Raw genomic sequence first — 114,659 nt, forward strand, 5'->3', positions numbered from 1 at the left:
ATTTTCCCTGGCCCCGCTGTTCCGTTCCTCGGTGGGCTTCGACCGTTTCAACGACCTGTTCGAAACCGCCTTGCGCAACGAACCGGGTAGCAGCTATCCACCCTACAACGTGGAAAAATATGGTGATGACGAGTACCGCATCGTGGTCGCCGCCGCCGGGTTCCAGGAAGAAGACCTGGACCTTCAGGTGGAAAAAGGTGTGCTGACCATCAGTGGCGGTAAGCGTGAGGCCAGCAACGACAGCGTGACCTACCTGCACCAGGGCATCGCCCAGCGTGCGTTCAAGCTGTCCTTCCGGTTGGCGGATCATATCGAGATCAAATCCGCCGGCCTGAGCAACGGTCTGTTGAGCATCGATCTGTTGCGGGTGGTACCGGAAGAGGCGAAAGCCAAGCGCATCCCGATCAATGGGGTGCAGCAGCAACCCGCGTTGCAAAACTGATGCATCGCAGCTGAAGAAGGGCGCCAAATGGCGCCCTTCTTCATTGTGCAGCACCGAGAATTACTGTGGCGAGGGAGCTTGCTCCCGCTGGGGCGCGAAGCGGCCCTTAAAGGCGCCAATCGCCTCGACAATTGATTGGGACTGCTGCGCAGTCCAGCGGGAGCAAGCTCCCTCGCCACAAAAGCCTCCTGCCTGGCTGCATAGGCTACGGCAACAACCGCTCAAACGCCTCCAGCGGCAACGGCCGGCTATGCAAATAACCCTGGTACAAATGGCAATCAAGCCCTTGCAGGAATTGCAATTGCTCCAGGGTTTCCACGCCTTCGGCAATCATTTCCAGATTGAGACTGCGGGCCATGGCGACGATGGCGCGGATGATTTCAGCGTCGTTGGGGTCGCTGGTGGCGTCGCGCACGAATGACTGGTCGATTTTCAGCGTGTCCACCGGCAGGCGCTTGAGGTAAGTCAGCGACGAGTAGCCGGTGCCGAAGTCGTCCATGGCGAAGCTCACTCCCAATTTCTTGAGCCGGCGCATCTTGGCGATGGTGTCGTCCAGGTTCTGGATCACGATGCCTTCGGTGATTTCCAGCTTCAGCATGGAGCAGGGCAGGCCGTGGGTGGCGAGGCAGGTTTCAATGCGCTCGACGAAGTCGCTCTGGCGGAACTGCCGCGGGCTGATGTTCACGCACAGGCTGAACTGCTGCGGATCGACCTTGCCCCTGGCGATCAGTTGCTTGAAGCCGTCGCAGGCTTCATCGAGGATCCAGGTCCCGACTTCCAGGATCAGCCCGCTGTCCTCCAGCACTTTGATGAATTCGGCGGGCGACTGGGCGCCCAGGTCCGGGTGATGCCAGCGTACCAGGGCCTCGGCGCCGACGATGCGGTTGTCCCGAGCGTCGACCTGAGGCTGGAAATGCAAACTGAACTCGCCGCGTGCCAGGGCCTGGCGCAGGTCGGTTTCCATGCGCAGGCGTTCGCTGGCGGCTTTTTGCATGGTGGCGTGGAACATCTGCGAGGTGTTGCGGCCCGAATCCTTGGCGCGGTACAGCGCGATGTCGGCGCGCTTGAGCAGGTCGGTCGGGGTAGAACCGTGGTCGGGGATCAGCGCCATCCCGATGCTCGGCGTGACTTGCAGGCGCTGGCCATCGAGGAACATCGGCTCCGAGAGCAAATCGCGCAAGGTATCGGCCAGGTTCTGCACTTGCTCGCTGACGGCTGCGCGGCTGCCCTCCAAACCACTGAGCAACACCACGAATTCGTCGCCGCCCAGCCGCGCCACGGTGTCTTCCAGGCGCACGCTGGCTTCAAGGCGCGCGGTGATGATTTTCAGCACGGTGTCGCCCACCGGATGACCGAGGGAGTCGTTGATGTGCTTGAAGTGGTCCAGGTCCAGAAACAGCAGCGCGCCACGCAGGTTGTGGCGCTTGAGCAGGGCGATTTGCTGGCTCAGCCGGTCCATCAGCAACGCCCGGTTGGGCAGGTTGGTCAGCGAGTCGTGATAGGCCAGGTGGCGTATCTGTGCTTCAGCGTTGCGCAGCAGGCTCACGTCCCGGGCCGTCAGTAACAGACAGTCCGTTTCGTTGAGCGTGATGGGCTCCACCGAGACCTCAACGGTAAGCATTTCCCCGCGTTTGTTGCGCCCGAGCATTTCCATGTGATGCACGCGGCCTTTGAGTTTCAGCTCGGCCAGGAGAGTCGCGCGCTGTTTTTCTTCGGCCCAGATTCCGACTTCGTAGACCGTGTGCCCGATCACTTCGTCGGCGCGGTAGCCGGTCAGGCGGCAGAAGCCGTCGTTGACTTCGAGGTAGCGGCCGCTGTCGCATTCGGTAATGGTGATGGCGTCGGGGCTGGAGTGAAACGCCTTGGCGAATTTCTCCTCGCTGGCCTTGAGGGCCGCTTCGGAGCGTTGTTGTTGGGTGATGTCCCGCAAGGTGGTGACGATACAAGGCTGGTTGCCGACGTTGATTTGTCGGCTGGAGATCACGCAGGTCAGCGGCTGGCCGTTTTTATGATGGACGACGATGGCGACGTTGTTCAGGGATTGCTCGCGGATCACTCGCTCGATGCGTTGCAGGCTGCTGCCCGAGGCATCCCAGAGGCCGATTTCGTCGGCACTCAGGCCGATCACATCACTCGCCGCCCAGCCGAAGGTCTGGGTGAAGCTGGAGTTGATTTCGATGAACCGGCCGCTGTCCTGATGTGTGACGCAGATGGGGTCGGGGCTGACCTGGAACAGCGTGGCGAATTTCTCCTCCGAGGCCGCCAGGCTCTGTTCGCGCTCCACCTGATCGGTGATGTCCAGCAAGGTGCCGGCCATGCGCAAAGGGCTGCCGTCAGCGTTGCGGTGGAGGCGGGCGCGGCTTTCCAGGTAACGGGAGCTGCCGTCCGGCAATTGCACGCGGTAGGTCAGTTGATAGTTGCCCGCCGGCCCTTCCCGCAGGCTGCGGTAGGCGTTGCGCATGTTATTGCGCTCTTCGGTGGGCACGCCGTCAAAAAACGCATCGAAGGATTCGTGGAATGGCTTGGGTTCCAGGCCATGGAGTTGCGCAGCCCGCGCCGAGCCGTAGAGCATGCCGCTAGGAATGTGCCAGTCCCAGGTGCCCAGCTGCGCCGAATCGAGCGCCAGGTCCAGGCGTTCCTGGCTGTCCTTGAGGGCCTGTTCGGCCAGTTTGCGCTCGGTGGTGTCGAGGAACGTGCTCAACAGATAGGGCTGGCCCTCGAGCTCGACTTTCTGTGCGCTGAGAATACCGTTATGGACCTGGCCGTTGCTGGCCCGGAACTCCACCTCCATGCTCACCAGTTCGCCCTTGGCTTTTGTTGCTTCCACCAGCTTTGCCCGTTTCCCGGGGTCGACCCACAGCCCCAGCTCCAGGGTGGTGCGGCCAATCACGTCGTGTACCGGCCAGCCAAACAGGCTTTCGAAATACTGGTTGGCCTCGCTGATCAAGCCGTCTTCCTGACGGGTCAGCAAAACCATGTTGGGGCAGAGGTGAAAGAGCGTGGCAAAGCGTTTTTCCGAGCTGCGCAGCGCTTGTTCGCGCTCACGTTGATGGGTGATCTCGCGGATCACCCCGATCATTCGGGGACGGCCATGTTTATCGGGCAGCACGCTGCCGCTGATTTCCAGCCAGTGCAGGCTGCCGTCAGGCCAGACGATGCGGTGGTGCATCGCCTGTTCCAGTGGCGCGCCGGCGACGGCCGCGTGAAAGGCGCGCATGGCTTTGGCCCGGTCTTCGGGCAGCAACAGGTCCAGGTAGTCCACGTCGGCCGGCAATGGCTGGCGCGGATCGAAGCCGAACAACGCCTGGGTGCCCCGGGACCAGCTGATTTGCCCGGTATCGATGTCCCACGACCAGGCTCCCAGCCGCGCCCCGTTCAGGGCGGCCAGCAACTGCGGCGCACTGTCCCAGCTTTGCTCGGACCGTTTTGGGTCGAGCGCCTGAATGCGCGGCAGGGGCGGGAGGTGGTCAGCGGGTTTGGGCATTATCTAGCGAGCCTTGGCAGATTGGGCGTTGGGCACGGGTGTTGCGGCTCTATAGGAGTAGCACAACCTATGCCTTTGTCCTTGGCAGATCGATTTGTGCATCCAGTAAGGCCATGAAAGCCCGTGCGGCATTCGACAGCGTCCGTTCGGTGTGCAAGATATAGCCTAGCTGGCGACTGAGCTGTATGCCCGGCAAAGGAATGCGTGCCACCTGATCATCGAGCATGGTGCGCGGCAGGACGCTCCAGGCCAGGCCGATGGAAACCATCATTTTTATGGTTTCCAGGTAATTCGTGCTCATGGCGATGTTGGGCGTCAGGCCCTGGGCCTCGAACAAACGTCGGACGATGTGGTGGGTAAAGGTGTTGCCGCCCGGGAAAACCGCTGGATGCAAGGCGATGTCCGCCAGGCTGACACCGCCGTTGTCCAGCAGCGCATGTTCCGGGGCCACCACGAAGTCCAAAGGGTCGTCCCATACCGGCGTGGCGCGCACCAGCGTGTGGGGCTCGGGGGCGAGGGTGATGACGGCCAGTTCCGCCCGGCCATGGAGGATTTCTTCGTAGGCCACTTCCGAATCCAGGAACTGAATATCCAGCGCCACCTGGGGGTAGCGTCGGGTGAACTCCCTCAATAAAGGTGGCAGGCGGTGCAGGCCGATGTGATGGCTGGTGGCGAGCGTCAGGCGGCCGGTCACTTCGCCGGTCAGGTTGGTCAGGGCGCGGCGGGTGTCGTCCAACACGTTGAGGATTTGGTAGGCCCGTGGCAGTAAGGCGCGACCGGCCTCGGTCAGGCTCACTTCACGGCCCAGGCGATCGAACAGGCGCACCTTGAGTTGTTGCTCCAGGCCCGCAATGCGCTTGCTGATGGCCGGCTGGGTCAAGTGCAGGCGTTCGCCGGCGCCGGAGAAACTGCCGGTCTCGGCGATGGCAATAAAGGCATTGAGATTGGCGAGGTCCATGGCGCTTCCGGTCGGATTCCAGTTGGTTATGCAAAGTATGAAAAATATGAATTTGAGTTATTTAATGTAACCCCATAGGATCAGCCTCACAAGCCAAGGGGTTATTGATTCGTCAGGACCCGGGGCATAGAAACAAGCTGATGAGGAAACCGTCTGATGGCCGGCAAAACGCTCTACGACAAGCTCTGGGATTCGCATTTGGTCAAGCAGCGCGACGATGGCTCGGCGCTGATCTACATCGATCGTCACATCATCCACGAAGTGACTTCGCCGCAAGCCTTCGAAGGCCTGCGCCTGGCCGGGCGCAAGCCATGGCGCATCGATGCCAATATCGCGACCCCGGACCACAACGTACCGACCACGCCGGAGCGCAAGGGCGGCATCGAAGCCATTGCCGACGAGGTCTCGCGCCTGCAAGTCCAGACCCTCGACGATAACTGTGACGAATACGGCATCGTTGAATTCAAGATGAACGATGTGCGCCAAGGCATCGTCCACGTCATCGGCCCGGAGCAGGGCGCGACCTTGCCGGGCATGACCGTGGTCTGCGGCGACTCCCACACCTCGACCCACGGCGCTTTCGGCGCCTTGGCCCATGGCATCGGCACCTCCGAGGTCGAGCATGTGCTCGCCACCCAGTGCCTGGTCGCCAAGAAAATGAAAAATATGCTGGTGCGCGTCGAAGGCAAGTTGCCGTTCGGCGTGACCGCCAAGGACATCGTCCTGGCCGTGATCGGCAAGATCGGCACCGCTGGCGGTAACGGCCATGCCATCGAGTTCGCCGGCAGCGCGATTCGCGACTTGTCCGTCGAAGGGCGCATGACCATTTGCAACATGTCCATCGAGGCCGGTGCCCGCGTGGGCCTGGTGGCCGCCGATGAAAAAACCGTGGAATACGTCAAGGGCCGTCCGTTCTCGCCTAAAGGCGCGGAATGGGACATGGCGGTCGAGGCCTGGAAAGACCTGGTCTCCGATGCCGATGCCAAGTTCGACACGGTGGTCGAGCTCGACGCGACGCAGATCAAGCCGCAAGTCAGCTGGGGCACTTCCCCGGAAATGGTCCTGGCGGTGGACCAGAACGTACCGGATCCAGCCAAGGAAATGGACCTGGTCAAGCGCGACTCCATCGTCCGTGCCTTGAAGTACATGGGCTTGAGCGCCAACCAGGCGATCACTGACATCCAGCTCGATCGCGTGTTCATCGGCTCCTGCACCAACTCGCGGATCGAGGACCTGCGCGCCGCGGCGGTGATCGCCAAGGGCCGCAAAGTCGCCTCGACCATCAAGCAGGCCATCGTGGTGCCGGGCTCGGGCCTGGTGAAGGCCCAGGCTGAAGCGGAAGGGCTGGACAAGATTTTCCTCGAGGCCGGTTTCGAATGGCGCGAGCCAGGGTGCTCGATGTGCCTGGCGATGAACCCGGACCGTTTGGAGTCGGGCGAGCATTGCGCCTCCACCTCCAACCGTAACTTCGAAGGCCGTCAGGGCGCCGGTGGCCGTACGCACCTGGTGAGCCCGGCCATGGCCGCGGCGGCGGCTGTCAACGGCCGTTTCGTCGACGTCCGTGAATTGATCTGAAGGAGCGCAGCATGAAAGCTTTTACCCAGCACACTGGTCTTGTCGCGCCTTTGGATCGTGCCAACGTCGACACCGACCAGATCATTCCCAAGCAGTTCTTGAAATCCATCAAGCGCACCGGCTTCGGCCCGAACCTGTTCGATGAGTGGCGCTACCTGGATGTCGGCCAGCCGTACCAGGACAACTCCAAGCGCCCGTTGAACAAGGATTTCGTGCTCAACGCCGAGCGCTACCAAGGCGCCAGCGTGTTGCTGGCCCGGGAAAACTTCGGCTGCGGCTCGAGCCGCGAACACGCGCCGTGGGCGTTGGAAGAGTACGGTTTTCGCAGCATCATCGCGCCGAGCTACGCCGACATCTTCTTCAACAACAGCTTCAAGAACGGTTTGCTGCCGATCATCTTGAGCGACGCTGAAGTGGATGAACTGTTCCAACAGGTCGAGGCGAACCCCGGTTATCAGTTGCAGATCGACCTGGCGGCCCAGACCGTGACCCGTCCCGATGGCAAGGTGCTGAAGTTCGAAATCGACGCGTTTCGCAAGCATTGCCTGCTCAACGGCCTGGACGACATCGGCTTGACCTTGCAGGACGGCGAGGCGATTGCCACGTTTGAAGCCAAGCACCGGGCGAGCCAGCCTTGGTTGTTTCGCGATGCTTGATTGATTTGAGATTGAGGTAGGCAGTACCGGCCTCATCGCGAGCAAGCTCGCTCCCACATTGGATTTGCGGTGTTAACAATCCCCTGTGGGAGCGAGCTTGCTCGCGATGGGGTCCGCCCAGGCAATAAAAAACCATAGGGAAGTCCCATGACCAGCACCGCCCACAGTCAAGTAGTACAAAAGCAATTCGGTGAACAGGCCTCGGCCTATCTGAGCAGTGCTGTGCACGCCCAGGGTACCGAGTTCGCGCTGCTACAGGCTGAGCTTGCAGGTCATGGCGATGCCCGGGTGCTGGACCTGGGGTGCGGCGCCGGTCACGTCAGTTTCCATGTCGCACCGCTGGTCGGTGAAGTGGTGGCCTATGATCTGTCCCAGCAGATGCTCGACGTCGTGACTGCGGCGGCAGTGGAGCGGGGCCTGGACAACATTGCCACGGTGCACGGTGCCGCCGAGCGCCTGCCGTTTGCCGACGGTGAGTTCGACTTCGTATTCAGCCGCTACTCGGCGCATCATTGGAGCGACCTGGGCCTGGCCTTGCGGGAAGTGCGCCGGGTGCTCAAGCCGGGCGGGGTGGTGGCGTTCATTGATGTCCTGTCGCCTGGCGCGCCCTTGCTGGACACGTACCTGCAAAGTGTCGAAGTGCTGCGTGACACCAGCCATGTGCGCGATTACTCCGCCGGTGAATGGCTGCGCCAGGTCAGCGAAGCGGGGTTGCACACCCGCAGCACCTCACGCCAGCGCCTGCGCCTGGAGTACCGCTCCTGGGTCGAGCGCATGCGCACCCCCGAGGTAATGCGAGCGGCGATTCTCGAGTTGCAGCGCTCGATGGGCGACGAAGTGCGTGAATATTTTGAAATTGAGGCCGATGGTTCGTTCAGTACAGATGTACTGGTGCTGTGGGCCGAGCGATAGCATTTTTCCCGGCCAGTCCAAGGGTACAAAGCCCGGGGCGCGCCGACAAAGCAAACGAGGAAAACATGAGCAAGCAGATTCTGATTCTCCCAGGCGACGGCATTGGCCCGGAAATCATGGCCGAAGCGGTCAAGGTCCTGGAATTGGCCAACGACAAGTACGGCCTGGGCTTCGAACTCAGCCACGACGTGATCGGCGGCGCGGCCATCGACAAGCATGGCGTGCCCCTGGCCGATGAAACCCTGGACCGTGCCCGCGCAGCCGATGCCGTTCTGCTGGGCGCCGTGGGCGGCCCGAAATGGGACAAGATCGAACGCGACATCCGCCCCGAACGCGGCCTGCTGAAGATCCGTGCGCAACTGGGCCTGTTCGGCAACCTGCGTCCGGCGATTCTCTACCCGCAACTGGCCGACGCCTCGAGCCTGAAGCCGGAAATCGTCTCGGGCCTGGACATCCTCATCGTCCGTGAGCTGACCGGCGGTATCTACTTCGGCGCCCCACGTGGCACCCGTGAGTTGGATAATGGCGAGCGTCAGGCCTACGACACCCTGCCGTACAGCGAAAGCGAAATCCGCCGTATCGCCCGGGTCGGTTTCGACATGGCTCGCGTGCGCGGCAAGAAGCTGTGCTCGGTGGACAAGGCCAACGTGTTGGCTTCCAGTCAACTGTGGCGCGAAGTGGTCGAGCAGGTGGCCAAGGATTACCCGGACATCGAGTTGAGCCACATGTACGTCGACAACGCCGCCATGCAACTGGTGCGCGCGCCGAAGCAGTTCGATGTGATCGTCACCGATAACATGTTCGGCGATATCCTGTCCGACGAAGCGTCGATGCTTACCGGTTCCATCGGCATGCTGCCGTCGGCCTCCCTGGATGCCCACAACAAGGGCATGTACGAGCCGTGCCACGGTTCGGCGCCGGACATCGCCGGGCAGGGCATTGCCAACCCGTTGGCGACCATCCTGTCGGTGTCGATGATGTTGCGCTACAGCTTCAACCTCCACGACGCCGCCGAGGCGATCGAGAAGGCGGTCAGCGTGGTCCTGGATCAAGGTCTGCGCACGGGCGACATCTGGTCGGCCGGTTGTACCAAAGTCGGTACCCAGCAAATGGGCGATGCAGTAGTCGCCGCGCTGCGGAATCTGTAATCTTTCCGGCCCACTGCCTCGACAGTGGCCCACTTTTGTATAGGTGTAGTTGCGATGAAACGTGTAGGTCTGATCGGTTGGCGCGGCATGGTCGGTTCCGTGCTCATGCAGCGAATGCTGGAAGAGCAGGATTTCGATCTCATTGAACCGGTGTTTTTCACCACGTCCAACGTGGGTGGCCAAGGCCCTTCCGTGGGCAAGGACACCGGTGCGCTCAAGGATGCCTACAGCATTGACGAGCTCAAGACCCTCGACGTGATCCTGACCTGCCAGGGCGGCGACTACACCAGCGAAGTCTTCCCCAAGCTGCGTGAAGCCGGCTGGCAGGGTTACTGGATCGACGCCGCTTCCAGCCTGCGTATGCAGGACGACGCGGTGATCGTCCTCGACCCGGTGAACCGCAAGGTCATCGACCAGCAGCTGGACGCGGGCACCAAGAACTACATCGGCGGCAACTGCACCGTCAGCCTGATGCTGATGGGCCTGGGTGGCCTGTTCGAAGCGGGTCTGGTGGAGTGGATGAGCGCCATGACCTATCAGGCGGCATCCGGTGCCGGCGCGCAGAACATGCGCGAGCTGATCAAGCAGATGGGCGCGACCCACGCGGCCGTCGCCGATGACCTGGCCAACCCGGCCAGCGCCATCCTGGACATCGACCGCAAGGTCGCCGAGGCAATGCGCAGCGATGCGTACCCGACCGAGAACTTCGGCGTGCCGCTGGCCGGCAGCCTGATCCCGTGGATCGACAAGGAACTGCCTAACGGCCAGAGCCGTGAAGAGTGGAAGGCCCAGGCCGAAACCAACAAGATCCTCGGTCGCTTCAAGAGCCCGATCCCGGTGGATGGCATCTGCGTGCGCATTGGCGCGATGCGCTGCCACAGCCAGGCGTTGACCATCAAGTTGAACAAAGATGTGCCAATCGCCGACATCGAAGGGCTGATCAGCCAGCACAACCCTTGGGTCAAGCTGGTGCCGAACAACCGCGACATCAGTATGCAGGAGCTGAGCCCGACCAAGGTCACCGGCACCCTGAACGTACCGGTGGGGCGTTTGCGCAAACTGAACATGGGCTCGCAATTCGTCGGTGCTTTCACCGTCGGCGACCAACTGCTGTGGGGCGCGGCTGAACCGCTGCGTCGCATGCTGCGGATTTTGCTCGAGCGTTGATCGGATGTCGTGGTGAAAGAACCCGTGCCTTGTGAGAGGCGCGGGTTTTTTATTGGGCGACAGTTGTGTGTCAGGGCTGGCCTCATCGCGAGCAAGCTCGCTCCCACAGGTTTTGCGGTCACTGAAGATCCCATGTGGGAGCGAGCTTGCTCGCGATGAGGCCAGCCCAGGCACTGCAAGTCCCCCAGCCAATTGCCTGCATACCCTCCACCCGGTAAAGTGCCGCTCCCCACGTTTTACCTGAGGTAGACCCATGAGCCAGTCCCTTGATATTGCCGTGATCGGCGCCACCGGTACTGTCGGCGAAACCCTCGTCCAGATTCTCGAAGAGCGGGACTTCCCGGTTGGCAACCTGCACCTGCTGGCCAGCAGCGAATCGGCAGGCAGTTCGGTGATGTTTCGCGGGAAAAACGTGCGGGTGCGTGAGGTCGATGAGTTTGACTTCAGCAAAGTCCAACTGGTGTTCTTCGCCGCCGGCCCTGCGGTGACCCTGAGTTTTGCACCGCGTGCCACGGCTGCCGGTTGCGCGCTGATCGACCTGTCCGGTGCCTTGCCGCCAGAGCAGGCGCCGCAGATCGTGCCCGAAGCCAATGCCCAGGTGCTGGTCGGCCTGGGCAAACCCTTTCAGGTCAGCAGCCCGAGCTCGTCGGCCACCATACTGGCGGTCGCCCTGGCACCGCTGCGCGACGACCTGGAATTGCAGCGCATCAGCGTGACCGCCAGCCTCGCTGTATCCGCCCAGGGCCGCGTCGCCGTGAGCGAACTGGCGCGCCAGACCGCCGAGCTGCTCAACGCCCGCCCCGTGGAGCCGACGTTCTTTGACCGGCAGATGGCGTTCAACCTGCTGGCTCAGGTCGGTACCCCGGACGAACAGGGTCATACGCCACTGGAAAAGCGCCTGGTCCGCGAGTTGCGCCAGGTGCTGAATCAACCTTTATTAAAGATTTCCGTCACTTGCATTCAAGCCCCGGTGTTTTTCGGCGATAGCTTTAGCGTGACTGTGCAGTCTGCCAATGCCATCGACCTGGCGAAGGTCAACGCGGCCCTGGAAGCGGCGCCCGGTATCGAGCTGGTGGACGCGGGCGATTACCCGACGCCAGTGGGCGATGCGGTGGGGCAGGATGTGGTGTATGTCGGTCGTGTACGCGGTGGCATCGACGATCCGGCGGAACTAAATATGTGGCTGACGTCAGATAACGTGCGCAAGGGTACGGCGCTCAATGCAGTGCAGGTGGCTGAGTTGTTGATAAAAGACCTGCTGTAAAAGATACTTGGCAACAATTTGTCGAATGAGTCTAGCTGGGCGCTATGCTTGGCCAGAGCGTTGAAGGCGAACATCCCTCTGGGAGCTTACCCGGGGCATGAATGAAACGATCGCGCGCGCCGTCGCTTCGGGGCTGCGCGCAATGCCTTACGGCAGCGGCATAAACACCTTCTCGCTGGCCGAGGAATGTTCAAACAAAGGAAGAGGCTATGGTTCAAGTTCGCAAACTGGTGTTAGCAATAGCGGCCGCCTCGGCGCTGTCCTCCGGTATGGCGCAAGCGCTCGGGCTCGGGGAATTGACCCTCAAGTCGCCGCCGAACCAGCCTCTGGTCGCCGAGATCGAGTTGCTCGATGTCCAGCAGTTGACTGCCGCCGAAGTCGTACCGAGCCTGGCCTCGCCCGATGACTTCGCCAAGGCTGGGGTCGACCGCAAGGCCTTCCTCAACGACCTGGCCTTCACCCCGGTGATCAACGCCAATGGCAAAAGCGTCCTGCGGGTGACCTCCAGCCAGCCGCTGTCTGAGCCGATGGTCAAATTCCTGGTGCAGGTGATGTGGCCCAATGGCCGCCTGTTGCGCGACTACAGCGTGTTGCTCGATCCGTCCAAATTCTCGCCGCAGGCTGCTGAGGCAGCGCGGGCGAAGCCGGCCCAGGTTGTGTCTACACCGGTTACCGGGGCCACCAAGCCTTCCCAGTACACCACCACGCCGCGCGATACCCTGTGGGAAATCGCGGCCAAGGTGCGCAACGGTGGGTCGGTCCAGCAAACCATGCTGGCGATCCAGGCGTTGAACCCCAAAGCTTTTATCAATGGCAATATCAACCTGCTCAAGACCGGCCAGGTGCTGCGCCTGCCAGACCCTGTGCAAAGCACCGCGCTGCCGCAACCCCAGGCCATCGCCGAAGTGGCTGCGCAGAATGCCGCCTGGCGCCAGGGGCGTCCGGGCGTGGCGCGCAACGGGCAGCAGCAGTTGGACGCGACCAAGCGTGGTCGCGGTGAAGGTGCGCCGGCGCAAGCCGCCGGTCGCGATAATTTGAGCCTGGTGTCGGCCGAATCTGCGAAAGCGGGTGGCAAGGGCAAAGGCGCTGCCGGGGACGCCCAGGCCCTGAGCAATAAGCTCGCGGTCACCCAGGAAAGCCTCGACTCGGCTCGCCGGGACAACGAAGAACTGAAAAGCCGCATGGCCGATCTGCAAAGTCAGCTGGACAAGCTGCAGCGCCTGATCGAGCTGAAGAACAATCAACTGGCCAAGATGCAGGCCGACGGCAGCGCTGTCCCGCCTGCCGGTGAAGCACCCCCGGCGATGTCCGCAGAATTGACGCCTGGGCCAGCGGCACAAACCCCGGCGGCGGCTCCAACCCCTGCGCCTGAGGCGTCTCCTGAGGCGTCCTCTGAGGCGACGCCGCCTGCTGCACCGGTCGAGCCGACACCTGCTGCTTCCGACACGCAAAAGTACAACGACCTGCTGACCAACCCGATCCTGTTGGGATTGATTGGCGGCGGCGCACTGGTCCTGCTGTTGCTGCTGTTGTTGCTCGCCCGCCGTCGCAAGGCCCAGCAAGAAGCCGAGAAACACTTGCGCATGGCCCGAGCCCTCGAGGAGGAGGCCGACTTCTCCCCGGAGCTCGATCTGCCCCCGAGCAGCTTCGAGGGCATTGATGTTCCACCGCCAAGCGTAAAGCTCGAGCCAACACCGGCCCCTAAACCCATGCCCAAGCCGGCCCCGTTGGTCGCGCCGGTGATCGTCACGCCGCCTATCGCGGCGCCATTGGTGGCGCCGGCCGCCGAGCGCTCCGACGATGTGCTGCCCCAGGCCCAGTCCCATATCGACCGCGGTCGCTTGAACCAGGCGGCGGACCTGCTTGAACAAGGCATCAAGGCTGAGCCTCAGCGCAGCGACTTGCGCCTCAAGCTGATGGAAGTCTACGGCCAGCAGGGCGACCGCGACGCTTTCGTCGCCCAGGAACGTCAACTGGTGGCCAATGGCGAAAACTACGCCCAGGTCGAACAGCTCAAAAGCCGTTTCCCGGCCATGGTGGTCGCCGCCACCGCCGGGCTGGCCGCTGCGGCCGTGGCCGCGGAACTGGATGCGCAGTACGTCAAGGACCTGCTGGAAGACAAGGCGCCGACCGATGAGGAGTTGGACAGCGCCTTCGACCTGAGCCTGGATGACATGGAGGCCACGCCCGTCGCGCCAGCCCCCGAGCCTGTCGCCGAGCTGGACGCGTTCCCGGAAGACGACGACCTGAGTTTCGAGTCGGTGCTCAAGCAGCAGACCGAAGCCAACGAAAGCCTGGACGACCTGTCGGAGTTTGACCTGGACCTGGGCGCCGATGCCCCGGCGCCGGCTCTCGATGACGAAGACTTCCTGCTGGACCTGGACGACGACCTCAAGGGCCTGGACTTGCCGGAGGCCGATACGCCAGCCTTGGCTGACACTCCTGCCGACGACCTCGAACTGCCGGCGGATTTCGATCTGTCCCTGGCCGATGAAATGGATGCCCAGGACAAGCCAAAGGATGCTTTCGAGTCCGAGCTGGATGACGTCAACGCGGAGCTGGATCGCCTGTCTGACGACCTGAGCCTGCCGACCTTCACGGCTGATGACGCCCTGGTCGGCGCAGAAGACGAACCGGACTTCGACTTCCTCAGCGGCACCGATGAAGTGGCGACCAAGCTCGATCTGGCCCAGGCCTACATCGACATGGGCGACAGCGACGGCGCCCGGGATATCCTCGGCGAAGTCCTCAGCGAAGGCGACGCGACGCAGAAGAGCGAAGCGCAGGAAATGTTGGCGCGCCTGGTCTGAGAGGATCGGGTAAACAAGAACGGCAGCCGATGAGGCTGCCGTTTTTTTTGGCCGGGAATTTGAGGGGACTTTGCGGGCCCCATCGCGAGCAAGCTCGCTCCCGCAAGGGGCTGACAAATAAATGTGGGAGCGAGCTTGCTCGCGATGGCGTCAGCCGATTCACCCCAGGATCTACGGTTGCACTGGCATCCCGTCCCGCCCGCCTTATAATGCCCGCCTTTGCGTACCTCAGCAGGCTGTAATTCCTTGGCAAACATAGACAACCCGGCCGCCGAAATGGCGGCCGACGGCTTTTTCCGGATCGCCCTGGGCGTTGAATACAAGGGCTCGCGCTATCGCGGCTGGCAGCGGCAGGCTTCCGGTGTACTGACGGTGCAGGAAACCCTTGAAAACGCCCTGTCCAAAGTCGCCGATTCGCCCGTGTCGCTGCATTGCGCCGGCCGTACCGATGCCGGTGTGCATGCCTGCGGTCAAGTGGTGCATTTCGACACCCAGGTCGAGCGTTCGATGAAGGCTTGGGTGATGGGCGCCAACATCAACTTGCCGCACGACGTCAGCGTCAGTTGGGCCAAGGCGATGCCCGCGCATTTCCACGCCCGCTTCAAGGCCATCGCGCGGCGTTATCGTTATGTGATCTACAACGATCAGATCCGCCCGGCGCACCTGAACGAAGAAATCACCTGGAACCACCGTCCGCTGGGCGTCGAGCGCATGGCAGAGGCCGCGCAATACCTGGTCGGCGTCCATGATTTCAGCGCCTTCCGCGCCGGTCAGTGCCAAGCCAAGTCGCCCATCAAGGAGCTGCACCACCTGCGCGTGACCCGGCACGGCAAAATGATCGTGCTCGACATCCGCGCCAGCGCGTTCCTGCACCACATGGTGCGCAATATTGCCGGTGTGCTGATGACCATCGGCGCGGGTGAACGGCCGGTGGAGTGGATCAAGGAAGTGCTCGAAAGCCGTATCCGCCGTTCCGGTGGCGTGACGGCGCATCCGTTTGGCCTGTACCTGGTACAGGTCGAATATCACGATGAGTTCGAACTGCCAGAGCGTTATATCGGCCCCCATTTCCTCACGGGTTTCTCGGAACTCGACGGCTGACGCCCTGCGTAGCATTTGCTACCATCCGGGACTTTCACGGATTTGCCTGAGGTTTTAACGACATGCCGGTCGTTCGCAGCAAGATTTGCGGGATCACCCGCGTCGAGGACGCGTTGGCGGCGGTCGAGGCCGGGGCCGATGCCATCGGGTTGGTATTTTATGCCAAGAGCCCGCGAGCGGTGACGGTGCAGCAGGCGAGGGCGATCATCCAGGCCTTGCCGCCGTTCGTGACCCCCGTGGGCCTGTTCGTCAATGCCAGTCGTTGCGAGTTGGGCGAGATCCTCGATGCGGTGCCGCTGGCGTTGTTGCAGTTTCACGGCGACGAGACGCCGGCCGATTGCGAAGGCTGGCATCGTCCGTACATCAAGGCGTTGCGGGTCAAGGCCGGGGACGACATCACGGCTAGCTGCGAGGCCTTTAGCGGTGCCAGCGGCATTTTGCTGGACACCTATGTAGAGGGTGTTCCCGGAGGCACCGGCGAAGCGTTCGACTGGTCGCTGGTGCCGCAAGGCCTGAGCAAGCCGATCATCCTCGCCGGTGGCTTGACGGCGGAAAACGTGGCCGAGGCCATTCGCCAGGTGCGCCCTTACGCGGTGGACGTGAGCGGCGGGGTGGAGCAGAGCAAGGGCATCAAGGATCCGGCAAGGATTCGTGCGTTCATGGCCGCTGTACGCAGCAGCCAGTTGTCAATGTGACGGCTGGCAGACTGCCGCCGTCCATACCTGCACTGTACAAAGCAGGCAGGCGCCGCCTCCGGGTGGGCCGATAGCGAAGTGGTAACCGCGCTGCAGCGGTTGCCGGGATGGCAGAGGAAGGTTGGGTTGCACGCAGGTCATGTTTCGCACTGACCGTGGCGGCCCTTCGACTCGCCGCACAATGAATTTAGCTCAAGGGCATACGCGGGGCCGCGAACCAAAGTGTTCGGGCTGCCGGTACTGGAGAAAGAAAGCATGAGCAACTGGTTGGTAGACAAACTGATCCCTTCGATCATGCGTTCCGAGGTGAAGAAAAGCTCGGTGCCTGAAGGTCTGTGGCACAAATGTCCATCCTGCGAAGCGGTGCTGTACCGCCCCGAGCTGGAAAAGACCCTGGACGTTTGCCCCAAGTGCAACCACCACATGCGCATCGGCGCGCGTGCCCGTATCGACATCTTCCTGGACGCCGAAGACCGTGTTGAGCTGGGCGCCGACCTGGAGCCTGTGGATCGCCTGAAATTCCGCGATGGCAAGAAGTACAAGGATCGCCTGACCGCGGCCCAGAAACAGACCGGCGAAAAAGACGCCCTGGTGTCCATGAGCGGTAAGTTGCTGGGCATGCCCGTGGTCGTTTCGGCCTTCGAGTTCTCCTTCATGGGCGGTTCCATGGGGGCCATCGTTGGTGAGCGCTTCGTTCGTGCTGCCAACCATGCCCTGGAAAATCGTTGCCCGATGATCTGCTTCGCCGCTTCCGGCGGTGCGCGGATGCAGGAAGCACTGATCTCCCTGATGCAAATGGCCAAGACCTCCGCGGTGCTGGCGCGTCTGCGTGAAGAAGGCATTCCGTTCATCTCGGTACTGACCGACCCGGTCTACGGCGGCGTTTCCGCCAGCCTGGCGATGCTGGGTGATGTGATTGTCGGCGAGCCGAAAGCCCTGATCGGCTTCGCCGGCCCGCGCGTGATCGAGCAGACCGTGCGGGAAAAACTGCCGGAAGGCTTCCAGCGCAGTGAGTTCCTGCTGGAACACGGCGCCATCGACATGATCATTCATCGCCAGGAGCTGCGTCCGCGCCTGGGTAACCTGCTGGCTCAACTGATGGGGCTGCCGACGCCGAAATTCGTCGCCGCACCGATCGAGCCGATCGTGGTTCCGCCGGTGCCTGCAGGCCTATGACCCAACGTACCCTGGGCGACTGGCTTGCCTACCTCGAGCAGTTGCATCCATCAGCCATCGACATGGGGCTGGAGCGCTCGCAAGCGGTAGCGTCCCGCATGGGACTGGTCAAACCGGCGCCCCGGGTCATCACTGTCACCGGCACCAACGGCAAGGGTTCGACCTGCGCCTTCGTGGCCTCGCTGCTGCGGGCCCAGGGGCTGAGTGTCGGTGTGTACAGTTCGCCGCACTTGCTGCGCTACAACGAGCGGGTGCAAGTCAACGGCGTCGAAGCCACTGACGCCGAGCTGTGCGAAGCCTTTGTCGCGGTGGAAGCCGGGCGGGGCGAAACATCCCTCACTTATTTCGAAATGGGCACCCTGGCGGCGTTCTGGCTGTTCGCCCGCAGTGGCCTGGATGCCGTTGTGCTGGAAGTCGGCCTGGGCGGACGGCTGGATACGGTCAACCTGGTGGATGCGGACATCGCCCTGGTCACCAGTATCGGCGTGGATCATGCCGACTATCTGGGTGACACCCGCGAATCCGTGGCCTTCGAGAAGGCCGGTATCTTTCGCCAGGGCGCGCCTGCGCTTTGTGGCGATCTCAACCCCCCTCAGCCGTTGCTGGACAAGGTCCGCGAACTGAGCTGCCCATTCTTCCTGCGCGGTCGGGATTTCGATCTGGCGATGACCGAGCAGCATTGGCAATGGCGCGGCAGTGACGCCCAGGGCAACCCGGTGGAGCTGCACGATCTGCCGCTGCTGGACCTGCCGATGGAAAACGCCGCATTGGCGCTCCAGGCCTACCTGTTGTTGGGTTTGCCGTGGGAGGCCCGGCAAATCGTCGAAGCCTTGCAAGCGACTCGCGTTGTCGGGCGCCTGGATCGCCGGCAGTTCGATTGGCAGGGCAAGCGCCTGAACCTGCTGCTGGATGTCGGCCACAACCCTCATGCGGCGCATTATCTGGCCGAGCGCCTGGCGCGGCGACCGGTTGCGGGGCGACGCCTGGCAGTGTTCGGGCTGTTGTCCGACAAGGATCTGGATGGCGTTGTCGACGCGTTGGGTGCTAGTGTCCAGCAGTGGGCGGTGACGCCGCTGGATTCGCCGCGCTCGCGGCCGGCGGCTGAGTTGCAGGCGGCCTTGCAGCAGCGCGGTGCTTCGGTGCAAACCTACGACAGCGTGGCTGCCGCGCTGGAAGGGCAGTGCGCCCTGGCGACGGCCGAAGACGAAATTCTGCTGTTCGGATCATTTTTTTGTGTTGCCGAGGCCCTTCAATGGTTGGCCCGGCGCGCCATGGAGGAAGCTGCAGATGGCATTGCTGGATAAAGCGTACAAGCAGCGCATGGTGGGGGCCTTGGTATTGGTGGCCCTGGCCGTGATTTTCCTGCCGATGCTGTTTTCCCGCCAGGACGAGCAGCGCCAGGTTACGGTTGATGCCCCGGCCGCTCCCCAGGCGCCGTCCGTGCCGCCTGTGCAGGTCGAGCCCGTGGCAGTGCCCGAGCCGCAGGCGCTGCCCCAGGAGCCCGTTCCGAGCGATGAGGAACTGGCCGAGCAACCAGCGCCGTCGATGCCGATTGCACCGACGCCTGCAACGCCTGCGCCTGCCGCACCGAGCAAGCCGCCTGTCGCTCCAACCCCGGTCCCTGCCACTCCGGCGGTCAAGCCGCCGCCAAGCCAGCCGATTACCGCCGCAACCACCAAGCCGGACACTACGCAAAGCCGCGTGGATGCCAACGGCCTGTCGGTCAGTTGGTCGGTGCAATTGGCCAGCCTGACCAGCCGTGAAAGCGCTGAAAGCTTGCAGAAAACCCTGCGCAGCCAGGGCTACAACGCCTACATTCGCTCCGCCGAAGGCAAGAATCGCGTGTTTGTCGGCCCGTTGATCGAACGTGCCGAGGCCGACCGCCTGCGCGACCTGCTCAGCCGTCAGCAAAACCTCAAGGGTTTCGTGGTGCGCTTCCAGCCGGAGCGCGGCTGACAGCTATTTACCTGATTTGAATCGTGCAGCTTACCGACAGCTCTGCGCTCTGCTAAAATGCGCCGCCTTATCCGTCTGTAGGCTGCACCGTGCCATTTACCTGGGTTGACTGGGCGATCGTTGCGATCGTCGCCATCTCCGCATTGATCAGCCTGAGCCGCGGCTTCGTCAAGGAAGCCCTCTCGCTGCTGACCTGGATCATCGCGGGAGTGGTAGCCTGGCTGTTTGGTGGTTCGCTGTCCCAGTACCTCGCCGGATACATCGAAACGCCTTCGGCTCGCGTGATCGCGGGCTGTGCCATCTTGTTTATCGCCACCTTGCTGGTCGGCGCAATGATCAATTATCTGATCGGCGAACTGATTCGCGTCACCGGGCTTTCCGGGACGGACCGGTTCCTCGGCATGGCCTTCGGCGCGGCGCGTGGCGCGTTGCTGGTGGTCGTGGCCGTCGGGCTCCTGAGCCTGGGGCCGGTGCAGCAGGATACGTGGTGGCAGGAGTCCCGGCTCGTGCCACAATTTCTATTGGTCGCAGACTGGTCCAAAAACCTGATCCTGGGTTGGAGCAGTCAGTGGCTTGCCAGCGGTATCAGCGTACCCGCTGAAATACCGTTCAAGGAACACCTCTTGCCGACGGCCAAAACGCCGCAGTGAGTGTTGTTCAGTTCAGATCCATTAAGTAGGGGTTGCGTCGCATGTGTGGCATCGTCGGTATCGTCGGTAAGTCGAACGTCAATCAGGCGCTGTATGACGCGCTAACCGTGCTCCAGCACCGCGGCCAGGACGCTGCCGGTATCGTGACCAGCCATGACGGCCGGTTATTCCTGCGCAAGGACAACGGCCTGGTGCGTGACGTGTTCCACCAGCGTCACATGCAGCGCCTGGTCGGCCACATGGGCATTGGCCACGTGCGCTACCCGACCGCGGGCAGCTCGACCTCGGCTGAAGCCCAGCCGTTTTACGTCAACTCGCCGTACGGCATCACCCTGGCGCACAACGGCAACTTGACCAACGTCGAGCAGCTGGCCAAGGAGATCTACGAATCGGACCTGCGCCACGTCAACACCAATTCCGACTCGGAAGTGATGCTCAACGTGTTCGCCCATGAGCTGGCCCAGCGCGGCAAGTTGCAGCCGACCGAAGAAGACGTGTTCGCCGCCGTAACCGACGTGCACAACCGTTGCGTCGGCGGCTACGCGGTGGTGGCGATGATCACTGGCTACGGTATCGTCGGTTTCCGCGACCCGCACGGCATCCGCCCGATCGTGTTCGGCCAGCGTCACACCGACGAAGGCGTCGAGTACATGATCGCCTCCGAAAGCGTGTCCCTGGACGTACTGGGCTTCACCCTGATTCGCGACCTGGCCCCGGGCGAAGCGGTCTACATCACTGAAGACGGCAAGCTGTATACCCGTCAATGCGCGACCAACCCGTCCTTGACCCCTTGCATCTTCGAACACGTCTACCTGGCGCGTCCGGATTCGATCATTGACGGTGTCTCGGTCTACAAGGCCCGCCTGCGCATGGGCGAGAAGCTGGCCGACAAGATCCTGCGCGAGCGTCCGGATCACGACATCGACGTGGTCATCCCGATCCCGGACACCAGCCGTACTTCGGCCCTGGAGCTGGCGAACCACCTGGGGGTCAAGTTCCGCGAAGGCTTCGTGAAGAACCGCTACATTGGCCGTACCTTCATCATGCCCGGCCAGGCTGCGCGGAAAAAATCCGTACGCCAGAAGCTCAACGCCATCGAGCTGGAGTTCCGCGGCAAGAACGTGATGCTGGTGGATGACTCCATCGTGCGCGGCACCACTTGCAAGCAGATCATCCAGATGGCCCGCGAAGCCGGTGCCAAGAACGTGTATTTCTGCTCCGCGGCCCCGGCCGTGCGTTACCCGAACGTCTACGGCATCGACATGCCGAGTGCCCATGAACTGATCGCTCATAACCGCACTACCCAGGAGGTGGCTGACCTGATCGGTGCCGACTGGTTGATCTATCAGGACCTGCCGGACCTGATCGAAGCGGTCGGTGGCGGCAAGATCAAGATCGAGCAGTTCGACTGCGCGGTGTTCGACGGCAAGTACGTCACCGGCGACATCGACGAGGCCTACTTGAACAAGATCGAGAACGCACGTAACGATGCGTCCAAGGCCAAGACTCAGGCGGTCAGCGCGATCATCGATCTGTACAACAACTGATTAACGAACCGGCCCTGAGGGGCCGGTTTGCGTTTAAATCGATTTCAGGAGTGACAGCATGAGTCAGGATTGGGATGCCGGTCGGCTGGACAGCGACCTTGAAGGCGTAGCGTTCGATACCCTGGCGGTTCGCGCCGGTCAGCACCGCACGCCGGAAGCCGAACATGGCGATCCGATGTTCTTCACCTCCAGCTACGTGTTCCGTACCGCTGCCGATGCGGCGGCGCGGTTTGCCGGCGAAGTGCCGGGTAACGTTTACTCGCGCTACACCAACCCGACCGTGCGGGCGTTCGAAGAACGCATCGCCGCCTTGGAAGGCGCCGAGCAAGCCGTGGCCACCGCCACCGGCATGGCCGCGATCATGGCTGTGGTGATGAGCCTGTGCAGCGCCGGTGACCATGTGCTGGTGTCGCGTAGCGTCTTCGGTTCGACCATCAGCCTGTTCGAAAAGTACTTCAAGCGCTTTGGCGTGGAAGTCGATTACGTGCCCCTGGCGGATTTGTCCGGCTGGGATGCTGCGATCAAGGCCAACACCAAGCTGCTGTTCGTCGAATCGCCTTCCAACCCTTTGGCTGAGCTGGTGGACATCGCGGCGCTGGCGGAAATCGCCCACGCCAAGGGCGCCATGCTGGTGGTCGATAACTGCTTCTGCACCCCGGCGCTGCAACAGCCGCTGAAAATGGGCGCGGACGTGGTGGTGCATTCGGCGACCAAGTTCATCGACGGCCAGGGTCGTTGCATGGGCGGCGTGGTGGCCGGTCGTGGCGAACAGATGAAAGAAGTCGTGGGCTTCCTGCGTACCGCCGGGCCGACCCTCAGCCCGTTCAACGCCTGGATCTTCCTCAAGGGCCTGGAAACCCTGGGCCTGCGCATGAAAGCCCACTGTGCCAACGCCCAGGCCCTGGCCGAGTGGCTGGAGCAGCAGGACGGCATCGAGAAAGTGCATTACGCCGGCCTCAAGAGCCATCCGCAACATGACCTGGCCACGCGTCAGCAGCGCGGTTTTGGTGCCGTGGTGAGCTTCGAGGTCAAAGGGGGCAAGGAGGGCGCCTGGCGCTTTATCGACGCTACCCGGCTGATCTCCATCACCGCCAACCTGGGTGACAGCAAGACCACCATCACTCACCCAAGCACCACCTCCCACGGCCGTCTGTCGCCCCAGGAGCGTGAAGCGGCGGGGATCCGTGACAGCCTGATCCGTGTCGCGGTCGGTCTGGAAGACGTGGCTGACTTGCAAGCCGACCTGGCTCGCGGGTTGGCGGCCTTGTGATTGAGCTGGCAACGCCGCCGAGCGGCACTCATGGCCGGGTTGCCCTGGTTACGGGCGCCGCGCGGGGCATCGGCCTGGGCATTGCCGCCTGGCTGATCTGTGAAGGTTGGCAGGTGGTGCTGACCGACCTGGATCGCGAGCGCGGTTCCAAGGTCGCGAAGACGTTGGGCGATAACGCCTGGTTCATCGCCATGGATGTAGCGGACGAGTCGCAAGTCGCCACCTGCATTGCCGAAGTGCTTGGGCAGTTCGGGCGGCTCGACGCGCTGGTGTGCAACGCGGCCATCGCCGACCCGCACAACATCACCCTGGAAAGCCTGGACCTGGCTTATTGGAATCGCGTCCTTGCCGTGAATCTTGGCGGGCCGATGTTGCTGGCCAAGCATTGTGCGCCGTATCTGCGTGCCCACAACGGCGCCATCGTCAACCTGGCCTCGACCCGTGCCGCGCAATCGGAGCCCGACTCCGAAGCCTATGCGGCGAGCAAGGGTGGCTTGCTGGCCCTGACCCATGCCCTGGCGATCAGTCTGGGGCCGGAGATCCGGGTCAATGCTGTCAGCCCCGGCTGGATCGATGCCCGCGACCCATCCCAACGTCGTGCGCAGCCGCTGACCGACGCCGATCACGCCCAGCATCCGACGGGCAGGGTAGGGACGGTGGAGGACGTGGCGGCGATGGTGGCCTGGCTGTTGTCGCGCAATGCCGGTTTCGTCACGGGCCAGGAGTTCGTGGTGGACGGCGGCATGACCAAGAAAATGATTTATGAGTGAGCGCGGTTGCCCGCGCCATTTGAAACTGTTTTGAAAAAACTTCAACCCTGCTATTGACTTAGCTTCGGTACCTGCGTAAATTTCGCGGCCTCAACGAAGCAAAGGGTGATTAGCTCAGCTGGGAGAGCGTCTGCCTTACAAGCAGAATGTCGGCGGTTCGATCCCGTCATCACCCACCATGTTTTACGAGAGTTTTGCGAAAGCAAGACGGAAGCTGTCAAAAGCCTCCACCGACGCGCAGCGGTAGTTCAGTCGGTTAGAATACCGGCCTGTCACGCCGGGGGTCGCGGGTTCGAGTCCCGTCCGCTGCGCCATATTTTCCGAAGCAGGTTCGCCTGGTTCGAGATCCAGACCCAAGGGTTTTGATCAGACGAGTTAATTGGACGCAAGTCCACAGCGATACGCAGCGGTAGTTCAGTCGGTTAGAATACCGGCCTGTCACGCCGGGGGTCGCGGGTTCGAGTCCCGTCCGCTGCGCCATATCTGCTTCGAGGCCCACTGAACGCCTTGAAGCTAAGAAGAAAGCTGCAGAGCGATCTTCTAGTCGATAGCAAAGACCCTGGTCGAAAGACCGGGGTTTTTTGTTTTTGGCGAAATGAGACTGGAACAAACCTGTGGCGAGGGAGATTGCTGTGGCGAGGGGATTTATCCCCGCAGGGCTGCGTGAAGCAGCCCTTGTTGTTGGCAGCTTCAGAACCCCAATTTATCCCGCAACCCGTAATACCAAGCCCCCATCGCCGCAAACGGTGTGCGCAACAGTTGCCCGCCAGGGAAAGGGTAGTGAGGCAGGTCCGCAAACGCATCAAAACGCTCAGCCTGACCCCGCAACGCCTCGGCCAGGACCTTGCCCGCCAGGTGCGTATACGTCACGCCATGGCCGCTGCAGCCCTGGGAATAGTAGATGTTATCCCCCAGGCGCCCGACCTGCGGAAGACGCGACAACGTCAGTAGGAAATTTCCGGTCCAGGCGTAATCGATCTTCACGTTCTTGAGCTGCGGAAATGCCTTGAGCATCTTCGGACGAATGATCGCCTCGATATTCGCCGGGTCCCTCGCGCCATACACCACGCCGCCGCCGAAGATCAGGCGTTTGTCGCCCGTCAGGCGGTAGTAATCGAGCAGGTAGTTGCAGTCTTCAACGCAATAATCCTGCGGCAACAGACGGCGAGCCAGCTCATCACCCAGCGGCTCAGTGGCGATGACCTGGGTGCCGCACGGCATCGACTTGGCGGCCAGCTCCGGCACCAGATTGCCCAGGTAGGCATTGCCCGCCACGATAATGAACTTGGCCCTGACCTTGCCCTGCGGCGTATGCACCACCGGGCTGGCGCCACGCTCGATACGCACCGCCGGCGACTGTTCATAAATCACCCCGCCAAGGGACTCCACCGCCGCCGCTTCGCCCAGTGCCAGGTTGAGCGGATGAATATGCCCACCGCTCATGTCCAGCATGCCGCCCACATACTCCTCGCAAGCCACCACCTCGCGGATACGCCGCTGATCCAGCAGCTCCAGCTGGGTATGGCCGAAACGCTCCCATAAACGCTTCTGCGACTCCAGATGGCCCATCTGTTTAGCGGTAAGGGCGGCGAATACACCGCCGTCCTTCAAATCGCACTGAATCTGATACTTCGCCACCCGCTCACGAATGATCCGCCCGCCTTCAAACGCCATATTGCCCAGCAATTGCGCCTGCTGCGGACCGACGCTGCGCTCGATCACATCGATGTCGCGGCTATAACTGTTAACGATCTGCCCGCCATTGCGACCCGAAGCCCCAAAGCCCACCTTCGCCGCCTCAAGGACCGTGACCTTGAAACCGTTCTCCAGCAAAAACAGCGCAGAGGACAGGCCGGTGTAGCCAGCGCCGATCACGCAAACATCCGTCTCGACGTCATCCTGTAGAGCCGGGCGCGGAGGAACCGCGTTGGCCGACGCGGCGTAATAGGACTCTGGATACGGTGTGTTCGCCATTCTGGAACCTCTGTTTTATATTTTTTACGAATGCGTCGATCCTACCCGAGATAAAAATCGGCCGCCAGCCACCCCCTGAATCTTCGTCGTATCGGTGAAATTAAATATTTTGCATATTCATAGGGTTAGGTGAAAAAAAGGTATTGACACCCTTTTGGAATTCCGTAGAATGCCGCCTCACAGCAGGCACGTAGCTCAGTTGGTTAGAGCACCACCTTGACATGGTGGGGGTCGTTGGTTCGAGTCCAATCGCGCCTACCAAACAAAATCCGCTCTGCTGGGCGGTCTAGAAGGGCTCACCGAAAGGTGGGCCCTTTTTTGTTGGCGCACATAAGGACATGGTCATGCGGGTTGTCATTTTCGTAACTTTTCTTTCTATAGCACTTGCTGGTTGCTCTGGAATACCTTCAGTTCCATACGAAGAGCCTACTCAATCAGAGGGAATGGCGCGTGTTCGCGTTATCACGAACTCCGATGTGTATGGAGATAGCATCGTCGGCAGTTGTGCTCCTGCTACCCGGCATAAGATGGCTGAAGCCGGACGTTTCGGGTCGGACGGTACGGCGAGCGTCAATTATCCTCAGTATCCCCTGAAGTCGGCGAGCATTGGCATACCAAAAAGAGTTTGGCCCAGCCTTATCCAGTACATCCCTGCAATTCGGATGGGGGAAGGGGCTTACAAAGAGGTCGTAACCGAGTATCGCGTTAGGGCGGATCTGCCATTCCAAATTGCAACCTGGGGCGCGACCATTGCGGGCAACGGCAGCTCTTACCGGACCTGTGGTGGCCAGGCGCTCGTTTACAAGTTGGAACCAGGGAAAGACTACGAGGCGGTGGTAGGGGTGGATAGCAGACCAAGCAAAGATGGCGAGCCAGCGTTAATTTGCATGTTGGCGGTTCTCGAACTTACCACTTTGCCTGGTACTTCGATTGTGATTCCCCAAAAGCTGACGCCTGCTGCGCCTCCGCAGGTGCTCTGCAAAAACTAATAAGCACAGCCCACCATCGAGCGGGTTTTGCGTCTGGCAGAAACGAGAAAGCCCCGACTTAGGTCGTAATGCAGTTCACTTAAGGCAATCGAGAAACCCGTGGCGAGGGAGCTTGCTCCCGCTGGGCCGCGAAGCGGCCCCAAAACCGGCCAAATGCGGAGCATCAGACACACCGCACCCGTCGGTTTACGACTGCTTCGCAGCCGAGCGGGAGCAAGCTCCCTCGCCACAGGTCCATCATTTTTATTAAATGAACCGCATTGCGACTTAGGTCGGGGCTTTTTTGGGTGGTCTGTCCCCGGTTTTCACTTTAGTCTACGTACAGGGCGAGCTTTACGAAGACCGCTACATGATCCTGGCATTCTTCGCGCCGGATACGCACGACAAGGCGAAAGTCGATGCCGTGATGACTAGGCTTGGGATACTGGCAAAAAAATTCCGAGACGAAAACTGACTTAAAAATCTCGCTCTGGTCGGCTTTGGGAGGGAATCAAATCACCGCCCCTTAACCGGTAGCGACGGTCTTGGATTCCATTGTCATTTCCCTCAGCCCTTCAATCGCAATGCGAAGGGCGTTACGTAGAGATTTTCAGCATATCGACCTACTACAACAATGGAATTGTCGAGTTGCACCGCCAGCGCAGACGAAAGTAGTTCATCTTTCATCCTGATTTTCACCAAGCCATTATTATCGCCGAAGCTAGCATCCAAAGTCCCATTGGGCATGTAACGCCCGACAATCAGATTTTCATTATTGGTCCCGGCGGAACCACACGTTACAATACGTCCGTTCAGTTGGATCATACTGTCATGCCACTGAGATTTCGTATCTACCGGCGTCAGGACGGGAACGCCATCGTTGAACTCCGGATCGTTTTTTCCATCCCTCTCGATGCTTGTCAGCATTGCGTGGGGCAAATACCTGGTGCTGGCATCCCTACCAACGCCGCTACCAAGAAGCCTCACGCTGTCCCGTGAAACGATGGCTGCTATATTAATTCCTCTTACGAAGCTGGGGTTGATTTCAAAGACGAATCCACCCGAACCGAAACTTAAATCTAAGCTTCCGTTTAAATGTACGCGAGCCCAAACCATATAATTGGTGGGGTTGATTTGCATATGGCCCGCCAGATAAATATGACTGTCAGTGATGAGTAGACTTCGAGCGTTCAAATGATAATTATGCTGCGGGTGCTGAATGATACTGCCGCCCTTGTTGCCGAATGCATATGCCGGGGTGCCTGTATCATCCAAGCACATGAGCAGTGTTATTCCTTTGCCATCCTTGAGAGCAAACCCCGAAATGTAGGTATATTCCCCATGGAGGAATAACGAAGTCTGGCCGACGTAAAGATAGCCCTGTGTGCCAGGCACGTCGACGAAATCATACGAGGCCAAGCCTATGTCTATAAAGTCCTCATTGATGGGCACTGAGTGACCGTTAACACCGAATGAAAGGTCCCGAGTACCAGTTGGCAGATAGCGGGCCAGTGCGAAATTGCTGCGGGTCCCGCTCAATATCACCTTTCCGAGAATCAGGATCTTTCCATCCGGTAATACGCACACCCGTTCCGCCAGGCTTGTTGAACCGGCCGTGAACGAGTCCCGGACAGGCTCGCCGCCGTTGAATGTCACGTCAGGTGTGCCATCAGGATTAAGCGCTGAAATGATGTATTGACTGTTGCTGCCGAGGCTTGTGCCGCCCACGACATAGATCTTGTTCCCGGGGCCGATTGCAACATCGGTGGCGTCCGTACCGGGAAGAAGTACGATCTCACCGTTATTGAATTCGGGGTCAAATTCGCCCGCCCTAGTCGAGGCTACGTTTTTTGTTTTGTTTTTGTCGGTATTCATGGCTACATCCTCCATGCGCTGGGGTAATGGCATCATTTGATCCCTGGCACCGAGGCGTGGCTACTGTCAGGACTGACAGGTCGGGCGAGTTATCTGACGAGTGGAATCAGACGTTAAAAAATGAAAGCCCCGTAGATAAAGGTCAGCGGGGCTTTTCTGTTTTCGGTTTGTACTACTCCGTTGTGCTACTCAAATCATACTGCTCACGGTCTGGAGACGCTTATTTGTTCGCATGTCTGTCAGCCAGTAGCTGTGCGGCGTCTAACGCGAATTGAAGGACGTTTGCAGCCTCTTTGAAGGCTTCTGGGTCATCCGTGCCTTCGTAGATAATATTATGCAGGCTCCACCAGGCTCGGTCCTTCAAGGGACTGCGTCCTGTTCGCTCGTGCACAAACCTTCTAAATAGAGAAAACCGGGGCCGACCATGATTGTGAGATCCAAGTAAGTTATTTTAAATCGTGGTCTGTCTCCGATTTCCCTTTGCATACGTCGATGATGGCTCTGGAAGACTGAAGAGGTTAGCCGGCCAACGGTGAGGTTCCCAGCGCAACCAAGCAAACGCAGCCCTGTTCAAGGCACGTCCCCGCGCATTGCGGGCCAAGTCCTATAAGTTAGCGCTCTGTGAGTGATAACCTATGAGTTCTTCTATAAATGATATTGGATACAGTTATGAAGAGCTGTTTGGGGACGCTCGGAGCTAGCCTCGCTAACCGTATAGTGATCCCCGCCGCTTGGGTATCGGGGCTTGCGACGACAGGACTCTTGTGGGGCGTGATACAGTTTTGGCCCGCCGACCTTACAGTCGAAGGACGTCAGCTCTTCGTGGCTTCTTTTTCTATTTTTTGCCTCGCCATAGGGTACTTGATATGGCGCAAGAGACGGGCAAAAGCACTTGTAGCATCCATCAATCTAAAAGAAGGTCTGAGCCTTGACGATACTCAGATGCTGGGCTATCCAAGCCCCCTATTTTTTGTCTTTGACCTCTCCAACAAGAAACTCGCTCAATGCCAAAGCGCCACCGGCGACTATCAAGTTCGAGACTTCACGTGGGTAACAGGCTGGCAGTATGAGTGGCAACAGGTTGACAGCAGGGTGTCGGGCGGCGTTCTTCGAGTAGTCGATGGAGCAGGCATGAGCGTTCCAGCCGACGAGCTTCGGCGTAGATTCATAAACTTCTCACTGATTTTGACCGTTGCCGATACAAGTCATCCTCCCCTCCGTTTTCCAATGAACCGGAGCGCAGCTGAAGAGTGGTGTACCCGGTGCAAAGTACTTTTCCAGAGCTAGACACTCGCCCGCTGCGTCGGCAACTCATTTCCCTAGCGTGTCGCTCGACTTCGTACAGCCCGCCAATCGAGTGAAGGGCCTGCCCCGCAGATGCCCAAAGCAACTCAAGGATGAATCATGAACAGGACGCTCTGTAGCGCGTTGAGCCTTTCGATTATCGCGTCATCCATCACCGGGTGCGCCGCAAAACCTGTGACGGAACCGCTGAAAGTACCGCAGGTTTATGGCTATACCTTGAATAAGCGGCTTTCCAGCGATGAGTTCAAGGCGCTTTCAGCCACCGGAGGCAAGACGGGTAAGGGCTCCGATGTGTACAAGCGCGTCGATGAGCAAGGCGATGTCTATGAGGTGTTCCTCGATCGCAGCTTTCACCCGGATTATATTCAGAAGCAGAGTCGGGCTTTTGTCAGTCAGCCCGAATGTGTGGCTGAGTTTGAGGTACAAGTCGCCCAGTTGAAGCAACTCCTTGCCAGTCACAACATAGCGACTCGCGGACTAGGGCCAGAAAGCCGTACGCTCGTGCCGGGTGATCGTTATGTCAGCGTGGACGCGATGGAGTGCAGAGTGGGTCGGTATGATCAATCCGAAACCTATCGTTATTCCCTGAGCCTGTCCGAGCAGATCATCGCCCCTGCGTCGAAACGAGGCCTGGGCGATGAGATCCATGATGCCTACGGGGCCGCCTGGATGACTGTGTTCGTGGTTGCCCTGCTGCCGCTTGTGCTGGTTGGTTTGGTAGTTGATAAGGCTACCGATTGAGTTTCGTCGGTTTAGGGAAACAGTAGGCAGGTCAACTCACCATTCCATGCGTAGGAATCGGATGACGAGGAAACAGTCAGCAGACTCCCAAACGGCAACTGCGGCTGATTGTCGAGAGATCGACTCAGCCTCCGGGGCAGGCAGCCAGAGGCCAACCGACGCGCGCTGCGCGCAGGAGGCTGGCCTTGACGACCAAGCGGTGAAATGGGGCAATAACGACGATGTAGGCCCGGCCTAGGCGGTTGTGGCACTGGACCACGGTTGAAAAAACGAGTTGGCGACTGCCTTCTGACACTGCCTCTTCAGAACATAGGATCGATATCCGGAAGTCGAGGTGTTTGTCGTCCTCTCCCAACACGATTTCAGTCTGGTTCGTGCTGTAGACCTTGAAGGGTCCAATCCGATTAGCAAGTGATGCTAAATGTCTGGCTGTCTTGAGACCAAAACAGGCAACGACAGCGTCTCGGACGTTCGTGAGCCATCCGATCCAGGATGGCTGGTGGGAAAAGATGAATCGAGCTAGCAAATCTGGATTGCCAGAGGTGCCCGTGGGGAGCCGAATCGCATAAGCGTCCGCTAGGTTAATCGACTTGTGAAGGTGGGTGACGCCAGACCTCGAGGGGACTGGCACGGACGTAATGAGCTCAAATTCTCGGCGCATCGGGGGAGTCTCTCCTGAGTTCTAACGACTGATTAGACGACATGCATGTCGCGCTGGTCGCGATGGTTTGTCATATAACGCTCCTTGTCGCCTTGCCGGATACTGCGTCCGATCAAGGCATCATAGAGCGCTTGCTGCCCAGTTGGCAGCACGGGGAGTAACGTCGCACGGCGCTTGTCGACATCGAACAAGGTTTCCACCAACCATCCCACCAGATAGAGCGCCGAAAGGCATCCACCAGCGGTTGCAACGTTCCCCTGGCATACAAGAGGTTGGTCCACGGGCTCAAGTCCCAGCGCTTGCAAGCTCGATCGTGCATCCGGGTGTGTAGTCGCTTGGCCGCTGAGCAGCCCAAGCCGTTCCAGAATGAAAGCGCCGGCGCATATGGAGCCGATTCGCTGGCGTCCGGCGTCAAGTTCAAACGACGGCAGGAAATCCGGGGCGGCAAGTGCAGCGGGTACTCCTTCCTTGCCGCTGACGAACAATACCGCGTCGGCACTGTTGGCCTCGGAAAGCGGACCGTGCACCGAAACAGGCAGGCCGTGCGCTGATCGCACGATAGGACTGGAACCCAATATTCGGACGTGCCAGTCTTCTGTGTTGCGGCCTAAGATGTCCCACATCAGGAATAGGTCGATATCAGTGAATTGGTCGAAAGCAACCAGAACGATTTTCTTCAAGGCGAGCTCCATGAAAAGTGCTGGCGTGCAAAACGCAACGCCCATCTTTGCTGGTGTTCGCAGCGTATCAATCGGTTGCGCACCATACACAGTCTGTATGGCGCCAAATATGGAGCGAAATAACGGGTGAGAACACTGACTCGTAACCATTGGATCGCGGCGGGTTTTGAGGCCCTCGACCAAATAGGGCATATGGGCGTTTCGGCCGAGAGTCTATCGCGCCGATTGAATGTGACCCGCGGATCGTTCTATCACCATTTCCGCAATCGCGAAGACTTTGTCCGCACCTTGCTGGCCGCTTGGGAAGAAGACTACACGGAGCGCATGCTCGCTTATGCGGCGCAGGGTCGTAGTGCGGGTGAAATCTTGAAACGCTACTTGAGCATTGCCGCTGAGAAACAACCCGGGCGGGAAGTGTCCATCCGAGCCTGGTCGTTGCACGATCCATTGGTAGGCGAGTTTCAGCAGCGTGTTGACACAAGACGACTGGACTTCGCAGTACGGACGTGTCGCCGCTTGGTCCATATGCCAGGCCAAGCAGAAGTGATGGGTCAGGTAGCCCATCTGTGCCTGATTGGTGGTCAACAGGCAGGGCTGCGGCATGATGCCGCTCGCTTCAATAGTTTCCTGCATCGAGCCTTTTCACTTTTCGAAGGGACTCTTCCTCCGTGGCGGGCCTAAGTCCTGAGCTAAATTAATGAAAAGGAGACTCCCACTAGCCGGTCCCTTTTCCATTCGTTCGCAACCCAATCCATGCGGAGGAACCGGATGACGACGAAACAGTCAGCAGATTCCAAGCCAGCAACTGCGGCTGATATCGAGAGATCGATCCTGGCCCTCAATAAAATGGCTGAGCGTCTTTGGGGGGATGGTCGTGAAGCTGAAGCAAAAGCGCTTCTAGACGCCTTGGATGCACTAAACCGTGCGCTCGATCGCATCAGGATCGGGGAGAGCCGCAGGGTACTTCATTGAAACGAGCTTGCTACCTAAGATAAGGATGTCTCATGTACAAAATAGCAATGACGTTTTTAGCGGCAGCCACACTGGCTGGCTGCGCCTATCAGAAATCCCAATACGTTCTCGACGTCGAAAATGCACCCATTCCAACCGAACCGGCAGCAATGGCCACTGAGTGCGCGCGCATTTACAGTGAGATCGACCGAAACAACCAAGCCATGACTCGCAGCTACCAAGACGGCAGCTTCACCATGAAAGCTCAGCACGAAAAAGACGCGCGTAACGAGGCGCTATCTATCAGGCGGTTCAAGATTGGTTGCCCTCAACGATGATTCCCGGATGGGGCCTGCTGTCCCCGGTTTCCCGCGCTGTCTAATCCACTCTTCAGGCAGGTGAATGATTAGTCGCATGCCCAGGCTGCGCATGAAGATCAATGCCTAGCGCATGAATGACCTTGAGTACGGTATCGAATCTCGGTTTTGATCCGGGGGCGAACGCCTTGTACAAGCTTTCTCGTCCCATGCCGGAGTCTTTAGCGATCTGCGCCATGCCTCGGGCCTTGGCCACATAGCCGATCGCTCGGAGAAACTCCTCGCTATCACCATCAGCCAACACCTGAGAAAGGTATTCACTGATCGCTTCGTCGCTATCGAGTAGTGCCGCCATGTCGAATGTCGTCAAGTGTTGGCTCATGCTCAAATCTCCTTTGCCAATTTCTTCGCTCGCCGGATATCAGCACTCTGTGAAGACTTGTCACCACCAGCCAATAGCACGATGACCACTCCACCGCGCATGGTGAAATAGACCCGGTAGCCAGCGCCTACATCCACACGCAATTCTGAAATACCATCACCGACAGGTTTCACATCGCCCAGGTTACCTGCTGCGGCGCGATCAATGCGGCGGGCGATAGCGATTTTTGCTCGCAGATCACGAACCGATGAATGCCAGGCAGTGAACGTCTGCGTTTGCTGGATGAGATAATTCATGGGTGGACCGTATCCAGTTGGATACTGGAAGTCAAGATGCTGATGCTGGTCATCCCTCAGTATTCTCCATCCGGCGTGGGGGGGAGAAAATGGGAACAGATCACGATCTGATGATGAGTGAACTCAAAACCGTGGTCTGTCCCCAGTCTGTTCCCCAGTCTGTTCTCTTCCCGTGCGCCGCGAGGTGCACTGACGCAAATTCCTACACGATCCTCGGAAACCAACGCATTGCAGCATCAAGGTGCGCAAGCTTATCGTCCCGCTATCGCCTCGATGGCGATTCGGGTTTGGCGACTCGATTGAATGAAGTACTCCTTTTCATCGAATTGAGGTACGACCCATGACCCGATACATGCCCATCACCGGGATCGACTTCACCCCCGCAACCCTGCTCATCGACACCGAAGCCCCCCTGGACGTCCTGTTCGAAACCGCCGATTACCGTATCCGCACCGTCACCCAAGTCTTGGAAAATATCGCATTTCGGTCGGATATCAGCTCAGACACGGTGGTGCTGACTGACTTTTGTAAATTACTGACGACGTCACTGCGCGACGGGTGTGATGTCATGGATGTGATTGGGAGACGGTTGCGGGCGCAGGCAGCGGAGTAACGAAGACGGGCGACTATAAGTCGCCCGCTTCGTAAGGTTTGAGGCAAGCGAAGACAGACCACGATATGAGACGGCCAGCTCAGACGCCTTCTGTTTTTAAGATGGTTGGATGGCAATATAGCGGCCTTGCGTGTTGCCAGATCGATTAGGACTTATATGAAAAAAGTAGTTTTGGCACTCTCGCTGGTCACATTGGCAGCCTGCATGCCTTATCAATCAGTGACCTCGACAGATCCAAACTGGATGCGTCTTGGTGGATATGAGCCTGAAGGCTATCCAAGGACGTTTGTTGAAAACCTGAGCGGCAATTGCTCTCAGGTTACCGAGTCATGGTCTGAGGGGAGAATCAATGGTCGTATCCTATGGACCAAGCACCAGTCTCGAACGCCTGTTGCCTGTCCGTAGGCGCCTGTATAGGGACTGATATCCCGCTATCATATGAGTGCGCCGTTTAAGCGAGCTCAAACCGGCTCGTTGGAGAAATTCACGAGCCTCTTCTACCTGATACTTCTTGGCTTCCTTTCCTGGGTGCGAATTCCACGGTCATTTCCCATTCAGCCGTTACTCTGTCCCAGCACCCACTCACTAAACGCCCGAACCGCCGCTTGCCGCTCCCGCCCCGGCACGCACACCACCGTATATTTCGCACCCGCCAGACGAACCTCAGGGCGATAGCCCATCAATTCCCCACGCGCGACCGTCCCAGCAACCAGCACATTGCTGGCCAGCACCAACCCATGTCCGGCAATCGCCGCCTGCAGTGCATGCTGCTCCTCGTCATAACGCCTGAAGCGCGCATTATCCAGCCAGCTTAAGGTGCCTGCCTCAGCGCACCAGGCAGGCCAGTCAACCGCGACATTCGCGCTACTTAGCCACGGCACATCGATCAGTTCCACGGACGAGCCCGGTGCGGGCGGTTGCCAGTCGGGCCGGCAATAAACCCCAAAGTACTCGTCCAGCAACGGTTGCTCGAACAGCTGTGGGTCGGGTGCGAAGAGGGCGCGGATCGCCAGGTCGACGCTTGCATCGCGCCGCAGGTCTACCACGTCGTTGCTGCTGTGCAGACTGATGTCGATCTCCGGGTGCAACCGATGAAAGTCCCCGAGCCGCGGTATCAGCCACAGGCTGGCGAACGCCGGCGTGGTGCTCACGACCAAGGACTGCGCAGTGCACGGAGGCGACAGTGTCTGCAGGCCGTGCTGGATATCCAGCAGGGCACGGTGCAGTTGTGGGTGAAGGCGCTCGCCGTCGGCGCTCAGGCGCACGTTTTGGCTGGAGCGCTCGAACAGTCGCACGCCAAGGAAGGCTTCAAGGCTTCTGACCTGGTGGGAGATCGCCGCCGGGCTGACATTCAGTTCCAGGGCCGCTGCCTTGAAGCTGCCTAGCCGTGCGGCAGACTCGAAGCCACGCAAGGCGGTGAGGGGCAGTTTGGCGAACATGGGCGGGTAGGTTACTCAGGTTGAGCGTGGCTCAATTTAGCTCAATTGTGCGCGGGGGCTCAACTTGCCAGGCTGTGGTCTTCCAAGCCGACTCAGGAGTCCATCGATGCAAGGCACGCCGCGCAAAATCCTCCAGGCCGTACTCTACGAAGCCGGCGGCGTTCTGTTTGTGGCGCCGGCGCTGGCGCTGACCTACGGCCAGGGCATGGGCTATTCAACCCTGTTGTCGCTGGTGATTTCTGCCGTCGCGCTGGCTTGGAACATGCTTTTTAACGGCTTGTTCGAGTGGTGGGAGCGCCGCCAGCCTAACCGTCATCGCAACTGGCAACGACGGCTGCTCCATTCCTTGGGATTTGAAGGCGGCTTGACGTTGATTCTTACCCCCGTGATTGGGGCGTGGCTAAGCATTAGCCTGTGGCTGGCACTGATGACGAACCTGGGGTTGTTCGTGTTTTTCTTCTTTTACTCGCTGGTTTTTCAATGGGTGTTTGATCGTGTGTTTGATGTTCCACTTTCGGCGCAGCCCGTTCAGGGCTCCGTCTCCAATGCCCCGTAACTGAATCGCCAACGCAAGCCCTACGGAGAACCGTAGGGCGAGTGCATCATTTTTTCAGTTGTTTGCGAACATCCGCGACCATCGGCCCAACAGCTTTCACCGCGGCCTTGAGTGCTTCTTCAGTCACCCCGAATTCTTTTGCCCAGTACTTCAGCTCCCAAGCTTCGGTGGTGCTGATGCGGTTCCTGTCCTGCGGCCCGCGGTTGCTCAGGTCATCTGCCATTATCGAGTTCCCTGTGTAAGGCCTGGTATCGCCAGGTGACGGGTTCCATCCTCATGGGGCTGCGGTGCTGTTCACTTGAGGCGTGCCTGGATCGTTGTGCTCGCCGTTCATCCACTGCTCAGCACTAGTAATGCGCCGTTGCCTCTTATGTTTAAGCGCGGGTGTCCCGCGCACTTAGAAAGGAGAGCCAACATGGACATTGACGAAAATGCTCCCGGAAACAAATCCCAGCAGGATGTAACGCGCGGCACGGATAACGAAACAGGCCATGATCCAACAAAGGATGGCCCTGAAGTTCCACTGCCCCCGGACGATGAGGCCCCTGTCGAGGAGGATATGTCTGATGTGGATGCCGCCGATTCGGTGACGAAAGAGTATCCCGATCCTCGATAATCATTTCCCTGCGTGAGGGATGTGATGGGCGTGACGGGTAAGCGAGCTCAGGCTGCGCACTGAATGGAAGCGGGCGACTTATGTCGCCCGTTTCACTGGGCTTGGGGTAGAGTGCGAATCGCTCTTCCTCTTTCCCGCATCTATGAGTGACTGCATGAAATTGTTCTTTGGCGTGTCAGCCGTTGCCCTGTTGGCGGGGTGTTCGACGCTCTCCGAAACCTTCGATGATCGCCCCCGCTGTGGACCCCATCCGTATTGCGGAGCTTCCACCGATATTGAGGTGATCAAGGCCGCAACGGATGAAAACGCCGGAATATTTCGCGCCCTAGTACCGCTGGCGGTGATTGACTTGCCGTTCAGCTTGGTCGCTGACACGCTATTCCTACCGTATACCGCGTTTGCTAAAGAGCCTGATCGGAACTAGTTGAACCGGCCGGAAACGTTGGGCTTCGGTGGTCTAGGGGCTGGGCTGTCTCAAATTTCAACGACTCAGAAACAACGAGCCCGCACACTCATCTTAATGAGGTGCGGGCTCTTGGTTACCCTAGCCGGCAATCAGAAGCGCATGCCTTGGAAAGGGTTCCAGCTTTGCTCGCCTTTTACCTCTTTCAGGTAGTACGAGTAGTTGGCCATAAGCGCATAAGTCATGGAGAACGCAACGCTCAGGCCTGTGCTCAACGGCCTTGGAAAGTCCATGCCCACGATCGCGAAAATCACACTGAGCACGATATTGATCGCCACCATGATGCCGATCAGGGCCAGGTTTTTCTTCCACAGACCCAGGACGAACAAGTAAATAGGGCCGAAAAAAAACGCAATCACGTTGGCGTTAATGAGCAGCTTTTTCTTGAAGCCAGGCAGCGCCTTGAGGGCCGGCTTGAATCGTGGGTCGCTTGGCGCACCGTAAGTGTCGAAGAAGTTAAAGCGTTCCTGCCACTTGGCGCTGTATTTGCCGGTGGTCTGGGTTTGTTCAGTGGTGCTCATTTTTAAGGCTCCTGGTGTTCCATGAGGTGATTTTTTCTTCCGAGATGTCCTGCGCTTCGGTCTTTCTCAATCTTGGCGCGCGGATTCTATTGGTTTCTCGATCGGTTGAACCAAGTAAATTGTCCGAAGCGTTTGGTCTGCCCGCTTTATAAGTGTTTGCGCGAAGAAATACCGCACTGGCTGCTTAAGTGTCCCCCTGATCTGTGACGTGCATCACTGTATGAAGGATCTGGAACCTGCGTCCAAGATGGGGTTACTGAGTCCCTATCGCTCTAAGGCTGCCAGGTAATCAATAGCCTTCCGATACTTTTCAAGTCGATCCAGGTCTTTCTGGCTTGGGTTTTCTATGCGTGACAAGTCGCTGTTTTCCGCGAGATCGGCCAGCTTTACTCGACGCGCCAGAGGATTGCGGGCAGCACGTTCGATGAAGGCTTGGTAAGTTTCGCCTTCATGCTTGGTGAGAGATTCGATGGCGACGAGGATCGCTTCGCTAAAGCCCTCTTCGCGCAGGTCAGCGACGGTCACACAGGTGTCTTCGATCACGTCATGCAAGACCGCGACGATTCGCTCTTCGCGATGGGCCAAGCGCAGCATGACGTTCAAGGGATGCAGAATGTAAGGCGCGCCACCTTTATCCGTTTGCCCCTCGTGAGCCAGAGCGGCAATCGATATAGCCCTTTCAAGCGTGCTCATGACGCAGCACTCGTTTCTGTTTTCATCCGCATTCCAATCCTTATGCCCGGACTTATTGTCCGGTGGCATCTTAGCGGATGTCCTGGTCACTGGCTTGTGCGACAGAAAGGGGCTGCCGGCTCAGTATCGAGCTGCCGGCAAGTGTTTCTCCACGATGCATCCGCGGCGACGATCGCGTGGGCGACACATCGGATTTTCAGGTCAACCCTTCAGGCGCAATGCAAAGGGGATTGCGTATCGATCCTCGGTATATCGGCCGACTATGACAATGGCATTGTCGGGTTGTACTGCCAGCCGAGAGTCAAGAAGCTCGTCCTTCATTCGAAGTTTTATCCAGCCATTGTGGCTGCCGAAACTGTCATCCGAAGCGCCATTGGGCAAGCAGCGTCCAACTATCAAGTATTCCCGGTCCAATCCGCAGCTACCGCAGGCAACGATACGTCCGTCCGGTTGAATGACCCCGAAATGCCAGCTGGATTTTTCCGGTATGGTTTTCAGGATCGGCTCGCCGTGGTTGAAGTTCAGATCGTATTTGCCATTCTTCTCGATACCGACCAGCATTGCGTGATATTGAAATCTGGTCATGGCAGAGTTACCGGAACCGATACCTAGAAGCCTCAAGCTATCCCGTTCTGCGATAGCATTTATGTTGCCCTTCACTGGGTATTCTTTATCGAACACAAATCCGTTCGAACCAAAACTCAAATCGAGCAGCCCGTTCGGCTGCACGCGCACCCAAGCCATGTGATTCCTCCCATTGATCTGTATATAGCCTGCCAGATAAATATGGCTGTCCGTTACCAGCAAGCCTCTTGCGTTCAGATGAATATTCTGCGGGCGGCGGGGATGCTCGATTATACTCACGCCTTTATTGCCAAAGGTCTGCACTAAGTCGCCGCTATCGTTCAGGCATATAAGCAGCGTTACGCCTTTACCTTTTTTTAGAGCAAATCCGGCAACGTAGGTAAGGCCATGGTGCAAATACAACGAAAGCAGGCCAGTATCGAGATACACTGACGTGCTTTGGTCGTCGACTGAATCAGTCCGGACCATCGTCATGTCTTCGAATTCTTCATGAGTGGGTACCACATGACCATTGACGCCATATGAAAGATCCAACTTGCCATCTGGCATGTAACGGGCGAGTGCGACACCGAAGCGGGAGGAAGACGTTAATCCTGTGACTCCCACCACCAAGATCTTTCCCTCTGGCAATTCAGAAACCTGTTCTGCAAGGCTGTACGCGCCGGGAATGAATGAATCGATGACAGGCTCACCGCTATTAAAGTTCTGATCAGGAGTGCCGTCAGAGTTGAACGCTGAAATAAGGTATTGGCTATTGATGGCGAGAGTCGTGCCGCCCACGATATAAAGTGTGCCGCTGGAGCCGATTGCGACATCGTTGGCAGACCTTCCTTGAAGCAATAGTATTTCACCGTTATTGAAACTCGGGTCAAACTCGCCCGCTAATGATGCTGGTACGTTCGAAGTGTTGTTGTTCATGTCTACATCCTCCATATGGGATATAGAGTCATTTAACTGCCAAGGAGGAGGCATGACTACTGTCAGGACTGACAGGTCGACCCCGTGACTGGCGGCTCGTCTTCCCGACAGCCAGGTCGTCGGCTGGGCCAGTGCGGTAGTGGCATTGCATCAGTTGAGTCAGTGAGTGACCGTCACAGTGAGGATCTGAATCGGGATAAGAGTTGATACCCCCGGCAGCGCTAAATAAACTGCGGGCTTCAATCAAGGAGTTGTCGAATGTCTTTAGTAAGGATCGCTAGCCTGTCCCTCTTGCCGAGCGCTTCCGGATTTATCGGTAGCGTGCCAATCAGGCCGTTGAAACCCGTAAAAGCTACGCGGCGCAGTAGTTCGGCTACCTGATCGTTCATGACTAAAAGTCCTGCCGAAAGTGTCGAGCCCCCATGCCAGGCCGCATACTGTCTTTTTTTTACAGCGGCCACTCAGAAGAGGCGATGTTTTGTCGAACGTTGAAACGCATCTGCACGACCTAACGCGGCACCATATTTATGACGGTTTCAGACAGTTGGTCCCCATCTCTCTGTTCGTCATCGTGTTCGGCGTCGCCTTCGGCCTGGCTGCTGCACAAACAGGTTTGAGTGATACCTCCGCCGTCCTCATGAGTACGCTGGTCTTTGCCGGTGCTTCTCAATTTGCCGCGCTGGATCTGTGGGGACAGCAAGTCCCCATTGTTCCGCTGATGATCACGGTCTTCGCCATCAACGCCCGACACCTGTTGATGGGCGCAACGCTTTACCCGTGGCTGCGGGAGTTATCCGTTGCCAAACGCTACGGAGTGATGCTGGTGGTCTCCGATGCCAACTGGGCGATGGCGATGCAGGCGTTCAGTCAAGGCAAGCCGGGGCTCGGGATTTTATTCGGGGGCGGCCTTGCACTCTGGATCACCTGGATCCTGGGCAGTTGGCTGGGTCTTCATTTTGGCAGTGCCATTGAGAACCCGGTCAGTTTCGGGCTCGACATGGTGATGGGGTGTTTCTTGTTGGCGATGGTCGTTGGCGGGAAGAAAAACCCGCGCATGTTCATTATCTGGACGGTGGCTGCCTGCTCCTCGCTGTTGGCTTACTGGTACTTGCCGGCTAACAGTCATGTGGTGGTTGGCGCTTTGGCGGGAGGGATTCTGGGCGCGTGGTGGATGGAGAAAGAACAATGAACATCGAAACGGCGGGTTATGGCACGTTGATCGTCATATTGATCATGGCCGCAGTGACGTTAGCGACTCGGTGGGGCGGTGTTTTCGTGATGTCGTTCGTGCCGATCAACTATCGGGTGCAGCAATTCATCACGGCCATGTCCGGCTCGGTGTTAGTGGCGGTTCTGGCACCGCTGGCGGTGAAGGGTGATAACGGCGCGCGGATGGCTCTGCTGGCCACGGCAATCGTCATGTTGATAGTGAAAAAGCCCTTGCCTGCGATTGCGGCCGGCATACTTGCAGCCGCTTTAACCCGGCAACTGTGAAACGCAGATGATCTCGAGTCGCCCGCTCATCAGCGGGCGATGAGTTCCAATCAATGCCCAGGTCAATAATTCAGTGCAGCGGCCTCTCCGAATGAGTGCTCCTGTACACCCGCCAGAAAGTGCAGCGGCATCTCCTGTTTCGCCTCGATGGGCGAAATGTCAAAGCTCCCCACGACCTGACCATGAAGCGCACTCAGCCGTATCGACTCTTCTTCCTTTGCCTTTGCCATTCTCGCGTGGTTCGCTGCGATTTCGTTGAGAGTTGACACGGTACATCTCCGTTTGCTGACCAAGCATTGATTAATTTGCCGCCGCGTCAGAATTACGTCGTTCTTGGCTGCTAAGACAGGCCAGTGCAAACCCTAAGCCAGACATGACCGCCTATTGAGCCCAACACTTAACAGGCGACGAATGGCGGGCTTGCTGCCCATAACCGCCCAGGCAGACGCTCAGCAACATCGGCAACACGACAACCATGCCTCAACAATAAGTCACTGATAATACAAACCAACACATCCGGATTCGTTGGTTTATGGCGGGATGTGATGGGGACGCTGATCAGTCAGCATCTACGCCATAGGCCTCTGGCACGGGTGTCGTGTTTCTGTATGCCGCCATCACCCCGACGCCAATCAGGCCAGTGGCGAGCGCGAGTAGCAGGATCACCTGCTGTGTTCCAACAGGCGCCGCCAGCACCGCGACCAGCAGGCCCGCGAGCGGTTGCGAAAGGTTATTGAGTAGCGTGATCACGCCCACGGTCTTGCCAAAATCCTGGGGTGGAATGACTTGCTGGCGGAGGGTGCGGAAGTAGACGTTGAACATCTTGTCGAACCCGACGATCAGTAGAAAACCAACGACATATCCCCCGATGTTCGAGCTTAACGCGGTGATCAAGGCGCCAGCGGTAATCAGCGTGTAGGACACGATTCCCAGGACTTTCAAGGGCATGCTCACCCGCGCCAGGAAAAACAGGATGATGATGGTGGTGAGCGCCCCGGCTGCCTGCAACCCGGCGTAATAGTCCTTACTGGCGCTGTATTGGCCAATCACCATGGCGGCCGAGGTGGCGAGGGTGACGCCAATAATCAAGTTGACGCCCACCGCCAGGCCGATGATTTTTTTCAGCTCTGTAAGGCGCAGGATATGGCCGAAGGCAATGCGCAGCGGGTTCAGCCAGACATCGTGATGTTGCTCGAAGGTTTCCAGCGTGACCGAGCTGGTGCGTTGCCAATATCTCATGGCCAGGTCCGCCAGCAGGAACAGCCCGGCAATCGCCAACACGACCCAGTGCCACGCCCACACCTCGAGCATCAGCGCGGCGATCAGCGGACCCAGTACCAACCCGGTCTGGTCGGCAATTTGCGAGTAGGACAGGGTCTCGGTGTAGGTGTAGTGCTTGAAGATGTAGGGCATCACCACTTCGCGGGCCATGATGCCTTGGGTGGTGAGTACGCCGCACAGGGCCGAGACGATGACGATCCAATAGAGACCGCCAAAGACTCCGTAGAGCAGGACCGCCACGCCACAGGCCACGGCGCGATAGACCTGGCTGATGTGCAGGAGACGAATGGGCGCAAACTTGTCGCACAACGCTCCGCAGATCGGAAACGATAGATAACGTGGCAAGGATTCGACGAAGAAGGCCAGGCCCGCCCAGGACACGCTGTTGGTGCTCTGGAAAACAATCAGCGGGACGATGAACAGCAAAATCTGGTCGGCCAGCCGGGAGAGGAACATCGAGGTGAAAAAAGCCAGGTAATCCTTGCGCATGAAGCTCCTTGATTGCGGTGCTCAGGTGTTATCGGGTGCCGGCAAGCGACGCCAGCGTGATATGGAACTAATATCACCGTTAGTCTCTATATCTTTACAGGGGACATCCCTTTTTTGAGAGAACTGCCATGTTCAAATCTCGCTCGCTGATTGCTGCAGTTACCTGCTTCGCCCTGGCGGCGGGCCCTGGCATTGTTGTCGCGGACCCGGGCAACGGCAAGGGCAATGCTCAATTCGATCAAGGTCCGGGTCACGGACAAGGAGGCAAGGGCGGGCAGGGCAACAAGGGTGGTGGGCAAGGCAATCCCGGCAATAAGGGAAACCAGGGCGGCAACGGCTATTCCTCCGGTGGTGGCGGTGGTGGCGGTGGTGGCGATTGGCATAACGGCCCCAGCATCGACCGCGGCGGTATTCTCGGCCTGCTTGGCGGCCATCGTGATTATTGGAGTCCTGGTCCTGCATTACCGCCGGGTATCCAGAAGAATCTCGCCCGGGGCAAGCCGTTGCCTCCAGGCATCGCCAAGAAGTTGGACGGGCGCCTGCTGGGGCGGTTGCCGCACTATGACGGCTATGAATGGCGCCAGGCGGGCACCGATTTGATTCTGGTAGCGATCGCCAGCGGCATCATCTATGAAGTGCTGAACGGCGCGTTTGATTAACCCGGTGTTCTAACGAAATGGCGGCCTCTTCGGAGTAACGCCAGTCAGTTAAGCGAAACGCCTGTGGGAGCGAGAGCTGTGTGTCATTCAACATTAATGTTGTCTGACCCGACGCCTTCGCGAGCAAGCTCGCTCCCACAGTTTCATATCAGTTTTCGAGTTGCCGCAGGCGTTTGTACAAGGTATTGCGGCTGACCCCCAGCCGTCGCGCCAGGTGCGATATGTTGCCGCCCACCGCCTGCAACTGGCGGTTCAGATCCTCGACATCGTTCAGGTCCACCGTCAGCGGTTCGGGCGTTTCCACGGGGTCCATTTCCAGGTCGACAAAGAAGTCGTCGGGCAGGTGCTCCGGGCGGATCGGCTGTTCCTCGGCCATCGCCAGGGCCACTTGCAGCACGCTGCTGACCTGCCGCAGGTTGCCCGGCCACGGATGGCGTTCGAACAGGTCCAGCACCTCACGGCTCAGGCCGGCCCATTGGGTCGGTTCGCGATGGTGTTCCCAGAGGCGTTTGAACAGGGCCTGTTTGTCGCTGCGTTCGCGCAGCGGTGGCAGTTCCAGGGTCAGGCCGCCGATGCGGTAGTACAGGTCTTCGCGAAACCGCCCCAGTTGCACCTGTTCGCGCAGCGAGCGGTTAGTGGCGGAAATGATGCGGATGTCCACCGGGAACAGCTCGGCGCTGCCCACCGGTTGCACGCAACGCTCCTGCAAGACCCGCAGCAGCCGGGCCTGGGTCGGCAGGGGCATGTCGCCGATCTCATCGAGGAACAGCGTGCCGCGGTCGGCCTTGCGGATCAGGCCGATGCTGCCCTTCTGATTGGCGCCGGTGAAGGCGCCTTTTTCGTAACCGAACAACTCCGACTCCACCAGCTCGGCGGGGATCGCCGCGCAGTTGACCGCAATGAACGGCTGCTTGCAGCGGGAACTGGCCTGGTGCAGGGCTTTGACGAACACTTCCTTGCCGACACCGGTCTCGCCGTGGATCAGCAGCGGAATGTCCTTTTCCAGCAAACGCTCGGCCTGGCGCACGGCTTTTTCCACCCGGCTGTCACCGAAGTGCAGGGTGTTGAGACTGATGGTGGAGGCGTTGCCAGGCACTGGCGACGGCGCGGGTTCGGTGAAGACGCGAGCCTTGATCGACACTTGGTTCGGGCGCCGGAGCAAGCACTGGAAACGGTTGCTGCCGGACGCTTGCAGGGCGAATGGCAGGCCGTCGGGTTGGTTCAGCAATTCCAGCAGCGAAACCTTGAACAGGCTTTCGATGCTGACCCGCGACAGGCTCAGGCCCAGCAGGTTGTCGGCCCGGCGATTGGCGGAAAGTACCTGGCCGCTCTCATCGAAGATCAGCAGCCCAGCCCATTGGCTGTCGAGGTTGTTCAATCCGGTGTTGAAGGTCAGCTGGAAGTGTTCACCGCGAAACAGATTGAGGATCAGCCGGTTCTCCACGGTCTGGCTCATCATCTTGACCATGCCCAGAGTGTGGGAGGGCGGCAGGTAGCTGTCGCTGGAAACATCCAGCACCGCGATGACCTTGCGCTCGGCGTCGAAGATCGGCGCGGCGGAGCCGGTCATGAAGCGGTTGGCCTTGAGAAAATGCTCATCATGTTCAATGTGCACCGCCTGTTCACAGGCCAGTGCGGTGCCGATGGCGTTGGTGCCGCTGCAGCGCTCCATCCAGCTCGCCCCGGCGCTGAACCCATGGGCCAGTTTCGGCTCGATGAAGCGCTGGGTTCCCCAGGAGGTCAGCACCTGGCCCTGATTGTCGGCCAGCATGATCAGGCAATTGGAGTTGCTCAGGATGTTCTCGTAATAAGGCAGGACTTCCTGGTGGGTGGTCTGCACCAGCGAATGCTGGCTCTCCAAGAGCTGGGCGATGCCTTCGGCGGGCAGTTGATCGAAGGCGGGCACGCTCTGATGGCTCAGGCCAAAGGCGCGGCAACGGGACCAGGAAGCCTGGATGATAGCGTCGTGGGACAAGGCGGGGGCAGGTGCGGCCATGGGGCACTCTCGCAGGAGCTGTTTTTATTGTTGTGGGCAGTCTCGCACAGACTCCTTGTGCTGGGGCAGATCCAGGCACTACTTAATATGCACAGACCCTGTGGGAGCGAGCTTGCTCGCGATAGCGGTGGATCAGTCACATTGATTCAGCTGACCCACCGCTATCGCGAGCAAGCTCGCTCCTACGGGTCCTATTCAGTGTTGTTCAAAATTGTTCATTGTCAACCCGAGAATTGTTCAGTTGTTCAGCTATCGTTGTTCACTTGTGTTCATCAACGAATGTATTTTTCTGAAGGATCTGATGAAAATTCAATCGGATCAATGGCTTGTAATTTCTGGCACGGCTTTCGCTTTTAGGTTCGGGTCGCTTGACTCCAAATAATAAAAAGGCCGAGCCATGTCATTACAGCTTGAGCACATCTGTCGCACCGTCGAAGGCCAGACCTGGATCGACGATGCCAATCTGAGTTTCGAACCCGGATCCTTCAACGTCCTGCTGGGTCGCACGCTGTCCGGCAAGACCAGCCTCATGCGGCTGATGGCCGGACTGGACAAGCCCGACAGCGGTCGCATCCTGATGAACGGCGTCGACGTCACCAAGCGCCCGGTGCGCCTGCGCAACGTGTCGATGGTCTATCAGCAGTTCATCAACTACCCGACCATGACCGTTTTCGAAAACATCGCCTCGCCGCTGCGCCAGGCCGGTGTCTCCGATGAGGTGATCCAGAGCAAGGTACTGGAAACCGCGAGGATGTTGCGGATCGAGAAATTCCTGCAGCGCCATCCGCTGGAGTTGTCCGGCGGCCAGCAGCAGCGCACGGCAATGGCCCGGGCGCTGGTCAAGGACGCTGAACTGATTCTGTTCGACGAGCCGCTGGTGAACCTGGACTACAAGCTGCGTGAGGAACTTCGCCAGGAAATGCGCGAACTGTTCCAGGCCCGCCACACCATCGCCGTCTACGCCACCACCGAGCCCAACGAAGCGTTGGCCTTGGGCGGCACGACTACGATTCTGCACGAAGGTCGGATCATCCAGAGCGGCAAGTCGTCTTCGGTGTATCACCAGCCGCAGACCGTGCTGGCCGCCGAGCTGTTCTCCGAGCCGCCCATCAACCTCATGCCGGGACGCATTGCTGGCAATGAGGTGAGCTTCGCCAATTTCGTGCACTTCCCGCTGAATGTCGACCTGCGTCCGGTGGGCGAGGGTGAGTTCCGTTTCGGCGTGCGTCCCAGCCATATCTCCCTGGTACCGAGCAACGACGACGACCTCGAACTGGCGGTGACCGTCGAGGTGGCCGAGATCAGCGGTTCGGAGACGTTCCTGCATGTGCGCAACGAGCATTTCCTGTTGGTGCTGCACTTGCCCGGGGTGCACGAGTACGACGTGGACGCGCCGATCCGAATCTACATCCCGACCCACAAACTGTTTGTCTTCGATGCCCAGGGCAAGTTGGTCCAAGCCCCCGGCCAGCGTATTGCGAGGGTTGCCTGATGGCTGAAATTCGTTTGCAGAACCTCGCCCACAGCTACACCAGCACCCCGGCGGGCCCAGAAGACTACGCGATCCGTGAGATGAACCACATCTGGGAGCAGGGCGGCGCGTACGCGTTGCTCGGGCCTTCGGGCTGCGGCAAATCCACCTTGCTCAACATCATTTCCGGACTGCTCAGCCCCTCCGAAGGGCAGGTGATGTTCGACAGCAAAGTCGTCAACGACCTGACCCCGGAGCGGCGCAACATTGCCCAGGTGTTCCAGTTCCCGGTGGTGTACGACACCATGACGGTGTTCGACAACCTGGCGTTCCCGCTGCGCAACCAAGGCATGGCCGAGGCCAAAATTCACACCAAGGTGCAGGAAATCGCCGAGGTCCTCGACCTGCAGAGCTTGCTGGACAAAAAGGCCCGCAACCTCACCGCCGATGAAAAACAGAAAGTCTCCATGGGCCGTGGCCTGGTGCGCGACGACGTCTCGGCGATCCTGTTCGACGAGCCGCTGACGGTGATCGACCCGCACCTGAAGTGGAAGCTGCGGCGCAAGCTCAAGCAGATCCACGAGCAGTTCAACATCACCATGGTCTACGTCACCCACGACCAGTTGGAAGCCTCCACCTTCGCCGACAAAATCGCGGTGATGTATGGCGGCCAGATCGTACAGTTCGGCACCCCTCGGGACTTGTTCGAGCGCCCGAGCCACACCTTCGTCGGTTATTTCATCGGCAGCCCGGGCATGAACCTGATCGAGGTCACGGCGCAACCCGGTGGCGTCGGCTTCGCGTCGACCCACTTGCCCCTGTCAGCCACCCTGCAACAGCGCATCGCCGAGGCTGAAGGCAAAAGCCTGAAGGTCGGTATTCGCCCCGAATTCGTGCATGTCTGGGACGGGCCTTACGACGATGCGATGCGAGCCGACGTCGTCCACGTCGAAGACCTGGGCACCTACAAGATCCTGACCCTCAACCTCGACGGCGCGCCGCTGAAGGTGCGCCTGGCCGAAGACAAACCGGTGCCGGAAGGCACTGCGTACATCAGTTTTCCGGCCCAGTGGCTGATGGTTTATGCCGATGAATACTTGCTGGAACCGTTGAGCGAGGTACAGCCATGAATAAGGTGCAGAACAACAAGGCCTGGTGGCTGGTGTTGCCGGTGTTCCTGCTGGTGGCCTTCAGCGCCGTGATCCCGATGATGACCGTGGTCAACTATTCGGTGCAGGACATCTTCGACCAGTCCAGCCGCTACTTCGTCGGCGCCGACTGGTACAAGCAGGTGCTGCTCGATCCACGCTTGCACGATTCTCTGTTGCGCCAGTTCATCTACTCGGCGTGCGTGCTGCTGATCGAGATTCCCCTGGGCATCGCCATCGCCCTGACCATGCCGACCAAGGGCAAGTGGTCGTCCCTGGTGTTGATCATCCTGGCGATTCCGTTGCTGATTCCATGGAACGTGGTGGGCACCATCTGGCAGATCTTCGGCCGCGCCGACATTGGCTTGCTGGGCTCGACCCTCAACAGCCTGGGCATCAACTACAACTATGCGGCCAACACCATGGACGCCTGGGTCACCGTGCTGGTGATGGACGTCTGGCACTGGACTTCATTGGTGGCGCTGCTGTGCTACTCCGGGCTGCGGGCGATTCCGGATGTGTACTACCAGGCCGCGCGAATCGACCGGGCCTCCAGCTGGGCGGTGTTCCGGCACATCCAGTTGCCGAAGATGAAGAGCGTGCTGCTGATCGCCGTGATGCTGCGCTTCATGGACAGTTTCATGATCTACACCGAGCCCTTCGTGCTCACCGGCGGCGGCCCGGGGAACGCCACGACGTTCCTGAGTCAGACCCTGACGCAGATGGCCATCGGTCAATTCGATCTGGGCCCGGCGGCGGCGTTTTCCCTGGTGTACTTCCTGATCATTCTGTTGGTGTCGTGGCTGTTCTACACGGCCATGACTCACTCCGACGCCAACCGTTGAGGGCCGCACGATGAGCAAGAAAAAGCTGATTCCGCTGCTGATCTACATCCTGTTCCTGCTGGTGCCCATCTACTGGCTGCTGAACATGTCGTTCAAGAGCAACACCGAGATCCTCGGTAGCCTGACCCTGTGGCCCCAGGATTTCACTTTCCATAACTACAAGGTGATCTTCACCGACCCGAGCTGGTACACCGGTTACCTGAACTCGCTGTACTACGTGAGCCTGAACACGGTGATTTCCCTGAGCGTGGCACTGCCAGCGGCCTATGCGTTTTCCCGCTATCGGTTCCTGGGGGACAAGCATCTGTTCTTCTGGTTGCTCACCAACCGTATGGCCCCCCCGGCGGTGTTCCTGTTGCCGTTCTTCCAGCTGTATTCGTCCATCGGGCTGTTCGACACCCATATTGCCGTGGCCTTGGCCCATTGCCTGTTCAACGTGCCACTGGCGGTGTGGATCCTCGAAGGATTCATGTCCGGGGTGCCGAAAGAAATTGACGAGACTGCCTACATTGACGGCTACAGTTTCCCCAAGTTCTTCGCGAAGATCTTCATTCCGTTGATCGGCTCCGGCATCGGTGTCACGGCGTTCTTCTGCTTCATGTTTTCCTGGGTCGAACTGCTGCTGGCACGCACGCTGACCTCGGTGAATGCCAAGCCGATCGCGGCGGTCATGACCCGCACCGTGTCGGCATCCGGTATCGATTGGGGCGTGCTGGCGGCGGCGGGGGTGTTAACCATCCTGCCGGGCATGCTGGTGATCTGGTTCGTTCGCAACCACGTGGCCAAGGGCTTTGCCCTGGGCCGGGTCTGAGGAGTCGATGATGGAATGGATGAACTGGACCGCCCCCACGGCGGCTTTCTTTGGGGTCATCGCCTTGCTGCTGGCAGGCATGACCACGTGGGAATTGCGTTCGCCGAGTATCCCTCGGCGTGGTTTCCTGCCGATTGCCACCACCCGTGGCGATCGGTTGTTTATCGGTCTTCTCGGTAGCGCCTATCTGCATCTGCTGGTGATTGGCGTTACCGACTGGAGCATCTGGATAGCGTTCGCGTTGTCTTTGGTGTGGCTGTTGGCAGTGATGCGGTGGGGCTAATCGCGACAATTCGACGATCAGGCTCTTAAACCCAAACAGGAGGTCTCTATGTTCGATAAAAACAATAAGCTGCGACATAGCGTTTCATTGGCAGCCGTGCTGGCGCTCAGCGGATTGAGTGCTGTGGCCTGGGCCGACGCCTATGAAGACGCCGCTAAAAAATGGATCGGCAGTGAATTCAAGCCGTCGACCCTGACAGCCGATCAGCAGCTTGAAGAACTCAAGTGGTTCATCAAGGCCGCCCAGCCGTTTCGCGGCATGAAAATCAACGTGGTGTCGGAAACCATCGCCACCCACGAGTATGAATCCAAGGTGCTGGCCAAGGCCTTCAGCGAAATCACCGGGATCCAGCTGACCCACGACCTGCTGCAGGAAGGCGACGTGGTGGAGAAACTGCAGACCCAAATGCAGTCGGACAAGAATATCTATGACGGCTGGGTCAACGACTCGGACCTGATCGGTACGCACTTCCGCTATGGCAAGACTGAATCGATCACTGACCTGATGGCCAACGAAGGCAAGGATTTCACCTCGCCGACCCTGGACCTCAAGGACTTCATCGGCACCTCGTTCACGACCGCGCCGGACGGCAAGCTCTATCAACTGCCCGACCAGCAATTTGCCAACCTGTACTGGTTCCGCGCCGACTGGTTCGAGCGTGCGGACTTGAAGGCCAAGTTCAAGGAAAAATACGGCTACGAGCTGGGCGTACCGGTGAACTGGTCGGCCTATGAAGACATCGCCAAGTTCTTCTCCGAAGACGTCAAGGAAATCGACGGTAAGCGCGTCTACGGGCACATGGATTACGGCAAGAAAGACCCGTCCCTGGGCTGGCGCTTCACTGATGCCTGGTTCTCCATGGCCGGTGGCGGCGACAAGGGCCTGCCCAACGGCTTGCCGGTGGACGAGTGGGGGATTCGCGTCGAAGACTGCCATCCGGTCGGTTCCAGCGTGACCCGTGGCGGCGACACCAACGGCCCGGCGGCCGTGTTCGCGACCACCAAATACGTGGAGTGGATGAAGAAGTACGCGCCACCGGAAGCGGCGGGCATGACCTTCTCCGAGTCGGGTCCGGTGCCGTCCCAGGGCAACATCGCCCAGCAGATTTTCTGGTACACCGCCTTCACCGCCGACATGACCAAACCAGGCCTGCCGGTGATGAACGCCGATGGCACGCCAAAATGGCGCATGGCGCCGTCGCCGCGTGGTCCGTACTGGGAAGAGGGCATGAAGCTGGGTTATCAGGACGTGGGTTCCTGGACCTTCCTCAAGTCCACGCCTGAGAAACAAAGACTGGCGGCCTGGCTCTACGCGCAGTTCGTGACGTCGAAAACCGTGTCGCTGAAGAAAACCATCGTTGGCCTGACGCCGATTCGTGAGTCGGACATCAACTCCCAGGCGTTGACCGACCTGGCGCCGAAACTCGGTGGCCTGGTGGAGTTCTACCGCAGCCCGGCCCGCGTGCAGTGGACCCCGACCGGGACCAACGTGCCGGACTATCCGCGTCTTGCGCAACTGTGGTGGAGCCACATCGCCGAAGCTGCCAGCGGTGAGAAAACCCCGCAACAGGCCCTCGACGGTTTGGCCAAGGATCAGGACGCGATCATGACTCGTCTGGAACGCTCCAAGGCCCAGGCCACTTGCGCACCGAAAATGAACCCTGAACGCGACGCGCAATACTGGTTCGACCAGCCGGGCGCACCGAAGCCGAAACTGGCGAACGAGAAGCCTAAAGGCGAAACGGTGAACTACAACGAGCTGCTGAAATCGTGGGAGGCGGCCCGCAAATAAACCTGCATCTGCAATGAATGAACGGCACCGAAAGGTGCCGTTTTTGTTTGCGACACCGGGACTCTACCGCCTCTTGTGGTGACCCCATACCGGGCTTCAGCGAGCAGAATACAGCGTTCGACACAGATCCCCTGTGGGAGCGAGCTTGCCCGCGAAGGCGTCGGCACATCCAACATCACTGCAAGCTGACCCACCGCTATCGCGAGCAAGCCCGCTCCCACAGGGGATTTGTGGTGCACGCAAGGTCATTGAACGACTCGAAACCAGTGTGGGAGCGGGCTTGCTCGCGAAGGCGCCGGCACATCCAACATCGCTGCAAGCTGACCCACCGCTATCGCGAGCAAGCCCGCTCCCACAGGGGATTTGTGGTGCACGCAAGGTGATTGAACGACTCGAAACCAGTGTGGGAGCGGGCTTGCCCGCGAAGGCGTCGGTACATCCAGCATCGCTGCAAGCTGACCCACCGCTATCGCGAGCAAGCCCGCTCCCACAGGGATTTGTGGTGCACGCAAGGTCATTGAACGACTCGAAACCAGTGCGGGAGCGGGCTTGCCCGCGAAGGCGTCGGTACATCCAACATCACTGCAAGCTGACCCACCGCTTTCGCGAGCAAGCTCGCTCCCACAGGGGATTTGTGGTGCACGCAAGGTCATTGAACGACTCGAAACCAGTGTGGGAGCGGGCTTGCCCGCGAAGGCGTCGGTACATCCAACATCACTGCAAGCTGACCCACCGCTTTCGCGAGCAAGCTCGCTCCCACAGGGGATTTGTGGTGCACGCAAGGTGATTGAACGACTCGAAACCAGTGTGGGAGCGGGCTTGCCCGCGAAGGCGTCGGCACATCCAACATCGCTGCAAGCTGACCCACCGCTTTCGCGAGCAAGCCCGCTCCCACAGGGGATTTGTGGTGCATGCAAGGTCATTGAACGACTCGAAACCAGTGTGGGAGCGGGCTTGCCCGCGAAGGCGTCGGCACATCCAACATCGCTGCAAGCTGACCCACCGCTTTCGCGAGCAAGCCCGCTCCCACAGGGGATTTGTGGTGCATGCAAGGTCATTGAACGACTCGAAACCAGTGTGGGAGCGGGCTTGCTCGCGATTGCGTCGGTACATCCAACATCGCTGCAAGCTGACCCACCGCTATCGCGAGCAAGCCCGCTCCCACAGGGGATTTGTGGTGCACGCAAGGTGATTGAACGACTAGAAACCAGTGTGGGAGCGGGCTTGCCCGCGAAGGCGTCGGCACATCCAACATCGCTGCAAGCTGACCCACCGCTTTCGCGAGCAAGCCCGCTCCCACAGGGGATTTGTGGTGCATGCAAGGTCACTGAACGACTCGAAACCAGTGTGGCAGCGGGCTTGCCCGCGAAGGCGTCGGCACATCCAACATCGCTGCAAGCTGACCCACCGCTATCGCGAGCAAGCTCGCTCCCACAGGGGATTTGTGGTGCACGCAAGGTCATTGAACGACTCGAAACCGGTGTGGGAGCGGGCTTGCTCGCGATAGCGTCGGCACATCCAACATCACTGCACGCTGACCCACCGCTATCGCGAGCAAGCCCGCTCCCACAGGGGATTTGTGGTGCATGCAAGGTCATTGAACGACTCGAAACCAGTGTGGGAGCGGGCTTGCCCGCGAAGGCGTCGGTACATCCAACATCACTGCAAGCTGACCCACCGCTATCGCGAGCAAGCTCGCTCCCACAGGGGATTTTGAGTGTACGCAAGGTGATTGAACGACTCGAAACCAGTGTGGGAGCGGGCTTGCCCGCGAAGGCGTCGGTATATTCAACATCGCTGCAAGCTGACCCACCGCTATCGCGAGCAAGCCCGCTCCCACAGGGGATTTGTGGTGCATGCAAGGTCATTGAACGACTCGAAACCAGTGTGGGAGCGGGCTTGCCCGCGAAGGCGTCGGCACATCCAACATCACTGCAAGCTGACCCACCGCTATCGCGAGCAAGCTCGCTCCCACAGGGGATTTTGAGTGTACGCAAGGTGATTGAACGACTAGAAGCCAGTGTGGGAGCGGGCTTGCCCGCGAAGGCGTCGGCACATCCAACATCGCTGCAAGCTGACCCACCGCTTTCGCGAGCAAGCCCGCTCCCACAGGGGATTTGTGGTGCACGCAAGGTCATTGAACGACTCGAAACCAGTGTGGGAGCGGGCTTGCCCGCGAAGGCGTCGGCACATCCAACATCGCTGCAAGCTGACCCACCGCTTTCGCGAGCAAGCCCGCTCCCACACTGGATCTTCAGCGGGCAGAAAGCTCCCACAGGATCTGTGGATCAGCCAGCCTTGGCCGGGCTTGCCTGGGTGGTTCCAGCCATCGGCGATGGCGCCGGTTTCATCAGGGCATCCAGTGCCTGGCGGTAGGTTCGGCCCGCCAGGCTCATGCTGTTGTTGTGCGTCGCGCCGGGCACCAGCAACAGACGCTTGGGCTCTTGGGCGGCGTTGAACAGTTGTTCGCTGAAACGCGGTGGGACGTAGCGGTCGGCGGAGCCATGCACCACCAGCAATGGCATGTTGATCTCATGGATTTTGTCGATCGAGTCGAACTTCTGCGACAGCAGCCAGCGCACCGGCAGGGAGGTGTTCGCCATGGCGGTTGCCACATCGCCCAGGGATGTGAACGTGGATTCGATGACCAAGCCGCGGGCCGGGACGATGCTGCCGTCTTTGGCTGCCTTTTGGCCAAGTTCCGCCGCGAGGTCCACGGCCACGGCGCCGCCCAGGGAGTGGCCGTAGATCAGCCGCCGGGCCGGATCCGGTTGCAGCACTTCAAGACGCTTCCAGGCGATACGCGCGTCTTCGTAGACGCTGGCTTCCGACGGTAGATTGCCCTGGCTTTTGCCGAAGCCACGGTAGTCGATAGCCAGCACCGAAAAACCCAGGGCCCGCAACTGCTGGATACGAAACAACTGGCCGGTCAAATTCCAGCGCACACCATGCAAATACAAAATCGCCGGCGCGTTTTTTTGTTCGGCCGGCCACCACCAGCCGTGGATATTTTCCCCAGCCTTGAAGTTTTTTGGCTTGAGATCGAACTCCTGCACACCGCTGGGCAAACCACTGAACCAGGTCGCCGTGCCCGGCTCGATCCGAAAGACCAACTCCCGCTCCTTGTGCTGCAAAACAGCGCAGCCCACCGGCAGGCCGCCCACTAATGCGCCCATGCACAGCCAGGCCAACCAGCGGCGTTTCAGGCCAGAAAGTAAGAGTGAAGACATCGATGCCATTCGCTAGTCGAAACCGAAGATGCCTTGTAGCAGATTCTCTGAGAACGGCGCAGGGATTTTCGACTGTTATTCGTCTGAAGCGCGCTTTTCGGCGTTGGAAAATCCCCAATCCCTGTGCCTTACTCCCTATTCCTTTGAGGAGGACGATGCCGTCGTCGCGGTCGGTTTGGGCCGGCGCTTGCCAAGCCACGGCTTCAAGCTTTTCCATAGCCGCAAGGCAGTTCCCAGGAGCAAGCCACCGGGCTGCCATGAATAAAAACTCCAGCGCCAGTGTTCCAGTTGGCCGGTCATGCGTTCGTGTAACTGATGGCTGGAGTTCTCCAGGCTGACACGTGATGCATCGATCCAGCGCCAGTTCTCGTCCAGCCCCCAGCGAATCCACTCTTCGAGCAATACCCGGCCGCTGCCCAGGTCGGCGTGTTGCGGGAGGAACGCCAGGTTGTAGTCGTACAGCCGACCCTGGTCCAGCAGGCCGAGGCGATAGCTGATGCATTCGCCGTTCAGTTCCAGTAGCACCACCCGCACCAGGCCTTGGGCGGCGAGGGCGGTGAAGGCGTGATTCATCCATTGCCGGCGCCTGGGGTCGGCGAAGATGCCGACGCCTTCCTCGCCTTTCCAGCTGACGGCCTCGACGTCGGCCAGGGCTCGCAATAGCTGTCCCATGCTGATGGCGTCCGGCGTCACTCGACGGATTTCGGCACCGCAAGCGGCGATCCGCTTGCGCGCCCGACGCAGCTTGTAGCGTGGGTCGCCAGAGATTTCCTGATGGTCGCTTTCGCTGATCAGGTGCACCGGAACCCGGCAACTGAGTCGCCGCTCTCCGGTGGAACTCATTGCCATCCAGGCGCTGAGGACGCTTTGCTCACCGACCGGCTCGATCACTTCATTCAATTGCAGCAACGCATGAGGCAAGTGCTGACGGATCTGCATCAGCGCCTGGCCCATGTCTTCGGCGTCCAGGCGCGCCAGCAGGGCGATGCGGTCGGCCATTGGAAAACCCAAGTGATGCAACACCCGGAACCGCAGCCCGCCGATATGTTCAAGTCCTGACACCAGGGGCAGGCAAAGGCACAAGGCCTGGTCCTGCCAGCCCAGCAGCACGTGCAGTTGCTGCTCGGGCAACAGGGCAATTTCCGACGCTTGCAGCCAGGCCAGGGTGTTGAACGGTGTTGCGTCGGCCACCTGGGTTCGCAGCTGTTCATAAGCTGATACAGGAAAGTCCGCCGCGCCTAGGGAGCGACACCATTGGAACCGGATCGCCATGGGGATCAGGCCGCCGAAGTCGAGGCAGCCGGCTGGGCCGGTTTACGAAAGGCGTCCAGTGCCGTGCCGGTGTAAGACGTATTGCGCAGGAACTGCCAATGACCGAGTAAGCAGTATAGGTGGGTGATTTGCCCGCGCTCCTGGAAGCCCATGCGGATATGCATCTTGATCGCCTGGATGTTTTGCAAATCGCAGACATCGACCATAGTGTTGCAACCGTGGTCTGCCATGACTTTCCACACTTCCAACTGCATGTCCGCCGAGATACTGGTACCCCAGTATTTACGAATCGCCTCGCCACCGAACTGGAAGTACTCGCCAGGCTTGATCGGAAAGTTGCAGCGGTAGAAATGGCGGTCGAAATAGTCCCGAGTACTGGCCCAGGCGAAGCCCACGGTGTCGCCCTGATCATCCAGGTACATCAAGCCTGTGTAGCCTTCGGCCGCCAACTCGCGCATGGTTTCGACGCGGTCGCCGAAGTGCCGGGCAAAAGCATCGGCATTGGCGACTGTGATGAACTCCAGGCGCATCGTTGGGTAGGGCTTGAGGTTATGGGGGGGAGCGGGGTCCGTATATCGTGCTCCAGCCACACCAATCGGGTGTGGGAGAATACGTAGCGTCTGCATAGCTGCTTTAGAGCGGCGCGCAGACCTTTTTTCTGAATGCGATCACACAATGTTTGCAGAGCGTTCATGGTGCCTCCTGACGGGTGGCAGGGTGGGGAGGGAGGGGAGCTGTCCAACTGAGGGCGAACACGGTTTCCCCTGGCAGGAGAAACCCGACCTGGCCAGCCTTGCAATCGAGCGGAACGCTTTGGCTGCGGTTGTCCTGGCCGAAATACAGCAGGGACATGCCTGGCTGAGGGCAGGCCGTGCCGTCGAGGCTGACTTGATGGGCTCGCGTGCTTTTGTTCACGCCCAGCAGACTGCGTTGCTTCCCGGTGGCCATGGCCAGTACGTCGACTTCAAAAGCGTCGTTGTCCAGGTGCAGCACCTGATCGAGCCAATGCTGTTGAATGAACTGCTGGGCCAGGCCCACGGGCTTGAGCTCGAAGCGCTGATCGTCCAGCACTCGCACCATGCCTTTGGGGTACTCCGGTTCGTCGGCGGCCATGAACCAGTTGAGCATGTCCAGCCAGCCGTCGGCCGAGGCGTTAATGGCCACCGACGTCCACCACAGGGCGGCGTAATGGGTTTCCTGATCGTAAGGGCTGAGACTCGAGCCGCTGGATATGTTGGTCTGGTCCAACAGCAAGGCCTTGCGCGGCCGACCCTGGCTGTCCAGTCCCACCAGGTTGGCGGCCTGACGGACACTGTCGCGGTAGACCCGGGTCGCCAACAGGTCGCGGATCATCCATTCATGCCAGGCCAGGGCGTCGATCTGGTCGTCGGACGTCGCCAGCAGGCGCCGTGCCCAGTCGATCCCACGCTTGTCAGCGGCATTTTCGATGAAGGGGCCGTTGGTGAACTGGGAGCTGGCCGGCATGGCGATGCGGACACCGGCACGTGCGTTGGCAGGATCGGCGCGGACCTGGGCAGCCATGCTCTGGAACATTTGCTGGAAACTGGCGAAGTCTGGGTAATTGAGGTTCGGCTCATCGGCAAAACTGAGGTAATGAAGGCCTTTGCCGCCTAAAGCTCGGGTCGATGTGAGCCAGGCTTGCAAGCCGCTGTGACTGGTCCGGTCGGGCTTTAGATCGGAGCGGCGCTGGCTGGCGGCCAACAGGGTGATGTTTTGGCTGATGGCGAAGCGGTCCTGGTTCAAACGTCGGAAGGCATCTTCATAAGTGCCTCTGGCCGCCGTGATATCGACGAAGCTGTAAAGGCTTGCCGCCTGGGGTTTGAGCGCATCGAGCACAGCGTAGCTGGATGGCGGCAGTAACTCATAGGGCAGGTATACGCCCAGCTTTGGGGTCGTGCCGAGCGCCTCGTCGTACAGTTTCAGGTGGGTCTGACCCGGATCCTGGCGCGGTGGCAGCAGGTGCGCCGGGTCCTGGGCGAACAGGTTGGCGGTGCCGTCCAGCCAGAACGCGGCCTTGCCGTTGCCCTGCAGGTGCAAGCGCCAGATTTGTTCGACGTCAGCTTTCGGCAGGGCGACCTGATCGAACTGCCAATAAGCCCGGTATGGCTTGAGGTTCAGTTGCAACTGCTTGCCGTCGCCGACGCGCTGGGCTTGCAGCGCACGTACGCCGCCGTGAAACTTGCCTGCCAGCACCGCCTGTTCGCCAGCCGCCACCTTGAAATACAGCTCGTCGCCGTCGTGGGTTTCGGCATTGAAATGCACCTTTGCCGGGGCAAACAGGGCGCGGGTGCGCGCGTCGAGCTCAACGTTGTAGCGACGGAAGCTGTAGCCGGGAATTTCCAGGCGATAACTGGCAGCACCCGGCGGCAGCGGCCACTGCTGTTCGCCACGGGGCTGATCCGCCTTGACCAGGCGCTCACCCGCCAATCGTCCCTGGCCGTCGAGCAGATACAGGTGTTCGGTATTGGCCTCGGCTTGCCAGGCGGGCACCCAGCGCACGGTGACAGTGTCCTGGCGGTCGGTTTGCAGGTACAGGCTGCCGTCACGGATGCCGGTCCATTGCAGGGACGCGCCTTGGGCCAACAAGGCCAGGCTCCAGAGGCACAGGCCTGCGGCCATTTTCCATCCATGCCGTACTGGCCCCATCGCGAGCAAGCTCGCTCCCACAGTTGATTTGTGGTGGTCGCGGATAGTGTGTTCGGCACCAGGCTTTTGTGGGAGCGGGCTTGCTCGCGAAGAGGGCGGCACATCCACCATTGATGCAAGCTGACCCACCGCTTCCGCAAGAACAACCCCGCACCCTGTGGGAGCGAGCTTGCTCGCGATGGCGGCTTGGCGGGCAACCATGCTCATGCCGATTTCCCCAACAGCATCTGACGCATTGGCAGCAAATCGCTGGGCAGGATGATCAGCGTCTGCCACAGCGCCACGCCGCTGAGGCGGCAATACATGACAAGCATTGCCAGGGTGACACCCAGGTAGGCGATCGAGGACGCGGCGGCAGCGCCGACGATGCCGTAGCGCGGGATCAAAATCAGGTTCAGCATCAGGTTCAACAGCGCTCCCCCGCCCATCAGCAGCGAAACGGTACCGGGGCGATTCTTGCCCAGCAGGTCCAGGCGCAGGATGCTCGCATAGCACAACCCGAACACCCCTGGCAGCAGCGCCAACAGGGCCGGGTACGCTGGTTGATAGGCGATGCCGAACAGGGTAACGATCAGCCATTCGCCGACCAGTACCATGCCCAGGCAGGCACCCAGCATGGCCGTGGCGGTCAGGCGCAAGGCCAGCGGGGTCAAGCGCTTCATGTCTGAGTCTTGCTGCAGCAGGCGTTTCATCAGGGGCGTGGTGACCGCTTCCGGCACGATATGCAGCAGTTCGGCCGCCGCGCTGGCCATGGCGTAGTGCCCTAGCGCCGTGCTGCCCAACAGCGCGCCGATGAACAGGTAGTCCGAGCGCGTCATCAGTTGCTGGAACAACAGGTCCGGATGACTGCGGACACCGTAACGCAACAGTTCGGTCTGGCCGATGCGATCCCAGCACAGAGTGACCGCGTGATCGCGACGCAACCACATCCAACCCGCCAGCACCACCAGGCTCAGGCCCGCCAGCCAACTGATCAGCGCCGCTTCCAGCGCCGTGTCTTTCCACATCCAGAACAGCGCCACGAACAGCAACAGCGGGACCAGGGATTCCATCAGCCGCAAGGCGTTGAACACACCGACGCCGCCGGAGGCGTTGTGCAGCGTCAGCAGGCCGGTCTTGAGCACCGCCAGCGGCACGGCCAGCAACAGCAGCCAGGCCAGCAGTCCCAGATGTGTGGTGACGTCCAGTTCGGCACCGAACTCACGCACCAGGGCCACCACCAGCAGCGTCAGCAACCCCGCCAGCAGACAACCGAAGACCAGCACGTGGCTGAGCAACAGGCTCATCGAGCGATGCTGCGCCGCCTGATAACCCACGGCGGAATTCAGGCCCCCACTGGTGGTGGCACTGATCAGGTCCGGCAGGGTGCTGAGCAGCGCCAACAGCCCGCGTTCGCTGGGCCCCAGGATCCGTGCCAGCAACACGTTGCGCAACAGGCGCAGGCCGATCATCGCCAGGCTCGTGCCCATGCTCATCACCAAGAGCCTGAGGTAACGTGCGCGGTTCATGAACGTGCTCCTCGGCGAATACGCCAGGCCAATAACTCAGGATGACAGGCGTTGCGTTGGCTGACGCCGAAACGTGGCAGGTTCAGAGGGTCGCCGTCATGGCGATACAGTCCGGCCTCGGTGCCCAGCGCGAACGGAAAACCGTGGGCCGCTACCTGCTCGCGCACACGAGCGTCATTGTCACCGTTGGGGTAGCAATACACCGGCAAGGGTTGGGCACAGCCATTTTCCAAGGCCGTCCAACTGCGGGTCAGTTCTTCATGCAGGCGCTGGTCGTCCAGCCCGGTCAGGATCGCGTGGCTGGCGCCATGGGGGCCGAAGCGGACCAGGCCGGAATCTTCGAGCATGCGCACCTGGGGCCAGTCCAGCGCTTGGGGTTGGGAACCGTGCGGGCAGGTTTCGGTGAGGTCGCTCAAAGTGCGTGGGTCGAGGCTCTTGAGGCTTTGCAGGTAGTGCAGCAGTGCCAGACTGCGACGCTCGTCGTCGATGTCATCGAGCAGCACTGGCAACGGTCGACCGACGTGCTGCAAGTGCTCGATCAGCGAGCGCCGCGCTACCTGCCCATGGCTGCCCCACAGGGTTTCGCCGATGCTTTCCCACCAGAAATGCTGCCGGCTGCCAACGAAATCGGTGGACAGGAAAATACTCGCCGGCACCTGGTATTGGCGCAACAGGGGAAAGGCGTTCATGGCGTTGTCGCGCCAACCGTCGTCGAAGGTCAGGGCCACCCGGGGACGGTTTGGAACGCTTTCAGGATCGGCCAGCAACAAGGTCATCAACGGCACGCATTCAAAATGCTGTTGCAGCCAGATCAACAAGTGTTCGAACGCCTCGGGCCCCACGCACAGCTCGTTGCGATGGGGCAGTTCGGCGGCGCCATCGTTGTTCAGTACCCGGTGCAACATCAGAATGACGCCGGCGCCGCGTAATGCATGGCGACCCAGGGACGTGTTCAGGTACAGCCAGCCGCCGGTGCGCTTGATTGTGGTCTTGATGTGGGTATTGATCGGCATGTCAGGCACTCATCGAGTCTGATCGGGGGTCCATTGGTTGTAGCTGTGTCCGCGCAAGAACTGCCACAGGCCGGCGACCATGCCGGCCAGGGTCACCAGCACGAACGCGGCGAGGCGAAACGGTCTGGGCAAGCGATGACGCACGTCCAGCAGGCCGGCCACGGCGAAGGCGTAGCCGAGCAACTGGGCAGACAGGGCCATGCGGTAGAAACCATGCTCATCGAGCAGCCAGAGGTTGGCCACCAGCAGGGGCAGCAACAGCACTGGCGCCAGCCGGCGGATCAGCTTGTGGCTAATCAACGCGATGGCGTACAGGCCATGGCTCAGCGGGTTGAGTAGCTCACGCCGGGCCGCCAGACTGATCAGGCCGCCGACGGTGACGCGTTGGCGGCGGCTGAACTGTCGGCCGGCTTCGTCCACGCCTTGATCGAGCACCTTGGCGTCGTCGACGTAGACGACGCGTTTGCCGGTGACCGGTGCGCAGGTGTTGATAAAAAAATCGTCGTTGACCAGGGCTGGAATCGGTTGGTATAGCTCGCGGCGCAACGCTTGCAGCGCACCGTCCGCCGAGACCGTGCAACCGGCGCGACTTTCCACCCGGCGCAGCCAGGCTTCGTAGTGGCGGTACAGGCTTTCGCCCACGCTCAGGCCTGAGCCCGGGATGGGAATGTTCATGTTACCGACAGTACCGCCGACCCCTGGATCGGCAAACGGCGCCAGCAGGCGCTCAAACGTGCCGTCGAGCCAGTGAACATCAGCATCGGTAAACACCAGGATATCGCCGGTGCAATGGCTGGCCGCGGCGTTGAGTACGCTGTTCTTGCCTTGGCGCGGCAAGTCGAGCACCTCGATGCGCGGATCTTCGAAGCTGCGCGCCAGGGCCACGGTCTGATCGGTGGAGCCGTCGCTGGCGACAACGATCTGCAGGCTGGCGACCGGATAGTCCTGGGCCAGCAGATTGCGCAGTTTGTTCTCGATATTGCGTTGTTCGTTGTGCGCCGCAACGATCACACTGACCCGTTGCGCAGGTAGAGGCCCAGGCCTGAGCCTGGGGAAAAATGGCCCGACGAGCGTCAGCAGCAATGGGTAACCCAGGTAGGCGTATACCGGCAGTAACAGGCACAACCAGAAAATGAACTCAGCCACGGGCGGGCCTCCTTGCTTTCCAATGACAAAGGCTGAGGATGAGCGCGGCGCCGGCCAGGTGCAGGCGCACCCAGTGCAGGCCCCAGAGCTGCAGGGTCAGCCATGGGTTGCGGTGCTTATGGCTCTGACGCAGGCTCAGAACCAGGGCCGGCAACGTGCTGATCAACAACAGTGCCAGGCCCAGGCGTGCCTGACCTTGGAGCAAGGCGATCAGTGCCAGGCCGTCCAGGCCCCAGGCGCCAATCGACAGTGCGGGGAAGCGCAACAGGCGCAGGCTCGGCCCATGGCTGCGCAATAGCTGCCAGTGACTGCCTTGGCGCCACAGTTCCTTACTCATCCACTCGCGCCAGCTGCTTTCATAGCCCCAGTGCAAGGCCACGCTTTTGTTGACCTGCAACAACCGCGCACCGGCTTGGCGCAAGCGCAGGGAAAAGTCCTTGTCTTCGCCGGTGCGCAGGGTTTCGTCGAAGCCTGCGACCTGATCAAACCAGGCGCGGCGCATCAGCAGGGTGTTGCTGGGTAGCCACTGCACCTGGTGCCAGGGCCGTGAACCGGGGCGCTGGCTGCGGCGCTGCCAGGCTCGTGCGAACCACGGCGCTTGCCCGGGCATGTCCAAATCAAGGGCCAGCAAATCGCCGTGGTGGCCTTCCATTTCGATCAGCAGCGTGAGCCAGTCGGCCGGCATTTCCATGTCGGCGTCGATGAATGCCAGCCACTCACCACTGGCGACCGCAGCGCCGCGGTTGCGCAGGGCACCGATGTGCACGCCGGGCACCACCAGCACTCGCGCGCCCAGCTCGTTGGCGATGCGCGGACCGTGGTCGTCGGAGCCGTTGTCCACCACGATCAACTCGCATTCCAGTTGCGCCTGTCGCGCAGCTTCCTGCGCCGCCAACAGCGTCCGGGCGATATGCCGGGCCTCGTTGTACATCGGGATCACAATGCTGATGCGGCTCATGGCTGTGTCTCCCGCGGCACGGCTTGTTCGGCGTCGTAGCGCAATAGGCTGGTCAAGGCGAGCGTGATCCACAGTAACTTGTGGTTCGGCGCGCTGAGGAACATCAGGAACAACGCCAGCGACAGGAAACTCATGCCCAGGTGCGTCAACAGGTCCGCCTGGGCCCAGTCCCGGCGCTGGAGCCAGAGCTGGCGCGCGCGCATCAGGTTGTAGAGGCCCAGACCAATCATGCCGACAAACATCAGGCCTGCCGGTACGCCGATTTCGCTGAAGATTTCCAGGTAGGTGTTATGGGCCTGGCGGTACAGATCCCCCCGTTTGCGATTGGCCGAGAACGCCTTGGCATAGCCGGTGGGGGCGTAGTGCTGCGGAAACGTCCCGGGGCCAGAACCGAGTATTGGCTTCTCGCGGATCATCTGGCTGCCCACCACAATGTAGGAGGCGCGGCGACCCAGGGATCCGTCCTTGTGGTCGTTGGTGCCGGAGCTGAGGATGCTCAATGACTGGATGCGTGCCACGTAGCTAGCAGGCATCAAGGCGATAGTCGCTGGGACCATGAGTGCCACGCCGAGCATCGCGAACCCCAGGTGACGAGGACGCACGCGTGGTAACTGCGCCCGATAGTGATACAACCCGATCATCAGCGTCAGCAACAACACGACCAGTCCTGAACGCGATTCGGTCTTGGTCATTCCACCCAACAACAGGATGACACCGCCACCCCAGAACAACCGGTGCAGCAGGTTCTGGCTGCGTATGGTCAACAACAATGCCAGCGGTACGGTAAACGCAATCAACAGCGCAAAGGCGTTCGGGTCTTCCAGCAAACCCAAGGCGCGGCCCTGTTCCTGGTATTTGGCTGAAAACATCGCGAGCACGCAGGTCGCGGCGACGCTCACTGTCATTAGCCGGGCGAACATCTCCAGGTTCAGCTCGCGACCGATCAACAACGTGATCACGAACAAAATCGGCCCTACTGCGAGTTCACGCAATTGCGTCAGGGACAGGTCCATGTTTTCCGAGATCAACAGGCTCAGACCGTACAACACCATGAAGCCGAGCAATGGCTTCCAGATATTGCTACGCAAGCGCGTCGCAGGGATCTGGTGCAACGCCAACTGCAGCATCAAGATCAGGATCAGCGCCACGCCGAGAAATTTGCTGCCGGAAAACGCGTTGTCCTTGAACAGGCCTTCGAACGGCAGCAGCGCGGCAATGCCCAGCAAACCCCAGGCGGGCTTGCGGTACAGCACAGCGACACCCACCAGCCCAAGCACTGCACCCGGTGCGAGAAACGGATAAGGACTGGCCAGCAATGCCAGGCACACCAGCCCCAGCAGACCGACGATCGAGAGCGGGACGATCATGGCCGAGCCTCCCGTGCCGTGCGGATATAGAGTTGCGACCAGCGTTCGGCCAGCGTGCGCAGATCGTAACGGTCGCGTTGGGTGCGGCGCGCGTTGTCGGCGAGGATCCGCGCCAGGTGCGGTTCGCTGAACAGCGTTTCGATCTGGCGTGCCAGCTCCTCGCTGTCGGCTGGCGGGGCGAGCAGGCCGTTGTGGCGGTCTTGCAGGATATCGGGAATGCCACCGACGCCGAACGCCACCACGGGCACGCCGGCCTGCATGGCTTCGAGCAGGATCATCGGCGTGCCTTCGGTGCGTGAGCTGATCACCAGCGCATCGAGGCGGCTCCACCAGTCGTTCATGTCCGTCTGATAACCGGGCAGTTCGATGCGCATGGGTAGCCCGGCGTCAACGATGCGCTTGAGCAAGGGCTGGCGTTCCGGCCCGTCGCCGAGCATGACCGCGTGCAGCGAGGCATGGCGCTTGCACAACGGAATCATCGCGTCGAGGAACAGGTCCGGGCCTTTCTCGCTGCTCAAGCGGCCGACGTAGCCGACCCGCCAGCGTTGCCTGTCGTCGCGATGGGGCAGCGGCGTCGTGACGGCCGGCAGACCGTTGGGGATCACGTCGAGTTTTTCCGCGTTCACGCTGGCCTGGCGGTGCAGCGCCGCGATGCTTTCGGCCACGCACACCACGCGCTTGACCGGCGCGGTACGGCACAATTGCAGACTCAACCACGTATAGAACCGCTGCTTGGGGCTGCGCGGTGTAAAGCCGTGCTGCGTGATCACCAGCGGCAGGCGCAACAGGGTCGCCGCGGTCCAGCCGAACAACAGGCCCTTGAAGTTGTGCGTATTGATCAGCGGGCGCTCGGCGCGCCGTTGCCGCAGATGCTGCAACAGTTCGGGCCAACTGGCGCAGGAGTGACAGTCGATCCCGGCCTGGCGGAACCGCGTGATCAAGGTCGGCGGAGCCGCCAGGAACAGCACCTGATGCTGGCCGGGTGTCGCCACGCAATGATCGAGCAGCATCCGCTCGGCCCCATAGAAGCCACTGCTGCCGAGCAGATGAATGATCGACAGGGGGCGGCTGCGGTGGGACGGGCTGAACGGCGCGTTCAATTTTTCACCCAATGGACAAGGCTGGGCACGCTCCAGTTGCGGTGCGGGTTGATCTGATCGGGCGACTGCTCGTTGATCACCAGCAGCACCGGTAGGTCCAGTTGGTGGCCGATTTGCGCCGGATGCTTGAAGCGATGGTCGAAGAACTCACGCACGTAGACCAGGGCGATAGCCAACAGCAGGCCGCTGAACAAGCCGAAGGCGATGATCAGCACCGGCTTGGGAAACGCCGCAGAGGTGGGCTCGAATGGCGGGCTCAGCACCCGGGCGTTGGACAGGTCGTTGTCCAGCGAACGGGCGGAGCTGGCTTCGGCGAACCGTTGGGCATAGGTGGAGAACGCCGCATGCAGGGCGTTGATCTCGGTGTCCATCTGCCGCAGCTTGCTCTGGGTTTCCTGAAGTTGGTGGATGCGCTCCTTGAAGGCGGCGATACGTTCGACCTTCTGGTTGATCACCGAACTGACCACCGCCAGGTCGGTGGTGCGTTCCTGGATGCGGTTGTTCACCACTTTGAGGAACTGCTGGCGAGTGCGCACGATTTGCTCCCGGGCCAGCAGCATGGGTTCGCTGCTGGGCTGGAAGATCGCCAGGTCGTTCATGTAGCGGCTGACCTGGCTGGTCAATTGCTCGCTCATTTGCCTGATTTCCCGATCTTCGAAGGCAATGTTGTCCATGGTGGTGGTGAAGGTGAATGGGAAGGTGTAGTCGTTGAATCGCGAGCTGTTCGCCGCCGCCAGGCTGGCCTTGAGGTAATCCAGCCAGCGTTGGCCTTGCAGCAGACGGTCTTGGTACAGGTTCAGGGCCTGCTCCTCGGTGTTGATCGCATTCAAGCGAAAAGTGATTTCTTCCTTGGGATCGGAAGAACCCACGCCTTCAAGCAGCGTCAGGCGGTTGCCCTCCAAGCCGTCAAGGCGGGTCTGGTACTGGACTTTTTTCTGCTCGTAGAACGCCTGGGGCAACTCTATCGATTGCAGGTCCTGGCGACCGGTGAGGTAGTTTTCCAACAGTTGCGCCACGAACCGAGTGCCCTGGGCCGGGTCGCCGAAGCTGTAGACAATGGAGATGACGTTGGAGCCGGGCAAGGTCTCGATCTTCAGGTTTTCAATGGCCTCGTCGGTCAGTGTATCGAGCACGGTGTCGCGTACCGGATCGACCTCGAGCCCCAAGCCGTCGCGCAGCGGATTGATGACGTACTCACGCAATGGCTGGGTGACGTAGCGCTTGAGCGGTTCGCTCACCCACTTGTTGAGGATGCCTGGGCTTGGGGTGTACTCGCCCTGGTCGCGCAGCGTCTTGATGGTTTCGCGAATCAACGCCGGCGAGCGCAGGATGTTGCTCTCGGTTTCCATGTCCGCCAGTGACGGTGGAACGAACGTCGCGTTTTCCTGGTTCAGCGAAGTCGTGGCGTCGCCTTGGGAGAGTTTTTTCGACTGGACGATCACCTGGGCGGTGATATCGAAGCTCTGCTTGAGCATCAACGGCAGCACCAGGGCGATCACGGCGAAAATCAGGAAGACGCGCTTCACCCACTGCTTGTTGGCGAAGAAGATCCTGAAGAACTCGTGCAGATAGTTTTCCTTGGGGTTCATGATCGGTCACCTGGGTCAGTTGCTGCCGCTGCTATTGTTGTCGAGGTCGTAGCCGAAGCTGACGCCAACGCCCTGGAACAACACCACGTCGGCCAGTTGCCGAGCCATTTCACCGGCTTTGGCCAGGCCGGTCTTGGGCACGAAAAGCATGTCTTCCGGTTGCAGGTAGGCGATCTGCGAGGCGTCTCCGCTCAGGGCCTTCTCCACGTCGTAGTGGCGGGCTTCAACCTGATTGCCGTTGCGACGCATGATCACCACCGAGTCGAGCCTTGCCTTGACGTTTGTGCCCCGGGCCAGGGTTAGCGCCTCGAGAACGGAGATCGGCCGGCGGATCGGGTAGGAACCGGGTTGGGCCACTTCACCGAGGACATAGATCTCGTTGCCGCCGGTGGACTTGAGCAGCACGTCTACCGTCATGTGGCCGGGCAGTTGGGCATAGCGCTCGTTGAGGAAGGTTTCCAGTTGGGTGACGGTCATGCCTTGCAACGGTACGGCACCGATTTCCGGGAAGCTGGCGTAGCCATCCCGGCCCACGATGATTTCCCGGCTCATGCCGGTGGCCGGGTGGGTCAGGGTGTTGCGCAGGCTCGTCTCGCCGGACAGCGGGCTGGTCACCATGACGGTCAATTGGTTGCGATTGGGCTGGAACAGCATCTTCTGGTTGTAGGCACGCTGCACTGCCAGGCGCGCCTCGTCGGTGGTCAGGCCGGAGACTTTCACCGAGGTGTTGGCGCCCGGCAGTTCGATACTGCCGTCGGGCATCACCTGTTGCGTGCCGTTGAGTTGGCTGGCGGCGGTGAAGTTCAGGGCAACCTGGTCGCCCGGCTGCACGCGGTAAGCCTGGGAAGAGGTGGTGTCGATGTGAAAAATCACATCCAGCACATCCTGCGGCCTCAGGGTCTGTTCGACCTTGGGCATGTCAGTGGCCTGGGCATTGGCCGGCGCAGCCGTGAGGATCTGCACCGGCATCGAGCGGGTGTCGCTGGTACTGGAGCAACCGGCAAGCGGCAGCAACAGCAGGACAAGCATTTTGGCGTTCATCTCGTCATCCTTTTGCAGGCTTACAGGTTGTTGTAGAGCCACTTGGGCATGTAGTACTTGCGGCGGTTGAACACGCTGCCGACCACTTTCGCGCCTGCTTGGGACAGGCGCTGGCGGGCGGCCTGGGCCACTTCCCAGCGGGTGTCTTCACCGCGTACCACCAGCACCACGCCGTCCGCCTGGGTACTCATGACCAGGGTGTCGAAGGCCGAGTACACCGCGTCAGCGTCGATCACCACGAAGCGGTACTGCATCGCCAGTTGCTTGAACAACGGGCGCAGACGCTCGGGACTCAAATGTTCGGCATTGCGCCCGAGACGGCCGTGGGGCAGCACATCGAAGGGCAGGCTGGAGGACTGCACTACGCAGTCCTGCAACAAGGGCGGCGACACGCTGTTGAACAACAGGTCGCTGAAGCCGCGCTCCTTGTGCAACGCCAGTTGCTGGCTGAGGTTGTGCGGTGACTGGCTGGCGTCCACCAGCAGCACACGACCGCTGCTCATCTGCGCCAGTTGAGCGGCCAGCGCCATGGCGCTGGTGCTGGTCCCGGTACCGGTGTTGGCGGCCGTCAGAAGCAGGATCCGCAGGGAAGGGTCGAGCACGGTCGAGGTCAGATTGGTCTCGCTCGGGCTTGCAATGGTGAGGATGTTCGTTGAGCCGTCCATTTAACTCGCTCCGTGGCCGCTGAAAACTTTGAAGGGGGTAATCATCAGGATCTTCAAATCCAACAACAGGCTTTGTTCAGCGATGTAGCTGAGGTCCAATTCCACGCGCTGGTCGAAGTCGATATTGCTGCGCCCGGAGATCTGCCACAGGCCGGTCAGGCCGGGGTAAATGCTCAGGCGCACAAGATGGTTGTCCTTGTAGCGATAGGCGTTGAACGAGGTCGGCCGCGGGCCCACCAGGCGCATGTCGCCGGTCACTACATTGATCAGGTTCGGCAGTTCGTCGAGGCTGCTGCGTCGCAGGAACCGGCCGATGGGAGTAATGCGTGGGTCGTTGTCGATCTTGAAGTCGATGGCATCGGCGCCGTGCTTGTTGAGGTGGCGCAGCGACTCCTTGAGGGCTTCGGCGTTGGCGACCATGGTGCGGAACTTGTACATGCCGAAAACCCGGCCTCGGTAACCGGTACGCTTCTGCACGAACAGCACCGGGCCGGGGCTGGAGAACTTGACCAATAGGGCCAGGCCCAGCAGCAGCGGGCAGAGCATCACCAGGATCGCCAGTGCGCCGAGGCAGGCCACCACCCGGTTGGTGCGTGAGACGGTCCAGGGCCGACCGCCGTCGCGACCGGTCAGCCAGCCACGACCTTGTCGGTGGATGGCGGCGTCCAGGCGCCTGCGGTGGTCGGGGTCGACACGTTTGTCGCGTCCGCGGGTATCAATCGGAATGTCTTGCTCATGGCGGGTCATAGGTTCCTCCGCTGAAGTTCAGCCGTGAACGGCGCGTGGGCGATGGGAAATGCGTAGTAATCGAGGAACCACTGGACGAAGCGGCCCAGACCGTCGTCCAGCGCGATGCCGGGCCGGAAACCGGTGGCCCGTGCCAGGTCGCTGGCGTCGGCGCAGGTATTGAGCACATCCCCCGCTTGCAGCGGCAGCAGCTCGATGCGGGCGGTGCGGCCCAGGTGTTTCTCCAGCAGCGCCACGTAGGTGCGCAGTGCCACCGGATGCTGGCCGCCGATGTTGTAGACCCGCCAGGGCGCACGGCTGGTGGCGGGGTCCGGTTGTTCGTGATCCCGCAGCGGCGTGACGTGGGGCGGTTGTTCGATCAGCCGGGCGATGCTTTCGATGATGTCGTCGATGTAAGTGAAATCGCGCTGGTGCTCGCCATGGTTGAACAACTGCAGCACACGGTCTTCAGCAATGGCTCGGGCAAATTGGATCGGCGACATATCCGGCCGGCCCCAAGGGCCGTACACCGTAAAGAACCGCAGGCCGGTGCAAGGGATACCGAACAGATGGCTGTAACTGTGGGCCATCAACTCATTGGCTTTTTTGCTTGCCGCGTACAGCGACAGGGGATGGTCCACGTTGTCCTGCACCGAATACGGTGTGCGCGAGTTGGCGCCGTAGACGGAGCTGGAGGAGGCGTAGATCAGGTGCTTGACCGGATACCGGCGGCAGCTTTCCAGGATGTTCAGGAACCCGGTGAGGTTGCTGTCGACATAGGCCCGCGGGTTCTCCAGGGAGTAACGCACCCCGGCCTGGGCGGCGAGGTGAATCACCACCTCTGGGCGGCGGGTTTGGAACAGTTCATCGATGGCCGATGCGTCGGTGAGGTCGATCCGGGCCAGGGGGAACTCGCCAGCCTGGTCTTTCACCCAGGCCACGCGGTCGTGCTTGAGCTGCGGGTCGTAGTAGTCGTTGAAATTGTCCAGCCCGCACACCCGATGCCCGTCGCGCAGCAGTCGCAGCACGCAATGGGCGCCGATGAAACCGGCCGCGCCGGTCACCAGGATATTCACGCTTGCGGCCCTTGGGTTGGCAGGCTCGGCACGGTGTGCCGCAGGCCGATGCCGCGATACAACAGCCCGGCGGCGGCCAGGTGTTCGGGGTTGTACAGGTTGCGGCCATCGATGATGACCCGGGCGCGCAGTTTGCTGGCCAGCAGTTCGAAGTCCACCACACGGAAGTTCTTCCACTCGGTGCAGATCACCAAGGCGTCAGCATCTTCCAGGGTGTCGTCGCGGGTGGCGCACAGATTCAGGTCTTTGCGATAGCCATAGAGACGGCGGCATTCGGACATGGCTTCGGGGTCATAGGCCTGGACCCGGGCGCCTTCGCGCCACAGCGCTTCCATCAGGTAGCGGCTGGGCGCTTCGCGCATGTCGTCGGTGTTGGGCTTGAAGGCCAGGCCCCAGATGGCAATCGACTTGCCGGCCAGGCCATCAGGGAATTGCAGCGCCAGTTTCCCGAACAGGATGTGTCGCTGGCTGTCGTTGACGTCGGTGACACTGCGCAGCAAGCGCAGTGGCATGCCGCTTTGTTCGGCGGTGTGGAGCAGGGCGCGCAGGTCCTTGGGAAAGCATGAACCGCCAAAGCCGCAACCGGGGTAGATGAAGTGATAGCCAATGCGCGGGTCCGAGCCGATGCCCTTGCGCACCGCTTCGATGTCAGCGCCCAAGCGTTCGGTGAGGTTAGCCAGTTCGTTCATGAAGCTGATGCGGGTGGCGAGCATCGCATTGGCGGCGTACTTGGTCAGTTCCGCGCTGCGGTTGTCCATGAACATCAGTTTTTCGTGGTTGCGGCAAAAGGGCGCGTAGAGCTCCGTCATCTGGTCGCGGGCCAGCGGGTCGGCGGTGCCGACGATGATCCGGTCCGGGCGCATGCAGTCGGCCAGGGCGCTGCCTTCCTTGAGAAATTCGGGGTTGGACACGACGCGTACGGTGAGTTTTTTCAAGCCCCGGCGTTCAAGGACCTGGCGCGCGCATTCGGCGACTTTGTCGGCCGTGCCCACTGGCACCGTGGACTTGATGATCAGGGTGCGATCGCTGTCCATGAAGTCGGCGATTTGCCGAGTGACTGCCAGTACATGGCTCAGGTCGGCCGAGCCGTCTTCATCGGCGGGGGTGCCGACGGCTATGAAGATCAGTTCACCGTGGTTGACCGCGTCGCTGGCTTGGGAACTGAACAACAACCGCCCGGCCTTGATGGTGTCTTCGAGCAACGCGGACAGTCCCGGTTCGCTGATGGTCGGGACCGCTTGCTGCAGTTGCCGGATCTTGTTGGGGTCGATGTCGATGCACAAGACGCGGTGCCCGACATCGGCCATCGCGGCGGCTTGGATCAATCCCACATACCCCGTTCCAAATACGCTCACGTCCATTCTTGGCGCGCCTCATAAACCGTTTGATGTAACTCGGATGAAACTGTTTAGAGGGGTATAGCGCAGCCTTCAGAAAAGCGTGTCAGCAAAATGACAGTTGTCAGTGTTGGCAATTCAAGTGAAATCGGGCCTTTTGATATCAAGTCATTGACTGAGTTAGAGAAGTGTTTGTTTTACGGGGTGTGCAGGCTATTTAACAAAGCGATGAACGGTATATATCCATAGATTTTCATATTTTGTTACCTGTTTTCGTGTCGTTTTTGGGGTAACTTTTTTTTGACGCATGGTTAAGAGGGGGTGTTTCTTGCGCTTTGAAAAGCGGCTGCTAACGTGCAGGAACGAAGCGCTTTCGATACCGCGATCCGGTCGAGGAAAACATGGCCCGCTACCTCAAGGAATTGCTGCTGTTTTTGTACCTGCTCAAGGGGTACGCCTATTACCTCGACCGTCTCGATGCGTTGGGCCTGGGCTTGGCAACCTTGCTGTTCGGCGCCATGTTCGTGTGGTTGGTGGTGGCGCTGTGGATGTGCGCCTACATACGCCAGACGATGGTGAGGCATGTGTTTGCCTTGGCGCTGTTTGTTTCAGCGGTTTTTTTCGAGGTGTACACCCAGGTCACGGACAGTTACCTGACCTACAGCCAGTTCGTCTCGCTGGTGTACTCGGGAGGGTTCATCCAGGAAGCGGCCTATCAGTATCGCGAGGTGATCGTCAGTGCGGTGATCGGCGGCTTGTTGCTATTGTTCGGCATCGCCCTCAAGCCTCGGCGGACGCTGCGAGTGCCCGGTTATCTGCCGGTGCTCGCACCCATACTGGGCGTGGTGTTGCTCAGTGGCGTGCTGTTCGTGCGGGCGGGCGAGGGCGCGCGCGGCCTGCCGGTGATGTACACGCCGTTGGCCTATTTGAATCTCTTTGCCTACGAGTCCTTGCACAACACCATCGGCCCCCGGGAGCCGGTCAGGCTGGCAAGGCGAACGTCGGCGATCGAGCATGACATTGTGCTGATCATCGATGAAAGCATCGCTGGCAATTATCTGGATATCAATACGCCGTCCGGCGTCTACACCGGGCTGAAGACGCCGCCCGACGGCGTGGACATTTTTAATTTCGGCTACGCGGCCTCCATCGCCAACTGCAGCGCCGACACCAACGTCACCCTGCGTTACGGTGGCACTCGCGCCGACTACGTGCGCATCAACAGTACCTTGCCGTCGATCTGGCAGTACGCCAGGAAGGCCGGCTTGCGTACTGTCTACATCGACGCCCAACGCACCGGCGGCAACCTGCAGAACCTGATGACCAAACTGGAAAAACAGGACATCGACGAATTCGTCCAATTCGACCAGGTCAGCGTGCGCGACCGCGACATGGCGGCGGCGGCGAAGTTGATCGAACTGCTGGGCGACCACCGGGCCGAACTGGTGGTGATCAACAAGGTGGGGGCGCATTTCCCGGTACACGACAAATACCCCGATGATTTCATGAACTACCGCCCGGCCTTGCCGCGCGGGCAGTTCCAGGAAGTGACCGATACCGGCAGCCGCGACGGCTTCAATGGGCAGAACGATGATTGGTTGTTGTACCGCAACGCCTACCAGAACACCTTGCTGTGGAACATCGGTGAGTTCTTCAAGCGGATTTTTCAGCAGGCCAATCTGAGCAACGCTGTGCTGATCTACACCTCCGACCACGGCCAGGACCTGCACGAGCGCGGCAACCCCGGGCTCAACACCCACTGCGACGGTAACCCGGTGGCGGAAGAGGGATTGGTGCCGTTGGTGGTGATCCAGGGCAGTCAACTGCGCACCCTCGATTGGCGCGATGCTTGGGCGCAAAACAAGGACCGCTCGAGCCACTACAACATCTTCCCGACGCTGTTGCAGCTGATGGGGTATGACCCGGCCGGGGTCGAAGCGGCCTATGGCAAATCCTTAAGTCAACCGACCGATGATGACTTCACCTTCAACTACCGTTTCAACGCACGGCTGGGGGCCAAGCCGGCGTGGAAACACATTGATCTGGGCAGCATCGTGACACCGCCAGCCGGGCAGGCTGAAATGACGGCGGGGCATTAACCCGCGAACCCGCGAACCCGCGAACCCGCGTGGGCGCGATGCGCTCACGCGTAACTTCCCCCAAGGGCTCTCACTGCGCTTCAACCTCCGCTATCCTGACTCCCTCGCTTATCTGTCGAGCTTTACCATGCTTGAGGTCCACGACGTCTTCAAAAGCTACACCACGCCGCAAGGCCCGTTGCCGGTACTGCAGGGCGTCGACCTCAGGCTGAAGCCGGGCAGCAGCCTGGCGCTGATGGGGGAGTCGGGCAGTGGCAAGAGCACGCTCCTGCATCTGGTCGCGGGGCTGGACAAGGTCGATCGCGGCAGCATTCGCAGCGGCGAGTATCGACTCGACGGCATGAGCGAAAGCCAGTTGGCGAACTGGCGACGTACCGAAATCGGCCTGGTGTTCCAGCAGTTCAACCTCATCAGCAGCTTGCCGGTGGAGGACAACTTGGCATTCCAGGCGCGGCTGTGCGGCCGCTATGACCCTGTCTGGCAGGCCCATCTGGTGCGGCGGCTCGGGCTGAAAGACTTGCTGCAACGTTATCCCGAACAGCTTTCCGGCGGACAGCAGCAACGGGTGGCGCTGGGGCGGGCTCTGGCTTCGCGGCCGCCGTTGTTGCTGGCTGATGAACCCACCGGCAGCCTCGACGAAGCCACCAGCGACGAGGTGTTGCAGCTGTTGTTGGAGTTGCTGGACGGCAGCTCCACGAGCCTGCTGATGGTTACCCACAGTCCACGGGTGGCGGCGCGCCTGGCCCATCGCGTGGCGTTGCACCATGGGCGCCTGGCGCAGGTGGCCCAGGGGTGATGATCTTTCGCCAGACCCTCAAGGCGCTGCTCAGCCATTGGCGCCAACACCCGGTGCAGTTCTTCAGTGTGCTGACCGGGCTCTGGCTCGCCACCAGCCTGCTCACCGGCGTGCAGGCGCTGAACAGTCAGGCCCGGGACAGCTACGCCCGGGCCAGCCAGCTTATCGGCGGTGAACCCCAGGCCAGCCTCAGTGCACCCGGCGGCGGCACCTTCCCTCAGCAATGGTTTGTCGACCTGCGGCGCCAAGGCTGGCCGGTGTCGCCGGTGGTGCAGGCGCGGGTGATGCTCAAGGGGCATGAAGACCAGCGCCTGCAACTGATGGGCATCGACCCGGTGTCGCTGCCCCCCGGTACGGCGCTGGCGGGGCAGGCGCGAGAGATCACCGAGGTGGTGGAGTTTTTTAGCGATCCTGGCCGCACCTGGATCGCTCCACAAACCTTGCAAGCCTTGGGGATGGGCGAGGGTGACCGGCCTCAAACTGTCGATGGGCAATCCCTGCCGCCGCTGCACGCCCAGGCGGACATGGCGCCGGGCGTATTGTTGATGGACATCGGTTTTGCCCAACAGGTACTCGCGCTGCCGGACCAGCTGTCACGACTGCTGTTGCCCGCCACGTCCTCTGCGGCGTTGCCGGAGGCGTTCAACGGTCGGCTGCAATTCAAGCGCGCCGATGAAGAAAACAACCTGTCGCGCCTGACCGAAAGCTTTCACCTGAACCTCGACGCCTTGGGGTTTCTCTCCTTCGTAGTGGGGTTGTTCATCGTTCACGCGGCTATCGGCCTGGCCCTGGAACAGCGCCGCAGTCTGCTGCGAACCTTGCGGGCCTGTGGCATCAGTGCCCGGGTGTTGATCACCTGCCTGGCCCTTGAATTGGGCGCGCTGGCCTTGCTGGGCGGGATCGCCGGGGTGCTCAGCGGCTATTGGCTGGCGAGCCTGTTGTTACCCGATGTCGCGGCGAGCCTGCGGGGCTTGTACGGTGCTGAGGTGGTTGGGCATCTGAACCTCAGCCCGTGGTGGTGGCTCAGTGGCGTAGGCTTGAGCCTGCTGGGTGCGTTGTTGGCCGGGGCCGACAGCTTGCTGCGGGCCGCGCGCCTGCCCTTGTTGGCGTTGGCCAATCCCCAGGCCTGGCATCAGGCCCATGCGCGCTGGTTGCGACGCCAGGGCTGGGTGGCGACACTGGCGGCGCTGATCGCCGTGTCGGCGTTGATCTGGGGCGACAGCCTGGCCAGCGGTTTTGTCTTGATGAGCACCTTGTTGCTGGGGGCGGCGCTGGCCTTGCCGGTGTTGCTCAATCGCGTGCTGAACTTGCTGGTGCGCCGCAGCCGTTCGGTGCTCGGGCAATGGTTTCTCGCCGATTGCCGCCAGCAACTGCCGGCATTGAGCCTGGCGCTGATGGCTTTGTTGCTGGCGCTGGCGGCCAATATCGGTGCTGGCAGCATGACTGCAGGCTTCCGCCAGACCTTCAGCAACTGGCTCGAACAACGGCTGAGCGCCGAGTTGTACATCAATCCGCAAACCCCGGCCCAGGCGGTGGAGTTGCACGCCTGGCTCAAGCAGCAACCAGCGATCACTGCCGTCGTGCCCATCTGGCAGGTATCGATCCCGTTGCAGGGTTGGCCGGCGGATATCCACGGCATCATCGATCATCCCCACTATCGCCAGCATTGGCCGCTGTTGGAATCGGCCAGTGACGAACCTTGGGCACAACTCACCCACGCCGACACGCTGATGCTCAGCGAACAGCTGGCCCGGCGCCTCAAGGTGAGGATTGGCGACCCGTTGACTATCCCGACACCCACCGGGCCGTGGACGCCGCGGGTCGTCGGGATCTATGCCGACTATGGCAACCCCAAGGGCCATGTGCTGGTCAATGCCGATCATTTGCTGGCGCACTGGCCGGACCTGACGCCGAATCGCTTTAACCTGCGTATCGAGCCGTCCGCGATGGCTTCGATGCTGACGGCGTTGCAAAGCCGGTTCAGCCTGGACGACAGTCGCATCGTCGATCAGGCCCGGCTCAAGGGCTGGTCGACCCAGGTGTTCGAACGCACCTTTGCCGCCACCGCCGCCCTTAACAGCTTGACCCTGGCGGTGGCCGGGGTGGCGTTGTTCATCAGCCTGCTGACCCAAAGCCAGAGTCGCCTCGGGCAGTTGGCGCCGTTGTGGGCGCTGGGGGTAACGCGCCGGCAACTGATGCTGCTCAACCTTGGCCAGACCTGGCTGTTGGCGCTGCTGACCCTGATATTGGCCTTGCCGTTGGGCATCGCCCTGGCCTGGTGCCTGGACGCGGTGATCAACGTGCAGGCTTTCGGTTGGCGCCTGCCGTTGCGGGTGTTCCCGTTGCAGCTGGCGCAGTTGCTGGCCCTGGCGATGCTCGCCACGCTACTGGCATCGGCCTGGCCGCTGTATGCGTTGTACCGCACGCAGCCGGCGGATTTGCTGAGAACCTTTGCCCATGAAGATTAGAGTCGGCCTGATGGTGCTGGCGTTGCTCAGCGGTTGTGATGACTCTCCGTCGGCGCAAAAGGGCTTTGCCGGCCTCGGCGATCAGGCTGTGGCATTCACACCGGTGGTGCCCGGCCGGGTGTTCAGCTTTCCTGCTGACCACGGGCTTCATGAGGGCTTTCGCATCGAGTGGTGGTACGTCACCGCCAACCTCAAGGATGCCGAAGGGCGTGAGTTCGGTGTGCAATGGACGCTGTTTCGCAGCGCCTTGAACGCGGCTCCCCAGGCCAGCGGCTGGCGCAACCAGACGATCTGGCTCGGCCACGCCGCCGTTACGTCCGCCACTGTCCACCATGCCGCCGAGCGTTACGCACGGGGTGGCGTGGGGCAGGCCGGGGTGCATGCGACACCCTTCGAGGCGTGGATCGACGACTGGCGCTTCGGCACTCAAGCGTCAGGCGTCGATCCTCTGGCGGATATGCAACTGCAGGCCCGGGCCCCGCACTTCAACTATGCGCTGCGGCTCACGTCGACTCGCCCGCTGGTGTTGCAGGGCGATCACGGTTTCAGCCAGAAATCCGAACAGGGCCAGGCGTCGTACTACTACAGCCAGCCGTTCTTCCAGGCCAGCGGTCAACTGGAGATCGATGGCCAACGTTACTCGGTCAGCGGCCCGGCCTGGCTTGACCGCGAATGGAGCAGCCAGCCCCTGACGGCAAACCAGACCGGGTGGGATTGGTTCTCCCTGCACCTGGACAGCGGTGAGCACGTGATGCTCTATCGCATGCGCCACAAGGCGGGTGAACCGTACCTGACGGGCACTTGGATCGATGCCCAGGGCCAGGCGCAAACCCTGCACGCGGGGGAGATCAGCTTGGTGCCACTGGACACCGCCAAGGTCGCCGATCGGTCGATGCCGGTGCGCTGGTCGATCAAGATCCCCGGCAAGCAGCTCGACGTCACCACCCAGGCCTTGAACCCCAACGCCTGGATGAACCTGCGTATTCCCTATTGGGAAGGGCCGGTGCGGTTGAGCGGCAGCCACATTGGCAACGGCTACCTGGAAATGACCGGCTACTGAGAATCGCCGGAACTCCCCGCTAACGTCAGCCCTCATACCTTATGAATGCCTCGCAGGAGCCCGTCATGAGCGATGACCTCAAACCTCCGTCGCTGGCCGATTGGCAGCGGTTGTTCAACGACCAGGCCTATTGGCAACAGTCACCCGATGCTCACTTCAGCGAGTTGATGCGGATGAACGATGATCTGTTCGGCCAGGGGGCTATTGATCTGGCGCAGTGGCAGGCGCTGAAGGCCAAGGCCGAGCAACTGCACCAGCGTTCCCCGGATGCCAATGTCGCTGAAGAACTCGCCGACCCTGATGCCTGATCGCCAGGCTTGAAAACCCAAAGGAGCTCGTCATGAACCACCGTTCCGATCAAACGCCGCACAACCCTGACGAGCCGGCGATGCCTGGCGAAGTGGAACGCGACAACGACGCCCTGCGCCCTAACGATCCGGCCAGGCGCAAACAGCAGCAGGGGGACTCCGAGGCGGGAGAGACCGATGCGCAAAAAGCCGGGCGGCGTCAGTCGTCGATCATTTCGACGCAGGATGAATAATTATTTAAATGGGCTCGCGGAAATATCCTGCAAGTTCCACTAGTATTGTGCCGTTCGCCCAGTGTCAGGCTCTTTACCAGTGCATGGAATGCCGAGGCCGTCGCACTGGGCGAACACCTCTCAGGGGCAATATCCCCGTTTACTTCAATGCACATCGGCCAGCAGACCTGGCCGGTGCATTGACAGATGCTCTCGAATTAACTGACGACCAGTGAACGCCAGTCATCGGAACCCGAGGTGCCGCTGACTTCGTGGGTCCAGGTGATCTTGCGATAAGTGAAGTGCACATCTTCCAGATGGGTGAAATGCGCGTTCGCGGGATCCTGGCAATTGAGCATGAAGTCCTTTATCTCGACGATGAGCGCGTCCTCCAGTGTCGTGGTGTAGTAGTGCTCCTGGGTTCCGGCAGCCGAAGTGCGGTACCACTGGATTTCGACTTTGGTCAGGCGTTCGCCGCTGGTCAGGGCGGCCAGCAACAGTGGCGAAGCCTTGTCGAATACTTTGGTGATGATCAAAGGCTTGTGTATGCGTTGACCGGTTGGCTGACCCGACTGAGGGTCGCGCGGGATCATTACCTGGTGCTCGAAGCCTTGCACCATGACCTGGTCTTCATGACCTTCTTGGTAAGTATTGCCGACTGAGTCGGCTGTAAACGCGCCAGCAGTGATCAGGCCTTGCTTGGTGCCTTCGATGGATATGTAAGCGGGGGTAGCCAATGGATGCTCTCCTTCCTGGATAACTTAAGGGCCTGGGACGGGAATCGTCCCGAGGTGGCCTGACGGTTATCAAGAGCTATGCCACTTAATAAAAATACATATAAATCAAACGGTTATATTTTTGCTTTGTAGGCCGCTGTGTTGAGCGGAGCGGAATGCGCGTAAGAGACCGCCCAGTGCTGTGCATCCTATAGCGCACTGGGCCGGCACGGCGGCCCTACAGGCGAAGCGGCTTGTCGTTGAGTTTCGCGACAGGTCTGTAGCGCAACTTCCTACACATTCCGCCTTCCGCCTATTCCTACAGGCCCAACGCAGCCCTGCATTCATCGATGGAGCGCTGTTGCGTCTCGGCATACAGCCCCAACTCATCAATGGTCGCGCGCCCCAGCGCCTCTTCAAAAGCCTGGCGATTGGACTGTCCGGCATAGCGATTCTGGGCGGCATCGCCGAGGTTCGACTGGAAGATACCGGCGGCGCTGACCGGCAGGAAGTCCTCGTACACCAAGGGCTCGGCGCGCAGGTATTGCTGCTCCAGCAACTGTTCCAGCGAGGCTGTTTGCTCGACGCTGCCCTTGGCGGCGAGGCCTTTTGGCGTCACGAAATAACGAAAGTACGCCAGCGCCTGTCGACGCAGTTCATCGTGGTTGTCGGGGAATTGGGCAAAGTGTTCGCCCATCAGCGTGTTGTAGCGTTCGGCGTTGGCTTCGTTGGGGAAATCCCCCAGCGCATCCCGTGCGGCGTTCAGGAGTTGATCGTAGAGCGCGCGCCCCTTGGGCGTGAGGGCCGCGCCCCGTTGCTCGATTTCGCCAAAACGGGCGCTGTGGCTGCCTTGGGATTGTGGCTGGTCGGTGAAACTGACGGACTCATCGAGCGCCTTGAAACTGGTCTGGCGCAGCAGGATCGGGCAATGGCGACGGGGCGGGCCTTCGATCACGGCTTTGGGCGTGATGCCGTGCACGGGCATCTGGGCCTGGACGATGTCGATGTCCAGGGTGCGTGGCGTCAGGTGATTGATATGCGGACCCTTGAAGGCCACCACATCGGCGATCAAACGATGTTGGGTGCTCAGCTGCCGATACTGCTCGGCCGTGACCGTCGCGCTGTGGTGCCAGCGAAACGTTTCCAGCGCCTGTAGGACGAAGTCCTCGGCTTGTGGCGCCGTCAGGCCGCCCTGGCGTTCGGCGAGGTCGATGAGTTCAAGCGCGGTGGGGGTAAAGATCTGCCGCTTATCCAGCACCGATTCGGCAAAGGCCCGAAGCTCGGTGTTCTCGATCAGTTCCAGGCGCAGCAGCGAGGTAAACACCCGGAACGGGCTGATCTGCAAGGCGGTTTCATGCACGGCGCGAAATGCCGTGGAATGCACCGGCACCCCGGCCGGCGTGAGGTCGTAGTAACCCACCGGCTGCATGCCCATGACCGCGAACAGGCGACCCAGAGTGGTCAGTTCTGCGGCGGTGCCGACGCGGATCGCGCCGTGGCGTTCGAGGTCCAGGCGCTGGAGTTCGCCGGTGCTGCGCAGGTGTTCGGCCAATGACGGATTGTCTGCCAGCACCTGGGCATTGGTTTGCTCCACCAGCTTCATCAATGCGCCGTACAGCGGTACCTCGTCGCGGTACATGCCGGACATCGCTTTGGAGAAGCGTTGGCGGATCAGGTCGGGACTGACGAAGCTCATTGTGAAAGTTCCTGGTTCGGGCGGTGGGAAAGTTGAGCGAAAGATCGCAGCCTTCGCCAACGCCGACAAACGAAGAATCTTCAGGACTTCATTCTGCCAGGGACTGATCCAGCTACTCGATCCAGTGCCGCATGAGCAGGCAGCCGGTCACTGCCCCAACCCCTTGAGGAATTCGCGATACAACGCTGCGGTTTTCCCCGGCTTTTCAATCATGGGCAGGTGACCGACCCCGTCCCAGATTTCCACCCGCAAATCGGCGATGCCCTTGCTCCACACGGGCACGCTGCTGACGTCGATCACGCGGTCCTGACGACCCCAGAGCAACAGCGACGGGGCACGGATGTCAGCCAGGTGTGGTTCCATCGGCGGACTGGCGCGAAAGTCGCGGTAGATCTCTGCCAGTTCCTCCCGGCGCTGTATGTAGCGCTCGGCCAATGCTGCCATCACCATGCTCGGCACCCAGGGCGGCGAGGCCATGGTCATTGCGTAGAAGGGCGCGAACTCTTCCCTCGAGTGCACAAGGGACGGGTTATGGCCGGCGGCGAGCTGGCGGTCCATGTCGCTGGGCTGGGGTGACGTGACGCCGGCCGGATTGAGCAGCGCCAGGGTCAGCACGCGTTCAGGCGAAGTGGCCGCCAGCCACGCGGCGAGATGACCGCCCATGGAGTTACCGATCACATGGACCTTGTCCAGGCCACAGGCGTCGAGCAACTCGATCATTCGCCGGGCCTGGGTCGGGATGTCATAGCCGCCGCCGGCCTTGAAGCCGGTTTCGCCGTGGCCGGGCAGGTCGGGGATCACCACCCGGTAGTCGCCGACAAACTGCCGGGCAACGCGCAGCCAGAGTTCCTTGTCGCCGCTGTAGCCGTGCAGCATCAGGATATTGCCGGGTGCCTCATAGGGCCCGCCTTGCCAGGTCGACACAGTCATCTCGCTGATGGGCACGGTGATTTTTCGCAGCCGGTAGAGGCGTGCCTCCAGGGCCATGCTCGTGTCGTACAGCACATGGCCGATGCCTGGGTATGTCAACCAGCTCCAGGCGATGAACACAGCAAGAACCACCAACAACACCAGCATATTTTGCCCTCCATGGGTCACGAAAGAATGTGATCGGCCAGCCTGAGTCGACGGGTCAGACAGTGATAAGTGAAGCTGAAACCGGGGAACATCGCGATGACGTGGCCGCTTTTGCTTTGATACCAGCTGTGACACCCGCCGGATTTCCACACGGTGCGTTGCATCTCCCGGTGGATCATCTCGGTGTAGCGCTGTTCGGCCGCCGGCCGCACTTCGATGCTACGCAGGTTTTGCCGGTTCAGGGTGCGAATACAGTCCAGGATGTAGTTCATCTGTGACTCGATGATGAACAGCGCCGAGGTGTGGCCACTGCCGGTGTTGGGTCCGGTCACGATAAACAGGTTGGGAAAGTCCGGCAGGCTGGTGCCCAGGTAGGCGCGCGGGTATGGAGCCCAGGCCTCGCGAAGGCGCCTGCCGTTTTTGCCGGTCACCGGGTAGGGAACCACCCCGTCGGTGGCATCAAAACCTGTCGACCAGACGATCAGGTCCAGCTCGATGTGTTGGCCGTTCCGGGTGAGGATCCCGGTTTCGTCGAGGGCGGCGATGCCTTGCTCTTGGCCGTGCACGCTGACATTGGCCCGGCACAGGGCTGGATACAGCGTATTAGACAGGATGACGCGCTTGCAGCCGATCAGGTAATCCGGGGTCAAGCGGCGCCGCAGGTTGGCGTCCGGCACTTGGCGTTCGAGCAATTTCAGGGCCTGGCGCTGGACCATACGCACCGCCGGCCGTGAGTACTTGAAGGCAATCACCCGGGTTTCGAATTGCCAGTAGATCGACCAGCGCAACAGCGTGCGCATCGGTGCCAGGCGCAGCAGCCAGCGTTCGAAGCGGTTGAAGGTGTGATCGGGGCGCGACAACACCCAGTGGGGCGTGCGCTGGAATACGTGCAGGTGCTCGACCTCCGGTGCAATGGCGGGAATCACCTGGGCGGCGCTGGCACCACTGCCGACAATGGCGACGCGTTTGTGGCGGTAGTCGTAGGCGTGGTCCCAATGATTGGTGTGAAACGTCTTGCCCTTGAAGCGCTCCAGGCCTTCGAACGGAGGGATCACCGGTTGGCTGAGGGGCCCTGTGGCGTTGATCAGGAACCGTGCCCTGTAGATGCCTTTGCTGGTATGGACGCTCCATTGCCTGGCGAGATCGTCCCATTGCGCCTGTTCGACATTCGCCCCCAATTGCACTTTGTCTCGCAACTTGAAACGCTCGATCACTTGCTGGGTGTAGTGGTGCAGTTCCGCCTGTCCGGCGAACATTTGGCTCCACGCGTAAGCGGCGAACGACAGTGAATACAAAGGCGACGGCACATCCACCGCCGCGCCGGGGTAGGTATTCTGGCACCAGGTACCGCCCAGGAAATCCCGGCGTTCCAGCAGTAGGAAATCCTCAATGCCCTCCTTGAGCAGATTGACCGCCGCGCACTGGCCTCCAAACCCACTGCCGATGATCAACACCTGATAACTGCCCATGGACCTCCTCTGGGGTGATTTGCTGATTCCCCTGTCATGTATAGCCAAAATCCAGGGAGAGCCCAGTTTTGGAAGAGAATAAATACCCCTTCATTGAGTAGTGGCTATTTGATGGTGCCCTGATAGACTCCAGGCAACCCATCCCGATAACTTGGGAAACCCCGGTGCAGAGGCCTCTATGCAGAAAACGGGAAAAAAGGGACGCACGCTCGCCAGGAGGCTCTATATATCGCGCATCCTGGGCTTGGCGCTGGGGTTGCTGCTGGTCAGTGCCGCCCTTTATCCTCTCGATCCGCCGCGGTGGGTCTGGGTTTTTATGCTGCTCAATGGTCTGCTTTGGCCACACTTGTCCTATTTATTGGTCCGGCATCGCGCGGCGCCGTACCATGCAGAACTCCTTAATTTATTGATTGATGCGTTTCTTGGCGGCTTCTGGGTCGCGGCGATGCAGTTCAACCCACTGCCTGCGGCGGTCACGTTGGCGATGATGGCCATGAACAACGTCGCCATTGGCGGCTTGCGTTTCCTGCTCGTCGGGGCGGTGGCCCAAGCGGCGGGCATTGTCGTAGGCATGATGTTTTTTCCCCTGGCCAGCGTGCCCATGACCAGCCCGGCGCAGATCTACGCCTGTTTGCCCCTGTTGTGCCTGTATCCGATGGTGCTGGGTTGGTTCTGCTTTCGCCAGGCCGACGCCCTGGGCCGGCAAAAGCGCGAGTTGCTGGCCCTGAGCCGTACCGACAGCCTGACCGGGTTGCTCAATCATGGCGCCTGGAAAGACAGGCTCAACGAGGAGTTCGAACGCTGCCGGCGTCACCCAAAAGACGGGGCAGGGCGCGGCGCGATTGCATTGATCGACATCGATCATTTCAAAGCCATCAATGACACCTATGGCCATGTGACGGGTGACATCGTGCTGCGTCGGCTCGGCAAAATGCTCAAGCAAAATCTGCGAGCCGCCGATGTAGCTGGCCGGTATGGCGGTGATGAGTTCTGCGTGATTCTGCCGGACCTGACACTGGCCAACGCCGTGCACGCCATGGACGGTTTGCGCGAGCGCTTCACAATGCTTGGCTATGAGCAAAACCCGACGTTGAAGGTGAGCTTGAGCATTGGCCTGGCGGCCTTCGACCCGGATTATGGCGACGCGACCCTCTGGCTCAACGATGCCGACCTGGCGCTTTATGAAGCCAAGACCACGGGGCGCAATCGGGTCACCTGCCACCGGCCCCGACCGGTATTGGAGGCGTCGGCGATTTCTCTTTGAGACGATCAATGAGCGCCTGCGATCTAGAGCCTTGGGCCATAGTCGGGTAGGGTTGCCAGGGCACTCTCCCGATACGGAACAAGGATGAAATCATGACGATTACCCCGCTTCGCTCCCGTCTGGCCGTCAGTCTCGGCCTGAGCCTGGCCCTCGGCGTTTTCGCCCCCGTTGCTTTCGCACAGCCCCATCAACAAGTCCTGACCGACGCCGAACAGTACAAGGGCGAGGCCCTGAAACTGCTCGAGCGGTTGGTGAACATCGACTCCGGTTCCGGGTATGTGCCGGGGTTGACCCAGGTCGGCGACATAGCCATCGACGAATTGAAAAAGCTGGGCGCCACCATCGAGAAGGTGCCTAACTCCGACGGCACCGAACATATCCTGGCGACCTTCAAGGGCACCGGTAAGGCGAAAATCCTGCTGATGGCGCACATGGACACGGTGTTCAAGGAAGGCTCGGCCGCCGAGCGTCCCTTCCACATCAAGGACGGCCGGGCCTATGGGCCGGGGGTGATGGACGACAAGGGCGGCATCGTCGCCGGGATCTACGCGTTGAAGGTGCTCAAGAACCTGGACTTCAAGAACTACGCACAGATTACTTTCCTGCTCGATGCCAGCGAAGAAACAGGCTCGGACGCTGCCACTGACCTGATCAAGAAAACCGCCAAGGCCCATGACGTGACCCTCAACCTGGAACCGGGTCGCCCGGCCGACGGCTTGGTGGTCTGGCGCAAGGGCAGTGCCACGGCGCTGGTGGAAGTCAAGGGCAAGGCGGCCCACGCCGGTGTCGCGCCGGAACTGGGACGCAATGCGGCGATGGAAGCCGCACACCAGATCCTGCAATTGGGCAAGCTCGGCGATGCGCAGAAGAAAACCACCATTAACTTCACGGTGCTCCAGGCCGGCGACCGGACCAACGTGATTCCCGACAAGGCCAGCGCCAAGGCCGATGTGCGGGCGGCGGTGCCGGAAGAATTCGACCGCATCGAAAAAGACCTGGCCCGCGTGTCGCAAGACAAACTGATCGCCGACACCGAAGTCACCACCAGCCTCAAGCGCGGCCTACCGCCGATGCCACAAACGGCGGAATCGGATCGCTTGATGGCCATGGCCCAAGGCATCTATGGCGAACTGGGGCGCAAGCTCACCGAAGAAGGCAGCGGCGGGGCGGCGGACGCTAGCTTGTCGGCCGGGGTCGGCACGCCGACGCTGGATGGCTTCGGCATCGTCGGCGGCAATATTCACACGCCTGAGGAATATGCCGAGGTTGAGAGCGTGGTGCCCAGGATCTATCTGCTGTCGCGGATGATCATGGAGTTGGCGGGGCGGTAACGCACTATGCCGTAACGTCGAACGCCAACAGGGTGAACGCCTCGAAACCTTGTGGGAGCGAGCTTGCTTGCGAAAGCGATCTGTCTGTCGATCAAGTGTTGGCTGACAAACCGCCTTCGCGAGCAAGCTCGCTCCCACAGGGAAATGCGCTATGTCGACGGACGCGCTTCGACTTTGTCCAGCGCGCGGTTTGCCAGCTGTCCACTCAATTCGATCAATTGCTGGATGCCCAGGGCAATGTGGCGCCTTGAGCCTTCCAGGTCGAAGGTCAGGTCGCTGAGCATGGCGTTGGCCGAGGCCAGGGGTTCGCTGAGGTTGGCAAGCAGGGCTTCGGTGTCGACACCGTTGATGACGGTGGCGGCTATACGCAGGTTGGTAGACCGGGTACCAAGGCAAACCCAGCGCGCCACAAGGGCGCCCCGCGCACAGCCGCCATAACAAACCTGCCGACGAAAATCGTCAACGGCAGTATTTGACGGAGCTGTGCGCCTTAGTTTACCCGGGCTACCAAACCCGATCGCTGATTTGTCAGCGACCGGAAAACGATAGAGCCGGGCCTCCAGGCGCACAAGCCGGCGGATTCTGGCGTAGTTGTAGACAATGGCGCAAGGCGGCGGGGCTTGGTCCTACATCGAAATCAGCGGGATAAACACACGGCTCTTGTGGCGAGGGAGCTTGCTCCCGCTCGGCTGCGCAGCAGTCGTAAAACCGGCTGATGCTGTCTGCCTGAAAGGCCGCGTCAGTCCATTTTGGGGCGGCTTCGCCACCCAGCGGGAGCAAGCTCCCTCGCCACGGGAATGGGGTTTGCCGTGGGAGAGGTGTCCGGCCTTTGGACCCTAGTAAACCCAAACCTCCACCCGCCGATTCCTGATCCGTCCTTCATCTTCACTATTGGCCGCCACCGGCATCAGCGCGCCGAAGCCGCGCACTTCCCGCAAGGTCACGCCGTACTTGACCAGTTCACGTCGCACCGCCATGGCCCGCAGTTTGGACAGAAGATCCGCCCGCGCCGGGTCGTCCTTGGCGTCGCCGAAACCCACCAGCGTCACGCGGCGCTCGGTCTTGCCGTGTTTCTGGATGTAGTCGAGCACCCGGCCCAAGTCCTGATGAGCCTTGTTGTCGAGGTTGGCGCTGCCTTCTTCGAAGCGGAAATTCACCGTCAGGCGCTGGGCATGGCGGCTCAGGGCTTGGTAACCCTCGGGCATCAATGCATTGGGTGTGACGGCCATGGCCTGGACGGTTTGGGCGATGAAGCCGTTGGCCGCGACGATGGCCTGGCCTTTTTCACTTTGGGTGAACTCAACCAGTGCCGTGGCCCACGGGTTGGTTTCCCGGGGAGGTAAATAGAAGAACAGCCGGCGGGACAGGGGGTAGTCCTCTGTGGCGATCAGGTGGTTCAGCGGCAACATCGGTTGCGAATCGCCGTCGACAATCGCCAGGGCCTTGGCTTGGCGTACGTAGGGCAAACCGATGAAACCGATGCCTTGCGGGTCCTGGCTGACCGCGTCGGACAACTGTTCGCTGGATTCGAAGCGCCGCGCTGTGGGATCCAGCCGCTTGCCGTGTCGGCCAAGTACCAATTCCTTGAAGGTATCGTAGGTGCCGGATTGTTCATCCCGGGCATACAGATGAATCGGCCCGCCAACGCCGCCCACCGCTTCCCAGGTTTTCGCCTCGCCGCTGAATATCCGCGCCAATTGCGCGGTATCAAGCTGACGCAACAGGTTTTGCGGATGAAGAATAATCGCCAGGCCATCGATGGCAATGACCTGCTCGGCCGTGGGACTTTTCAGGTCGCCGAGGGACGACAATTCCTTCAGCTCGCTGTCCTTGATCGGTCGGGACGAGGCGGCCAGGTCGGCGCTGACCTGCTTGAGGGCGGCGAATCCGGTGCTGGAACCGTGGGCGGCAATGTCGATTTGCACACGCCGGCCGTCGGCGGTCTGGCCGACGATGCGTTGCTCGTTGTCGCGGCCGGTGATTTCGGCGCTGACGTTGAGCAGCTCCTGGTTTTCCATCAGCCCTTTGACCAGGGCCGGTCCCAGGGTCGCGCCGATGGTGTTGGAACCTTGCAGGCGCAGGGCCGGGCCGGACGCGGGAAGGGGCAGGCCAGGGACGGGCGCGCGTTCGGCGCAGATCGCCAACGGCAGCCACAACGCCATTATCCAGACCACGCACAGACGCATGCCGACACCTTCAGATCCCAGGGAAGTGCCGGGAGAATAAGTCAGACAGATGACTGAACGATGACAAGGCGATTGCGCCTCAGGCCAGTTCGGCCACCAGGCGTTCGATCAAGGCGCGCACGCGCCGGGGCTGGACGCGGGCGGTCGGGTAGACGATTTGCAACTGCGTGCTGCCGGCGGTGAAGTCCGGGAACAACGCTACCAGCCGCCCACTCTCGAGGTCGTCACGCACATCCCAGATCGATTTGAGGCTGATGCCATGTCCGTCCAGGCACCACAGGCGCACCAGGCCGCCGTCATTGGCGATTCGCCGGCCCTGGACCGTCACCCGATGCACCTCACCGCCGCGGCTGAAGGTCCATTCCCGCGCGGTGTTGACGCCCAGGCGCATCACCAGGCATTCGTGCCGGGCCAGCTCGGCGGGATGCGTCGGTGTGCCGTGCCGCGCCAGATAAGCCGGCGCGGCACAGACCACGCGACGGTTTTCCCCCAGTGGCCTGACCCGCAGTGAGCTATCGGCCAGGGCGCCGTAGCGGATGGCGAAGTCGAACCCCTGGCTGACCAGGTCCACGTAGCCATCACCCAGGTTCAGATCGAGGCTGACGCCGGGGTGCTCGTCGAGAAAGCGCGACAGGATCGGTTCGATGTACTGGCGGCCCAGGTCTTGCGGGGCACTCAGGCGGATCGGTCCGCTGAGGGTCTGGGTGCCAGCGTGGATGCTGCTGTGCAACTCACCGGCCTCGGCCAGCAGACGTCGGGCCCCTTCGACCAGCAGCCGGCCTTCGTCGGTCAGGCTGATCGCCCGGGTGGTGCGATTGAGCAGGCTGGCACCGTAATAGGTTTCCAGCGCAGCAAGCCGCTCCGAGACCGAGGCCGGGGACAAGCCTACCTCCCGACCAGCAGCAGACAAGCCGCCTTTTTCAACGATGAGCAGAAAAAGCTCGAGGTTTTTCAGGAACATTATTCGTTGGTTCCGAAATGTATTTTCATCAGTGGATCAATTATCAGGAAACCCCGCAAGGTCTACCTTAAGCGCCTCAGACGAACACACCGCAGCGTTTAAATCAGGAGTCCTGCCATGGCCATCCCCGAGGCACCCGATGCCACTCACAATCCCGAACGCAGGACCTTTCTGGCCCAGGCGAGCGCCAGCCTGCCCTGGCACGGGCGGCGCTGGAGTTCGCAATTTGCGATGAGCGGCGAAGAAGAACGTACGTTTTTGCGCCAGGCCGCGTAGAGGGTGCAGGAGCTCACCGGACAGCCCGTCACCGGCTACAACTGCAGGTGCGGGTCTGGGATGAGTTCCTGTGTCACGTCAAAAGCCACCCGGGCGTGGCGTTCATGCGCAAGGACGACATTGCCCGCTACACCCGGGCCGGCCCGCTGTCCTTGCGAGAGTCGCAAACCTCTGAAACCTGTTCCATAACCCCGGGCCGCAGTGAGTTGCCCGGCCCTTGATCGATACGAAGGAATCCACCATGTCGTTATCATCCCTTGCCATGCCCGGCGGCTTGCGCCTGGCCGGTTTTCTCCTGACCCTGAGCCTGTCGCTGGGGGCTGCGGCCGCCCCCGATGCGCTCGTGCAGCCGCAAAGCCTGGTTGTCGACCGCAGCCTGTCCGAGCAGCAGGCGGCGTCGATGATTCTTGCGGCCCGGCGCTACGACACGTTCTGGCACACCGGCGACGAAGCGCTGGCCCGTGAAGCCCTTGCGCCAAACTTCATCGACAAGACGCCGCCCGCCGGGCGCAAGCAGGGCCCGGAGGGTCCGTTGCTGGCGTCGCGGGCCTTGCGCAGTGCCGTGCCGGATCTCAGTTGCGTCGTGGAACAGATGTTGGTGGCGGGGGATAGGGTGGTGGTGCACCTGCGCTTTCGTGGGCATTTCACCGGCACTTTTGACCAACGCAAGGGTGCGGGCCAGGCCGTGGAGTTCATCGCCACGGATATCTACCAGGTCGAGCAAGGCAAGATCGTCGCCAACTGGCACATCGAGGACAACTTGACCCTGTTCAAGCAACTGGGCGTCCTCTGACAGACCGGCTCGCCACTGCGGCGAGCCGTTTTCTGGCGGGTCAGCTCAATTGCAACCAGATCGGCGCATGGTCCGAAGGTTTCTCCATGCCCCGCAGTTCATAGTCGACGCCGGCATCCTTGACCCGTGGTAGCAGGCCATGGGAAGTGAGGATCAAGTCGATGCGCAGGCCACGCTTGGGCTCGTCTTCAAAACCGCGGCTGCGATAATCGAACCAGCTGAAACGGTCGGCGACGTCCGGGTTCAGGTGGCGGAAGCTGTCCACCAAGCCCCAGTTCTTCAGGCGGGCCATCCACTCGCGTTCTTCCGGCAGGAAGCTGCATTTACCGGTTTTCAGCCAGCGCTTCATGTTGTCCGGGCCGATGCCGATGTCGCAATCTTCCGGGGAAATGTTCACGTCGCCCATCACCACCACGGGCTGATCGTTGCTGAAGCGGCTTTCCAGCAGTTGCTGCAGATCGCTGTAGAAGCGTTCCTTGGCCGGGAATTTGGTCGGGTGATCGCGGCTTTCACCTTGTGGGAAATAACCGTTCATGATGGTCACCGGCACGCCGTTGGCATCGGCGAAGGTGCCCCAGATGAAGCGGCGCTGGGCGTCTTCGTCGTCGCCTTCGAAGCCTTTATACAGACTCAGCGGCGCCTGGCGGGAGAGCAGGGCGACGCCGTAGTGGCCTTTTTGCCCGTGGTAATGCACGTGGTAGCCCAGAGCCTGGATCTCGGCCAGGGGGAATTGTTCGTCGTGGACCTTGGTTTCCTGCAGGCCGATTACGTCCGGCTGATGTTTCTCGATCAGCGCCGCCAGCTGATGGGGACGGGCGCGCAGCCCATTGATGTTGAAGGAGACGATCTTCATGGTCGGCAGTCCTGGCAAAACTGCGATGCTAGCTGACATGTCGGAACTGAGCCAGCGTGGCAGTAGGACAAATGCGCTGCTAATGTCCTGTGGGTGTAGGAACGATCGCAACCCAATCGGGTTCGTACTCAATAAGAGCAGGGCCTCATCGAGCCTCGCCCCAGGAGATCTACCGTCATGCCTGAAACCGCCACCGCCATTGCCGACATCCATATGCTCGACAGCGGTTACTCCCGCGAAGCGCGTTCATTGCTGTACCAGGCTTATCGCCATGAGCCGACCTTCAGCTTCCTGTTCGAGTCCGAGCGGCCCGGTTATGAACATCGGGTGCGGGCCACCGTACGCGAGCTGGTCAAGCAGCATTTTCTCCAGGACCTGCCGGCCATCGGCCTGCTGGTCAACGACCGTTTGATTGGCATCGCCCTGATCGCTCCACCGCAACGGCGACTGGGTATCACCGAAAGCTGGGCCTGGCGCCTGCGCATGGTGTTGAGCACCGGTTTTCGCTGCACCCGGCGCTACCTGGATTACCACGCGGCGGTGGCGGCGTGCCTGCCGTCGGATGCGGTCCATGTGTTGCCGCTGCTGGGGGTTCATCCCCAGTTTCAGGGCCAACACTTTGGCGAACAGTTGCTCGAGGCGGTACACAACTGGTGTGCGGTGGACGAAAACTCCCAAGGCGTGGTGCTAGACACCGGTAACCCACGTTACCTGGAGTTTTATAAACGCCAGGGCTACGAAGAAATCGGTGAGATTGCGGTAGGACCTGTCCGCGAACATGTGTTCTTTCACGCCAACCCCCAAGTCTTGCAAAGCGCAACGGCGTAATCGGGCGAACTTTTGGGAAATGTCCGGCTCTATCAGGCTTCCAAGCCCGTGATAGCATCCGCGCCATGAATTTCCCAGGACGAATGACCAGTGGCGCGCTCTTGCTGTCCCTCAGCTGCGCGGCGCTGGCACAAAGTGAATTGGATGTACGGGTCAAGCCGTCCAACGACGAACTCAAGGCCAATGTAGAAGGGTACATTGGCGGCGTGGGCGATCGTGACGAAGAGGCCTTGCTGCGCTTCAGTCGTGGCGCCGAGGAACAGGCGCGCAAAGCCGCCCAGGCCCTGGGCTATTACCAGCCGCAGATCGACAGCGAGGTCAAGGGCGGCAAGGTCCCGCGCCTGGTGCTGACCATCGACCCCGGCGAGCCTGTGCACTTGCGCAATGTCACCGTGCGCATCGATGGCCCGGCGGCGTCCCTCAAGGCTTTTCGCGTACCTGATAACGCCGCCCTCAAGCCTGGTGCGGTGCTCAACCATGGCCGTTACGAGGACGCCAAGCGACTGATCCAGAACCAGGCGTCGCGTTATGGTTTTTTCAGCGGGCGCTTCGTCAGCCAACAGTTAAGGGTTGATCCCCAGGCGGGTATCGCCGACATCGAGTTGATCTACGACAGCGGCCCGCGCTACACCTTGGGCCCTGTGCACTTCGAAGGCGACACCCCACTGGACGAAGACCTGCTGCAACGCATGGTGCCGTTCAAGGTGGGCACCGCGTACGACTCCGAACTGATTGCCGAGCTCAACCAGGACCTGCAGTCGAGCGGTTATTTCGAAGGTGTCCGAGTGGATGCGGCACCCACCGCCGCCACCGATAACGTGATCCCGGTGGCAGTCAAGCTCGACACCCGCAAGCCGCGCACCATGGGGCTGGGCCTGGGGTTCTCCACCGACGTCGGCCCGCGGGCCAAGGCCAATTGGACGCGCCACTGGGTCAATGCCCAGGGTCACAGTTACGGCTGGGAGACGGAAGTGTCGGCGCCTCGGCAGAACGTCGGCCTGTGGTACGACGTGCCGTTGGACCCACCGCTGACCGACAAGCTGCGTTACGCCGGCGGTTATCAATATGAAGAACTGGCCGACACCGACAGCCTTAGCAAGCTGCTGACCGTGGGCCCGGAATGGCACAGCAAGTTGCCCAGCGGCTGGCAGCGGGTGGTGTCGCTCAAGTGGCAACGCGAGGAATACCGCCTCGGCGACGATGCGGGCTTGAGTACGTTGCTGATGCCCGGTGTCAGTTATTCCTACCTGCGCAGTGACAACCGCATCGACCCCCATAACGGCTATCGCCTGCAATTCGATGCCAAGGTGGCCAAGGAAGGGCTTGGGTCGGACAACAACCTTTTATATGGCACCGCCATGGTCAAGGGGCTGACCACGGTGTTCGACAAACATCGTCTGCTGGCCCGGGCCCAGATTGGCGGCAGCGCCACCAATGGCTACAAATCCATTCCGCCGTCACTGCGCTTTTTTGCCGGTGGCGACCAGAGCGTGCGCGGTTACGACTACCAGAGCCTGTCGCCGGAAAACTCCGAAGGTGATCGCATCGGCGGTCGCTACATGGTCGCCGGCAGCCTCGAATACCAGTATTCAATTGCGGAAAAATGGCGGGTGGCGACTTTTATCGACCAGGGTAACTCTTTCAATAGCCTTGAATTACCGAGCCTCAAGACCGGTGTGGGCGTCGGCGTGCGCTGGGTGTCGCCGGTGGGCCCGATCCGCCTCGACCTGGCCCATGCGATGGATGACGAAGGCGGCATTCGCTTGCACTTTTCCATGGGGCCCGAGCTGTGACGCGTGGTTTGAAGATAACGCTGCTGGCGCTCGCCGGGTTGCTGGTGGCGCTCGTACTGGCCTTGAGCGTTGTGCTGGGCACAGCGTTCGGCAGCCGCTGGGCCCTCGGCCTGGTGCCAGGGCTGAACGTGGAGAATTTCCAGGGGCGGCTGGGTGGGCAGTGGAGCGCCGATCATCTGCTGTGGCAGCAGGACAGCAGCCGGGTGGAGCTGGATCGAGTGATTTTCGCCTGGTCGCCGCTGTGCCTGACGCGCATGACCCTGTGCATCGAACAGCTCAAGGCCGACAAAGTCAGCCTGCAATTGCCTCCGTCTGCCGATGAGCCCAGCAGCGGGCCGATCACCTTGCCGGACCTGGACTTGCCGGTCGCCATTGAATTGGGCGAGGTGCAGATTGGCAGCCTGTTGTTCAACGGCAGCGAACAGCTCAAGGGCTTGCAACTGGCCGCTCATTGGACCGCCCAGGGCCTGCAGATCGACTCGGTGCAATTGCAGCGCGACGAACTGAGCCTGAAGTTGTCCGGGTTGCTGAAACCGGGCGGTGACTGGCCCTTGCACGCCGAGGGGCAGCTCACTTTGCCGGCACCGGGCGCCACGCCCTGGCGGCTGGACCTGAAAGTGGACGGTGATCTGCTCAGGACCCTCCATCTCAACGCCGACAGCAGCGGCTACCTGCAAGGCCGATTGATCGGTGAGCTGCAACCCTTGGCGGACAACCTGCCGGCCAAGGTGCGCATCACCGCCGACGGCTTCAAGGCCAGCGCCGACCTGCCGGAGACCTTGGTGCTCAATCAGCTGGAACTGACCGGCGAAGGCGATCTGAAAAACGGCTATCAACTGCTCGGCAAGGCCACGCTGCCCGCCGAGAAAGGCCCGGTGGGGTTGTCGCTACAAGGCAAGGTGGATGCCAACGGAGCCCAGATCGCCGGCCTGGACCTTAATGCCGATGACCAGCAAAGCCTCAAGCTCACCGGTCAGTTGGACTGGCGCGAAGGCCTGAGCGCCGAAGCGAAAATCGCCTGGCTGGATTTCCCCTGGCATCGCCTCTATCCGCTGATCGACGAGCCGCAGGTCACGCTGCGCAGCTTCAACGGCGAGGTGTCCTATACCGACGGCAAATACCTGGGCAATTTCCAGGCTGCGCTGGATGGACCGGCCGGAGCTTTCAGCCTGGACAGCCCGTTCAGCGGCGACCTGACGCAGATCTTCTTGCCGCAGCTCAAGCTCGCAGCCGGGCAGGGCAAGGCTGAAGGGCACCTGAACTTGCAGTTCGCCGACGGCATCGCCTGGGACACGGCGCTGCAACTGTCGGCGATCAACCCGGCGTACTGGCTTGGCGAGCTCCCCGGCGCCCTGGCCGGGCCGTTGCGCAGCAAGGGCTCGATGAAAAACGACAGCCTTGCCCTCGATGCTGACCTGGACCTCAAGGGCAAGCTGCGCGGCCAACCGGCGTTGTTCCAGGCCAAGGCCAGCGGCGCCGGTGAGCAGTGGAACCTTAGTGCGCTGGATATCCGCCTGGGGGATAACCGCATCAACGGCACCGGCAGCCTGCAACAGAAACTCAGCGGCCAGATCGACATCAAGCTCGCGCGCCTGGCCCAGCTCTGGCCGCAATTGCGCGGCCAAGTCATGGGCCGTGTCGATGTCGCCGGGACGCTGAAGGCGCCCCAAGGCAAGCTCGGCCTGCAAGGTTCGCAACTGGCGTTCCAGGACAATCGTCTGCAAAGCCTGAACCTGGACGCGACCCTCGACAGCGCGCAGCGCGGCAAGGTCGATCTCAAGGCCAGCGATATCCGCGTCGGCGAAACCTCATTGGGCGTCCTGACGGTCAGCGGCCAGGGCGACATCAAGCAGCAAAGGTTGAACCTGGACCTGCAAGGGCCGCAACTCGACACGACTCTGGTGTTCGATGGCGCGCTCGACCAAGGCAACTGGCGCGGGCGCCTGGCCAGCGGTGACGTGCAGGCTGGCGGGCAAGCGTGGCGCTTGCAGGCCCCGGCGAAACTGGAGCGCCTGGCCAATGGCACGCTCAACGTTGGTGCCCATTGTTGGCGTTCCGGCCAGGCCAGCCTGTGTGGCGAAGACCAACGCCTGATGCCGGAGCCGAAGCTGCGTTATCACCTAAAGCAATTCCCCATCGAAAGCCTGGCCCAGTGGATGCCCAAGGATTTTGCCTGGCAGGGCCAGCTCAACGCTGAGCTGCAATTGGATCTGCCGGCCAGCGGCCCGAACGGCCGGATCCTGGTGGACGCCAGCAGCGGCACTTTGAGGATCCGGGACAAGGACCGCGACAAGGCGCAGTGGCTGGACTTTCCGTACCAGACCTTGACCCTCGACAGCCGCCTGACCCCCACGCGCATCGACACCCAGCTGAATTTCGTCGGCGCCAAGCTGGGCGAGCTGATGCTCCAGGCGCAGATCAACCCGCTGCCGGCCAGCAAGCCATTGAGTGGTTCGTTCCGCCTGACGGGCCTGGACCTGTCGGTGGCCCGGCCGTTCCTGCCGATGGTGGAAACCCTCGCCGGCCATCTGAGCGGCAGCGGCACATTGTCCGGTGGTTTGCTGACGCCCCGGGTCAACGGCAACCTGATGCTCAGCGACGGCGAAGTGTCTGGCCCGGAACTGCCCATCAGCCTTGAAGCCTTGCAGGTGCGGGCAATGATTACCGGCGAAGCGGTGCAACTCAACGGTGACTGGAAAAGTGGCAAGAGCGGGCAGGGTAGCCTGAGCGGACGGATCGCCTGGGACGAGGCGCTGACCATGGACCTGGCCCTCAAGGGTTCGCAATTGCCGGTCACTGTCGAACCCTATGCGATGCTGGACGTGGCGCCGGATCTTCATATCACGATGCAGGGCGAGCGGCTCTCCATTGCCGGCAAGGTCCTGGTGCCCAAGGGCGAAATCACCGTCCGCGAATTGCCGCCGTCTACCGTCAAGGTGTCGGATGACACGGTGATCGTGGGTCACCAGACCGAAGAGGGCAAGACGCCGCTGGCCATGGCGATGGACATCGACGTGATCGTCGGCCAGGAGAAGCTCGCGTTTTCCGGGTTTGGGCTGACGGCCAACGTGCAGGGGCAAGTCCACATCGGCGACAACATGGACACCCGCGGCGAACTCTGGCTCAACGACGGCCGCTACCGGGCCTATGGGCAACGGCTGACGGTGCGCCGGGCCCGGCTGCTGTTCGCCGGGCCCATCGACCAGCCCTATCTGGACATCGAAGCGATCCGCCAGACCGACGACGTAATTGCCGGTATCCGCTTGAGCGGCAGCGCCGAACAGCCGACCACGCAAATCTTCTCGGAACCGGCCATGAGCCAGGAACAGGCTTTGTCCTACCTGGTGCTGGGCCGGCCGCTGAGCACCACGGGCGAGGACAACAACATGCTCGCCCAAGCCGCCTTGGGCCTGGGGTTGATGGGCAGCTCGGGCGTGACCACCAGCCTGGCCAGCAACCTGGGGATCGAGGACTTCCAGCTCGACACCCAGGGCAGCGGCGACACCACCAGCGTGGTGGCCAGCGGCAACCTCTCGGAAAAACTCAGCCTACGCTATGGCGTCGGCGTGTTCGAACCGGCCAACACCATTGCCCTGCGCTACAAGCTGAGCAAGAAGGTCTACCTCGAAGCCGCCAGCGGCGTCGCCAGCTCCCTGGATATCTTCTATAAGCGCGATTTCTGAAGCCTTCCCAAAATCCCATGTAAGGCCAATCCCCTGTGGGAGCGAGCTTGCTCGCGATAGAGGCGTGTCAGTCAACAACGATGTTGAATGTCATACCGCTATCGCGAGCAAGCTCGCTCCCACATTTGCTTCCCCACAGATTTTCTGCGTTTGTCTGTTAGTGCATAGCAACCTATCTATTTGTTTGACATTTGCTGCCTAAGCAGTAATATCTCGACATACATTCACTGCCTAGGCAGCAAACGGTGGTCAGATGAAGCATTTCACCCCAGACAATTTCCACAATTGCCAGCTCGGCATGCTGCTCGGCCGCGCTGCGCTGCTCAAGGACCGGATCATCGATACCCACATGGAACCCGTCGGCATCACTGCCGCGCAGTTCAAGGTATTGATCATCATGGCCCAGCACGGCATCGACACGCCGGCCGAGCTGTGCCGCTACCTGTCCCTGGACAGCGGCTCGATGACGCGCATGCTCGATCGCCTGGAACAGAAAGGTTTCCTCGCCCGCCAGCGCTCGGTGGATGACCGTCGGCAAGTGCTGCTGGTGCTGACCGAAGCCGGCCAAGCCCTGGCGGATCGCCTGCCGGTTATCGGCGCCGATGCCATGAACCAGTTGGCCAACGCCATCAGCCGCGAGGAGCTGCAAACCCTCGAACAGATCCTCAAGAAAATTCTGCTCGCCGCCGGTGATCCCATCACCGTGTTGCGATTGGGGGACAAATGAAACGTAAAACCTTGCGAACTCGCATAAGTCTGCTGTTGTTGGCCATGAGCCTGGCCGGCTGTGCCAGCTACAGCGGCTTGAAGACCGAAGGCGTCAGCCTCGAAGCCCAGAGTCTCAAGGCTGGGCAATCCCTGAACGGTGTCACCTTGTCACCGGCCTCCTGGCCGAAAAGCGACTGGTGGAAAAGCCTCGGCGATCCGCAACTCGACGGGCTGATTCGTGAAGCCTTGCGTGACAGCCCAGACATGCAGATCGCCAGTGCCCGGGTGCATCAGGCGAGTGCCGCAGCCTATGCCGCCAACGCCGCGCGTATGCCGACCCTGGATGCCAGCGGCAGTGTCAGCCGTTCGCGCCTGGCCCGCGACCAGGATCCGCAGGGGCAGGGCGGTGCCTACAGCACCCTGCGTTCGCTGAGTGTCGATTTCAATTACAACTTCGACCTCTGGGGCGGCCAGCGGGCCGCCTGGGAAGCCGCCCTGGGCCAGGCCCGCGCCGCCGAGATCGATCGCCAGGCCGCGCAGCTGACCCTGGCCGCCGACGTGGCCCGGGCCTACAGCGACCTCGGCCAGGCCCACATCATTTATGACCTGGCGTCCGAGGACCTCAAGCGCACCCGGCAAATGCTTGACCTGAGCAAGCGCCGCCTTAACGCCGGGATCGATAGCGAATACCAGTTCCAGCAGACCGAAAGCCTGGAAGCCAGCGCCGATGCGACCCGTATCGACGCGGAGAAACGCCTGCAAAGCGCAAAAATCGCCCTGGCGGTGTTGTTGGGCAAGGGTCCGGACCGTGGTAACGAAATCACCCGGCCCAATGTGCTGCAATCTAGCGCGGTCGCCCTGCCGTCGAACCTGCCGGCCGAGCTGCTGGGCCGCCGTCCGGACCTGGTCGCGGCGCGCTGGCGGGTCGAGGCGGCGGGCAAGGACATCGAGGCCGGCAAGACCAACTTCTACCCCAACCTCAACCTGAGCGCGGCGGCGGGGGTGCAGTCGCTGCTGGGCGATGCGATGTTCGGCTCGGCCAGTCGCTTCTTCAATGTGGCGCCCACCGTGTCGTTGCCGATCTTCGATGGCGGCCGTTTGCGGGCCGACCTGGATGCCCGGGACGCCGACTACGACATGGCGGTGGCGCAGTACAACAAGAGCCTGGTCAAGGCCCTTGGGGATGTCAGCGACACCATCAACCAACTGCGCGACATCGCGCGGCAGATCGGTGCCCAGCAACATGCCACCGATATTGCGCAGAACTCCTACGACACCGTGGTTCAGCGCTACGGCTCCGGCATCGGTAATTACCTGGACGTGTTGAGCATCGAGCAGCAATTGCTCCAGGCCCAGCGCCAACTGGCGAACCTGAATGCCGAACAGATCGATTTGTCGATCCAGCTGATGCAGGCCCTGGGCGGTGGTTTCGAACCCCAGGCCCTGGCTGCGGCCACGCCGGCCTCCACCACGCCGAATAACTGATTCGAGGTACTTGTCATGGCCACTGCCGAAACGACTCAATCCGAACATACTCAAGACAGCAACAACCCGCGCAAGCGCAAGGTGATGCTGGTGGCCCTGGCGGTGATCGTCATCCTCGCAGGCGTGGGCGTCTGGGGCTGGCATGAACTGTATGGCCGCTGGAACGAGAGCACCGACGATGCTTATGTGAACGGCAACGTGGTGCAGATCACGCCGCTGGTCACCGGCACCGTGGTGAGCATCGGTGCCGACGACGGTGACCTGGTGCGAGAAGGCCAGGTGCTGGTGCAGTTCGATCCGAGCGATGCCGAGGTCGGGCTGCAAAGTGCCCAGGCCAACCTGGCCCGGACCGTGCGTCAGGTGCGTGGCTTGTACAGCAACGTCGACGGCATGCGGGCGCAGGTCAACGCGCAAGAGGCCGAAGTGCAGAAGGCCCAGGAGAACTACAACCGACGCAGGAACCTGGCAGCCGGCGGGGCGATTTCCCAGGAAGAACTGTCCCATGCCCGGGACGACCTGACCTCGGCGCAAAACGCCCTGGCCAATGCCCGGCAACAGCTCAAGACCACCAGCGCGCTGGTGGATGACACGGTGGTTTCGTCCCATCCCGATGTGCAGTCCGCCGCCGCGCAATTGCGCCAGGCGTACCTGGCCAATGCCCGTAGCACCCTGATCGCGCCGGTCACCGGTTATGTCGCCAAGCGCACCGTGCAACTGGGGCAGCGGGTGCAACCGGGCACGGCGCTGATGGCGGTGATCCCGTTGGATCAGCTGTGGATCGACGCCAACTTCAAGGAAACCCAGCTGCGCGACATGCGCATCGGCCAGCCGGTGGAGATCGAAACCGACCTGTACGGCAGCGATGTGAAGTACAGCGGCACCATCGACAGCCTCGGTGCCGGGACCGGCAGCGCGTTTGCCTTGCTGCCGGCGCAGAACGCCACGGGCAACTGGATCAAGATCGTCCAGCGGGTACCGGTGCGCGTCCATGTCAATGCCCAAGAGCTGGCCAAGCATCCGCTGCGGGTAGGCCTGTCGACCCAGGTCAACGTCAACCTGCACGACCAGAGTGGCCCGGTACTGGCGCAACAGCCACCGCAGAAAGCCTCGTTCAGCACGCAGATCTACGACCGGCAACTGGCCGACGCCGACGCGATGATCACCCGCCTGATCCATGAGAACAGCGCGGCTGCCAGTAAGACGGTGCAACGCTGAGCACTGTCGCAGGCCGGCCTCTGCATCAGCAGGATGGTGCAGAACCCTGTGGGAGCGGGCTTGCTCGCGAATGCGCAGTATCAGCCAACACAGATGTTGAACGTGGAATCGTCTTCGCGAGCAAGCCCGCTCCCACAGGGTTTGTGTCCTGACCTAGACGATTTCACCACCTTCGCTTCATAGGATTTCGCAATGAGCAATAACGCGTCTTTCACGCCGCCCAGCCTGTTGCTCAGCACTATCGGGCTGTCGCTGGCGACGTTCATGCAGGTGCTCGACACCACCATTGCCAACGTCGCCTTGCCGACCATTTCCGGCAACCTGGGGGTGAGCTCCGAGCAGGGCACCTGGGTGATCACCTCGTTCGCGGTGAGCAATGCCATCGCGTTGCCGTTGACCGGCTGGCTGGCCCGGCGGTTTGGTGAGGTGAAGCTGTTTTTGTGGGCGACCCTGCTGTTCGTGCTCGCCTCGTTTCTGTGCGGTATCTCCACCTCGATGCCAGAGCTGATTGGTTTTCGCGTGCTCCAGGGGCTGGTGGCCGGGCCGTTGTACCCAATGACCCAGACCTTGCTGATTGCTGTGTATCCGCCGGCCAGGCGCGGCATGGCCCTGGCGTTGCTGGCGATGGTCACGGTGGTGGCGCCGATTGCCGGGCCGATCCTCGGTGGCTGGATCACCGACAGCTACAGCTGGCCGTGGATCTTCTTCATCAATGTGCCTATCGGGGTCTTCGCGGTGATGGTGGTGCGCCAGCAGCTCAAGGCGCGGCCGGTGGTCACCAGCTACCAGCCGATGGATTACGTGGGTCTGATCACGCTAATCATCGGCGTCGGTGCGCTCCAGGTAATCCTCGACAAGGGCAACGACCTGGACTGGTTCGAGTCGAACTTCATCATCATGGGCGCTGTGATTTCGGTGATTGCCCTGGCGGTGTTCGTGATCTGGGAAATGACCGACCGGCATCCGGTGGTCAATCTCCGGTTGTTCGCCTATCGCAACTTTCGCATTGGCACCATTGTGCTGGTGGGGGGCTATGCCGGATTCTTCGGCATCAACCTGATCCTGCCGCAGTGGTTGCAGACCCAGATGGGTTATACCGCCACCTGGGCCGGACTGGCGGTGGCGCCGATCGGGATCCTGCCGGTGTTGATGTCGCCCTTCGTCGGTAAGTACGCCCACAAATTCGACCTGCGCCTGTTGGCCGGGCTGGCGTTCCTGGCCATCGGCTTGAGCTGCTTCATGCGCGCCGGGTTCACCAACGAGGTGGATTTCCAGCACATTGCCCTGGTGCAGTTGTTCATGGGCATCGGTGTGGCACTGTTTTTCATGCCGACCTTGAGCATCCTGATGTCGGACCTGCCGCCCCATCAGATTGCCGACGGCGCGGGGCTGGCGACGTTCCTGCGGACTTTGGGCGGCAGCTTTGCCGCATCCCTGACCACTTGGATCTGGATCCGCCGGGCCGACCAGCACCATGCCTACCTGAGCGAAAGCATCAGCACCTTCGAGCCCGCCACCCGCGAGGCGCTCAACCAGCTCGGCGGCGCGAGCACGCCGGCCTATGCCCGGCTTGATCAGGTCCTCACCAGCCAGGCGTACATGCTCTCCACCGTGGATTACTTCACGCTGATGGGGTGGGCGTTCATGGGCTTGATCGTGTTGGTGTGGCTGGCGAAGCCGCCGTTTGCGGCGAAGGCGGGGCCGGCTTCGGCGGGGCACTGATCCAGAAGTGAAATGCACTCCAATGTGGGAGCGAGCTTGCTCGCGAAGAGGGCCTGACAGTCACTTTGATAGTGACTGACACACCGCTTTCGCGGGCAAGCCCGCTCCCACAGGGGGATTCAGGTTGGGCTGCTGGAGATTGTGTCGGGCGCTGATAACAGCGGCGGCGGGGCAAATCCAAACGGCGCCAACGCAAACCCCTGTTCATCCACCTGCAATGCCCAGCCCTGCTTGTCCCAATCCCCCAGCACGATGCGCCGGGCGGCATGGTCGCCCAGTTGCAGCTTATGGATGGCGGGACGATGGGTGTGGCCGTGGATCAGGGTCTTCACGCCGTAGGCCTGCATGACCCTTGGGATTTCCTCGGGCGTGACGTCGACAATGTCATTGGCTTTCATCCGCGTCTGCGCACGGCTTTCGTTGCGCAGTTTGCGCGCCAGTTTCTGGCGACTGCCCAGCGGCAGGTGGCGCAGGATGAACAGCGTGACCGGGTTGCGCAGCCAGCGCCGCAGCTTCATATAGCCTTCGTCGCGGGTGCAGAGGCTGTCGCCGTGCATCAGCAGCACCGGTTCGCCATTGAACTGCACGACACTCGGGTCCTTGAGCAGGGTGCAGCCGGCCGCTTTGCAGAAGGCCTGCCCCAGCATGAAGTCGCGATTGCCGTGCATCAGGAAAATGGCCGTGCCGCTGTCGCTCAATTCGCGCAGGGCCTGGCAGATGGAACGCTGGAACGGCGTCATGGCATCGTCGCCGATCCAGGCTTCGAAAAAGTCGCCCAGAATGTACAACGCTTGCGCCGAGCGGGCGCGTGTGGCGAGTAAATCCAGAAACGCCCGGGTGATGTCCGGGCGCTCCTCTTCCAGATGCAAGTCTGAAATCAGCAGTATCACCCGATGATCTCGGCTTTCTCGATGATCACGTCTTCTGCCGGGACGTCCTGGTGGCCGGCCTTGGAGGTGGTGGAAACGCCTTTGATCTTGTCGACGACGTCGGTGCCTTCAACCACTTTGCCGAACACCGCGTAGCCCCAGCCCTGGGTGGTCTTGCCGCTGTGGTTCAGGAAGCTGTTGTCGGCCACGTTGATGAAAAACTGCGCAGAGGCCGAATGCGGCTCCATGGTACGGGCCATGGCAACGCTGTATTTTTCGTTCGGCAGGCCGTTGTCGGCTTCGTTCTGGATGCTCGGGCGCTTGTCTTTCTTTTCTTTCATGCCAGGCTCGAAACCGCCGCCCTGGATCATGAAGTTACCGATGACACGGTGGAATACGGTGTTCTCGTAGTGGCCGGCGTTGACGTACTCGATGAAGTTGGCAACGGTCAACGGTGCCTTCTCGGCATTCAGTTCCAGGACGATGTCGCCGTGGTTGGTGGTCAGTTTGACTTGGGTCATGATTACTACTCTTTCAAGAAATTCGTGGGCTTCGGGGCGCGAACGCCCGCAACCGGTCTGGCTGCAATCGGCCAGGCTGGGCAGTTTAGCGCGCCAGGCACGAATTTCGAGGCTGTTTTTCATCTGGCCGTCGATTAAATTCAATCGTTTACCGGCCTGGCCTGTCAGCGGCTTGACAGCATCGGCTATGATAGGGGCTTTGATTTATCAGGCCGCACCCGGCCGCGCACTTGTCTGTTCAAGGATCCTATGAGCAAGCCCACTGTCGACCCTACCTCGAATTCCAAGACCGGCCCGGCCGTGCCGGTCAATTTCCTGCGCCCGATCATCCAGGCGGACCTGGATTCGGGTAAGCACACACAGATCGTCACTCGCTTCCCGCCGGAGCCCAACGGCTACCTGCACATCGGCCATGCCAAGTCGATCTGCGTGAATTTCGGCCTGGCCCAGGAGTTCGGCGGCGTCACGCACCTGCGTTTCGACGACACCAACCCGGCCAAGGAAGACCAGGAATACATCGACGCGATCGAAAGCGACGTCAAGTGGCTGGGGTTCGAATGGTCCGGTGAGGTGCGCTACGCCTCGCAATATTTCGACCAGTTGCACGACTGGGCGGTGGAGCTGATCAAGTCCGGCAACGCCTACGTCTGCGACCTGACCCCCGAGCAGGCCAAGGAATACCGTGGCAGCCTGACCGAGCCGGGCAAGAACAGCCCGTTCCGGGATCGCAGCGTCGAAGAGAACCTCGACCTGTTCGCCCGCATGCGCGCCGGAGAATTCCCCGACGGCGCACGGGTGCTGCGGGCCAAGATCGACATGGCCTCGCCGAACATGAACCTGCGCGACCCGATCATGTACCGCATCCGCCACGCCCATCACCACCAGACCGGTGACAAGTGGTGCATCTACCCGAACTATGACTTCACCCACGGTCAGTCGGACGCCATCGAAGGCATCACTCACTCGATCTGCACCCTGGAGTTCGAAAGCCACCGTCCATTGTACGAGTGGTTCCTCGAGCACTTGCCCGTGCCGGCCAACCCGCGCCAGTACGAGTTCAGCCGCCTGAACCTGAACTACACCATCACCAGCAAGCGCAAGCTCAAGCAACTGGTGGACGAGAAGCACGTCAATGGCTGGGACGACCCACGGATGTCGACGCTGTCGGGCTTCCGCCGTCGTGGCTACACACCGAAATCGATCCGCAACTTCTGCGAGATGGTCGGCACCAACCGTTCCGACGGCGTGGTGGACTTCGGCATGCTGGAATTCAGCATCCGTGACGACCTCGACCACAGCGCCCCGCGTGCCATGTGCGTACTGCGTCCGCTGAAAGTCGTCATCACCAACTACCCGGAAGGCCAGGTCGAGAACCTCGAACTGCCGCGCCACCCGAAAGAAGACATGGGCGTGCGTGTCCTACCGTTCGCCCGGGAAATCTACATCGACCGTGATGACTTCATGGAAGAGCCGCCAAAAGGCTACAAGCGCCTGGAGCCGAACGGCGAAGTGCGCCTGCGCGGCAGCTACGTGATCCGCGCCGACGAAGCGATCAAGGACGCCGATGGCAACATCGTCGAGCTGCGTTGCTCCTACGATCCCGACACCCTGGGCAAGAACCCGGAAGGTCGCAAGGTCAAGGGCGTGATCCACTGGGTGCCGGCCGCCGCCAGCGTCGAGTGCGAAGTGCGCCTGTACGATCGCCTGTTCCGTTCGCCGAACCCGGAGAAGGCCGAAGACAGCGCCAGTTTCCTGGACAACATCAACCCTGACTCCCTGCAAGTACTCACTGGTTGTCGTGCCGAACCCTCGCTGGGCAACGCACAGCCGGAAGACCGTTTCCAGTTCGAGCGCGAAGGTTACTTCTGCGCGGATATCAAGGACTCGAAACCCGGTGCTCCGGTGTTCAACCGTACCGTGACCTTGCGCGATTCCTGGGGTCAGTGATCAAGTCTTAAGGGAAACCCTGTGCTTACGATCTACAACACGCTCACCAAGAGCAAAGAAGTCTTCAAGCCGCTGGATGGCAACAAGGTCCGCATGTACGTCTGCGGGATGACCGTGTACGACTACTGCCACATCGGGCATGGTCGCAGCATGGTCGCCTTCGACCTGGTGACCCGCTGGCTGCGTTTCAGCGGTTATGACCTGACCTACGTGCGCAACATCACCGACATCGAAGACAAGATCATCAATCGCGCCCGCGAAAATGGTGAGCCTTACGATGCACTGACCGAGCGCATGATCCAGGCCATGCACGAGGACGAGGCGCGCCTCAATATCCTCAAGCCGGACCTGGAACCCCGTGCCACGGACCACATTCCGGGCATGCTGAGCATGATCCAGACCTTGATCGACAAGGGCTATGCCTACGCGCCGGGCAATGGTGACGTGTACTACCGCGTTGCCAAGTTCATGGGCTACGGCAAGCTGTCGCGCAAGAAAATCGAAGACCTGCGCATCGGCGCGCGCATCGAAGTCGACGAATCGAAACAGGACCCGCTGGACTTCGTGCTGTGGAAAGCCGCCAAGCCGGGCGAGCCGAGCTGGGAGTCGCCGTGGGGCGCCGGGCGTCCGGGCTGGCACATCGAATGCTCGGTGATGTCCACCTGCTGCCTGGGCGAGACCTTCGATATTCATGGCGGCGGCAGTGACCTGGAATTCCCGCACCACGAAAACGAGATCGCCCAGAGCGAAGCCGCCACCGGCAAGACCTACGCCAATGCGTGGATGCATTGCGGCATGATTCGGATCAACGGCGAGAAGATGTCCAAGTCGTTGAACAACTTCTTCACCATCCGCGACGTGCTCGACAAGTACCACCCTGAAGTCGTGCGTTACCTGCTGGTGTCGAGCCACTATCGCAGCGCCATCAACTACTCGGAAGACAACCTCAAGGACGCCAAGGGTGCCCTGGAGCGTTTCTATCACGCGTTGAAAGGCCTGCCGAGCGTAGCGCCTGCCGGCGGCGAGGCGTTCGTTGCACGGTTTACCGAAGTGATGAACGACGACTTCGGCACGCCGGAAGCATGCGCGGTGCTGTTCGAGATGGTGCGCGAGATCAACCGGCTGCGTGAGAGCGATCTCAATGCTGCGGCAGGCCTGGCGGCGCGTCTGAAGGAATTGGCCAGCGTATTGGGTGTGTTGCAGCTCGAGGCTGACGACTTCCTGCAAGCCGGTGCCGAAGGTCGTGTGGATGCCGCCGAGGTCGAAGCCTTGATCCAGGCACGCCTGACCGCGCGGGCGAACAAGGACTGGGCCGAATCCGACCGCATCCGCGACCAGCTCACCGCCATGGGCGTGGTGCTGGAAGACGGCAAGGGCGGGACGACCTGGCGCCTGGCGGACTGAGTCCACCCCGGTCTATGTGGGAGCGGGCTTGCTCGCGAAAGCGGTGTCTCTGTCACTGAGATGTTGAATAAGCCGCTGTCTTCGCGGGCAAGCCCGCTCCCACAGGGCTGGTGGCGTTCATCCAATTGTGGGAGCGAGCTTGCTCGCGATAGCGGAGTGTCAGGCAACATGTTTGTCGACTGATACACCGCCATCGCGAGCAAGCTCGCTCCCACAATTTTTTTGTGCTCAGCCTGGCAATCATTCTTTTATGAGCTAGTACTGTCAGGTCGATTCGACGTTCTCTGACAGGGTACTTCCATGTTGGCTCATTGGTCTTTGGCGGCCATTCATCTTCTGGCGTTCGCCCTCGGGTTCTGGGCGGTGCTCACGCGCGGCACGGCGCTGCGACGCCTGGCGGGCGGGATGGACGCGGTTCGAAACGTGTTGGTGGCGGACAATGTGTGGGGGCTGTCGGCGCTGGTGCTGCTGGTGACCGGCGGGATGCGGGCTTTCGGGGGCTACGAAAAAGGCTCGGACTATTACCTGCACCAACCCCTGTTTCACCTGAAGATGACCTTGTTCCTGCTGATCCTGCTGCTTGAAATCGTGCCGATGATCACCTTGATCAAATGGCGGATGGCGTTGGGCAAGGGCGCGTCGATTGATCCTTCAAGGGCCGGCCGGTTTGCCCGGATCAGCCACATCGAAGCCTTGCTGCTGGTATTGATGGTGATTGCCGCCACGGGCATGGCCCGTGGCGTGAGCTTGGGCTGACCGGTCACGTACGCCTGCTTCGTTGCCATTAAAACGAAACGTCTGACAGCCATGCTACTAGCCATGCCATTAGTATCGGTTTCACGGGCTGGACGAAAAATCAACGGCGGGGTGGAGCAGGGTAAGGTGCGGGCGACCTGAATCTTTAGCCAGCCATTGCGGCGATGCAAACGGGCTGGCTACGGACTGCAGCAAGGCTCAGGGAGTTTGCGGTTTGTCAGGGGCGGTAAGGCCTGCCTGAATACGCTGATAAATCTCTTCACGATGCACCGCGACGTTTTTCGGGGCGTTGATGCCGATCCGGACTTGTTGGCCGCTAACGCCCAGAATGGTGATCGTGATGTCGTCACCAATGTTTATGCTTTCACCGACTTTGCGGGTGAGTATCAGCATGGTGTTCTCCTTGATTACTTTATAGGGCACCTGATTCAGACAGTGCAGATGTCGGTACTGCTTATAGATTAGTGCTAAGTGTCACAATGTGGGTGCCTCTTTCTGACGCGCAGACGCAGCATTAATTCCCAGGGTGCGACTATACAGAGACGCCGGGCAGGATTCTCTTGTTTTAAGCACTGTTTGCGGCGTTCTTGGTGGATGTGAGTGTTAAAATCCGCGCCTCATGTCTTCACAGGGGAAACGTTGTGCGCAAATTGGCTTGGGTTATCGCGGTATTGGTACTGGCGGGGTGTGGTGAGGGACGTGATGTCGAAGCACCGAAGCCGAAGCCGACCGCGACTTCCGCATCCGCAGTGGCTGCTGCGCCGCAGTGGGGGGTCGAGGTTCGGGGCGAAACTCCGCAGGCCGTCAGCGACCTGACCGGCTGGTTGATCGAGCACAGTTTCATGTCGAGCGTGGTGCGGGAAAACGGCAAGGAGCGGGTCCTGGTCGGCCCTTTCAGTTCCAAGGCCGAAGCCGAAGCCAAGCAGGAGCAAGTCACGGCTGCCTTGGCCCGGGCGAAAAAGCGCAACATCGAGACGTTGGTGGTGGATTTCCCGACCGCCCAATAATCGGGCGGGACAAAAGAGTCAGTAAAGTCACAAACCCTGTGGGAGCGAGCTTGCTCGCGATAGCGGTAGATCGGCCAACGTTGATGTTGACTGACATGCCCCTATCGCGAGCAAGCTCGCTCCCACAGTTGGCTTCGTGCTGTTCACAAGTGCGAGGTCAACCGCAGGCTTTCATGTCCACCGGTCCCACGAACTCGTTCCCACGTCCCATGACGCACGCCACGCTCTGGTTGCGCTGACGTTCCCAGCTTTCGACCGGGTAGGTCTTGTCCCAGGCTTCATAAAGGCGCCGGTCCTGTTTCGACAGGCGCAGGCCATATTGCTTGCTCATGTAGAAATAGGTCCGGGCGATCATCCCCCGGATGGAGGGACGGGGCATGACCTTCTTGGCCTTGAAATCCACCTGGGTCAGGCATGAGCCGTATTGGCCCTTTTGCTCCGGCAGCCAGCCAAAACTGAAGTTGCTGCGATCGCCATTCACTTCGCCGATGCTGGGCACCAGATTGTGCAGGTCGGCCTCGGCCCGTTGATAGACTGGATCATAGCGGGTGCAGTTCTTGCGACCGCCTTGTTGCCAGCATTGACGCTGATGGCCGATCTGCCAGGCCGGGACGATATGCTCCCACTCAATGCGGGCGGCACGGCTGGCATTCTTGCGCGGTACGTAACCGCAGGCTGTCAGGTTCACGCGATTGCCGGTGTATTTGCAGCCACAGTAGAACTCGGTGGATTGCGGGGCATAGAGTTTCCAGGCGATTTTCTTGGCTTCGTTGAAGGTCCGGGGAGCGCCGGCCTGTGCTCCCAGTGCGACGAAGACGAGCAATAAAGCAACACAACGTACGATCATCTGGCTCAATCTTCCTTCGGCACAACCCAGAAAACCTGCACGCCACCATCGTCGCGGTAGGCGAGGGTCACATTGTCGTTCTCGTCGATTTCTTCCAGGAGGCGCTCCCACTCATCCACTGGTTCGTCGGGAAGACGGAAGATCAGGGCGGCCTTGGCTTTTTGGGCGGTGGGGGCGTTGATGATTTTCGAGACCCGAAGGCCAAGTCGTGTATAGGAATCTAAAGGGGTAGTTGCAGCGGAGGGCGTGGCCACAGGATTATCCTTATTAAGCTGTACGTGTATACAGTATTTAACCGTAGGCATTTACGCAACTGCTTAAAATTCAAGAAAATCGTCTGACAGCGCTTTTTCTATTTTGATGTAGGAGAAATGATTTTTTATTGGGTGGTGTAAGCGGGGCGTCACCCGCTCATGTGAACGGGGACGAAGAGAAGCCCGGCCGGAGTCGGTCGGGCGAGGTGATCAATATTCCCAGAACATCCGCTGCAACTCTTTGCTGTCCTGAGTCTTGGTCAGGGCAACCATGGCCAGGATGCGCGCCTTTTGGGGATTCAGGTCATGGGCCACGACCCAGTCGTATTTGTCGTCAGGCTGTTCGGCGTTGCGCAGTACGAAGCCTCCGGCATTGGCGTGGGAGGAACGAATGATCTGCACACCTTCCTTGCGCAAGGCTTGCAGGGACGGCACAACGCGTGACGACACCGAACCATTGCCGGTACCGGCATGAATGATCGCCTTGGCGCCGGACTGCGCCAGTGCCTTGTAGGCGGTGTCGCTGACATTGCCGTAGGAATAGGCAATTTCTACGTCTGGCAGGCTCTTGATGGTCTTGATATCGAACTCCGAGCCCGTGGTGTGTCGTTTGGCCGGTAGGCGGAACCAGTAGGACTTGCCTTCGACCACCATGCCCAGCGGGCCCCAAGGGCTTTTGAAGGCTTCGGTCTTGATGTTGATCATCTTGCTGACATCGCGACCTGATTGGATTTCATCGTTCATGGTCACCAGGACACCTTTACCACGTGCTTCCCGGCTGCTGGCGACCGCCACGGCGTTGTACAGGTTGAGCATGCCATCCGCCGACATCGCGGTACCGGGGCGCATCGAGCCGACGACGATGATCGGCTTTTCGGTTTTTTCCACCAGGTTCAGGAAATAGGCGGTTTCCTCAAGGGTGTCAGTGCCGTGGGTAATGACGATGCCATCAACGTCCTTGCTGTCGGCCAGTTCGGCGACCCGACGACCCAGTTGCAGCAGATTGTCGTTGGTGATGCTTTCCGACGCGATCTGCATGACCTGTTCGCCGCGCACATTGGCCAGTTGGCTGAGTTCCGGTACGCCGGCAATCAACTGTTCGATACCGACCTTGGCCGCCTGGTATGTGGCGCTGTTGGCGGAGCTCGCACCGGCTCCGGCAATGGTGCCGCCGGTGGCGAGGATGACGACGTTGGAGAGTTTCTGTTCAGCCTGGGCTTCTTTTGCCTGGAGTGTGAAAGGGGTTGCCAGCAGCAGGGCCAAAGCGCCCGGAATAAGAGTCTTGAACGCAGATGTCATTATTTTTCTCTCTAGTCATGATGGGATTCATCTAGATGCGCCGGGCAGACCTGATTGCCGGGTGCAGCCCTGTAGGAGCAGGATCTGTACCAGAGCTGCGATGGTGGATGATTTGTCTTAATCTGTTGATTTTTAACGCTATGTATTCGGGCGAATGATCGCCCGGGGTAAACACCGTACGGGTTTCCGAATGTTGTTGTGTTTAATGTTCGGATCTCCGAAAGGCATTGTCTGAAGGCTTGGTGTGCGTTGCGATGATTGCGCGACCGCTAAAGAAAGTGCTCCAGCGGGCGATGACCTTCGTAGGAATCCCTCCATGGAGTTTTGATATGTCGTTTTCTGTCGGCTTTCCCAATGCGGCAGCCGTGGCCATCGGCGGCCAATCCGCAGCCACCCTGAAGGCTTTGAGCGAGGCGGGCGCCGAGGCGGCCGATGAAGCCTTGGGCGAAACGCAAACGTCTGGCAAGGTTCGCACTGGCATGGCCCCGGTCGCAAAGGACGCAGAGCAGGAGAGCAGTAGTACCCAGAGCGTTGCCGTCCAGGTGTTGCTCAAGCGGATGCAAGAACTCCAGCAACAGCTTCGGGAGCAGCAACAGCAATTGGCGGCTGCGCAGGCACGTGCCTACCCGACACCGGAAGCCAAGACCTCGGCAGTCATGGCGGTCCAAGGCCAGATTGCCGACACCAGCGGCGCGCTGCTGGAGGTCACCGGCCATTTGGTCACGGAACTGGCGAAGGGCTCAAGTTCCGGCTCGGTGGTCAATACGACGGCCTGAGCCTTCGACGTTGCGGGTGAAACCGCAACGTTGACAAATCTGCGAAGCCTTACCATAGTTCACTTCACGCAAACGTTTGCGCGGCGTTCCGTGCATTGATTTGCTCACAATAATCATAAGATCGGAGTGAACCCATGAAGTTGCCATTCGCTGGACGTCTTCTCGCTGTCGCCATGCTCGCGGCCGCATCCGCTGCGCTGCCTATCTCCTCGGCATTCGCCCAGACCGCTGAAAAACCCAAGGTCGCCCTGGTCATGAAATCCCTGGCCAACGAATTCTTCCTGACCATGGAAGACGGCGCCAAGGCTTACCAGAAGGAACACTCCGCCGATTTCGACCTGATCTCCAACGGGATCAAGGATGAAACCGACACCGCCAACCAGATCCGTATCGTCGAGCAGATGATCGTCTCCAAGGTTGACGCCCTCATCATTGCGCCTGCCGATTCCAAGGCCATGGTGCCGGTGATCAAGAAAGCCGTCGATGCCGGCATCACCGTGATCAACATCGATAACCAACTCGACCCGGCCGTGGTCAAGAGCAAGAACATCAACGTTCCGTTCGTAGGCCCCGACAACCGCAAGGGCGCACGACTGGTGGGTGAATACCTGGCCAAGCAGCTCAAGGCCGGTGATGAAGTCGGCATCATCGAAGGCGTGTCCACCACCACCAACGCTCAGGCGCGGACCGCCGGCTTCAAGGATGCAATGGAAGCGGCGCAGATCAAGGTTGTCTCCTTGCAATCGGGCGATTGGGAAATCAATAAGGGCAACCAGGTTGCCGCGTCGATGCTCAGCGAATACCCGAACATCAAGGCTCTGCTGGCTGGCAACGACAGCATGGCGGTAGGCGCGGTCTCGGCCGTACGGGCTGCCGGCAAGG

The 114,659-nt window shown here is 60.6% G+C and carries 105 protein-coding genes, 4 tRNA genes and 2 pseudogenes (2 of these 111 cut by a window edge); 64 read left to right on the top strand and 47 right to left on the bottom strand.

Features of this window, described 5'->3' with window-relative positions; all coding sequences use genetic code 11:
- Positions 1–442: the 3' portion of an Hsp20 family protein gene (locus tag CD58_RS09670; RefSeq protein ID WP_025212812.1), read on the top strand. It extends 11 nt beyond the left edge of the window; 442 of the gene's 453 nt are visible here — the last part of the coding sequence; its start codon lies off the left edge, out of view; the stop codon is at positions 440–442.
- A 205-nt stretch (positions 443–647) separates the two neighbouring features.
- On the opposite strand, the gene CD58_RS09675 is transcribed toward CD58_RS09670, so the two are convergent.
- Positions 648–3,926: an EAL domain-containing protein gene (locus CD58_RS09675; RefSeq protein ID WP_025212813.1), complete on the bottom strand. Its 3,279-nt coding sequence runs from the start codon at positions 3,924–3,926 to the stop codon at positions 648–650.
- 67 nt (positions 3,927–3,993) lie between these two features.
- Positions 3,994–4,884, bottom strand: a complete 891-nt coding sequence (locus CD58_RS09680) for a LysR family transcriptional regulator (RefSeq protein WP_025212814.1) — start codon at positions 4,882–4,884, stop codon at positions 3,994–3,996.
- A gap of 156 nt (positions 4,885–5,040) precedes the next feature.
- Here CD58_RS09680 and leuC point away from each other — a divergent pair, with 156 nt between their 5' ends.
- The 19 genes from leuC (at position 5,041) to CD58_RS09775 (ending at position 24,061) form a co-directional block, all read left to right on the top strand.
- A complete protein-coding gene (gene leuC / locus CD58_RS09685; RefSeq protein WP_025212815.1) occupies positions 5,041–6,459 on the top strand; it encodes a 3-isopropylmalate dehydratase large subunit in 1,419 nt (472 codons plus the stop codon).
- An 11-nt stretch (positions 6,460–6,470) separates the two neighbouring features.
- A complete protein-coding gene (gene leuD / locus CD58_RS09690) occupies positions 6,471–7,115 on the top strand; it encodes a 3-isopropylmalate dehydratase small subunit (RefSeq protein ID WP_025212816.1) in 645 nt (214 codons plus the stop codon).
- A gap of 147 nt (positions 7,116–7,262) precedes the next feature.
- Positions 7,263–8,027, top strand: a complete 765-nt coding sequence (locus CD58_RS09695; RefSeq protein ID WP_025212817.1) for a class I SAM-dependent methyltransferase — start codon at positions 7,263–7,265, stop codon at positions 8,025–8,027.
- A 65-nt stretch (positions 8,028–8,092) separates the two neighbouring features.
- Positions 8,093–9,175, top strand: a complete 1,083-nt coding sequence (leuB, locus tag CD58_RS09700) for a 3-isopropylmalate dehydrogenase (RefSeq protein WP_025212818.1) — start codon at positions 8,093–8,095, stop codon at positions 9,173–9,175.
- Positions 9,176–9,229: 54 nt separating this feature from the next.
- Positions 9,230–10,342, top strand: a complete 1,113-nt coding sequence (asd, locus tag CD58_RS09705; RefSeq protein WP_025212819.1) for an aspartate-semialdehyde dehydrogenase — start codon at positions 9,230–9,232, stop codon at positions 10,340–10,342.
- A gap of 253 nt (positions 10,343–10,595) precedes the next feature.
- Positions 10,596–11,606 (top strand): aspartate-semialdehyde dehydrogenase, encoded by a 1,011-nt coding sequence (locus CD58_RS09710; protein WP_025212820.1) that lies wholly within the window; start codon positions 10,596–10,598, stop codon positions 11,604–11,606.
- Positions 11,607–11,815: 209 nt separating this feature from the next.
- The gene (locus CD58_RS09715) at positions 11,816–14,416 is read left to right on the top strand and encodes a FimV/HubP family polar landmark protein (protein ID WP_025212821.1); all 2,601 of its coding nucleotides are present in this window, start codon (positions 11,816–11,818) and stop codon (positions 14,414–14,416) included.
- 276 nt (positions 14,417–14,692) lie between these two features.
- A complete protein-coding gene (gene truA / locus CD58_RS09720; protein WP_038436788.1) occupies positions 14,693–15,517 on the top strand; it encodes a tRNA pseudouridine(38-40) synthase TruA in 825 nt (274 codons plus the stop codon).
- A 62-nt stretch (positions 15,518–15,579) separates the two neighbouring features.
- Complete coding sequence (locus CD58_RS09725) at positions 15,580–16,212, top strand: phosphoribosylanthranilate isomerase (RefSeq protein WP_025212823.1); 633 nt, start codon at positions 15,580–15,582, stop codon at positions 16,210–16,212.
- A gap of 255 nt (positions 16,213–16,467) precedes the next feature.
- A complete protein-coding gene (gene accD, locus CD58_RS09730) occupies positions 16,468–17,388 on the top strand; it encodes an acetyl-CoA carboxylase, carboxyltransferase subunit beta (protein WP_025212824.1) in 921 nt (306 codons plus the stop codon).
- Positions 17,385–18,692, top strand: coding sequence for a bifunctional tetrahydrofolate synthase/dihydrofolate synthase (gene folC, locus CD58_RS09735; protein WP_025212825.1), 1,308 nt, complete (start codon positions 17,385–17,387; stop codon positions 18,690–18,692). Before accD ends, folC begins: the two co-directional genes overlap by 4 nt.
- Positions 18,676–19,344, top strand: a complete 669-nt coding sequence (locus tag CD58_RS09740; RefSeq protein WP_025212826.1) for an SPOR domain-containing protein — start codon at positions 18,676–18,678, stop codon at positions 19,342–19,344. The genes folC and CD58_RS09740 overlap by 17 nt, the downstream gene beginning before the upstream one ends.
- An 89-nt stretch (positions 19,345–19,433) precedes the next feature.
- Positions 19,434–19,994, top strand: a complete 561-nt coding sequence (locus CD58_RS09745; RefSeq protein ID WP_025212827.1) for a CvpA family protein — start codon at positions 19,434–19,436, stop codon at positions 19,992–19,994.
- Between the two features lie 41 nt (positions 19,995–20,035).
- Complete coding sequence (purF, locus tag CD58_RS09750; RefSeq protein WP_025212828.1) at positions 20,036–21,541, top strand: amidophosphoribosyltransferase; 1,506 nt, start codon at positions 20,036–20,038, stop codon at positions 21,539–21,541.
- A 58-nt stretch (positions 21,542–21,599) separates the two neighbouring features.
- The gene (locus tag CD58_RS09755; RefSeq protein ID WP_025212829.1) at positions 21,600–22,811 is read left to right on the top strand and encodes an O-succinylhomoserine sulfhydrylase; all 1,212 of its coding nucleotides are present in this window, start codon (positions 21,600–21,602) and stop codon (positions 22,809–22,811) included.
- Complete coding sequence (locus tag CD58_RS09760; RefSeq protein WP_025212830.1) at positions 22,808–23,581, top strand: SDR family oxidoreductase; 774 nt, start codon at positions 22,808–22,810, stop codon at positions 23,579–23,581. Before CD58_RS09755 ends, CD58_RS09760 begins: the two co-directional genes overlap by 4 nt.
- Before the next feature lie 103 nt (positions 23,582–23,684).
- Positions 23,685–23,760: transfer RNA gene (locus tag CD58_RS09765), tRNA-Val, on the top strand.
- Between the two features lie 58 nt (positions 23,761–23,818).
- A tRNA-Asp gene (locus CD58_RS09770) sits at positions 23,819–23,895 on the top strand.
- An 89-nt stretch (positions 23,896–23,984) separates the two neighbouring features.
- Positions 23,985–24,061 (top strand) — tRNA-Asp (locus CD58_RS09775).
- Positions 24,062–24,271: 210 nt separating this feature from the next.
- Here the strand turns inward: CD58_RS09775 and CD58_RS09780 are convergent.
- Positions 24,272–25,555 carry an NAD(P)/FAD-dependent oxidoreductase gene (locus CD58_RS09780; protein ID WP_025212831.1) on the bottom strand — a complete coding sequence of 428 codons (1,284 nt, stop codon included), beginning with the start codon at positions 25,553–25,555 and terminating at the stop codon, positions 24,272–24,274.
- Between the two features lie 184 nt (positions 25,556–25,739).
- Between CD58_RS09780 and CD58_RS09785 the strand changes: the two genes are divergently transcribed.
- From CD58_RS09785 to CD58_RS31600, 3 genes are all read left to right on the top strand, one after another.
- Positions 25,740–25,816 (top strand) — tRNA-Val (locus CD58_RS09785).
- An 83-nt stretch (positions 25,817–25,899) separates the two neighbouring features.
- Positions 25,900–26,544, top strand: a complete 645-nt coding sequence (locus tag CD58_RS09790; protein WP_025212832.1) for a hypothetical protein — start codon at positions 25,900–25,902, stop codon at positions 26,542–26,544.
- Between the two features lie 283 nt (positions 26,545–26,827).
- The gene (locus CD58_RS31600; RefSeq protein ID WP_268747313.1) at positions 26,828–26,998 is read left to right on the top strand and encodes a type II toxin-antitoxin system YafO family toxin; all 171 of its coding nucleotides are present in this window, start codon (positions 26,828–26,830) and stop codon (positions 26,996–26,998) included.
- A 92-nt stretch (positions 26,999–27,090) separates the two neighbouring features.
- On the opposite strand, the gene CD58_RS09795 is transcribed toward CD58_RS31600, so the two are convergent.
- Positions 27,091–28,398 (bottom strand): delta-60 repeat domain-containing protein, encoded by a 1,308-nt coding sequence (locus CD58_RS09795; protein WP_025212833.1) that lies wholly within the window; start codon positions 28,396–28,398, stop codon positions 27,091–27,093.
- Positions 28,399–29,220: 822 nt separating this feature from the next.
- Here CD58_RS09795 and CD58_RS09800 point away from each other — a divergent pair.
- Both CD58_RS09800 and CD58_RS09805 read left to right on the top strand, forming a co-directional pair.
- Entirely contained in the window at positions 29,221–29,685 is a 465-nt protein-coding gene (locus CD58_RS09800; protein WP_235195297.1) for a hypothetical protein, read from the top strand.
- A gap of 117 nt (positions 29,686–29,802) precedes the next feature.
- Positions 29,803–30,444: a hypothetical protein gene (locus tag CD58_RS09805; RefSeq protein ID WP_025212835.1), complete on the top strand. Its 642-nt coding sequence runs from the start codon at positions 29,803–29,805 to the stop codon at positions 30,442–30,444.
- 124 nt (positions 30,445–30,568) lie between these two features.
- Here the strand turns inward: CD58_RS09805 and CD58_RS09810 are convergent, their stop codons facing one another.
- Entirely contained in the window at positions 30,569–31,105 is a 537-nt protein-coding gene (locus tag CD58_RS09810; protein ID WP_025212836.1) for a DUF2867 domain-containing protein, read from the bottom strand.
- 32 nt (positions 31,106–31,137) lie between these two features.
- Positions 31,138–31,785, bottom strand: coding sequence for a DJ-1/PfpI family protein (locus CD58_RS09815; protein ID WP_025212837.1), 648 nt, complete (start codon positions 31,783–31,785; stop codon positions 31,138–31,140).
- A gap of 126 nt (positions 31,786–31,911) precedes the next feature.
- On the opposite strand from CD58_RS09815, the gene CD58_RS31660 reads away from it, so the two are divergent.
- From CD58_RS31660 to CD58_RS09830, 3 genes are all read left to right on the top strand, one after another.
- Complete coding sequence (locus tag CD58_RS31660; RefSeq protein WP_080712529.1) at positions 31,912–32,466, top strand: TetR/AcrR family transcriptional regulator; 555 nt, start codon at positions 31,912–31,914, stop codon at positions 32,464–32,466.
- An 87-nt stretch (positions 32,467–32,553) separates the two neighbouring features.
- Positions 32,554–32,757 carry a hypothetical protein gene (locus CD58_RS09825; RefSeq protein WP_025212839.1) on the top strand — a complete coding sequence of 68 codons (204 nt, stop codon included), beginning with the start codon at positions 32,554–32,556 and terminating at the stop codon, positions 32,755–32,757.
- Positions 32,758–32,789: 32 nt separating this feature from the next.
- Positions 32,790–33,074, top strand: a complete 285-nt coding sequence (locus CD58_RS09830) for a hypothetical protein (protein ID WP_025212840.1) — start codon at positions 32,790–32,792, stop codon at positions 33,072–33,074.
- Between the two features lie 52 nt (positions 33,075–33,126).
- Here CD58_RS09830 and CD58_RS09835 read toward each other — a convergent pair whose 3' ends face one another.
- Both CD58_RS09835 and CD58_RS09840 read right to left on the bottom strand, forming a co-directional pair.
- Entirely contained in the window at positions 33,127–33,435 is a 309-nt protein-coding gene (locus CD58_RS09835) for an addiction module antidote protein (protein ID WP_025212841.1), read from the bottom strand.
- Between the two features lie 2 nt (positions 33,436–33,437).
- A complete protein-coding gene (locus CD58_RS09840; protein WP_025212842.1) occupies positions 33,438–33,731 on the bottom strand; it encodes a type II toxin-antitoxin system RelE/ParE family toxin in 294 nt (97 codons plus the stop codon).
- Between the two features lie 340 nt (positions 33,732–34,071).
- Here CD58_RS09840 and CD58_RS09845 point away from each other — a divergent pair, with 340 nt between their 5' ends.
- On the top strand, positions 34,072–34,344 hold the full coding sequence (locus CD58_RS09845; protein ID WP_025212843.1) for a hypothetical protein: 273 nt from the start codon (positions 34,072–34,074) through the stop codon (positions 34,342–34,344).
- A gap of 554 nt (positions 34,345–34,898) precedes the next feature.
- On the opposite strand, the gene CD58_RS09850 is transcribed toward CD58_RS09845, so the two are convergent.
- A complete protein-coding gene (locus CD58_RS09850) occupies positions 34,899–35,783 on the bottom strand; it encodes a LysR substrate-binding domain-containing protein (RefSeq protein WP_025212844.1) in 885 nt (294 codons plus the stop codon).
- A 106-nt stretch (positions 35,784–35,889) separates the two neighbouring features.
- Between CD58_RS09850 and CD58_RS09855 the strand changes: the two genes are divergently transcribed.
- Positions 35,890–36,339, top strand: a complete 450-nt coding sequence (locus CD58_RS09855) for a PACE efflux transporter (protein ID WP_025212845.1) — start codon at positions 35,890–35,892, stop codon at positions 36,337–36,339.
- A 46-nt stretch (positions 36,340–36,385) separates the two neighbouring features.
- Here the strand turns inward: CD58_RS09855 and CD58_RS29165 are convergent, their stop codons facing one another.
- Complete coding sequence (locus CD58_RS29165; protein WP_080712531.1) at positions 36,386–36,562, bottom strand: DUF3606 domain-containing protein; 177 nt, start codon at positions 36,560–36,562, stop codon at positions 36,386–36,388.
- A gap of 192 nt (positions 36,563–36,754) precedes the next feature.
- On the opposite strand from CD58_RS29165, the gene CD58_RS09860 reads away from it, so the two are divergent.
- Positions 36,755–36,955 carry a hypothetical protein gene (locus CD58_RS09860; protein WP_025212846.1) on the top strand — a complete coding sequence of 67 codons (201 nt, stop codon included), beginning with the start codon at positions 36,755–36,757 and terminating at the stop codon, positions 36,953–36,955.
- A 154-nt stretch (positions 36,956–37,109) separates the two neighbouring features.
- Complete coding sequence (locus CD58_RS09865; RefSeq protein ID WP_025212847.1) at positions 37,110–37,379, top strand: YceK/YidQ family lipoprotein; 270 nt, start codon at positions 37,110–37,112, stop codon at positions 37,377–37,379.
- 131 nt (positions 37,380–37,510) lie between these two features.
- Here CD58_RS09865 and CD58_RS09870 read toward each other — a convergent pair whose 3' ends face one another.
- From CD58_RS09870 to CD58_RS31115, 4 genes are all read right to left on the bottom strand, one after another.
- Positions 37,511–37,939: a DUF2628 domain-containing protein gene (locus CD58_RS09870; RefSeq protein WP_025212848.1), complete on the bottom strand. Its 429-nt coding sequence runs from the start codon at positions 37,937–37,939 to the stop codon at positions 37,511–37,513.
- Positions 37,940–38,203: 264 nt separating this feature from the next.
- Positions 38,204–38,632 (bottom strand): HD domain-containing protein, encoded by a 429-nt coding sequence (locus CD58_RS09875; RefSeq protein ID WP_025212849.1) that lies wholly within the window; start codon positions 38,630–38,632, stop codon positions 38,204–38,206.
- A gap of 201 nt (positions 38,633–38,833) precedes the next feature.
- Positions 38,834–40,135, bottom strand: a complete 1,302-nt coding sequence (locus CD58_RS09880; protein WP_025212850.1) for a delta-60 repeat domain-containing protein — start codon at positions 40,133–40,135, stop codon at positions 38,834–38,836.
- Positions 40,136–40,374: 239 nt separating this feature from the next.
- The gene (locus CD58_RS31115; RefSeq protein ID WP_158482153.1) at positions 40,375–40,524 is read right to left on the bottom strand and encodes a hypothetical protein; all 150 of its coding nucleotides are present in this window, start codon (positions 40,522–40,524) and stop codon (positions 40,375–40,377) included.
- Between the two features lie 89 nt (positions 40,525–40,613).
- Between CD58_RS31115 and CD58_RS09885 the strand changes: the two genes are divergently transcribed.
- Both CD58_RS09885 and CD58_RS09890 read left to right on the top strand, forming a co-directional pair.
- Positions 40,614–41,324, top strand: coding sequence for an AzlC family ABC transporter permease (locus CD58_RS09885; RefSeq protein WP_025212851.1), 711 nt, complete (start codon positions 40,614–40,616; stop codon positions 41,322–41,324).
- The gene (locus CD58_RS09890) at positions 41,321–41,629 is read left to right on the top strand and encodes an AzlD family protein (protein WP_025212852.1); all 309 of its coding nucleotides are present in this window, start codon (positions 41,321–41,323) and stop codon (positions 41,627–41,629) included. Before CD58_RS09885 ends, CD58_RS09890 begins: the two co-directional genes overlap by 4 nt.
- Before the next feature lie 62 nt (positions 41,630–41,691).
- On the opposite strand, the gene CD58_RS09895 is transcribed toward CD58_RS09890, so the two are convergent.
- Positions 41,692–41,898 (bottom strand): hypothetical protein, encoded by a 207-nt coding sequence (locus CD58_RS09895; RefSeq protein WP_025212853.1) that lies wholly within the window; start codon positions 41,896–41,898, stop codon positions 41,692–41,694.
- A 289-nt stretch (positions 41,899–42,187) separates the two neighbouring features.
- Entirely contained in the window at positions 42,188–43,399 is a 1,212-nt protein-coding gene (locus CD58_RS09900) for an MFS transporter (protein WP_025212854.1), read from the bottom strand.
- Positions 43,400–43,527: 128 nt separating this feature from the next.
- On the opposite strand from CD58_RS09900, the gene CD58_RS09905 reads away from it, so the two are divergent.
- On the top strand, positions 43,528–44,058 hold the full coding sequence (locus tag CD58_RS09905; RefSeq protein WP_025212855.1) for an anti-virulence regulator CigR family protein: 531 nt from the start codon (positions 43,528–43,530) through the stop codon (positions 44,056–44,058).
- Between the two features lie 148 nt (positions 44,059–44,206).
- Here CD58_RS09905 and CD58_RS09910 read toward each other — a convergent pair whose 3' ends face one another.
- Positions 44,207–46,054 (bottom strand): sigma-54-dependent Fis family transcriptional regulator, encoded by a 1,848-nt coding sequence (locus tag CD58_RS09910; protein WP_025212856.1) that lies wholly within the window; start codon positions 46,052–46,054, stop codon positions 44,207–44,209.
- Between the two features lie 397 nt (positions 46,055–46,451).
- Here CD58_RS09910 and CD58_RS09915 point away from each other — a divergent pair, with 397 nt between their 5' ends.
- From CD58_RS09915 to CD58_RS09940, 6 genes are read left to right on the top strand one after another with little or no spacing between them, the layout of a single operon-like run.
- Positions 46,452–47,546, top strand: coding sequence for an ABC transporter ATP-binding protein (locus CD58_RS09915; protein WP_025212857.1), 1,095 nt, complete (start codon positions 46,452–46,454; stop codon positions 47,544–47,546).
- Positions 47,546–48,655 (top strand): ABC transporter ATP-binding protein, encoded by a 1,110-nt coding sequence (locus tag CD58_RS09920; protein WP_025212858.1) that lies wholly within the window; start codon positions 47,546–47,548, stop codon positions 48,653–48,655. The genes CD58_RS09915 and CD58_RS09920 overlap by 1 nt, the downstream gene beginning before the upstream one ends.
- Positions 48,652–49,518 carry a carbohydrate ABC transporter permease gene (locus CD58_RS09925; RefSeq protein WP_025212859.1) on the top strand — a complete coding sequence of 289 codons (867 nt, stop codon included), beginning with the start codon at positions 48,652–48,654 and terminating at the stop codon, positions 49,516–49,518. Before CD58_RS09920 ends, CD58_RS09925 begins: the two co-directional genes overlap by 4 nt.
- Before the next feature lie 10 nt (positions 49,519–49,528).
- Positions 49,529–50,329 carry a carbohydrate ABC transporter permease gene (locus CD58_RS09930; RefSeq protein ID WP_025212860.1) on the top strand — a complete coding sequence of 267 codons (801 nt, stop codon included), beginning with the start codon at positions 49,529–49,531 and terminating at the stop codon, positions 50,327–50,329.
- 10 nt (positions 50,330–50,339) lie between these two features.
- Complete coding sequence (locus CD58_RS09935; protein WP_025212861.1) at positions 50,340–50,612, top strand: DUF2160 domain-containing protein; 273 nt, start codon at positions 50,340–50,342, stop codon at positions 50,610–50,612.
- Between the two features lie 48 nt (positions 50,613–50,660).
- On the top strand, positions 50,661–52,403 hold the full coding sequence (locus CD58_RS09940; protein ID WP_025212862.1) for an extracellular solute-binding protein: 1,743 nt from the start codon (positions 50,661–50,663) through the stop codon (positions 52,401–52,403).
- 2,288 nt (positions 52,404–54,691) lie between these two features.
- Here the strand turns inward: CD58_RS09940 and CD58_RS09945 are convergent.
- From CD58_RS09945 to CD58_RS10020, 16 genes and pseudogenes are all read right to left on the bottom strand, one after another.
- Positions 54,692–55,633 (bottom strand): alpha/beta hydrolase, encoded by a 942-nt coding sequence (locus tag CD58_RS09945; RefSeq protein ID WP_025212863.1) that lies wholly within the window; start codon positions 55,631–55,633, stop codon positions 54,692–54,694.
- 135 nt (positions 55,634–55,768) lie between these two features.
- A complete protein-coding gene (locus CD58_RS09950; RefSeq protein WP_025212864.1) occupies positions 55,769–56,905 on the bottom strand; it encodes a GNAT family N-acetyltransferase in 1,137 nt (378 codons plus the stop codon).
- Positions 56,906–56,910: 5 nt separating this feature from the next.
- Positions 56,911–57,599, bottom strand: a pseudogene (locus CD58_RS09955) (N-acetyltransferase).
- Positions 57,596–59,545: a hypothetical protein gene (locus tag CD58_RS09960; protein WP_200868910.1), complete on the bottom strand. Its 1,950-nt coding sequence runs from the start codon at positions 59,543–59,545 to the stop codon at positions 57,596–57,598. The pseudogene CD58_RS09955 and the gene CD58_RS09960 overlap by 4 nt, the downstream one beginning before the upstream one ends.
- Positions 59,546–59,775: 230 nt before the next feature.
- Positions 59,776–61,080 carry a lipopolysaccharide biosynthesis protein gene (locus CD58_RS09965; protein ID WP_025212866.1) on the bottom strand — a complete coding sequence of 435 codons (1,305 nt, stop codon included), beginning with the start codon at positions 61,078–61,080 and terminating at the stop codon, positions 59,776–59,778.
- Positions 61,077–62,093: a polysaccharide deacetylase family protein gene (locus tag CD58_RS09970; protein WP_038436572.1), complete on the bottom strand. Its 1,017-nt coding sequence runs from the start codon at positions 62,091–62,093 to the stop codon at positions 61,077–61,079. The genes CD58_RS09965 and CD58_RS09970 overlap by 4 nt, the downstream gene beginning before the upstream one ends.
- A 9-nt stretch (positions 62,094–62,102) precedes the next feature.
- A complete protein-coding gene (locus CD58_RS09975; protein ID WP_025212868.1) occupies positions 62,103–63,239 on the bottom strand; it encodes a glycosyltransferase family 2 protein in 1,137 nt (378 codons plus the stop codon).
- On the bottom strand, positions 63,232–64,197 hold the full coding sequence (locus CD58_RS09980) for a glycosyltransferase (RefSeq protein ID WP_025212869.1): 966 nt from the start codon (positions 64,195–64,197) through the stop codon (positions 63,232–63,234). Before CD58_RS09980 ends, CD58_RS09975 begins: the two co-directional genes overlap by 8 nt.
- The gene (locus CD58_RS09985) at positions 64,194–65,564 is read right to left on the bottom strand and encodes an O-antigen ligase family protein (protein ID WP_025212870.1); all 1,371 of its coding nucleotides are present in this window, start codon (positions 65,562–65,564) and stop codon (positions 64,194–64,196) included. Before CD58_RS09985 ends, CD58_RS09980 begins: the two co-directional genes overlap by 4 nt.
- On the bottom strand, positions 65,561–66,664 hold the full coding sequence (locus CD58_RS09990) for a glycosyltransferase family 4 protein (protein ID WP_025212871.1): 1,104 nt from the start codon (positions 66,662–66,664) through the stop codon (positions 65,561–65,563). Before CD58_RS09990 ends, CD58_RS09985 begins: the two co-directional genes overlap by 4 nt.
- Positions 66,661–68,253: a GumC family protein gene (locus tag CD58_RS09995; protein WP_025212872.1), complete on the bottom strand. Its 1,593-nt coding sequence runs from the start codon at positions 68,251–68,253 to the stop codon at positions 66,661–66,663. Before CD58_RS09995 ends, CD58_RS09990 begins: the two co-directional genes overlap by 4 nt.
- A gap of 15 nt (positions 68,254–68,268) precedes the next feature.
- Positions 68,269–69,294 carry a polysaccharide biosynthesis/export family protein gene (locus CD58_RS10000; RefSeq protein WP_025212873.1) on the bottom strand — a complete coding sequence of 342 codons (1,026 nt, stop codon included), beginning with the start codon at positions 69,292–69,294 and terminating at the stop codon, positions 68,269–68,271.
- Between the two features lie 20 nt (positions 69,295–69,314).
- Positions 69,315–69,959, bottom strand: a complete 645-nt coding sequence (locus tag CD58_RS10005; protein WP_025212874.1) for a CpsD/CapB family tyrosine-protein kinase — start codon at positions 69,957–69,959, stop codon at positions 69,315–69,317.
- Entirely contained in the window at positions 69,960–70,706 is a 747-nt protein-coding gene (locus CD58_RS10010; RefSeq protein WP_025212875.1) for a sugar transferase, read from the bottom strand.
- On the bottom strand, positions 70,703–71,761 hold the full coding sequence (locus CD58_RS10015; protein ID WP_025212876.1) for an NAD-dependent epimerase: 1,059 nt from the start codon (positions 71,759–71,761) through the stop codon (positions 70,703–70,705). The genes CD58_RS10010 and CD58_RS10015 overlap by 4 nt, the downstream gene beginning before the upstream one ends.
- A complete protein-coding gene (locus CD58_RS10020; protein WP_025212877.1) occupies positions 71,758–73,122 on the bottom strand; it encodes a UDP-glucose dehydrogenase family protein in 1,365 nt (454 codons plus the stop codon). The genes CD58_RS10015 and CD58_RS10020 overlap by 4 nt, the downstream gene beginning before the upstream one ends.
- Positions 73,123–73,499: 377 nt before the next feature.
- Here CD58_RS10020 and CD58_RS10025 point away from each other — a divergent pair, with 377 nt between their 5' ends.
- From CD58_RS10025 to CD58_RS10050, 6 genes are all read left to right on the top strand, one after another.
- Entirely contained in the window at positions 73,500–75,197 is a 1,698-nt protein-coding gene (locus tag CD58_RS10025) for a sulfatase-like hydrolase/transferase (RefSeq protein WP_025212878.1), read from the top strand.
- 127 nt (positions 75,198–75,324) lie between these two features.
- Positions 75,325–75,993 carry an ABC transporter ATP-binding protein gene (locus CD58_RS10030; protein ID WP_025212879.1) on the top strand — a complete coding sequence of 223 codons (669 nt, stop codon included), beginning with the start codon at positions 75,325–75,327 and terminating at the stop codon, positions 75,991–75,993.
- Positions 75,990–78,461: an ABC transporter permease gene (locus CD58_RS10035; RefSeq protein WP_025212880.1), complete on the top strand. Its 2,472-nt coding sequence runs from the start codon at positions 75,990–75,992 to the stop codon at positions 78,459–78,461. The genes CD58_RS10030 and CD58_RS10035 overlap by 4 nt, the downstream gene beginning before the upstream one ends.
- The gene (locus CD58_RS10040) at positions 78,451–79,521 is read left to right on the top strand and encodes a lipocalin-like domain-containing protein (protein WP_025212881.1); all 1,071 of its coding nucleotides are present in this window, start codon (positions 78,451–78,453) and stop codon (positions 79,519–79,521) included. The genes CD58_RS10035 and CD58_RS10040 overlap by 11 nt, the downstream gene beginning before the upstream one ends.
- Before the next feature lie 65 nt (positions 79,522–79,586).
- Positions 79,587–79,829, top strand: coding sequence for a hypothetical protein (locus CD58_RS10045; RefSeq protein ID WP_025212882.1), 243 nt, complete (start codon positions 79,587–79,589; stop codon positions 79,827–79,829).
- Positions 79,830–79,861: 32 nt separating this feature from the next.
- Positions 79,862–80,062 carry a hypothetical protein gene (locus CD58_RS10050; protein ID WP_025212883.1) on the top strand — a complete coding sequence of 67 codons (201 nt, stop codon included), beginning with the start codon at positions 79,862–79,864 and terminating at the stop codon, positions 80,060–80,062.
- Positions 80,063–80,259: 197 nt separating this feature from the next.
- On the opposite strand, the gene CD58_RS10055 is transcribed toward CD58_RS10050, so the two are convergent.
- From CD58_RS10055 to CD58_RS10070, 4 genes are all read right to left on the bottom strand, one after another.
- Positions 80,260–80,778, bottom strand: a complete 519-nt coding sequence (locus CD58_RS10055; RefSeq protein WP_025212884.1) for an Hcp family type VI secretion system effector — start codon at positions 80,776–80,778, stop codon at positions 80,260–80,262.
- A 298-nt stretch (positions 80,779–81,076) separates the two neighbouring features.
- Entirely contained in the window at positions 81,077–82,453 is a 1,377-nt protein-coding gene (locus CD58_RS10060) for a VOC family protein (protein ID WP_025212885.1), read from the bottom strand.
- Positions 82,454–82,600: 147 nt separating this feature from the next.
- Complete coding sequence (locus CD58_RS10065) at positions 82,601–83,530, bottom strand: alpha/beta fold hydrolase (RefSeq protein ID WP_025212886.1); 930 nt, start codon at positions 83,528–83,530, stop codon at positions 82,601–82,603.
- A gap of 17 nt (positions 83,531–83,547) precedes the next feature.
- On the bottom strand, positions 83,548–84,999 hold the full coding sequence (locus CD58_RS10070) for a flavin-containing monooxygenase (protein WP_025212887.1): 1,452 nt from the start codon (positions 84,997–84,999) through the stop codon (positions 83,548–83,550).
- Positions 85,000–85,177: 178 nt separating this feature from the next.
- Between CD58_RS10070 and CD58_RS10075 the strand changes: the two genes are divergently transcribed.
- Complete coding sequence (locus CD58_RS10075; RefSeq protein ID WP_025212888.1) at positions 85,178–86,263, top strand: diguanylate cyclase; 1,086 nt, start codon at positions 85,178–85,180, stop codon at positions 86,261–86,263.
- Positions 86,264–86,355: 92 nt separating this feature from the next.
- Positions 86,356–87,594: a M20/M25/M40 family metallo-hydrolase gene (locus CD58_RS10080; protein ID WP_025212889.1), complete on the top strand. Its 1,239-nt coding sequence runs from the start codon at positions 86,356–86,358 to the stop codon at positions 87,592–87,594.
- 149 nt (positions 87,595–87,743) lie between these two features.
- Here CD58_RS10080 and CD58_RS10085 read toward each other — a convergent pair.
- From CD58_RS10085 to CD58_RS10095, 3 genes and pseudogenes are all read right to left on the bottom strand, one after another.
- Positions 87,744–87,950: pseudogene (locus tag CD58_RS10085) on the bottom strand (DUF6124 family protein); the annotation flags it as partial.
- 480 nt (positions 87,951–88,430) lie between these two features.
- Positions 88,431–89,756, bottom strand: a complete 1,326-nt coding sequence (locus tag CD58_RS10090; RefSeq protein WP_049866949.1) for a substrate-binding domain-containing protein — start codon at positions 89,754–89,756, stop codon at positions 88,431–88,433.
- 103 nt (positions 89,757–89,859) lie between these two features.
- A complete protein-coding gene (locus CD58_RS10095) occupies positions 89,860–90,741 on the bottom strand; it encodes a LysR family transcriptional regulator (protein WP_025212892.1) in 882 nt (293 codons plus the stop codon).
- A gap of 117 nt (positions 90,742–90,858) precedes the next feature.
- Between CD58_RS10095 and CD58_RS31410 the strand changes: the two genes are divergently transcribed.
- Both CD58_RS31410 and CD58_RS10100 read left to right on the top strand, forming a co-directional pair.
- Positions 90,859–91,017, top strand: a complete 159-nt coding sequence (locus tag CD58_RS31410) for a hypothetical protein (RefSeq protein WP_235195298.1) — start codon at positions 90,859–90,861, stop codon at positions 91,015–91,017.
- Between the two features lie 241 nt (positions 91,018–91,258).
- Positions 91,259–91,810 (top strand): ester cyclase, encoded by a 552-nt coding sequence (locus CD58_RS10100; protein WP_025212893.1) that lies wholly within the window; start codon positions 91,259–91,261, stop codon positions 91,808–91,810.
- Between the two features lie 40 nt (positions 91,811–91,850).
- Here CD58_RS10100 and xthA read toward each other — a convergent pair whose 3' ends face one another.
- Positions 91,851–92,663 (bottom strand): exodeoxyribonuclease III, encoded by an 813-nt coding sequence (gene xthA / locus CD58_RS10105; protein WP_025212894.1) that lies wholly within the window; start codon positions 92,661–92,663, stop codon positions 91,851–91,853.
- Between the two features lie 177 nt (positions 92,664–92,840).
- Between xthA and CD58_RS10110 the strand changes: the two genes are divergently transcribed.
- The 7 genes from CD58_RS10110 (at position 92,841) to CD58_RS10140 (ending at position 104,097) form a co-directional block, all read left to right on the top strand.
- Entirely contained in the window at positions 92,841–93,491 is a 651-nt protein-coding gene (locus CD58_RS10110; RefSeq protein WP_025212895.1) for a GNAT family N-acetyltransferase, read from the top strand.
- 65 nt (positions 93,492–93,556) lie between these two features.
- On the top strand, positions 93,557–95,284 hold the full coding sequence (locus CD58_RS10115; protein WP_025212896.1) for an autotransporter assembly complex protein TamA: 1,728 nt from the start codon (positions 93,557–93,559) through the stop codon (positions 95,282–95,284).
- The gene (locus CD58_RS10120) at positions 95,281–98,967 is read left to right on the top strand and encodes a translocation/assembly module TamB domain-containing protein (protein WP_025212897.1); all 3,687 of its coding nucleotides are present in this window, start codon (positions 95,281–95,283) and stop codon (positions 98,965–98,967) included. Before CD58_RS10115 ends, CD58_RS10120 begins: the two co-directional genes overlap by 4 nt.
- A gap of 253 nt (positions 98,968–99,220) precedes the next feature.
- Positions 99,221–99,694, top strand: a complete 474-nt coding sequence (locus CD58_RS10125; RefSeq protein WP_025212898.1) for a MarR family winged helix-turn-helix transcriptional regulator — start codon at positions 99,221–99,223, stop codon at positions 99,692–99,694.
- Entirely contained in the window at positions 99,691–101,160 is a 1,470-nt protein-coding gene (locus tag CD58_RS10130) for an efflux transporter outer membrane subunit (protein ID WP_025212899.1), read from the top strand. Before CD58_RS10125 ends, CD58_RS10130 begins: the two co-directional genes overlap by 4 nt.
- Before the next feature lie 15 nt (positions 101,161–101,175).
- Positions 101,176–102,375 (top strand): efflux RND transporter periplasmic adaptor subunit, encoded by a 1,200-nt coding sequence (locus tag CD58_RS10135; RefSeq protein WP_025212900.1) that lies wholly within the window; start codon positions 101,176–101,178, stop codon positions 102,373–102,375.
- A gap of 192 nt (positions 102,376–102,567) precedes the next feature.
- Positions 102,568–104,097 carry a DHA2 family efflux MFS transporter permease subunit gene (locus tag CD58_RS10140; protein ID WP_025212901.1) on the top strand — a complete coding sequence of 510 codons (1,530 nt, stop codon included), beginning with the start codon at positions 102,568–102,570 and terminating at the stop codon, positions 104,095–104,097.
- 119 nt (positions 104,098–104,216) lie between these two features.
- Here the strand turns inward: CD58_RS10140 and lpxH are convergent, their stop codons facing one another.
- Both lpxH and CD58_RS10150 read right to left on the bottom strand, forming a co-directional pair.
- Complete coding sequence (gene lpxH / locus CD58_RS10145) at positions 104,217–104,987, bottom strand: UDP-2,3-diacylglucosamine diphosphatase (RefSeq protein ID WP_025212902.1); 771 nt, start codon at positions 104,985–104,987, stop codon at positions 104,217–104,219.
- Positions 104,984–105,487 (bottom strand): peptidylprolyl isomerase, encoded by a 504-nt coding sequence (locus CD58_RS10150; RefSeq protein ID WP_025212903.1) that lies wholly within the window; start codon positions 105,485–105,487, stop codon positions 104,984–104,986. Before CD58_RS10150 ends, lpxH begins: the two co-directional genes overlap by 4 nt.
- Before the next feature lie 249 nt (positions 105,488–105,736).
- Here CD58_RS10150 and CD58_RS10155 point away from each other — a divergent pair, with 249 nt between their 5' ends.
- The 3 genes from CD58_RS10155 (at position 105,737) to CD58_RS10165 (ending at position 109,594) form a co-directional block, all read left to right on the top strand.
- Positions 105,737–107,434, top strand: coding sequence for a glutamine--tRNA ligase/YqeY domain fusion protein (locus tag CD58_RS10155; RefSeq protein ID WP_025212904.1), 1,698 nt, complete (start codon positions 105,737–105,739; stop codon positions 107,432–107,434).
- 21 nt (positions 107,435–107,455) lie between these two features.
- Entirely contained in the window at positions 107,456–108,838 is a 1,383-nt protein-coding gene (cysS, locus tag CD58_RS10160) for a cysteine--tRNA ligase (RefSeq protein ID WP_025212905.1), read from the top strand.
- 300 nt (positions 108,839–109,138) lie between these two features.
- Positions 109,139–109,594 (top strand): DUF2214 family protein, encoded by a 456-nt coding sequence (locus CD58_RS10165; protein WP_025212906.1) that lies wholly within the window; start codon positions 109,139–109,141, stop codon positions 109,592–109,594.
- Positions 109,595–109,792: 198 nt separating this feature from the next.
- On the opposite strand, the gene csrA is transcribed toward CD58_RS10165, so the two are convergent.
- Positions 109,793–109,987: a carbon storage regulator CsrA gene (gene csrA / locus CD58_RS10170; RefSeq protein ID WP_003179932.1), complete on the bottom strand. Its 195-nt coding sequence runs from the start codon at positions 109,985–109,987 to the stop codon at positions 109,793–109,795.
- A 248-nt stretch (positions 109,988–110,235) separates the two neighbouring features.
- Between csrA and CD58_RS10175 the strand changes: the two genes are divergently transcribed.
- On the top strand, positions 110,236–110,601 hold the full coding sequence (locus CD58_RS10175) for an SPOR domain-containing protein (RefSeq protein WP_025212907.1): 366 nt from the start codon (positions 110,236–110,238) through the stop codon (positions 110,599–110,601).
- A gap of 157 nt (positions 110,602–110,758) precedes the next feature.
- On the opposite strand, the gene CD58_RS10180 is transcribed toward CD58_RS10175, so the two are convergent.
- From CD58_RS10180 to CD58_RS10190, 3 genes are all read right to left on the bottom strand, one after another.
- Positions 110,759–111,448: an endonuclease gene (locus tag CD58_RS10180; protein ID WP_025212908.1), complete on the bottom strand. Its 690-nt coding sequence runs from the start codon at positions 111,446–111,448 to the stop codon at positions 110,759–110,761.
- A 5-nt stretch (positions 111,449–111,453) separates the two neighbouring features.
- A complete protein-coding gene (locus CD58_RS10185; protein ID WP_038436576.1) occupies positions 111,454–111,753 on the bottom strand; it encodes a DUF1654 domain-containing protein in 300 nt (99 codons plus the stop codon).
- A gap of 159 nt (positions 111,754–111,912) precedes the next feature.
- Positions 111,913–113,001, bottom strand: a complete 1,089-nt coding sequence (locus CD58_RS10190; protein WP_025212910.1) for an asparaginase — start codon at positions 112,999–113,001, stop codon at positions 111,913–111,915.
- A gap of 329 nt (positions 113,002–113,330) precedes the next feature.
- On the opposite strand from CD58_RS10190, the gene CD58_RS10195 reads away from it, so the two are divergent.
- Positions 113,331–113,777, top strand: coding sequence for a hypothetical protein (locus tag CD58_RS10195; RefSeq protein ID WP_025212911.1), 447 nt, complete (start codon positions 113,331–113,333; stop codon positions 113,775–113,777).
- 134 nt (positions 113,778–113,911) lie between these two features.
- Positions 113,912–114,659 carry the 5' portion of a sugar ABC transporter substrate-binding protein gene (locus tag CD58_RS10200; protein WP_025212912.1) on the top strand. The gene runs 209 nt beyond the window's last position, so only the first 748 of its 957 coding nucleotides appear in the window; the start codon lies at positions 113,912–113,914; its stop codon lies beyond the right edge, outside the window.

This window comes from Pseudomonas brassicacearum (assembly GCF_000585995.1).
Taxonomy (GTDB): Bacteria; Pseudomonadota; Gammaproteobacteria; order Pseudomonadales; family Pseudomonadaceae; genus Aquipseudomonas; species Aquipseudomonas brassicacearum_A.

Coding starts and splice junctions, on each gene's coding strand:
- CD58_RS10025 (WP_025212878.1), top strand. CDS start 73,500: ATGGCCCGCTACCTCAAGGAATTGCTGCTGTTTTTGTACCTGCTCAAG.
- accD (WP_025212824.1), top strand. CDS start 16,468: ATGAGCAACTGGTTGGTAGACAAACTGATCCCTTCGATCATGCGTTCC.
- CD58_RS10100 (WP_025212893.1), top strand. CDS start 91,259: ATGTCGTTATCATCCCTTGCCATGCCCGGCGGCTTGCGCCTGGCCGGT.
- CD58_RS10080 (WP_025212889.1), top strand. CDS start 86,356: ATGACGATTACCCCGCTTCGCTCCCGTCTGGCCGTCAGTCTCGGCCTG.
- asd (WP_025212819.1), top strand. CDS start 9,230: ATGAAACGTGTAGGTCTGATCGGTTGGCGCGGCATGGTCGGTTCCGTG.
- CD58_RS09920 (WP_025212858.1), top strand. CDS start 47,546: ATGGCTGAAATTCGTTTGCAGAACCTCGCCCACAGCTACACCAGCACC.
- CD58_RS10000 (WP_025212873.1), bottom strand. CDS start 69,294: ATGAACGCCAAAATGCTTGTCCTGCTGTTGCTGCCGCTTGCCGGTTGC.
- CD58_RS09870 (WP_025212848.1), bottom strand. CDS start 37,939: ATGAGCACCACTGAACAAACCCAGACCACCGGCAAATACAGCGCCAAG.
- CD58_RS09780 (WP_025212831.1), bottom strand. CDS start 25,555: ATGGCGAACACACCGTATCCAGAGTCCTATTACGCCGCGTCGGCCAAC.
- CD58_RS09845 (WP_025212843.1), top strand. CDS start 34,072: ATGACCCGATACATGCCCATCACCGGGATCGACTTCACCCCCGCAACC.
- truA (WP_038436788.1), top strand. CDS start 14,693: ATGGCGGCCGACGGCTTTTTCCGGATCGCCCTGGGCGTTGAATACAAG.
- CD58_RS10060 (WP_025212885.1), bottom strand. CDS start 82,453: ATGAGCTTCGTCAGTCCCGACCTGATCCGCCAACGCTTCTCCAAAGCG.
- CD58_RS09970 (WP_038436572.1), bottom strand. CDS start 62,093: ATGCCGATCAATACCCACATCAAGACCACAATCAAGCGCACCGGCGGC.
- CD58_RS09940 (WP_025212862.1), top strand. CDS start 50,661: ATGTTCGATAAAAACAATAAGCTGCGACATAGCGTTTCATTGGCAGCC.
- CD58_RS29165 (WP_080712531.1), bottom strand. CDS start 36,562: ATGGCAGATGACCTGAGCAACCGCGGGCCGCAGGACAGGAACCGCATC.
- leuD (WP_025212816.1), top strand. CDS start 6,471: ATGAAAGCTTTTACCCAGCACACTGGTCTTGTCGCGCCTTTGGATCGT.
- CD58_RS09725 (WP_025212823.1), top strand. CDS start 15,580: ATGCCGGTCGTTCGCAGCAAGATTTGCGGGATCACCCGCGTCGAGGAC.
- CD58_RS09965 (WP_025212866.1), bottom strand. CDS start 61,080: ATGAACCGCGCACGTTACCTCAGGCTCTTGGTGATGAGCATGGGCACG.
- CD58_RS10185 (WP_038436576.1), bottom strand. CDS start 111,753: ATGCCTACGGTTAAATACTGTATACACGTACAGCTTAATAAGGATAAT.
- CD58_RS10130 (WP_025212899.1), top strand. CDS start 99,691: ATGAAACGTAAAACCTTGCGAACTCGCATAAGTCTGCTGTTGTTGGCC.
- CD58_RS09980 (WP_025212869.1), bottom strand. CDS start 64,197: ATGAGCCGCATCAGCATTGTGATCCCGATGTACAACGAGGCCCGGCAT.
- CD58_RS09840 (WP_025212842.1), bottom strand. CDS start 33,731: ATGAATTATCTCATCCAGCAAACGCAGACGTTCACTGCCTGGCATTCA.
- CD58_RS09710 (WP_025212820.1), top strand. CDS start 10,596: ATGAGCCAGTCCCTTGATATTGCCGTGATCGGCGCCACCGGTACTGTC.
- CD58_RS09910 (WP_025212856.1), bottom strand. CDS start 46,054: ATGGCCGCACCTGCCCCCGCCTTGTCCCACGACGCTATCATCCAGGCT.
- CD58_RS10195 (WP_025212911.1), top strand. CDS start 113,331: ATGTCGTTTTCTGTCGGCTTTCCCAATGCGGCAGCCGTGGCCATCGGC.
- CD58_RS10075 (WP_025212888.1), top strand. CDS start 85,178: ATGCAGAAAACGGGAAAAAAGGGACGCACGCTCGCCAGGAGGCTCTAT.
- CD58_RS10030 (WP_025212879.1), top strand. CDS start 75,325: ATGCTTGAGGTCCACGACGTCTTCAAAAGCTACACCACGCCGCAAGGC.
- CD58_RS09890 (WP_025212852.1), top strand. CDS start 41,321: ATGAACATCGAAACGGCGGGTTATGGCACGTTGATCGTCATATTGATC.
- CD58_RS09860 (WP_025212846.1), top strand. CDS start 36,755: ATGGACATTGACGAAAATGCTCCCGGAAACAAATCCCAGCAGGATGTA.
- CD58_RS09810 (WP_025212836.1), bottom strand. CDS start 31,105: ATGCGCCGAGAATTTGAGCTCATTACGTCCGTGCCAGTCCCCTCGAGG.
- CD58_RS09790 (WP_025212832.1), top strand. CDS start 25,900: ATGCGGGTTGTCATTTTCGTAACTTTTCTTTCTATAGCACTTGCTGGT.
- purF (WP_025212828.1), top strand. CDS start 20,036: ATGTGTGGCATCGTCGGTATCGTCGGTAAGTCGAACGTCAATCAGGCG.
- CD58_RS09905 (WP_025212855.1), top strand. CDS start 43,528: ATGTTCAAATCTCGCTCGCTGATTGCTGCAGTTACCTGCTTCGCCCTG.
- CD58_RS09855 (WP_025212845.1), top strand. CDS start 35,890: ATGCAAGGCACGCCGCGCAAAATCCTCCAGGCCGTACTCTACGAAGCC.
- CD58_RS09695 (WP_025212817.1), top strand. CDS start 7,263: ATGACCAGCACCGCCCACAGTCAAGTAGTACAAAAGCAATTCGGTGAA.
- CD58_RS10010 (WP_025212875.1), bottom strand. CDS start 70,706: ATGACCCGCCATGAGCAAGACATTCCGATTGATACCCGCGGACGCGAC.
- CD58_RS09930 (WP_025212860.1), top strand. CDS start 49,529: ATGAGCAAGAAAAAGCTGATTCCGCTGCTGATCTACATCCTGTTCCTG.
- CD58_RS09945 (WP_025212863.1), bottom strand. CDS start 55,633: ATGTCTTCACTCTTACTTTCTGGCCTGAAACGCCGCTGGTTGGCCTGG.
- CD58_RS09880 (WP_025212850.1), bottom strand. CDS start 40,135: ATGAACAACAACACTTCGAACGTACCAGCATCATTAGCGGGCGAGTTT.
- CD58_RS10180 (WP_025212908.1), bottom strand. CDS start 111,448: ATGATCGTACGTTGTGTTGCTTTATTGCTCGTCTTCGTCGCACTGGGA.
- CD58_RS09900 (WP_025212854.1), bottom strand. CDS start 43,399: ATGCGCAAGGATTACCTGGCTTTTTTCACCTCGATGTTCCTCTCCCGG.
- CD58_RS09835 (WP_025212841.1), bottom strand. CDS start 33,435: ATGAGCCAACACTTGACGACATTCGACATGGCGGCACTACTCGATAGC.
- CD58_RS10190 (WP_025212910.1), bottom strand. CDS start 113,001: ATGACATCTGCGTTCAAGACTCTTATTCCGGGCGCTTTGGCCCTGCTG.
- CD58_RS09985 (WP_025212870.1), bottom strand. CDS start 65,564: ATGATCGTCCCGCTCTCGATCGTCGGTCTGCTGGGGCTGGTGTGCCTG.
- CD58_RS10050 (WP_025212883.1), top strand. CDS start 79,862: ATGAACCACCGTTCCGATCAAACGCCGCACAACCCTGACGAGCCGGCG.
- CD58_RS09925 (WP_025212859.1), top strand. CDS start 48,652: ATGAATAAGGTGCAGAACAACAAGGCCTGGTGGCTGGTGTTGCCGGTG.
- CD58_RS10165 (WP_025212906.1), top strand. CDS start 109,139: ATGTTGGCTCATTGGTCTTTGGCGGCCATTCATCTTCTGGCGTTCGCC.
- folC (WP_025212825.1), top strand. CDS start 17,385: ATGACCCAACGTACCCTGGGCGACTGGCTTGCCTACCTCGAGCAGTTG.
- CD58_RS09960 (WP_200868910.1), bottom strand. CDS start 59,545: ATGGCCGCAGGCCTGTGCCTCTGGAGCCTGGCCTTGTTGGCCCAAGGC.
- CD58_RS09915 (WP_025212857.1), top strand. CDS start 46,452: ATGTCATTACAGCTTGAGCACATCTGTCGCACCGTCGAAGGCCAGACC.
- CD58_RS10040 (WP_025212881.1), top strand. CDS start 78,451: ATGAAGATTAGAGTCGGCCTGATGGTGCTGGCGTTGCTCAGCGGTTGT.
- CD58_RS09675 (WP_025212813.1), bottom strand. CDS start 3,926: ATGCCCAAACCCGCTGACCACCTCCCGCCCCTGCCGCGCATTCAGGCG.
- CD58_RS10095 (WP_025212892.1), bottom strand. CDS start 90,741: ATGTTCCTGAAAAACCTCGAGCTTTTTCTGCTCATCGTTGAAAAAGGC.
- CD58_RS09825 (WP_025212839.1), top strand. CDS start 32,554: ATGACGACGAAACAGTCAGCAGATTCCAAGCCAGCAACTGCGGCTGAT.
- CD58_RS10065 (WP_025212886.1), bottom strand. CDS start 83,530: ATGCTGGTGTTGTTGGTGGTTCTTGCTGTGTTCATCGCCTGGAGCTGG.
- CD58_RS10110 (WP_025212895.1), top strand. CDS start 92,841: ATGCCTGAAACCGCCACCGCCATTGCCGACATCCATATGCTCGACAGC.
- CD58_RS10135 (WP_025212900.1), top strand. CDS start 101,176: ATGGCCACTGCCGAAACGACTCAATCCGAACATACTCAAGACAGCAAC.
- CD58_RS09995 (WP_025212872.1), bottom strand. CDS start 68,253: ATGAACCCCAAGGAAAACTATCTGCACGAGTTCTTCAGGATCTTCTTC.
- leuC (WP_025212815.1), top strand. CDS start 5,041: ATGGCCGGCAAAACGCTCTACGACAAGCTCTGGGATTCGCATTTGGTC.
- CD58_RS10140 (WP_025212901.1), top strand. CDS start 102,568: ATGAGCAATAACGCGTCTTTCACGCCGCCCAGCCTGTTGCTCAGCACT.
- CD58_RS10090 (WP_049866949.1), bottom strand. CDS start 89,756: ATGGCGTTGTGGCTGCCGTTGGCGATCTGCGCCGAACGCGCGCCCGTC.
- CD58_RS09805 (WP_025212835.1), top strand. CDS start 29,803: ATGAACAGGACGCTCTGTAGCGCGTTGAGCCTTTCGATTATCGCGTCA.
- xthA (WP_025212894.1), bottom strand. CDS start 92,663: ATGAAGATCGTCTCCTTCAACATCAATGGGCTGCGCGCCCGTCCCCAT.
- CD58_RS10070 (WP_025212887.1), bottom strand. CDS start 84,999: ATGGGCAGTTATCAGGTGTTGATCATCGGCAGTGGGTTTGGAGGCCAG.
- CD58_RS10155 (WP_025212904.1), top strand. CDS start 105,737: ATGAGCAAGCCCACTGTCGACCCTACCTCGAATTCCAAGACCGGCCCG.
- CD58_RS10045 (WP_025212882.1), top strand. CDS start 79,587: ATGAGCGATGACCTCAAACCTCCGTCGCTGGCCGATTGGCAGCGGTTG.
- CD58_RS09850 (WP_025212844.1), bottom strand. CDS start 35,783: ATGTTCGCCAAACTGCCCCTCACCGCCTTGCGTGGCTTCGAGTCTGCC.
- CD58_RS09740 (WP_025212826.1), top strand. CDS start 18,676: ATGGCATTGCTGGATAAAGCGTACAAGCAGCGCATGGTGGGGGCCTTG.
- CD58_RS09865 (WP_025212847.1), top strand. CDS start 37,110: ATGAAATTGTTCTTTGGCGTGTCAGCCGTTGCCCTGTTGGCGGGGTGT.
- CD58_RS10005 (WP_025212874.1), bottom strand. CDS start 69,959: ATGGACGGCTCAACGAACATCCTCACCATTGCAAGCCCGAGCGAGACC.
- leuB (WP_025212818.1), top strand. CDS start 8,093: ATGAGCAAGCAGATTCTGATTCTCCCAGGCGACGGCATTGGCCCGGAA.
- CD58_RS31115 (WP_158482153.1), bottom strand. CDS start 40,524: ATGAACGATCAGGTAGCCGAACTACTGCGCCGCGTAGCTTTTACGGGT.
- CD58_RS09875 (WP_025212849.1), bottom strand. CDS start 38,632: ATGAGCACGCTTGAAAGGGCTATATCGATTGCCGCTCTGGCTCACGAG.
- CD58_RS09950 (WP_025212864.1), bottom strand. CDS start 56,905: ATGGCGATCCGGTTCCAATGGTGTCGCTCCCTAGGCGCGGCGGACTTT.
- CD58_RS09715 (WP_025212821.1), top strand. CDS start 11,816: ATGGTTCAAGTTCGCAAACTGGTGTTAGCAATAGCGGCCGCCTCGGCG.
- CD58_RS09830 (WP_025212840.1), top strand. CDS start 32,790: ATGTACAAAATAGCAATGACGTTTTTAGCGGCAGCCACACTGGCTGGC.
- CD58_RS10125 (WP_025212898.1), top strand. CDS start 99,221: ATGAAGCATTTCACCCCAGACAATTTCCACAATTGCCAGCTCGGCATG.
- CD58_RS31410 (WP_235195298.1), top strand. CDS start 90,859: ATGGCCATCCCCGAGGCACCCGATGCCACTCACAATCCCGAACGCAGG.
- CD58_RS10020 (WP_025212877.1), bottom strand. CDS start 73,122: ATGGACGTGAGCGTATTTGGAACGGGGTATGTGGGATTGATCCAAGCC.
- CD58_RS09795 (WP_025212833.1), bottom strand. CDS start 28,398: ATGAATACCGACAAAAACAAAACAAAAAACGTAGCCTCGACTAGGGCG.
- CD58_RS10115 (WP_025212896.1), top strand. CDS start 93,557: ATGAATTTCCCAGGACGAATGACCAGTGGCGCGCTCTTGCTGTCCCTC.
- csrA (WP_003179932.1), bottom strand. CDS start 109,987: ATGCTGATACTCACCCGCAAAGTCGGTGAAAGCATAAACATTGGTGAC.
- CD58_RS09755 (WP_025212829.1), top strand. CDS start 21,600: ATGAGTCAGGATTGGGATGCCGGTCGGCTGGACAGCGACCTTGAAGGC.
- CD58_RS09935 (WP_025212861.1), top strand. CDS start 50,340: ATGGAATGGATGAACTGGACCGCCCCCACGGCGGCTTTCTTTGGGGTC.
- CD58_RS09680 (WP_025212814.1), bottom strand. CDS start 4,884: ATGGACCTCGCCAATCTCAATGCCTTTATTGCCATCGCCGAGACCGGC.
- CD58_RS10150 (WP_025212903.1), bottom strand. CDS start 105,487: ATGACCCAAGTCAAACTGACCACCAACCACGGCGACATCGTCCTGGAA.